We start from the raw sequence: 115343 nt of genomic DNA, 5'->3' as shown, positions 1-115343 counted from the left end.
CCGTCGAGCGCGGCAACGCTGCCATTCAGCAGGCAATCGGTCGGTAATGCGCTTCGGCTGAGTGGTCTTTGAAAACCGCGCAGCCAGAATGACGGACGGCATAGAACAGATATTCCATGCCGTTCCGCCCATTCTAAATTCTCGCTTACTGCCGCCGCCTCTTGGAACGCGGTTCGATACCCTAGAATTTTATGCCATTCCATTCGCAGAGCCGCTTGCTGGACCTGTGCTAAAGGAGCCCGACTTTGCAAAGCGTTGTCTTTCCAAACAAGATTCTTCCCTACTTTCTGGTCGCTCCGCAGATCATCCTGACCGTCGTGTTCTTCTTCTGGCCCGCAAGTCAGGCGCTCTACCAGTCTGCAATGCGCGAAGACCCGTTTGGGCTACAGAGCACCTTCGTCGGCTTTGCGAATTTTTCTGCCATTCTGGCTGATCCGAACTACCTTCACGCGCTTCAAGTCACAGTGGTTTTCAGCATTGCGACGGCGTTGCTGTCCATGGGTGTCGCGCTGCTGTTGGCGACGGCGGCGGATCTGGTGGTGCGCGGCAAGGGCTTCTATCGCACGATGATGATCATCCCATACGCAGTGGCACCTGCCGTGGCGGGCATGCTGTGGCTGTTCATGTTCAATCCTGCCATGGGCACCTTCGCTTATATTCTGCGCAGGAACGGCATTGCATGGGACCCACTACTGGATGGAAATCAGGCCATGACGCTGGTGGTTGCCGCCGCAGCTTGGAAGCAGATCAGCTACAATTTCCTGTTTTTCGTAGCAGGCCTTCAGGCCATTCCAAAATCGCTGCTTGAAGCAGCCGCAATCGATGGTGCGCGTGGCGCGCGCCGGTTCTGGACGATCATCTTCCCGCTTCTGGCGCCGACGACGTTCTTCCTGCTGGTCGTCAACACCGTCTACGCTTTCTTCGACACCTTCGGCATCATCCACTCGGTTACCGGTGGTGGCCCGGCAAAGGCGACAGAAACGCTGGTCTACAAGGTTTACAATGACGGTTTCGTCAACCTGAACCTCGGCTCATCGGCAGCACAGTCCGTGGTGCTGATGGTTATCGTCATCGCGCTGACGGCATTCCAGTTCCGCTTTGTCGAGCGGCGCGTACATTACGGTTGAGGCAAGCACAATGATCCAGAACCGCCCCGTCGCAACCCTCATGGCGCATCTGATGCTGATCCTCGGCATCGTGATCGTCGCCTTCCCGATCTATTACACCTTCATCGCATCGTCGGCGACATCCACAGATATTCTGCGCCCGCCCCTGTCGTTATTACCCGCCGGGCATCTGGCTGAAAATTACCGTGAGGCTATCTCAGGAGGCGTCGAGCGCGTCGTGGGTGTCAGCCTTGAACGGCTGCTGTTCAACAGCTTCGTCGTGGCGGTCGCCATTGCCATTGGCAAGATCATCATCTCTTTCCTGTCGGCTTTCGCCATCGTCTTCTTCCGTTTTCCCTTCCGCATGGGCTTCTTCTGGATGATTTTCATCACGCTGATGCTGCCGGTTGAGGTGCGTATTCTGCCGACCTACAAGGTGATCGTCGATCTCGGTTTGCTCAACACCTATGCGGGCTTGACGCTGCCGCTGATGGCGTCGGCCACGGCCACGTTCCTGTTCAGGCAGTTCTTCCTGACGATACCGGGCGAAATGGTGGAGGCAGCGCGCATCGACAATGCCGGGCCGTTCCGCTTCATGCGCGATATTCTGCTGCCGCTATCGACAACGAATATCGCGGCCCTGTTCGTGATCCTCTTCATCTACGGCTGGACGCAGTATCTGTGGCCGCTTCTGGTGACGGATCGCGCCGAAATGAACACGATTATTATCGGCCTGCGCCGCATGGTGGATTTCACCGACGCCTCGACACCGTGGAATTATGTGATGGTCACAGCGATCCTCGCGATCATCCCACCTGTCATCGTCGTGGTGCTGATGCAGCGCTGGTTTGTCAAAGGTTTGGTGGAGACTGAAAAGTAATGGCGACAATCGAACTCAAAGACGTTCGCAAGGTCTATAGCGGCAATGTCGAAGCGATCAAAGGCCTATCGCTGAGCATTCAGGATGGCGAGATGATCGTGCTCGTCGGCCCTTCCGGCTGCGGCAAATCCACCCTGTTACGCATGGTAGCCGGATTGGAAAGCATCAGCTCCGGCGATGTCGAGATATCGGGCAAGCGCGTCAACGATCTGGAACCGGCAGAACGCGATATCGCCATGGTGTTTCAGAATTACGCGCTCTATCCGCATATGACGGTGCGGCAGAACCTTGCCTATGGCCTCAAGAACCGTAATACGCCGAAAGACGAGATCGACCGCCGTATCACGGATGCAGCGCGCGCACTCGAAATCGAGCAGTATCTGGAGCGCAAGCCCCGGCAATTGTCCGGCGGTCAGCGCCAGCGTGTGGCCATGGGTCGTGCCATCGTGCGCAAGCCTTCCGCATTCCTGTTCGATGAGCCACTATCGAACCTGGATGCCAAGCTGCGTGTGCAGATGCGCGTCGAAATCCGCCGTCTGCAACGCTCACTCGCAACGACCAGCATCTATGTCACCCATGATCAGATGGAAGCGATGACGCTGGCTGATCGTCTGGTCGTGCTCAACGCAGGCCGGATCGAGCAGGTCGGTACGCCCATCGAACTCTATGAAAAGCCAGCCACCAGCTTCGTCGCGACGTTCATCGGTTCTCCATCGATGAACCTGCTGCCCCTCAACGGCACGGTATGGAACGCGCCAGCAAACGGCACCATACCAGCCAATGCGGCAACCATCGGCATCCGCCCCGAAGACATCACCATTGTCTCGGACACCTCGACCAGTCCATTCGAGATACCGGTCAAGGTGGCCGCCGTCGAACTGGTGGGCGCGGAAAGCTACGTCCACGGCGAAATGTCTGACGGCAACGCCATCGTCTTCCGCGTGCCCGGTCGCTCAGCCATCGAGATCGCAGAGACACTCAACATCACTGCCGATCCCTCGCGTTTTCACCTGTTCGACGCGGACGGAAAGCGCATCTGAGATTACTCCCCGGTCAAAAACCGGGGAGATTTCACTGCGTCACGGGTTCTGGGTGTTTGCGCGTCCACAGCGATTTCAGGAACTCCGAGAACCGCTCCACCTCCACGAAGATGACAGGCGTCATGAACAGTGTGAGCACCTGACTGACAATCAGGCCGCCAACGACTGCGATGCCAAGCGGCTGGCGCAGTTCGGAGCTTGCTCCGGTGCCAAGCGCAATGGGTAGCGCGCCAAACAAGGCGCAGAACGTCGTCATCATGATCGGACGCAGACGCCGCACGGCAGCTTCGTGAATAGCTTCGAGCGTTGGCATATGCTCATCCCGTTGCAGGGTCAGCGCCACGTCGATCATCATGATCGCGTTTTTCTTGACGATACCGATCAGCATCAAAAGGCCGATGAGCGCGATGATCGAAAGGTCGAAGCCGAAGAGCTTCAGGGTCAACAGCGCTCCGAATGCCGCCGATGGCAGACCCGACAGAATGGTCAGCGGATGCAGGAAGCTTTCGTAGAAGACCCCAAGAACGATATAAATCGTCAGAATTGCAGCGCCGATCAACAAGCCTGTGCTGTCGCTGGTCTGCTTGAAAATCTGCGCCGCACCGGCAAGGTTGGTGGTGACGGAGGACGGCAGCTGTATCTGCTGCTTCAGGGCATCGATCTGCGCTGTTGCCGTACCCAGTGAAACGCCAGAGGGCAGGTTGAACGACAGGGTGACGGACGTCAGCTGGCCGGTTTGGTTGACCGTGACGGGCCCGGGCTTGCGGGTGATGGTCGCGAAGCTCGACAATGGCACGAGCGTTCCCGAGGAGGAGGCCACCCGCAACGAAGCAAGCGATTGCTCTGTCCAGTCTACGGACTGATCATATTCGATAATGACATCGTAGCTGTTGCCCGTCGTCTGTATTTGCGTGGCGACATAGCTGCCGAAGGCGGCTTCAAGAGTCTTGCGCAGGCTTTCAGAGGTCACACCGAGGCTGTTCGCGCGATCCTTGTCCACTTCCACATGCGCCTGAAGCGCGTTGTCCTGCAAGTCGGAGGCAACATCGACGAAGTAGCTGCTATCGGCGCGCATGGCGTCGCCCAGCGTTTGCGACCATTGCCGTGCGGCGTTGGCATCGATGGATTGCAGAACGACCTGATAAAGACTCTGCGTGCTGCGACCGCCGAAACGCAGGCTCTGTTGTGGGGTGATGAAGGTTTTGAGACCGGCAATGCCAGACAGCGACCGTCTGAGGCTGGCCAGTGTCGTTTCGAGAGCCGGGCGTTGATCCGCAGGCTTGAGCTGCACCAGCAACGTGCCGGAATTGAGTGCTGCACCGCCGGGGCCTGAGCCGAGCGTTGATGTGACATGCTCGACGGCGGGATCAGCCGACAGAATAGTGGCCGCTTGGGACTGAAGTCCGCTCATTGCCTTGTAGGAAATGTCCTGCCGGGCCTGCGTGGAGACCGTCAGCAGGCCGATGTCTTCGGTTGGGAAGAAGCTGCGGGCAAGGCTAGAAAACATCCAGCCGGAGCCGACAAGCGTCAGCAGGAACATGATGATGACAACGAAGCGGTGCCGCAGACACCAGCCGACAGAGCTGCCATAGACATCCGTCGCGCGGTCGAACAGCGTCTTCTTCGGATTCTCCGGCGGCGCGTGATGGGGCAGACGTGCGGCCAGCATCGGCGTGACGGTGAGCGAAACCAACGCCGACGACATGATGGCGAGCGTTACCACGACGCCGAATTCGTTGAGAACGCGCCCGACGATTCCGCCCATCAAGAGAATAGGCAGAAAGACCGCGACGAGCGATATGGACATGGAAATGATGGTGCCGGTCACTTCGCTGGCACCCTCGATGGCAGCCTGAAACGGCGGCATGCCCTCCTCGACCTTTCGGACGATGTTTTCTAGCATGACAATGGCATCATCCACCACCAGACCCACCGAGAGCGTCAACCCGAGCAGCGAGATGTTGTCAATGGAAAAGCCGAGCGCATACATAGCACCGAGTGTGGCGACCAGCGAGAGTGGCACGGCGAGGCCCGGAATGAACGTTGCCCAGACCTGGCGCAGAAAAAGGTAAATGACCAGAATGACGAGGCCGAGCGTCACCATCAACGTCATCTCGACATCGCCGACGGCGGCCCTAATGGAGACTGATGCGTCGTTGACGACGTTGATGTGCATGTTTGCGGGCAGGCTGGCCTGCAACTCCGGGAGCTTGGCCTTGATGGCATCGACCACGGCAACGGTGTTTGCACCCGGCTGGCGCTGTACGGACAGCACGATGGCAGGCGTACCGTCCAGCCAGCTACCCTGATTGACGACCTCCACGCTGTCCTTGACGGTTGCGACGTCCTGCAGGCGCACAATGCGACCATTCGGGTTGGCGATGATGAGTGTGCTGAAGGATGCGGCATCGGTGCGCTGGGTCGATGCGTCCAGCGTCAGAGCCTGCGACGAGTTCTGGAGCGTGCCGATTGGCGACTGGTCGTTGGCGGCGGCAAGCGTGTCGGAAAGACCGTCCAGCGAAATGCCGCGACTGGCAAGCTTCGACGGATCGACCTCGACGCGCACCGCATAGGTCTTCGCGCCGAAAATCTGTGCCTGGGCGACGCCGGAAATCGTCGATAGCGCGGGCGAAATGACGTTTTCCGCCAGATCGTCCATCTTGGTGAGTTCGGCCCCGTCGCCTGTCACGGCTAGGATGATGACGGCGGCATCTGCCGGGTTTGCCTTACGGTAACTTGGCGGCGATGTCATGTTATCGGGCAATTGCCGCTGGGTGCGGGCAATAGCGGCCTGCACGTCGGCAGCGGCGGCATCTATATTGCGGGACAGATTGAACTGAATGGTGATCTGGGTGCTGCCAAGCGAGGAACTGGCGGTAATCGTATCAATACCGGCAATGGTTTCGAACTGCTTGATAAGCGGCGTGGCAACGGAACTCGCCATCGTATCCGGTGCGGCACCGGCAAGCTGTGCGGACACGTTGATGGTCGGGAAATCCGCCTGCGGAAGGGCGGCGACCGGCAGGTTGCGATAGGCGGAAACACCGGCCAGGAGAACGCCGATCATCAGCAGGATCGTCGCCACTGGCCTGCGGATGAATATTTCAGAAATATTCATAGCGCAGCCCCGTTCTGGGAAATCTTGGCGCCAGCATCTGCGCCTTCACTCGGGTTTTTCACCATCACATGGCTGCCGTTCGTCAGGCTGGCCTGACCTTCGGTGACCAGAGCGTCGCCTTCCTTCAGCCCGTCCGAAACACCGGCGAGATTGCCGTTGCTGAGCGCCACGGTCACCTTGCGCTGTTCGACAGTATTATCAGGCTTGACCACAAAGCTGCTGTAGCCGTCGGAATGCGGCTGAAGCGCCACCATGGGTACGATAACCAGATTATCCGCTTGCCCCGCATTGACCGAGACCTTGAGCGACTGGCCGGGCCAGAACCTTTCAGCATCATTTTCCAGCAGCATGCGCAGTTTGAATGTGCCCGAGGCCGCGTCGACATTGTTGTCTATGAACACGATCTTGCCGGTGGCGGGACTATTATCGGCACCCGCTTGCGTCGGCGTGACGTCTGCGGTCAGGCTGTTGTTTGCCATGGTGGAACGTATAATATCCAGGTCCGGCTCTGGCAGCACGAACTCCGCATAGACGGGCCGCATCTGCGTCAACTGCGCCACATTCGCTCCGGGTGCGACATAGGCGCCTGCCGAAAACAGGACAGCGCCCAGCTTGCCATCGAATGGCGCCCTGATCTGGGTTTGCGACAGGGTAACATTGTCTGCGGCGATATTGGCCTGATCGACCAGCAGGGTGGCAGCAGCCTGTTTTGCAGTGGCGCTGGCATCGCTGACTTGTTGCTGGGTGTCTACGCCGGTTTTGGCCAAAGTCTCGACCCTGCTCAGAGTGGCATTGGCGGAATCCAGAGTGGCCTGATCCTTGGCGAGTTGTGCCTGATCGCGCTGGATATTGGCCTTGATCGTTCTGTCATCGATCTGCACCAAGAGATCGCCTGCCTTGACCTCCGCGCCATCCTTGGCCAGCACATTGGCAACGATGCCGGAAATGGGGCTGGTCAGTGCCGTGGACGCTACTGGCACGATAGTGCCGATGGTCTGTCGCGTGACCGGCAACGAGCCGGATTTCGCAACGGCAACCGTCACTGTAACGGCGCGCCCGCCTGCCTGACCTCCACCACCACGCCTGTCGCCGTTTTTAGACTGGCTGCTGCCGGATGCGTGCGCGCTTTCCTGCGGAGCCGCAGTTTGGCTCGCCCAGGCTGGCAAATAGGGTTGGAGATCGCTGCGGTAGACAAAAAGCAGAGCAGAAATCGCTGCGACTACCACAAAGGTCATAATGTACTTCATACGGAAGTCCTTTGGAGGATGTTAATCCGATGGACAGAAGGCGTGTCATATGTCGCAGAGCGGACTTCGTTGAGCTTGGTCACTGAAGATCAGTTTCGCTTTACTCACTCCGGCATCATTCCGCAGGCAGTATAATTCATGAGAAATGACGGTTGTACTACGCCTTGCAAATCCCGCCGGATACCACCCTCAATGCGCGACTTGCACCCGACGAAAGTGCCGTTGCTTCCTGCAACACTAAACGCTCGAAACACTGAAAACGGAAGGTGGTGGAAGATTAAATTACTGTAATCTGTGACAAATTTAGAAAATTATGAAATGCAGATTGGCGCGTAATTGCGCTGGCGCAGCAGGTTCAGTCCGTCAGCCTGAACTCCAGCATGACGTTTCGCTGTAAAAAAGAGTGATTGTCATCGGACACGAGAATGAGGCGGCGGGAACCATCTGGCCCCTCTATCACATCCATGCCTTCCATGTTGTCGATCTGGTTCGACAAATCGGCTTCGATGAGGATGTCTCCGTCCACGACCGCACCGGGCCTGATCGTGTCTCCCTTGATTCGTCGAATGCGCATGCCGACACCTTGGGCAAAATTGAAGCGCCGCTCCAGAAGCAGCAGATCGCCATCGCCGAGGAAAACGCCATCCGTGACCGAATACAAGCTATCCTTCACCACCGCGAATAGGCCCTTACGCGGCCCCTCCAGAACGGCAGCGAAGAGATGACCTTGGCTGTCGACGCTGGCCTCTGCCACGGTAACCATGGCACCTTTCAAAGGTCCATCGGCGGGAGAAAGCGCTAAGGTCTCCATGCCCGCATTGCGACGAAACTCACTGTCAGGGATGAGATGCGGCAAACGCTCCACGGGCTTTGCTGTAGCGCGTCCATTGATCGGATAGATATCGATCCGGGGCCGTTGTTCGTAACTGACGAAGGCCTGCCCCTCGCGCAGAGCCAGCCCTTCTGAGTCCATATCGACTTTCCGCTTCGCTTCCTGTCCGTTTTCGTCCAGCATCGGATTAATCTGGACATGCGAGAGGTCAGCAAGCTTGCCGGATGAGCCGCGCTCGATGGAACCATTCAGCCAGTGACCGGTGTCCAGCACGGCGAGAAAACTCTTGCCGTCTTCCATGAAACGAATGCTGGAGATGGCACCGAAAAGCGGCTCGGGGGACTTCAGGATCAATCCACCGACAAATTCCAGTTTGCCGAAGCGGGTCTGTTCAGAGCCGACCTTGAAGGCAGAGATAGGAGTGGCAGTGACCGTAACGTCAACGGTGGACGCGGCCATTGCGGATGGATAAAGCGCCGAAAGGGCGAGCAGCAAGCCCATGAAGGCAGCCCTGACAGACTGCATCATCGCGGGCCGCCCGTCAGTTTAAACGGCACGGCGCATCCTGCCGCCGCGGCGCGGAGCCGTGCTGGTATCTTCAAACAGAGCGGCGAGCTGCTCCGTCATCGCACCGGCCAACTCATCCGCATCCACGATGGTAACCGCGCGGCGATAGTAGCGTGTCACGTCGTGACCGATGCCGATGGCCAGCAGCTCGACGGAGGACCGTGTTTCAATCTGCTCGATGACGGCGCGAAGATGCCGTTCCAGATAGTTGCCGGGATTGACCGACAAGGTGGAATCATCAACCGGCGCACCGTCCGAAATCATCATCATGATCTTGCGCTGCTCGGGGCGATTGATCAGGCGGTTATGGGCCCACATCAGGGCTTCGCCATCGATATTTTCTTTCAGCAGGCCCTCGCGCATCATCAGACCGAGGTTGCGACGCGCCCGACGCCATGGCGCGTCTGCGGATTTGTAGACGATGTGGCGCAAATCGTTCAGGCGACCGGGCGATGGCTGCTTGCCACCCGCCAGCCACTGCTCGCGCGACTGTCCACCCTTCCAGGCCTTGGTCGTGAAGCCGAGAATTTCGACCTTGACGCCGGACCGTTCCAGCGTGCGCGCCAGAATATCGGCGCAGGTGGCGGCAACCGTGATCGGGCGACCGCGCATAGAGCCGGAATTATCGATGACCAGCGACACGACCGTATCGCGGAACTTCGTATCGCGTTCCTTCTTGAAGGACAGCGGCTGCATAGGGTCGATGATGAGGCGAACCAGACGGGCGGGATCGAGATAACCCTCTTCCAGATCGAAGTCCCAGGAGCGGTTCTGCTGCGCCATCAGGCGGCGCTGCAAGCGGTTGGCCAAGCGACCAACGGCGCCCTGCAAATGTGCAAGTTGCTTGTCGAGGAAGGCGCGAAGGCGGTCCAGCTCAGCTTCGTCGCACAGTTCCTCGGCAGAAATCTCCTCGTCGAATTCCTGCGTGAAGATGCGGTAATCCACCTTCTCGTTGAAATCGTCGAAAGGGCTGCTGGGGCGGCGCGTTTCGCCGGGCGTTTCGGAATCCTCATCGAGGTCGTCGGACATTTCGTCCTCCGACATCTCGGCGCCATCCATTTCGCCGTCTTCCATCTGCTCCTGAGAGGCTTCGCTCTCTTCGGCAGGGGCGGCATCGGATCCAGCTTCTTCTTCAACCTGCTCGTCCTGCGTTTCGTTGCTGGCGGGCTGGTCTTCTTCGCTCTCGGTTTCCTGACTTTCTGGCTGATCCTCTTCGTCGCCGAAATCTTCGGCCATCTGCATGGAGGTCAGCATCTTGCGGATGAGCCTGGAGAATGCCTTCTGGTCTTCGACCACGGTCGAGATGTCGCGAAGGTCGGCAGAGGCCTTGTCTTCAATGAAAGGACGCCAGAGGTCGAGCACCTTGCCGGCGCTTTCAGGCGGCTTTTCGCCGGTCAGCTTCTCGCGAACCATCATCGCCACGGCTTCCGCCAGCGGCGCATCTTCCTGGGTGTTGATGTTGACGAAATTCGCCTTGGCGTATTTCTCGGTGTTCATGGCGCGAATATTGGAGGCCATGCCGGGCATGCGTCTGGCACCTATGGATTCGACACGCGCCTGTTCCACGGCATCGAAGATCAACCGTGCATCCGGCCCTTGTGGCGCCATGCTGGCGTGAACATCGGCGTCGTGGCAGGCAAGGCGCAGAGCCATGGAATCGCCCAGACCACGGGTCACGGCAATTTCCTGGGCAGTCGGCTTCTTGGAGATTTCCGGCAGGCGCATGCGCTCGCCGGCGAGACCCGGACGTTCGTTGGCGAAGACGACTTCGACTTCGCTGTCACCAGCGATAGAGCGGACGCATCCTGTGATAGCCTGACGCAGCGGTTCTGCGTCGATCATCATTCCGGATTTGGGTCTCACATTGTCGCCGCGGCCTGCCATGGTCTTTCCTGTCGATTCTGAACGTCACCCACCTGCGCATTCGCAGACAGGGTGACGTCTTCAACTCATCGGTGATGTCCTCGGAAGTGCCGGGGAGATCAGGCGCTCAGAACGATGTTCGCAGCGCTTTCCTTCAGTTCGACGCCGAATGCGCGCTGATACTGCTCAGCCACCAGCGTCCGCTCCAGCTCGTCGCACTTGTTGAGGAAGGTGACACGGAACGCGAAGGCGATATCGCCGAAAATATCGGCATTTTCCGCCCAGGTGATGACCGTACGCGGGCTCATGACCGTGGACAGATCGCCATTGATGAAGGCTGAACGGGTCAGGTCGGCGACGCGCACCATCTTCGACGCAGTTTCGCGGCCCTTGGCATTGTCGAGGCTCTTGACCTTGGCCACGACGATGTTCACTTCCTGCTCATGCGGCAGATAGTTCAGCGTCGTCACGACAGACCAACGGTCCATCTGCGCCTGGTTGATCTGCTGCGTGCCGTGGTAGAGGCCGGTCGTATCACCGAGACCAACCGTGTTGGCCGTCGCAAAAATACGGAATGCAGGGTGAGGACGAATAACGCGGCTCTGGTCGAGCAGGGTCAGGCGACCGGACGATTCTAGTACGCGCTGAATGACGAACATCACATCCGGGCGTCCGGCATCATACTCATCGAAGACCAGCGCGACATTGTGCTGGTAGGCCCAGGGCAGAATGCCGTCCTTGAATTCGGTGACCTGTTTGCCGTCTTTCAGAACGATGGCGTCTTTGCCGACGAGGTCGATACGGCTGACATGGCTATCGAGGTTGACGCGAACGCAAGGCCAGTTGAGGCGGGCCGCAACCTGCTCGATATGGGTGGACTTACCCGTGCCGTGGAAACCGGACACCATGACGCGTCGGTTGTGAGCAAAGCCTGCGAGAATGGCCAGCGTCGTATCGCGGTCGAACAGGTAGTCCGGGTCCAGATCCGGCACATAGGCGTCGCCTTGAGAATAGGCGGGCACGCGCAGGTCCGTATCGATGCCGAACACGTCTCTTACCGAAACGGTGGTGTCCGGCAGGTTGGTAATATCCAGGTCAATTTTGCTCATAACGTCTCCAAGGCGGGTAGCAGCCACCCGGCCACATATCTATCAGGCGATCACGGAAAGGGCTTAGCAGAAACCGGCTTGCTTTAACAATTGGTAGGCTTGAATAACAGCCCGAAAACGCTCTTCCGAACCACGATCACCACCATTAGCATCAGGATGGTGCTTTTTGACAAGGTCCTTGTAGCTCCGTTTGATATCATCCTGCGTCGCATTCACAGAAAGACCGAGCGTATCGAATGCTTTTTGCTCCAGCGTCTTCAGCTTGCGGCTCTGCTGGTAACGCGGACCGCCAGTGCGCCCCTGCCCCGTTGCTGAAAAACCGAAGGGGTCGCGGATGCGCGCATTGGCAGCACCGGAACGCAGGGTCGAATGCAGCGGGCTGTCACTGGCCGTCTTGTTCACACCCACCGTCCAGGTGGGGCGATGACCGGTGATCGCCTCCTTCTGGTAGCGGGCGATCTCGGTGTCCGACAGACCGGAAAAATAATTATAGCCTTTGTTGTAATCCTTCACATGCTCGAAACAGAACATGAAGAATTGCCCTTCGGCGTTGCGGCCGACGGGGGCTCGGTGGGCGCCCGGCTTGTCGCACCCATCCCACTGGCAGGTCGGGGGCTGAACTTCAGGCTCCCGTTCCCGTTTGCGGCGTGTGCGAATGCGGTCGAAGTATTTCGAATCCAGTTTCATGGTATTCCAATTATGGTGCGCGAATACGCGCACAACAAGAATTGACAAAGCAGAATGTTCCGGGTTCTTAGATAACCCTTTTTTTGCAGGCACCACTGATTTGGAAAGGCAACCAATGTCCCTACGCGAGAGCATAGAAAACAAGCTGAAAGAGACGTTTTTGCCGACCCGGCTAAACGTCATCGATGAGAGCCACATGCATGCCGGGCATCAGCCCGATATGACCGGCACCGGTGAAACACACATGCGTGTTCAGATAGTGTCTGAAAGTTTTTCCGGCAAGTCACGCGTCGACCGCCACCGAGCCGTCAACGCGGTTTTGAAACCAGAGTTGGACGCAGGCCTGCACGCGCTTGCCCTTGAGGTCGCAGCACCTGGGGAAACCACCCGGTTCTGAGGGTAGCCTCAGCCCGGATTTTTTTCGTTTAGGAACGACTGAACCTCTGATGCGGCGACATCATCGGCTACGAAGGATTGGCCGATGCCGTGGGTGAGAATGAAGGACAGCTTGCCGCCCTTCACCTTCTTGTCCTGCGCAATCGCTGTCATCAGCGTTTCCACCGGCGGCAGGGCGCCGGGAATGTCCTTCATGGTGGTCGGCAGACCAACTGCCTTCAGATGCGCCTCCACACGGGCGGCATCATCGGGGCTTGCGAGATTGAGGCGGGCGGAAAACTGGTGGGCCAGCACCATGCCGATGGCAACGCCTTCGCCATGGACCAGCCGCGCACTGTCATATTCCGTTGCGCTTTCCAGTGCGTGGCCAAAGGTGTGGCCGAGATTGAGCAGCGCGCGAATGCCATGCTCCTTCTCATCCGCCACGACGACATCCGCCTTGGCCTGACAACTGACGGCAATCGCCTGAATACGAGCGGGGCCTCCACGCAAAACGTCGGCCCAGTTCTTCTCGAGCCATTCGAAGAACTCCGGCATGTCGATCAAGCCGTATTTCACGACCTCCGCATAGCCAGCGCGGAACTCACGCGGGCTCAGCGTATCGAGAACAGCAGTATCGGCCAGAACGAGGTCAGGCTGATGGAAGACGCCGATGAGGTTCTTGCCGTGACGGGAATTGATGCCGGTCTTGCCACCGACGGAAGAGTCCACCTGCGCTAGCAGCGACGTCGGGATTTGCACGAAACGCACACCGCGCCGCACGACACCGGCGGCAAAGCCTGCGAGATCGCCGATGACGCCACCACCCAGTGCAATCACGGCATCGTTACGCTCCACACGCGCCGCCAGAACCGTGTCGCAGACGGTCATCAGATGCTCGAAGCTCTTGGTCTTTTCGCCTGCTGGCAATGTCAACGAGACGGCTTCAATGCCATCCGTCTGCAAACCATCCACCAGCGCTTCCAGATACAGCGGCGCGACATGCTCGTCGGTGATGATGGCTGCGCGCTTACCCTTAAGTCGCGAGGAAATTTCTCCACCGGCACGCCCCACGAGACCGGGACCGATCAGAATATCATATGCGCGGTCACCGAGCGGCACATGGACAAGGCGTTCATCGGTCAGCATGTCTTGAGACGTCATTACATCAGGCCTTCTGCTCTGCACCGACGATCGCTTCCAGCACTTCGTTCACGATGACATCCGTGCGGACATTGCGTGACTCTATCGTTATGTCGGCTTCTTCATATATGGGGTAACGGCGATCCATCAGCGCCTGTAAGGTCGCTTTTGGGTTCTCTGTCTTGAGCAGAGGACGGTTGTCGCGTTTATTGACGCGCTCCCACAGCACTTCCAGATCGGCTTTCAACCACACGGACAGACCGCCACGCTTGATGTGTTTGCGGGTGGTGTCATTGACGAATGCGCCGCCGCCTGTCGAAACGATCTTGGGGCCGCCGCGCAGCAACCTCTTGATGACGCGTTTTTCAAGCGCACGAAACTCGTCCTCACCATAGGACGCGAACAGTTCGGAAATCGACATGCGGGACACGCGCTCGATCTCGGCATCGGTATCGACGAAGGGAATTTTCAGCTGTTGTGCGACAAGCCTGCCGATGGCGGATTTGCCCGCACCCATCAATCCCACAAAAACGAGGTTTCTTCTGCCGAGCTTGGCCCGCGCTCTTTCCCCTATCGATTTCTCACCCATGGCTGGGTAAAAACTTGTGTTGTTCTCGATCATGAATGATGGTCCGTTTGGCATCGGTATCTGCAAATGTTTACCAAGCGTCAAGCCAAATCGCGCTCTATAGAAAGAGAATCACTGAGAAGAGGCAACCGCGACTGCGGGGTTCTGGCCTTGTCTAAGCCCGCAACGCTTCTGATATGAGATAGCCGACTGCACCGGAGTGTCCATGCCCACCCTTTTTCGCTTCATCTTCGTGCTGGCCGCCATAGCGGGCATCATCTATGGCAGCATGCTGTCGCTGGTCATGTTGGTCGAGCCGAGGGAACGCGAGATCACGGTGAGGATACCGTCCGAGCGGCTGAACCCGTCTACGCCCTGATGAATGGAAGGGCGATGCCGATGGCCGGTCAGGACGCCGCGAGGCTGGAAAGCTTTTTGGAAATGATGAGCGCCGAACGGGGCGCCGCCGTCAACACGCTGACGTCCTATGAGCACGACCTGACCGACCTCACGGACTTCCTGAAAGAGCGAAAGGTACCGATCAGCGAGGCCGCAACCTCTGACCTTTCCGCCTATCTGGAACATCTTTCCGCGCAAGGTTTCGCCGCCACATCCCAGGCGAGACGGCTGTCTTCCATGCGGCAGTTCTACAAATTTCTCTATTCCGAAGGACTGCGCGGCGATGACCCCACGGGCATCCTTGATGCGCCGCGAAAAGGACGATCCCTGCCCAAAACCATGAGCGTTGCCGACGTGACCGCGCTTCTGGCACAGGCATCGAAAGAAGCGGAGACGGAAGGTCCGGGCCAGATGGCACGCATACGGATGCATCTTCTGCTGGAGCTTCTCTACGCCACCGGCATGCGCGTGAGCGAACTCGTCTCGCTCCCGGCCACGCTTCTGCGGCACGAAGGACGTTTCCTGATGATCCGCGGCAAGGGCAACAAGGACCGGATGGTGCTGCTGTCGCGCACGGCCATGCAGGCGATGGACGCCTATGACAAGGCAAAGAAGGTACTGGTGCCTCGAAAGGAAGGCGCGCCTGAAAGCGCGTGGCTGTTTCCTTCCAACGGCAAGGAAGGCCACTTGCCACGCCAGGTCTTTGCTCGCGATCTCAAAGATATCGCCATCAGGGCTGGGCTTTCACCATCGAGCATTTCTCCGCATGTCATGCGGCATGCCTTTGCCAGCCACCTATTGCAAAATGGGGCCGACCTGCGCGCCGTGCAGGAACTGCTTGGCCATTCGGACATTTCCACGACACAAATATATACACATGTGCTGGAAGAACGGCTTCAGGAACTGGTACAAACACACCACCCTCTTGCCAAACAGTCCAAAAACCTTGATTAGAGCGACCGGAACCGCCGGAACCAACCGGTCAAACCTTGCGCAAAACGATCGGAACAGGATCTCATGCACAACTACCTCGACTTCGAAAAACCTATCTCGGACCTGGAAGGCAAGATTCTCGAGTTGAAGAAACTCGCGGCCGAAGACGAGAGCATAGATACCTCGGAGGAGATTTCACGCCTTGAATCGCGCGTTCAGGATGCGATGCAGGACATCTACTCCAAGCTGAACGCCTGGCAGAAAACGCAGGTCGCGCGTCATCCGCAGCGCCCTCATTTCGTTGATTATGCCAAGGCCCTCTTCACGGATTTCACACCGCTGGCGGGTGACCGCAAGTTTGCCGAAGATGCCGCCATTCAGGCCGGTCTCGCCCGCTTCAATGGACAGCCCGTCGCCATCATCGGTCAGGAAAAGGGCAGCGACACCAAGTCGCGCCTGAAACACAATTTTGGTAGCGCCCGGCCCGAAGGTTACCGCAAGGCAATCCGCGTGCTGGAACTGGCCGACCGCTTCAACCTGCCCGTCGTCACACTGATCGACACCGCAGGTGCCTATCCAGGCGTTGGCGCCGAAGAGCGCGGACAGGCCGAAGCCATCGCGCGGTCGACCGAAATGTGCCTGAACGCCAAGGTTCCGATCGTTTCAGTCGTCATCGGCGAAGGCGGTTCGGGCGGCGCGATTGCAATTGCGACCGGCAACCGCGTCTACATGCTGGAACACTCCATCTATTCGGTTATCTCACCGGAAGGTGCGGCCTCCATTCTCTGGCGCGATTCGACACGCGCCAAGGAAGCCGCCACCAACATGCGGATCACATCAGACGATCTGAAATCGCTGGGCGTGATCGATGGCATCATTCCCGAGCCAATGGGCGGCGCACATCGTGATCCGGCCAAAGTCATCGAAGCCACCGGCAAGACAATCGACGCTGCGTTGCGTGAACTCGTTCCGCAGGCCGGTACACAGCTGCGCTCCGAGCGCCGCCAAAAGTTCCTCGATATCGGTCGCAGCCTCTAAGCCGATTCGACCTTCAAAAAGATACGCCCGCCTGTGAAAGCAGGTGGGCTTTTTTGTGCCTGTCAGTGGTTAAACGGAATCGTCTGCTTTTGTTCGATAAAAGTGAACAACTTAACCAATCTCGCAGCAACGTCTTGCATATAGCTGCAACGCTGGATTACTTACGGAATATCTAAAAATACGGGGCATGCGTTGGCAAAATTATCTGCGTTCATTCGCCGGACACTCGTCATGTTGGGGCTGGGTGTTGCGCTGCTTGTAGGAATGGTCGCGACATCGCTCTGGCTGGTACAGGCCAACAACAAATACTCGCAGGAAACCGCAGAACTGCGCCGTTTGCGCGCCTCCATTCTCGATGTGCTGACGACGGTTCAGGATGCTGAGACGGGGCAGCGTGGCTTTCTTCTGACGGGAGACGAACGCTACCTCGCGCCCTATCAGGACGCTCTTGCGACATTTGCGAAAAAGCGGGAGCTTCTGGCAGAACGCATTGGCGACCGGCCACAATATGTCGGCGATCTCGATGCGTTGCAGGCCAATCTCGACGCTAAACTGACCGAGATCGGTCGCGGTATCGATCTGGTGAAAGCCAATCGGACGCCAGAGGCAATCGAACTGGTGCGCAGCGACACCGGTCTCGCCTATATGCGCAGCATTCGCGAGACGCTCGATCACTTCCAGCAAATGACGGACGACCGCCTGCGCATCATCGTTGCCGAACAATTATCTGCCGCGCAAAACCTGCAATGGGTGACGATTGTCGGCGCAGTCGCCATTCTGGCCATTCTCGGCGGCACGCTGGCGCTTATCTTCAAATACATCCGCGAACTGATGCGGGCACGTGAAGAAGTGGATGAGTTGAACCGTGGGCTGGAAGAACGCGTGGACGAAAGAACACGTGACCTCATTCGCGCCAATCAGGAAATCCAGCGTTTCGCCTACATCGTCACCCATGATCTGCGCGCGCCGCTGGTCAACATCATGGGTTTTCTGTCGGAGTTCGACGCCTCGCTGAAACCGGTGCAGGCCTTTGTGCTTGCCGATGGCAGCCCGCTGTCTGAACGGGACATTCAGGACGCCAAGCTGGCCGTGAAAGAGGATTTACCGGAAGCCATGGGCTTCATCCGGTCTTCGACACGCAAGATGGACCAGTTGATCAACGCCATCCTGAAAATTTCCCGCGATGGCCGCAGAAAATTGCAGGCGGAAAAAGTCGATCTCAAGGAGCTGCTGACGTCGGCAGCAGCCAGCGTGCAACATCAGGTGACGGCGGTAGACGGCAGCATCGACGTGGATGTCCAGAGCTTCACCGTTATCAGCGACAGGATTTCGCTGGACCAGATTCTCGGAAACCTGTTCGACAATGCGGTAAAGTACCAGATGCCGGGTCGTCCGTTGAACATCACCGCCCGCATTCTGCCGCAGGGACGTGGGGTCGTGCGTGTCGATGTCAGCGATAATGGTCGTGGCATCGCCGAGGACGATTACGAGCGCATCTTCGAACTCTTCCGCCGCGCGGGGGAACAGGACCAGCAGGGAGAAGGCATCGGCCTTGCCCATGTGCGGTCACTCATCAGAAATTTAGGTGGAGACATTACGGTCGTCTCCGAACTCGGCAAGGGCAGCACGTTCCACCTGACGCTGCCGACAGACCTTCGAAAAATCACGCGAGGAAGCGACATATGAAAGCCACGGGCCAGGAAGTTACGATCGTCATGGTCGAAGACGATGAAGGCCATGCGCGCCTCATCGAAAAGAACGTGCGGCGCGCAGGTGTCAACAACGAGATCGTGCCGTTTACGCTCGGTCACAAGGCTCTTGATTTCATTCTGGGACCTGAACGCGACGGACTGGTCAGCAAGGATCGCTACCTGCTGATCTTGCTGGACCTGAATTTGCCGGATATGTCCGGGATCAAGATTCTGGAGCAGATCAAGAGCAACGAATACACCAAGCGTCTTCCGGTGGTTGTTCTGACGACGACGGATGACGAAACCGAAATTCAGAAGTGCTATGATCTTGGCGCCAATGTCTATATCACCAAGCCGGTGGATTATGAGGGCTTTGCCACAGCAATCAGAAATCTCGGCCTCTTCTTCTCCGTAATTCAGGTTCCGTGAAAGCTTAATGACGTTGCGAATCCTTTATGTCGATGACGACCCAACGCTCGCGAAGCTCGCGCAGCGCGTTCTCGGTCGCCACGACATAACCGTCGTTCATGCCGCCTCGGTTAGCGCGGGGCTGGAGGAATTCCGGGCCGATACCTTCGATGCCGTAGTTCTCGACCACTATTTCCAGAACGGCACGGGCCTGCAATTTCTGGCAGGCATTGGCGACGCTGCCCGCGATATCCCTGTTCTCTACGTCACCGGAGCGAGCGAAGCGCAGGTCGCGATCGATGCACTGAAGGCGGGTGCCGCCGACTATGTCATCAAGAATGTTGCGGATGATTTCTTTCCGCTTCTGCTGAATTCCATCCAGCAGGCACGGGAGAACTTCCAGCTGCGCCGCGAAAAGGAAGAAGCGGAGCGGCAGTTGGTTCAGGCCAAGGAGCGGGCCGAGTTGATGGCGAAGGAGATGAACCACCGCATCGCCAACAGCCTGTCGCTCGTTTCCGCCATGATCCGCATGCAGTTGAACGCGGTGGCAACCGAAGAGGCCCGCACGGCGCTTCTGGAAACCCAAAGCCGCATCTCGGCCATCGCCGGTGTTCACCGAAGCCTTTACACGGCGGATAATGTGGGGGAAGTCGAGCTCGCCTCCTATCTCTCATCGATCACCCAGGACCTCGCGCGATCTGCTCGCGACAACGAGAAAATCCGCATCGAGACGGACATGGACACGGTGAAGGCAACGCCCGATCAGGCCGTTGCGCTGGGCGTGATCGTTACCGAACTTACGACGAATGCCCTGAAATACGCCTATCCAGGTGGGGAGGGCGAAATTCGCATTCGTCTGAAAACGGAAGACAGAATTGTACGTCTGTTCGTCGAAGATGACGGCGTCGGCATCGATGGCACGACCCCGCCCAAGGGAACAGGCCTCGGCACACGCCTGATCGGCGCCATGGCGCAGAGCTTGCGAGCCACCGTCAGCCAGTCGGCAACACCATCCTCGCAGGGCGCCACGATTTGCGTCCAGTGGGAAGAAGGCGCTCCTTCCCACTAAACGACAATTTTGTTCACATAGGCTCGAGCCCGGGTGCCATCGCAATCGATTGCGAAACCGGAGCGCCGGACATCACGACGATAGGCGTCCTGTCCGGCACGCGGTTGTAAAGATCGATGATGTCCTGGTTCATCAGGCGCACGCAGCCTGAAGATACCGATTTGCCGATGGTCCACCATTCCGGCGAGCCGTGCAGACGGTAGATCGTGTCCTGCCCGTCCTTGAAGATGTAAAGCGCCCGTGCGCCCAGGGGATTGTTGAGGCCGGGCGCCATGCCGCCATTTGCTGCGCTATAAGGCGCGAGTTCCGGCTGGCGACCGATCATCTCATCGGGCGGCGTCCAGCGCGGCCACTGACGCTTGTACTGAATGACGCCCCGGCCAGCCCACTCGAAACCCGCACGACCCAGGCCCACGCCATAGCGCATGGCCTGATTATTTTCATAGGTCAGGTAGAGAAAGTGATTGGCGGTATCGACGACAATAGTGCCGGGGCGCTCGCCAGTCGGGTTTTCGACCATCTGTCGGTAAAAGCGCGGCGGAATTTTCTCATAGGGGATGGCTGGCAGCGGGAACTGCTCATCCGGTTTCGCGCCGTAAATCTCTGCATAGAAAGGATCGGCCACCGGCCGGCTATTTTGCGCCACCTCGCGCGGTGTCGTGGTGCAGCCGGCAAGCGCGGTCAACGCCAGACCTCCCGTACCGAAGAGGAAAGACCTGCGGGTGGTATCACTGGTTATCAAGTTTTGTCCTTACAAGGTTCATCTCGCACCCGCAAACGGGTCTGCGAGCGCCGCTTCCGGGCGGCTGATCGGGTATTTCGTGCCTGAGACTTTCTCCGCCATGCTTTTTGCGCCGTTGTTCTTCAACAATGCGCGGAAACTTGGATGCATGCCGCCATCGACATAGGCGGTGACAGCGCTGGAAGAGCTTTCATTCAAGGCCGAAGCCAGTTTCTGCTGTTCGGCGCTCAGCTTTGCAGCAATTGCAGGCTGCGGCTGATTGATGACCGGAGGGCAACTTGCCAGCGGATCGGTCGGTTCACCGCCCGCAAATTCGCTGTTGAAAACATAGCGGCGACCGCAGACCGAGACTTTCGGTTGCTGTCTGGTCAGTTCGAAGGAATCGTAGCCTTCTTTCAATGTCTTCCAGAAGGGGAAGTTAGGGTCGTTCTTATAGGCAGCAAGGTTGCGCGCCGTCATGCGGAACGGATAGGCCTGCACCTGGAACTGGTTCTGCCCGCCCTTGAGGGCGCGGTCGACGATGGCGTAGATCTCGCCAACCTGCTGGTCCGTCATGGCGTAGCACCCGGACGATGAGCACGCGCCATGCACCATCAGCGCCTCGCCGGTGTAGCCAAGTGCCGATTCCAGACGGTTCGGATAGCCCAGATTGAACGAAACGTAATATTGCGAGTTGGGGTTCAGCATGCCTGAAGAGACATGGTAGAAACCTTCTGGTGCCTGCCGGTCGCCACTCTTGGTTTTGGGACCGAGTTTACCGGACCAGCGGCACATGGGGTAGGACTTGAACAGCGCGTAGTTGCCTGTTTTGTCCACCTTCCATACTTCCAGTTCACTCTCCTGCTTGAATATGCGCACGAGAACCGGACTTTCCGGCTTCATGCCTTTCGCAGCCATGGAGGCAGCAACTTTCGAGGAAAGCTTGGGAGGCGCGCGGTCAGCGCTGTCGAGACCAAGAGAGGTACAGGCCGCGAGCGCGCCGCAAAGCGCCGCAACGCACGTCGCACGCGCAATAGCGCCATAAATGCCTTGCAGCTTCGCAGGGATGAACCTCGAAAAAATGGTATCAGTCATAAAAACGCCTTGCCCGCCTCGGTCAGCGAAACCGTACATAGAGAAGTTGGCCGCATGACGGCAACCAGCTGTGGGACAAACTGTCGTGAATTTGCGTTACAGCTTCGTTAATCATACGAACACAAGACGGTGAGACAGGCGTTAAACTAGTAGCCCCTGCCCGCCATCGATCCAGACCGGCGTGCCCGTAATGTGGCGGGACTTGCTGCCGGCCAAAAACGCGATGACATCCGCCACGTCCTGGCTGCTGCCCGCCTTTCCGTCCGAAATCGGGATCGCGCCTTCCGGCCACTCCACGGGAATGGCCGTTTCGTGCTTGTCGCGAATCTGAGTGTTGTCATCGATGTCGGTTTCGATTGCACCGGGGCAGACGGCGTTGACGCGAATGCCATAGCGGGCAAGTTCGAGCGCAAGCTGCTGCGCCATGGCGAGTTGTCCGGCTTTCGTGACGGAATAGGCGGTGGCGCCGGGCGAGGTGAAGGTCCTAGTGCCGTTGATGGAGGACACGATGACAATGGAGCCACCTGCGGCCCTCATATGGGGAACGGCCTTGTTGATGGTCAGATAGGTGCCGCGCAGATTGATGTTGATGGTTTGATCCCACTCTTCGGGTTTCAGGTCCTCGATAGGTGCCCAGACCCCGTTGATGCCCGCATTGGCAACGACGACATCGAGACGACCGAAACGGTCCACCAGTTCCGACATCGCATCAGCCATCTGTTCCTCATGGGCGATATCAGCGACAAGCACGAGTGCTTCGGCATTGGCCGCGCGAACCTCCGTAGCAACGGCGTCAAGCTCTTGCCTGGTGCGGCCCAACAGGCCAATGGAGTAACCTTCGGCTGCGAGAGTGAGTGCCGTGGCGCGCCCTATTCCCGAGCCTGCACCCGTTACCAAAGCCACCTTTGCAATTGTCATACTAGTCTCCTCAGGTCATTGTCTTTCAATCGATCTCTTGGAAACAACAGAAGACGTCCCGCCTTGTTCCAGCCAAACCGGACCTCATGACCATCTTACCCGAGACCTTCTACAAGAGAGACGCCGTCATCGTCGCCGAGGAACTGATCGGCTGCACACTGCACATCCATCAGACCAGCGGCATCATCGTCGAGACGGAAGCCTACCGCCCTGACGATCCGGCATCCCACAGCTTCAACGGCATGACGCCGCGCAACCGCATCATGTTCGGGCCACCGGGCCATCTCTACGTTTACCGCTCCTATGGCCTGCACTGGTGCGCCAACATCGTATGCGAGCCCGGCTCAGCCGTGTTGATCCGCGCGCTAGAACCGAGGACTGGCCTCGACATGATGGCGTTGCGCCGCAATGGTACGGAGGTGACCAATCTATGTTCGGGACCCGGGAAACTGGCGCAAGCGTTGGGGATCACGCGAGAGATGGATGGCCTGCCGCTCGACCGCGAGCCATGTTTTGTCAGCGCTCGCAAGGCAGCTGTCAGCGTCGTGACCGGGCCACGGATCGGCATATCGAAAGCCACGGACCAGCCATGGCGTTTCGGCCTCCACAAATCACGTTTTCTCAGCCGGAAGTTCCCAATCGAGGCTGGCCATTCTATTGCACCGCATGCTTAAATGCCCGCAACGCAGCAGGCGTCATCAACGACACACGCTGCGCAATGATAAGGGAACGAAGGAACCATCATGACTATCAAACCGAATTCCATAGAAGGCCGTGACATCGCCTATCAGATGCACCCCAACGTCAATCTCAGAAAATACGAGAAGACCGGCGGGCTCGTTATCGAATCGGGCGAAGGCATCTATGTTTTCGACAATAACGGCAATCGATACATCGAAGGCCTTGCTGGCCTCTGGTCGGTCGCTGTCGGCTTTGGCGAGATGCGGTTGGTCGAGGTAGCGCGTGACCAGATGGCGAAGCTGCCCTATTACCATACCTTCGCCTACAAGACCCATGGCCCTTCCATCGAGCTTGCCGAAAAGCTGATCGAACTCGCGCCTGTGCCGATGTCGAAAGTTCACTTCACCTCGTCCGGTTCCGAGGCCAACGACCTTGCCTGCAAAATGGTGTGGTACCGCTCCAATGCGCTCGGCCAGAAAGACAAGAAAAAGATTATCGGCCGTATCAAGGGCTATCATGGCGTCACGATTGCCGCAGGCTCCATCACCGGCCTGCCTCGCAACCATGAAAGTTTCGACTTACCGTTGGACCGCATGGTGCACACCTCCTGCCCGTCCTATGTGCATTTCGGCCAGGATGGCGAAAGTGAAGGCGACTTCACGACGCGCATGCTCAAGGACCTCGAAGATCTGATCCTGAAAGAAGGCCCAGAGACGATCGCCGCGTTCTGGGGCGAGCCTGTCATGGGTGCGGGAGGCGTGCTGGTGCCGCCGGATGGTTACTGGGCGGGCGTTCAGGCGATTTTGAAGAAATACGATATTCTTCTAGTCGTGGACGAAGTCATCTGCGGTTTCGGGCGCACCGGCAACATGTTTGCCTGCCAGACCTATGGTATCGAGCCGGATGTGCTGATCCTCTCCAAGCAGATTTCATCGTCCTATATGCCGCTTTCGGCCATTGTCATGAATGACCGTTTCTATCAGCCGATTGCCGACGAATCCGACCGGATCGGATCGTTCGGTCATGGCTTCACGGCATCTGGACATCCCGTTGCCACGGCGGTTGGCCTCGAAAATCTGAAAATCATCGAAGAGCGTGATCTGGTGGGCAACGCGGCCCGACTGGAAGAACAGTTTCTGTCGCGACTTGCCGAACTGGCGCAACACCCGGTTGCTCATTCATCGCGCGGTGTCGGCCTGTTGGGTGCGTTGGAAATCAAGCCCTTCGCTGATGCAAAGCCGGGCGATGCGGCCCTGACGGTTGCGGCGGTACTGGAGAAGGAAGGCGTGATCGCCCGCGCAGTCGGTGAAGCTCTCTGCTTCTGCCCACCGCTTATCATCACTGCCGAGCAGATCGACGACATGTTCCATGCGTTGAAACGCGCGCTTGATGCCGTTGCCGAAGCACGGGCATAAAAGAAACATACGAAGGGCGGCAGTCGCGAGACTCCCGCCCTTTTCATTTTGAAAAAGAGCAATCAGGCGTTTTTCAGCACATCATCCAGCGCGCTGACCAGCATGTCCGCATTTTCCCGCGAGAAGACGAGTGGTGGGCGGATTTTCAGGATGTTGGCGTTTGGACCGGAAGCGCTGATCAGAATGCGGCGGTCACGCAAGCCGTTGACGATGCGGGTCGTCAAGGCAGCATCAGGCGTTTTGGCCACCCGATCGGACACGATCTCGACCGCAATGAACAGGCCGGAGCCCCTGACATCGCCGATGGCCTGATGGGGCAAGCTTTTCAGGCAGTCCATCAGATACTGGCCGACATCAAGCGCATTTTGCTGCAAACCTTCGATACGGATCGCATCCAGCACGGCCTTGCCAGCCGCAGCCGCGATGGGGTTGCCACCGAACGTGTTGAAATATCGCGCACGCGGGCCGAACTCGGCGATGACTTCCGGGCGCATGACGAGACCTGCCATGGGGTAACCATTGCCCATGGGCTTGCCCATCGTCACGATATCCGGCGAAATACCATGCCGCTGGAAGCCCCACATGGTTTCTCCGGTGCGCCCAAACCCGGCCTGCACCTCGTCGGCGATGAAGAGACCACCCTCTTCGTGGATGGCATCCACGGCGGATTTCAGAAAGCCCTTTGGCTCGGCAAAAATACCGTCGCTCGAAAAAATCGTGTCGGTGATCAGCATTGCAGGCTTGATGCCGTGACGCTTGAGATCGGCGATGGCAGCACGAACATCGCGTCCGAATTTTTCCCTCATCTCATCGGGTGAATTGCGGTAACTATCCGGGGCCGGAACGGTGCGAACATGGGCGCCCAGTGTTACCGATTCACCCAGTGATGGCGAGAAATCCGCCACCGCGCTGGTCAGCCCGTGATAGGCAAGCTCCGTGGCGATGATGCCCGTACCGCCGGTAGCAAAGCGGGCGATGCGCAGCGCCAGATCGTTCGCCTCACTGCCCGTGCAGGTGAACATGGCTTGGCTGAGTGGAGCGGGAAATGTCGCCGTAAGGGCTTCGGCGTACTCGACGATGCCTTCATGCAGGTAGCGTGTATGGGTATTGAGAACGGCGGTCTGGCTGGTGATCGCCTCCACGACGCGCGGGTGGCAATGACCGAGAGAGGCCACATTGTTGTAGGCATCGAGATATTTCTCCCCGGCGCTGTCGTACAGAAACACGCCCTCACCGCGCACGAGATGCAGCGGCCTCTCGTAAAACAGCCGGTAGGCCGGACCGAGGACCTTTTCACGGCGGGCAATCAATGCTCGCTCTGCCTCGCCAAGGCGCTCGAAATCAGCGCTTGAAAATGCGTTTACCATTGACATGATCAGGCCTCGAAGATGTTGGGCACGAGCGTTTTCAGCCCGGCGGGTGTGAAATTCTCGACGTTGAGCAGCCCCTGCCAGGCGGCAGCGTGGTTGCGCATGATGTAATCCCGGTTCTGAGGGAAATGGGCCGAGCGCCACTCGGCAATGATGATCGACATGGCCAGCCGCGCCTTGCTGAGAACCGGCACCAGTTCCAACTCCCCGACCTCAAGCCGCCGAACGGAATGGAACCCTTCGAGAAACGCCTTCGCGCGTGCCTCCCAGTTATCCGTCGACAGATTGTAGGAGAGAGCGACGGACAGATCGTTGACGAGCGGTGCATGCACCATGTCACCGAAATCGATGATGCCAACCACTTGTTCGGGAGATGCGGGATCAAGAAGAATGTTGTGCGGATTGAAATCGTTGTGGATAATCTGCCGACGCTTCAATCCGTCGATGGCAGGCTTTGCGTCCTCAAACGCTCGCAGCACGCTTTCCACCTGCGCCCGCCGCTGCGGCTCGACGTAATCAATGATGTTAGCCAGATCGAGCGTGTGGGATATGTCCCACATCAGTTTTCCGGCAGGCGGGCGTCCAGCATAATCCTGAAGGCCCAAGCCGAGTTCAGCTAGCACCTTGCCGACATTGTGGCTTTGTACTTCGGTGCCCGGTGTCCGATACTGCAACTCGCCGCGAAGGAAAGTGAGTAGGCGGATTATACGCGGGCCCTCAGCAGTATCGAGCGTATGGCTCGCCCGCCCGTCGCGGGTAAACACCAGTCGCGGCACCGGGACATCTGGCGCATTCACCTGAAGATGCAACAGTGCACCATCCTGAAAAGCCAGCGCTGCCGGGTCTTCGGCAGGATTTGCGATTTTTAGAACGAACTCGGCACCATCATGCGCGGTGAACAGGAAGGTCTCGTCCCGCTCGCTGGAGAGCGGTTTCGCAACGCCGTCGAGACCGTAGATATTCAGAACGAGAGCCTGCGCCTCGGCAAGCGAAGTGACGCTCCATGTCGCAGACATGGCATCCGCTTTCCCGGCAGGCGCTTCCTTCGTCGCGGTTGCTGGCTCTGTCATGCTTGCTCCATGGCGCAGGATGTCACCGGGTCAGTCGGATTATGATGGAACGAATTTGGCACTTCATCTCCGTCCCAAGTGTGCATACGATGCGCGTTACCTCATACGACACTTGAAACACACTAAAAAAGATGCATCAAGTATCTTATTGATGATTTTGTGGATGCTGCAATGCCTGAATTCGCCACGCTGGAATATGAGAACCTGAACAGCGCCGTCTACGGCAAGCTTTGCGACGCGCTGATCCGGGGCCAGTTCCAGCCGGGCGACCGCCTCAAGATACGCGATCTGGCCGAACAGTTCGGCACCAGCGTAACACCCATTCGCGACGCTATCCTGCGGTTGACCAATGACGAGGCGCTGATCTTCCGCTCGCCCCGCGACATCCGCATTCCAGAAATGAGCGAGAGCAGGTACCGCGAAATTCGCGCCATTCGCATTCGCCTCGAAGGACTGGCCGCAGAAACCGCAGCGCAGGTTGCAACCAGTGCCGATATCTTGGCTTTGGAGCAAATTTTGCAGGAAAACGAGGCTGCTTTGAAGGAAGGAGACCGGCTGAAGGGAACGCAGCTCAATCAGGCTTTCCACTTCATGCTGCCTCAAATTGCCGGTCTTCCCGTGCTCGATGGAATTTTAAGGCGGCTTTGGTTGCAGATGGGTCCGCATATTTCCGATGCTTATCTTTTGGGCGGACGAAGCATGATCGACCACCACTATCCCGTCATCGAAGCACTGAAACGCCATGATTCCCCGGCAGCATCCATGGCTATCGTCGATGACATTTTATTGGGCGGAAAGCCCATTCTGGAACGCATCGAGAATGGCACGATCAAACAGTTGCGGCAGGCATGAGGTCTTTCACAACAGAAAGCTTGCAATTCGCAAACCAGTAATTACGATGTATCAAACATCTACGGAGAGTGACTGAATGACCGAAGAACGTCGCTACATGTTGCTGACCGGTGCAAGCCGCGGCATTGGCCATGCAACGGTCAAACTGTTCCAGTCCAAGGGATGGCGCATCCTCACCGTTTCCCGCCAGCCGTTTTCCGAGGAATGCGCGTGGCCCTCCGCCCGTGAAAGCCACATTCAGGCAGACCTTTCCGACCTGTCACAAGTCGAACGCCTTGCTGAAACGGTGCGCGAAAGGCTGCCACACGGACGGCTGCATGCCCTCGTCAACAATGCTGGCATTTCGCCCAAGGGCCCGGAGAAAAACCGGTTGGGTGTAATGGGAACGGATGCCGATATCTGGACGCAGGTGCTCAACGTCAACGTCATTTCCACGGCACTCATCGCACGCGCGCTGATGCCGGAACTCGAAGCGGCGCGCGGCTCCATCGTCAATGTGACATCGATTGCCGGAACGCGGGTGCACCCTTTCGCAGGTGTGGCCTATGCCGCATCCAAAGCAGCGCTCGGTTCCCTGACGCGAGAAATGGCGCACGAATTCGGTCGTCGCGGCGTCAGAGCCAACGCCATTGCGCCGGGTGAAATCGAAACCTCCATCCTCTCTCCGGGCACGGATGAACTGGTTGCCGCAGAGGTGCCGATGCAGAGGCTTGGCGATCCCCGTGAAGTGGCAGAAACCATCTATTTCCTCTGCACGGAATCGTCGTCCTATATTAACGGTGCCGAAATCCACATCAATGGAGGGCAGCACGTCTGAACACGGCCGCACGGAGATATCCTGCCCGATCACACTGAAATGCATCCGCCGGCCTACGCACCCAAGAGGAAAATGGGTACGCACCGCCGCAGAGATTGCAGGCCACCGATACGCCAAAGGCGGGGGTGGCACGATAGTTGCACATAAATCGTCAACGAGGCCGGTCAACCGGTTTCAAAGTCACGAAAAAGGGGAATGCAATGAAAATCATTTTGAAATCCAGCATCACAACCGCCGCCGCTATCGTCCTGTCGGCAAGCATCGTCGCGCCTGCCCTTGCGCGGGACCTGACTGTCGTCTCATGGGGCGGCAATTATCAGGATGCGCAGCGCAATATTTACTTCAAGCCATTTGCCGAGAAAACCGGCAAGCCGGTTCTCGATGAAGCATGGGATGGCGGCATTGGCGTCATTCAATCCAAGGTCAAGGCCGGTGCACCTAACTGGGATGCGGTGCAGGTTGAAGCCGAAGAACTGGCGCTGGGCTGCGCCGATGGTCTTTATGAAAAGATCGACTGGGACAAGTTGGGTGGCAAGGACAAGTTTCTCGATTCCGCCGTCAATGACTGCGGTGTGGGCGCTATCGTCTGGTCCACGGCGATTGCCTATGACGGCGACAAACTAAAAGCCGGTCCAACCTCCTGGGCTGATTTCTGGGATGTGCAGAAATTCCCGGGCAAGCGCTCGCTGCGCAAGGGACCGAAATATACCCTAGAATTCGCGCTGCTCGCAGATGGCGTCTCGAAGGACGAACTTTATGACGTGCTGGCCACCGAAGAGGGCATTACCCGCGCCTTCAAGAAACTGGATGAATTGAAGCCCAACATCGTCTGGTGGGAATCCGGTGCCCAACCGCTGCAATTCCTGGCCTCCGGTGAAGTCACCATGGCATCGGCCTATAATGGTCGCATCACCGGCATCAACCGCACCGAAGGCAAGAATTTCAAGGTCGTCTTCCCCGGCAGCATTTATGCTGTCGACAGCTGGGTCGTGCTGAAGGATGCAGCCAATAAGGATGCCGCTCAGGATTTCATCGCTTTCGCCAGCCTGCCGGACAATCAGGCGAAGCTGCCGGAATTCGTGGCTTACGGACTGCCCAACAAGGCTGCTGCCGCCAAGGTGCCTGAGAAATTTGCCAAGGACCTGCCAACCGATCCGGCCAATATGACAGATGCCATTCCGCTCGATGTCGACTTCTGGATCGACAATGCCGAGACCCTGACACAGCGCTTCAACGCCTGGCTCGCCAAGTAAGAACATCCTCGCGGAGGGGCGCCTTATTGCGCCCTTCCTTCTTGGCCGGACGCTTGACCCCGCGTTTGCGGGCGTGCGTCCCACGCCTCAAGTGATGGAGCCTTCTGTGGCAGAATTTATTCGATTTGACCATATTACCAAATTCTACGGCCCGCTTTGTGTGGTCGAAAATCTCGATTTAAGCATCGAAAAAGGCGAATTCGTCAGTCTTTTAGGCCCTTCCGGTTCCGGTAAGACAACACTTCTGATGATGCTGGCGGGTTTTGAACAGGCGACATCCGGCAATATTCTTCTGGATGGTACCGCCATTAACAATGTGCCGACCCACAAGCGCGATATGGGTGTCGTCTTCCAGAGCTACGCGTTGTTTCCTCATATGTCGGTGGGTGAAAACGTCGCTTTCCCGTTGCAGATGCGCGGCGTCGGCAAGGCCGAAATTGCACAGCGCGTGGCACGCGCGCTAGATATGGTACAACTCTCGGCCTTTGCCGACCGCCGCCCGTCCCAACTGTCCGGCGGCCAGCAGCAGCGTGTGGCGCTGTCTCGCGCGCTGGTTTTCGAACCCCGCGTCGTTTTGATGGATGAGCCACTGGGCGCGCTCGACAAGCAGTTGCGCGAACAGATGCAATTGGACATTCGCGACCTGCATCGTCGGCTTGGGCTGACCATCGTTTTCGTCACGCATGACCAGTCCGAGGCGTTGACGATGTCGGACCGCGTCGCGGTTTTCAACAAGGGAAAGATAGAGCAAATCGGCACGCCGAGGCAGGTCTACGACGAACCGGCAACCCGCTTCGTTGCGGAGTTTATCGGCGAGACTAATCTCGTCGAGGGTGTGGTCGAGACGCTGCACGGTAACGAGGCTGTCGTGCGTGTGGCATCCGGTGCGCAAATCGTGTCAGCGGTATCCGCATCGGTTTTACCGGGCCAGACCGTCTACGTCTCGATCCGCCCCGAGCGGGTGGACCTGACCGAAACACGGGGTGATGCACGCAACTGCCTGGAGGCGGAAGTGTCTGATTCCGTCTATCAGGGAGATCACCTGCGCGTTCAGCTCAACACCCCCTCACACCAGTTGATCGCCAAGCTGGGCCGCCGGTCTGCCGAATTTCAACCGGGAGCGAAGGTCTATGCCGCCTTTTCCGCAGGCGATTGCCGGGTCATCGCGCCATGAACATTCTCATTTCCCGAACCGGGCGGTCGCTGCTTTTGCTGGCACCGCTGCTCATCTTTCTCGTCGGGTTCTTCGTCTGGCCGCTGTTCAGCATGATGTCCCAATCCGTTTCCGACACCGCCGTGCTGCGACTTTTGCCACGAAGCGCCGAAGTTCTGCCGAACTGGGATCGCGTTTCCCCACCAACCCCGGCCATGCAGACTGCGTTGATGGAGGATCTCAAGGCCGTCAATGATGACCAGGCACTGGGTGATATGGTGCGCCGCCTCAACAGCGCGCGCTCCGGCTTTCGCACCTTGATGTCGAAAACAACAGGTGCACTGGCAGACACAGCGAGCCAGTCTACCGATCTCGTCTCGATCGACAAGCGCTGGGAAAGACCAGAATTCTGGCTGGCGATTGCCGATGCTCTATCGCCGCTCACCGACCGCAATCTGCTGGCCGCCGTCGATCTGGGTCGCAGTACGGCGGGCGAGATCGAGCATCTGCCTGCCGATCAATCGGTCAATCGCGTCATTTTGCTGCGCACGTTCTGGATCGCGGCGCTGGTGACCCTCGCCTGCGCCTGCATCGGCTTTCCCTATGCCATCATTGCCGCATCCCTGACCGGCTGGAAACGGGACCTGATGCTGGGTGCCGTTCTGCTGCCGCTCTGGACATCGTTGCTGGTGCGCACGGCGGCATGGTTCATTCTGTTGCAGGAAAAGGGCCTGATCAACGATGCCCTGCAAATGCTCGGCATCATCGATAGCCCGTTGCCGCTGATCTTCAATCGCACAGGCGTCATCATCGCCATGACCCATGTGCTGCTGCCTTTCATGGTGCTGCCAATCTATTCGGTGCTGATTACCATTCCGAAAAACCTGATGCCTGCGGCAGCGTCGCTGGGTGCCAATCCGATCCGCGCCTTCCTGCGCGTTCTGTTGCCGCTTAGTCTGCGCGGGGTGGCGTCCGGGGCTCTGCTCGTCTTCATCTCGGCCATTGGCTACTACATCACACCAGCGCTGATCGGCGGGCCGGGTGACCAGATGATCTCATCCATCATCGCGTTTTACGCTATCGGCTCGGCAAACTGGGGCATGGCCGGCGCGTTGGGCATGGTGCTACTGGTCGCGACACTGGTGCTCTACAGCGTCTATGCGCGACTTTCCGCCGAAGAACCGGAGAGGTACTAGGTCATGCCGATGAAACTCACACGACTGACCTTCGCCTCGCTCGCCATTCTTTTCCTCGTGGCGCCGCTCATCGCCATTTTGCCGTTGGCTTTCACCTCGAGCGTGATCCTGACCTATCCTATCCCGTCATGGTCGCTGCGGTGGTTCGAGGAGTTGTTCACCGCGGATGTCTGGCGCCGCGCGATCATCAACAGCCTGATCATCGGCACGGGGACGACATTGCTGGCAACCGCGCTGGGCATGGCTGCCTCACTCGGTCTCCGCAACCGGCTGCTGTTCTTCCGCGGAACGATGCGAACGCTGTTTCTGTTGCCGATGGTGGTGCCAGCGGTGGTGCTGGGTGTCGGCATGCAGGTACTGCTTGCGCGCTTCGGGCTGACCAACAGCTATTCAGGCGTCATCATCGCCCACACCGTCGTAGCAGTGCCCTTCGTGGTGGTCAGCGTCAGCGGTGCGCTTGCTGGCATCGACAAACGGGTGGAACTTGCGGCCCAAAGCCTCGGTGCGGCCCCGATGACGGTCTTTCGCCGCGTGACCTTGCCGCTTGCCATGCCGGGGGTTCTCTCAGGTGCGGTTCTGGCCTTTGCCACCTCGCTGGATGAGGTGGTCCTGACACTGTTCGTGGCCGGGCCCAACCAACGCACGCTCGCCCGCCAGATGTTTTCCAGCATCCGGGAAAACATCAGCCCGGCAATAGCAGCCGCCGCGTTTCTGTTTATCGCGGTAACAGTTATCATCGGGCTCGTCGTCATGACCTCACGATACATGCTGGCGAAACGGCGTTGAGCTTAGGAAAACGCCATGCCGAAAATAGTGAAGAAGGAAAACCTGCCGACGAAAATCTGCGCATGCTGCGGGCTGGAATTCACGTGGCGTCGGAAATGGGCCGCCAGCTGGGCCGACGTCAAATACTGCTCGGAACGGTGCCGCAGGTCCAGCAAAACAGCGGCAAAGCGTGAGTGAAGATCGCTTTTAGCGGCGACGGCGTGCGCTGGCCGCAACATGGACCAACACTGCTGTCGAAAGAAGGATGCTGGAAACCAGCAGGGCTACGGAGACAAGACCGACGCTGGTAATCTCCGCATTGGCCGATAACCGAAGATGTCTGCCCATCGTTACCGTCGCTTCGGCGCGATTCACAGGCGAAATGACGTCATTTTTGGAAGCTTTGGTCACGGAAAATCTCCACCATTTCTCCACTTACCTTAGCTTATTTTCGCATGATTACGAATATAAGGAACTGGACATCAAGAAGCGCGTTCCCCCCATCGCACATATCTCACTTCGTTCGACCCTTCGCCCAAGGCCTTCAGGCAAATCTGATGCCCCTTGTTCCCATGGTCTGGCGAGTGACACTGGTGGACATTGCGAGGGGACGAAATGGGACTTCCGAAAAACATCGAACCGGCAGCCGTGACGCCGAATTATCCAGTCGTGGATGTGGCATCTAATACCATGTTGTCGGCCCGTACGGTCCTGATCCTGATCGGCGTCGCTTTTCTGTTGCGTATAGGCCAGGAAATTTTTGTGCCGCTGGCCCTGTCGCTTTTGCTGTCTTTCACGCTAGCACCCATCGTGTCGTTTCTACGCAAGCGATCTGTTCCCAAGATCCTGGCCGTCATTATGGCGGTGACATCGGCCTTTTTCGCCATTGCCGTGTTCAGTTTCGTCGTTGCGACGCAGGTTGCAAACCTTGCGGAAAACATACCCACCTATCAGCGTAACATCGTCAGCAAGGTTCAGGTGCTGGCACAGGCTGGCGCAGGCAATGGATTGCTCGATCATCTCAGCAAGGCGGTGGAGAAGGTCGGCGCTGAAATACAGGTGAGAGCCGCCGAAAGCCAACAGGATGCCGCGCCCGAGCCGACCGCCCGCGAGCCGATGCCGGTGGAGATCGTGTCGCGAACCAATCCGCTGCAAACGCTGGGAAACCTTATCCTTCCGCTGATCAGCCCTTTTGCAACGGCGGGCCTTGTCATCGTGCTCGTGGTCTTCATGCTGCTGGAGCGAGAAGACTTGCGAGACCGGTTTATCCGCCTCGTCGGCCTTAGCGATCTGCACCGCACCACCGCAGCCCTTCAGGATGCAGGCAAACGCGTCGGCAAATATCTGCTGATGCAATTGGTCGTGAATGCGCTTTACGCCCTGCCAATCACGATCGGGCTGTGGATACTCGGCATTCCCAATGCAATTCTCTGGGGCCTGCTCACACTGGTTCTGCGGTTCGTGCCTTATATCGGCCCGGTGATCGGCATGATCCTTCCACTATTTCTGGCGCTGGCCATTGCACCGGGCTGGTCGCTCGTGGCCTGGGTCGCAGCACTGTTTCTGACGACGGAATTAATCAGCAACAACGTCATTGAACCATGGCTGTATGGTTCACACACGGGGCTGTCACCGCTCGCCATCATCGTGTCTGCAATCTTCTGGTCGTGGCTTTGGGGACCGATCGGGCTGATGTTGTCCACCCCGCTCACCGTCTGCCTCGTCGTTCTTGGCCGCCACGTTCCACAATTCGGATTTCTCGATATTCTGCTCGGCAACGAGCCCGTTCTTGAACTGCACGAAAAGCTCTATCAGAGACTGCTCGCTGGCGACCCGAACGAAGCCACCGACAACGCTGAGGAGTATCTGAAGGATGAATATCTCGTCGATTACTACGACAAGGTCGGCCTTCCAGCACTTCTCCTTGGCGAAATGGACAGACAGCGCGGCGTCATGTCCGACACGCAAATAACACTGTTTTCCAACAGTTCGCTGACACTGGTCGACAATCTGTCCGATGTTGCCGATGAAGAGGAAAACGAGGACGAGCCTGAAGACAACGAAGCTGGAGCAGCTGTCTTTGACGAAACAGACCTACCTGATGGACAGGGACATTCCGTGCTGTGCATTGGTGGTCGAGGTGCGATAGACGACGCGGCCTCTGCCATGCTGAGCCAGATCATCGAGGTTCAGGGGGCAGATGTCACCTCTGCGAGTTACGCGGACCTTACGGGCCGGTCATCGTCCAAGCTTGCCTTGGAGTCCATTGATACCGTGGTCGTCGCATTCCTGAACGGCAACTCGAAATCCCATGCGCGACAGACTGTACGCCGCTTGAAGCGCGCCAAGCCTACGCTGCGGGTCGGCATCCTTGTTCCCGCTGCGAACGGGCAGAACTATGCCCAGATCGATGCCGAGGAAATCGGTGCAGATTACGTTGCCATTTCACTGGCGCAGGCAACTCGTCTGGCATTGACGCGCACCGCGCCAACCGAACTTGTCGTTGCGCCGAGAAAAATCGGACGCCCTCGGGTAAGGCCGACAGCGCCCATCATCGCTGCCTAGAACTATGATTGTGGCCAACGGACCAACGCCTCACGGCCTGCATCCGTGAGGCCATAAACGCCCCTGTCCATTCGTTCGAACCATCCATAAACGTTGGATTGCAGGATTTTTCCCGCCTCGGGTGTCACCGCCCTCACCTCTTTCACGCGTAAGGCCCCAGCCGCCAGAGTTGCTGCGCAAGCCAGCGCCTGCTGGCGATAGGCCGTCATCATCGGCGTGCGGGTGCTTCCGCCGACAACAGGATCGCCGCGCCGCGTCTGATGTTCCCGCACGAGGCGCGAGCGCCGCTTTGGGTTGGTGCGCGGCATGGGAGATACGGAGCCAACGATCACGCTGACATCACCCTTATCGGAAACGCCCAACATGCCAATTCCCAATCGACGGCAGAGATCACGATAGCGTTTGTCTGCCTCACGTCCACGTCCCTTGGCAGACACTTTTGCCGCGATCCAGACTTCATCCGACACCGCAGCCCTGTCCACGGCCTGAAGAATGAGTTCCAGATTGAAACTTAGCTTGAGTTCGCAGACGACAACAACAGGTGGCTCCTCGCCACTGATGCCAACGAGATCGCAACCGCCGATCTCACCCTTGACCGAAAAGCCAGCAGCTTCCAGAAACGCCTTGACCGGAAGGTAGAGCGAGGTTTCCATTCAACCGGCGGAGCCAGCGGGCTGCGGAGCCTGTCCCGGGCGCGGAGATGGCACCGGTACATCCGTTGCAGTCTCGCCTTGCCATGTTGTGATGGTGTGGACTTGCCCAGAAATCTGATCTTTCAGAAATGTCTCATGTCCAGGCAAGCCCATCGGATAGAGCGCTTCCCGCGTGGCCTCGTATGCAGCGCTCTTATCCGTACAGAGACGCACGCGCATATCCTGCGGCGCGACCTCCGGGCGGTTCTGGATGGCTTCGACAGAACCCGAAGGCTTCAGCACACCGTCAAATGCCTGCGTCAGATACTGCGCGGAGCGTTCGTTGCGTTCCCGCTCCGTCGTGGCGCCCAGCATCACCACCATCACGCGCTTTCCATTGCGCGTGGCGAGGCCGACATAATTTCGGCCAGAGGCGCAGAGAAAGCCGGTCTTCATGCCAACGGTGCCGCTAAAACTGGTCAGCAGCGTGTTGTTGGACTTGATCTCCTTGCCATCGATGACCACGGCAGAGCCCTGGAAGAAACGGCTATACTCTGGAAAAGTCTTGTCGATTTCCATGCCAAGCAGCGCAAGGTCGCGTGCGGTGGCGTAATTCGTGCGGTCGAACAGACCGTTGGGGCTGGCGAAATGCGTGCCGGTCATACCGATGCGGGCAGCCGCTGCATTCATACGCTTAACGAATTCCGCTTCGCTGGGCGCGACCGCCTCTGCCAAGGCAACGGCAACGTCATTGGCCGATGCCGTAAGGGCGGCAAACAGCGCATCCTCCAGCGTCATTGCTCTGCCCAGTGTCAGGCCGGACTCCAGAAAAGCCTGTTTGGTCGCGTTGCGGGTCATGGTGACCGGGGTCGTCAGCGTAACCTCGCCAGATCTCAGAGCCTCGAACACCACAAAGGCCGTCATCAGCTTCGTTGTGGATGCTGGATACCACGGCACGCCAGCATCCTCCTCATACAGGACCTGATGAGTGGCAGTATCAAGAACAAGCACTGGCGTGGCATGGGCGGCCCCCGTTATCAAACAGGACGCCGCAGTCGCAACTGCAGTCAAGGCCCTTGCGGCCAACAACATCTTTGTCATGTCTCAGTCTCCACGCAACTGCTCCCTCATGGCACAAGAAACCTTGCGGGCACAAGCGCCTCCTAATAGGCGACCGTGGCGAGTTGAGGACCATGGAGGGGTTCCCGCAATTTCTATGTGGCCACCCTGAGCGAATGGGTGCAATGCAGCATCAAATATGCTTGCCTAAAAATCATAATATGACTTTAATGACTAGATAGTATCTATCCGTCGGTCAGACGGCTCCCAGCCCACCCCTCCATACGATATCGCTGGCCCTGGATGATACTCGCTGTGTGACGTGCGGGTGCTCGCCGTCAGTGGAATGACGACATACAAAGGGAAACCAGGTGAAAATCGCGATTGTAGGATGCGGATCACGTCACAAGATGTTTCGCGATTCCGTAACAGAAGACTATGCGGACAAGCACGAAATCGTTGCGCTCTGCGATAGCAATGCTCATCGCCTGGGCGAAGCTGCCAATGCCATTTCCAAGCCAGGCACCAACGGCGTACCCACCTATCTCGCCGAAAATTTCGATCAGTTGATTGCCGAGCAGAGACCGGACACCATCGTCGTTGCCACGCCGGACTTTCTGCATTCCGATTACATCGTGCGAGCCTTCGAGGCTGGCTGCGATGTCATCTGCGAGAAGCCGCTGACAATCGACCTGTCCCGACTGAAACAGATCGTCGATGCGCAGGCGCGGACGGGACGAAAGGTCATGGTGACCTTCAATTACCGTTACTCCCCTGCCCGCACGCAGATCAAGGACATGCTGGCATCTGGCGTGATCGGCAAGATCACCGCCGTGGATTTTCGCTGGCATCTGGACCGTGTCCATGGCGCGGATTACTTTCGGCGCTGGCACCGTCACAAGGAAAATTCCGGCGGACTGCTTGTCCACAAATCAACGCATCATTTCGATCTCCTCAACTGGTGGCTCGCATCCGTCCCGACGCAGGTGTTCGCCTCCGGTCAACGCGCCTTCTACCGACCAGAGACGGCAGTGGAACTCGGTCTGCAAGACCATGGCCCGCGTTGTGCCGACTGTCCGGTGGCGGAAAGGTGCGCTTTCCGCCTCGATCTTGCCGCCGACGCCCAGTTGCGCGCGCTCTACCTCGATGCGGAGGACGAGGATGGATATTTCCGCGACCGCTGCGTCTTCGATGCAGATATCGGCATTGAAGATACGATGCAGACCCATATTCGCTACGCATCCGGCGTCACCGCCAACTACACACTGACCGCCTACTCACCCTGGGAAGGGCTTGAAATCCGGTTTCAGGGTACGAAGGGCGAGATCATTCACAAGCACATCGAGGTTCACGGTGTCTTTGGTGGCGTCCGTGACCACGCCGACGAAGAAGCCATTACCACGCAACTGCATCTTGCCGGGGAATTGCCAAGAATGATCGACGTGCCGAAGGCAACCGGCGATCATGGGGGCGCAGATCCGGTCATGCTGGGCTATATCTTCGCACCAGAAACGATGGAACCGGACAGGTTCAACCGCGCATCCGACCACGTATCCGGTGCATGGTCCATTCTGACGGGTATTGCAGCTAATGCGTCTATCGAGACGGGATCGTCAGTCGATATCCAGTCCATGTTGACATCACGCAGCATCAATATCTGAACGCGTGAAGAGCCGTTAGCTTGCAGTGATGAGAATTGATGTCCTGAAAAGGAAAAAGCCTGCCGCGGGAGGAGGTGCGGCAGGCTTTAAACTTGATCGACAACTGGGAGGAGGAGTGCTGTCGATCCACATCTCGCGACGCTGGGAGGAGGAGTGCGTCGCTTCGATGATTTGAATATAGTCGCCTTCTCAGAATTTAACAGAGCAACTCTCGCAATGCAGGAATGCATTTTTGCATAGCTCGGTGATTGTTGCCCTATTTTTCATCACATAGGAGTGTTGTTATCAGTCAAACATCTCTGTGAACTTGAAATCCGGCAAACGACTGATTAACCGGCATCAACTCTATGCTATTGATATTGATATGCTTTGGTTGCGAGGCAACCCAGTGAATGGTGTTTGCGATATCTTCGGGACCGATGGGATTGACGCCTTTATAAAGTGCGTCGGACGCCTCCTGGTTTCCACCAGTGCGCACCACGGTGAACTCGGTTTCGCACATCCCCGGCTCGATCGAGGTCACGCGAACGCCCTTGCCATGCATGTCCGACCGCAAACCCAGCGAAAACTGGCGCACGAACGCCTTCGTACCGGCATAGACGTTGCCGCCTGTGTACGGCCAACTGGCCGCGACGGAGGAAAGGTTGATGACCACGCCCCGGCGCTCGATCAGCGTCGGCAATAGATGATGCGTGACGTTCAACAGACCTGTGATGTTGGTATTGACCATCGTATGCCAGTCTTTCAACGGAACGCCGGGAGCTGTTGCCGTGCCCAGAGCGAGACCGGCATTGTTGACGAGGACATCGATGTCCCGGAATTCATCCGGTAATGATTCGAACGCCGACGCCATCGCGGCTTCGTCGGTTATGTCGAAGACCATGCCGTGAAACGCCGCGCCGAGCTCTTCGCCCAGTTTCGCGAGCCTGTCTGCCCGGCGACCCGTGCCGACGACTTTCCAGCCATCTTTCACAAACAATCTGGCCGTCGCCTCGCCAAAGCCCGAGGTCGCGCCCGTGATAAGAATTGTTCCGCTCATCTGCTGTCTCCGCCTTACTGATTTTTCTGTTCAAGAAGCGCTTGAACTGCATGCTGCAAGCATTCCTTGAATGCCTTGAGATCAGTGTAGAGCGCTTCCACTGGCGCGTCCCCCACCACCACGACACCACTGCGCCGCAAAATTCCGCCATGCAGCATGAGATTGTCCGCCATGTCGAAATTCTCGATCGACAGCCCGTCTGGTCCCCGGTAACGACCGGCGTCATCCAACGTCGCGACATCGCCGTAATGGCTCTTGATGCGGGTGAAATGATCAGCGGCAACGTTGGTATAGGCAAAGACCGGCTTGCCCAAGGCGCACATGAAGCCGAGCTCGAAGCTGGTTCCGGTATCCGCTGCAATGCCGCGAAACGGTGTGAGGTTGGCGATGATGGCATCAGCCTCGATCATCATCTGCTCATCCACGGCATTGATGTTGCAGCCATGACCGATTTTCGTCTCTGCCGGAGGGATCTGGAGATCGCCAGGAGAAAGCGGGATGAAACCGGCCTGACGGGCGAGTTCGGCTTTCGCATCGAGCATTTCACGGGCATTCGGCAGGAAAACTTCCGGCCCGGCGAGATAGACTTTGACTGACATGGGAAGAGGCACTTCTGATTAAAATGAGCAATGGTGGGTAGCTTAACCCGCCGTTCCGCCGCAGTGCAAGGCCAGCTCCCGCCTTAAGAAAACACGAGGAAACAGTATCGCGAAGAGGCACTTTGCGCTATAGCCGCCGCAACAATCCAGAAGTGGAGACAGGCATGGCAGCGACGATCCGTTATCACGAAGGCGATATTTCTGCACGGGATGCAGCCCGCTATACTGGCGCGGTCGCAATCGACACGGAAACGCTGGGACTTGTGCCGAGACGCGACCGGCTGTGCGTCGTTCAGCTTTCGCCCGGCGATGGCAGCGCCGATGTCATTCGCATTTCGGCGGGCCAGAAGGAAGCGCCCAATCTGGTCATGCTGCTAGAAGACCCCGCGCGCCAGAAGATTTTTCACTACGGGCGCTTTGATATTGCGGTGCTCTTCCACACTTTCGGCGTCACCTCCACGCCGGTCTTCTGCACCAAGATCGCCTCGCGCCTCTGCCGGACCTATACGGACCGCCATGGCCTGAAGGATAATCTGAAGGAAATGCTGGAGGTCGATATCTCCAAGGCCCAGCAATCGTCCGACTGGGCTGCGGAAAAGCTATCTCAGGCGCAACTCGAATATGCCGCATCTGACGTGCTGTACCTGCACGCCTTGCGGGACAAGCTCACCGCCCGTCTGATTCGCGATGGTCGCTATGAGCACGCAGAAGCCTGCTTCGCGTTCCTGCCGACACGCTCCAAGCTTGACCTGCTGGGCTGGGACGACACCGATATCTTCGCGCACAGCTGACCACGAGCATCTGCAGCGCGCCTAAAGCGCTTGGTTAGCGGAACGTTAATCTTTCAGGATCATTGTTCAAGCAGTTGATTCGACACGCATGCCAGCAATCGCGGCTGCGCTGTCTCAAACTGTTCTATGCCGCATGAGCGGACGGAAATAGTCCCTGCCTCGTCGCCAAGGCCCAAATCGAAAGCCGGGCCGTTTCAAGCTGATATGTCCTGTATCCGTAACGGGACGTATCGAGGAAGGGAGCGCGCAATGTTACCGCCTGTCAGCCCCGTGAGCGCAACCGACGCCTCTTTCAACACCGCGACACCGCGCCAGGATGTTGCCCCTGCACAGACCACTGTTACGACGACGGTACCCGCAGAGCCGCCGGACGCCCCTAATCTCGCATCCAGTACCGGCATCCGCGCAGTATCCGGCGAACTCCAGCTTTCGAAGAATGTGAGCGTGCTGGCCGAGACGCTCGGTAAGCTTTTGAACATCGCTCGCATGGATGGCGAAGCCGCCGAAGCCTACGTCAACCGTCTCGTTGAGAACATCAAGACACTTGGCCCAGACCAGAAGGCAAATCTGGAAAAAGCGCTGGGCAGCATCTTGCGCGGCATCAGCCTGGACATTTTGGCGAGCGCGCTGAAAAGCTCGGCTGGACCGGAAGCCGCACGCCTGGCCGTCCTGTTTGAGCTCACACGCTCCGGTCAGGCAGCACCACAGAACAAACCCTCGGTCCCGACCTATTTGCAGGATATTCTGCCGCGAAATCCAGAAGCCGCCCAGAGCCCCAATGTCAATCCAGCCAGGCTACCCGCGACTTTACCTACGGGCGTGGAAAAGGCCTTGGCGCAGATGCCAAAACCCGAGATGCTGATTGCGGCTGAGGTAAAAGCAGGCACGCCAATGGCGAAGCCATCGTCTAATCTTGGGCAGGGTGCAGATTTCGATATAGCCAGTCCCGCGAAGCCTGCGATGGTTGCGGTCTCCTCCAATCCGGTAGGTAAAGCTGCTGTAAACGCACCCTTGGTTCCGGTTGACGCTCAAGTGACGACGATTCCTCAACCATCTGAGGCCACCAGCAAACCGACATCTGTCGCCAACGGACAGACTGCCCAAACCGCTGCCCCTCAGCCGGGAAAAATACTGGCACCGATAATCGCGCAACAGCTTGATGTGCCGCTGCAAGAAACGGCAGAGCCGCCTCAAGGCACGCCCCTCCCCGCTACGCCGTTGGGCGGCAAGCTGAGTGCCGTCATTGCAAACGCGTTTCTGGCAGCCTCGCCTAAAGAGATGGAAAAGCTGTTGCTTGCTGCCGTTTTGGGGAAACTCCCTGAACGCGCCGAGGTCACGACAACGCAGATGCCTGCGGGCGCATGGGTAGAGCCGGAGCTAGAACATGCCTCCAAATCGCAGGTCCTCCATACAATCAATCCACAGACAAAAGCCGAACAGGCGGCAGAAGACAGCCTGCTTACCTCTCAGCGCCCCGAGATGATTGCCGCCCAACGCACAGCCGTTGCACACGATATGAAGGCCGCAATTCTTGAGCAGCCAACGCTGCATGCAGCCGTCGCAGCAATGATGGCGAAGGAGGCAGCGGCGCTGCCCTACGTCGCCTACCCCTCGGCAAAAGATGAGCATGAATCGGATTCCCCGCCACGTGGGAGCTGGCCGTCATCGCAGGGTGATGCGGAAGATGCAGACAGCGGCGGCGAGCAACCAGACCATGAGTCGTCTCAGGAGGAGCGGACGGCAGCCAATGATGAACCTATCGATCATTCCGTGTCTGAAGGGGCCAACGATGATGGGTCCGTCGGTAATGCCGAATCCTATTATCTGAGGATGAGCGGTTTCTCCTGAAACCGCATCGGCCTGAAAGCTGAAACCATCAGCAGGCCGGAGAACTCAAAGCCCATGAACGAAAAAACCCGCCGGATCGCTCCGGCGGGTTCTTTATTTCTTATACTAGGACCGATTACTCGGTGCGACCCTTCAGAGCCGCGCCAAGGATGTCGCCGAGCGAAGCGCCGCTGTCGGACGAACCGAACTGAGCAACAGCTTCCTTCTCTTCTGCGATTTCCAGAGCCTTGATCGAAAGCATGACCTTACGATCCTTCTTGGAGAAGTTGACGACGCGTGCGTCGAGAACCTGGCCAACCGAGAAACGCTCTGGACGCTGATCGTCACGATCGCGGGCCAGGTCGTTGCGGCGGATGAAGGACGTGATGTCTTCATGAGCAACGAGCTTCACTTCGATGCCACCTTCGTTCACGCCGATAACTTCAGCGGAAACAACAGCGTTCTTGCGAAGTTCGCCAGACGTTGCGGCTTCACCGACAGCGTCCTTGCCGAGCTGCTTGATGCCGAGCGAGATGCGTTCCTTTTCGACGTCTACGTCAAGAACAACAGCCTTTACGGTATCACCCTTGTTGTATTCCTCGATGACCTGCTCGCCTGGACGGTTCCAGTCGAGGTCGGACAGGTGGACCATGCCGTCGACGTCGCCTTCGAGACCAATGAACAGGCCGAATTCGGTCTTGTTCTTGACTTCGCCTTCGACTTCAGTGCCGGCAGGATGGCTGAACGCAAATGCCTGCCATGGGTTCTCAAGCGTCTGCTTGAGGCCCAGCGAAATACGACGCTTGGAAGGATCGACTTCGAGAACGACAACGTCGACGTCCTGTGTTGTGGACAGGATCTTGCCGGGGTGTACGTTCTTCTTGGTCCAGGACATTTCGGAAATGTGGATCAGGCCTTCGATGCCTGGCTCCAGCTCAACGAATGCACCGTAATCGGTGATGTTCGTGACCGTACCGGAAATCTTCTTGCCAACTGGATACTTGGCAGAGATGCCATCCCAAGGATCAGACTCGAGCTGCTTCATGCCGAGCGAGATACGGTGGGTTTCCTGGTTGATACGGATGATCTGAACCTTGACCGACTGACCAATGTTGAGGATTTCCGAAGGATGGTTGACGCGGCGCCAAGCCATGTCCGTGACGTGCAGCAGACCGTCGATGCCGCCGAGGTCAACGAACGCACCGTAATCGGTAATGTTCTTGACGACGCCGTCAACAACCTGGCCTTCTTCGAGGTTCTGAACGATTTCAGAACGCTGCTCGGCGCGGGACTCTTCGAGAACCGTACGACGCGATACGACGATGTTGCCGCGACGCTTGTCCATCTTGAGGATTTCGAAGGGCTGCGGGTTGTGCATCAGCGGAGTGACGTCGCGGATCGGACGGATGTCGACCTGCGAACGTGGAAGGAACGCAACAGCGCCATCCAGATCGACGGTGAAGCCACCCTTGACCTGGTTGAAGATAACGCCTTCGACGCGTTCGCCAGCTTCGAACTTGGCTTCGAGCTTGACCCAGCTCTCTTCGCGGCGAGCCTTCTCGCGCGACAGAACGGCTTCGCCCAGAGCGTTTTCAATACGCTCAACGTATACTTCGACTTCGTCGCCGACCTTCAGGCCGCCGTCTTTGGAACGGGCGCCGAATTCCTTGAGCGCGATGCGGCCTTCGACCTTGAGGCCGACGTCAACGATCGCAACGTCCTTTTCGATCGCCGTGACGATACCCTTGGCTACATAGCCTTCAGCAAGGTCATTGGAAGAAAAGGACTCTTCGAGCAGCGCTGCGAAATCGTCGCGCGTGGGAGTAGCTACAGACATTCAATCTCCTGAGAGTACCCAAATAATGGATACAAAGCACCGGGGGTTCGTGTTGATCATTCCCAAATCCATGCCCGCCTCTCTCAACGAGGCTTTCCGGCGCAGGGCATGCTTTCGGGATATTCCAGTCTAGACGAGGTCCGGTTGGCCCGGCTCCCGCAAATGTTATTTCTCCAGAGCAGCATCGATAATCGATTTCGCTGCCTGAAACGCCGCCTCTATACCCATTTCCGACGTATCAAGCAAGTGCGCGTCTGCTGCTGGCTTCAAAGGACTATCGCTTCGTCCCATATCGCGCGCATCACGCTTCTTCACGTCTTCGAAAACCGCGTCGTAATCCGCCACTTCGCCCGCCGAAATGATTTCATCATAGCGCCGCTTCGCCCGCACCTCGGGGGATGCTGTGACGTATAGTTTCACCGGCGCATCCGGGCACACCACTGTTCCGATATCTCTACCATCCAGAACCGTTCCCGGCTGCCGCGCTGCGAACATTCTCTGCGCCTGCACCAGCGCACGGCGCACGGCGGGCATGACAGCGACCTTGGACGCCGCCTCCCCGACCTCGTGCCTTGCCAGCACGGCGCGATCCAGACCGGAAAGCTCCAGATGCAGCGCCACCTGTTCCGCCACCGCCTCGTCATCCAGCGGCAAGTCTGCGTCCAGCAGTGCCTTCGCCGTTGCGCGGTAGGTTAACCCGGTATCGAGATGGTGAAACCCGTAGACATCGGCGATTCTGCGCGAGAGCGTTCCCTTGCCCGCGGCAGCAGGCCCGTCGATCGCGATGGTGAATGTCATGGCTCGATATTACCCTGCTCTGAATAGGGCCTGACGACCCGGCAGACGCTTATTATAAGTCATGCGTCCGATCATCAAGTGACAACGTGCCATGCAACCAGCGCTCTTTATGAAGTTTATCTTTGACAGGAAACGCATCAGCTATTAATGGGACCGGCTAGAAATTTACCGTGTACTGCCGGAAATACGGCGTAAACACCGAACCCATCTCACAATTCGAGGCTTAGACAGTGGCAAAAGCGGACCTTGGCACCAAGCGTACAGACCCTGATACCGGCAAGAAATTCTACGACCTGAATCGCGATCCTATCGTGTCCCCATACTCCGGCAAGTCCTGGCCGCTTTCCTTCTTCGAAGAAACGACCGCTGCCAAGAAAATGGAACAGCAGGCCGAAGAGGAGGAAGTCGCCGAAGTCGATACCGAAAACACGGAAGTCGAACTCGTTCCTCTGGAAGACGCCGATGGCGACACTAGCGGTGACGACATTCCAGATATCGAAGGCGATGACGACGTCGAACTGGACGATGACGACGATACGTTCCTCGAAGCAGACGAGGACGATGAGGACGACGACGTCTCCGGCATCATCGGCGTCAGCGACGACGACGAAACCTGATTTTCCACAGGATTTCTCGCCCGACGTCAAAAAAATGTCGTCGGGCGAACTTTTCGGCTTGCCATCTTCCAGAAGCAGAAGTATCAAGCCGCCACCGACGCAAACAACTGCTTCGGTTCCCGGAACCGGATTGAAAAATACCGGCACCCTTATGGGGCTATAGCTCAGCTGGGAGAGCGCTTGCATGGCATGCAAGAGGTCAGCGGTTCGATCCCGCTTAGCTCCACCAATTTCCCTTAGTAATAATCGTACCAAAATCACGATGACGGAATTTCGTTTTTTTTCAGAGCACATTGTTCTGTTTTTCGTTTTGGAACCTCTCGTCAATCACACGATTTTTCCACACTACTCCGAGCTGTCCGCCTAACTCGTCACCTATCCTCCGGGAGTATATGCCCAAAGGAACTCCACAGTCTCGGAGACCGTGTCTTGCAAGCCGCAGTCGTCGCACCTTGAGAACGGATCGACCGCCATTAAATCGCTGCTACGCGTCAGGAGGGAAGGGTAGCCTCGCGCGGGCTTACTTGGCGTGGATTGGTGAGAGACTCGTTTCATCAGCCAGTGGGCGCTTCCGATGGCGACCAACGTGGGAACCTATCGCCGCCAAAGGGGACCGTTTGAAACAATCAAATTCACATATGCTCTTGGAACGTTTCAGATTCTTTTTGTGAACCTTCGAGAACCGGAACACGGAATTTCGAGGTGGGGGTTTTACAACGGCCCCTCAAGGTGGAAGATCAAGGCGTGGAATGCGCCTGTGAATCTCCGACGTTACGCTTGAAGAGACGACCGCCGATCGGGATTATCTTTTCAATCAGATAAATCGGGACACCGATCGCACAAAAAACCCGGCAAAGCGCCGGGTTTCGTTTGTTTGTCACACAATCAATGTCTCGATCTTAGTCGGCAGCGTTTTCCAGCGTTGGGGCGTCGCCGCCTTCGGTGGATTCCGCGTTGGTTTCGCCTTCTTCAGCTCCTGCGGCGCGGCGTGGGCGACGTGGGCGGGGGCTGGTGCTGCGGGGGCGGCGTGGAGCGCGTTCGGAGGCGGCGGAGTTGACCTGGGCTTCCTCTTCGACTGCCACTTCCTTGGGCGTGCCTTCGATGACCGGCTGAGGCGCGGAGCTGGCGTCGTAGACCGGCGCGCTGACGGCTGCTGCTACGGCTGGGACCGGCGCTGTGTCATCTTCCGCTTCACGGGGCTGGCGTTCCTGACGGGCAGGACGCTCGCGACGGTCGCGGCGCTCGTTACGGTCCTGACGTTCAGGGCGATCCTGGCGCTCGGGGCGTTCCTGTCTCTCCTGACGTTCGCCCTGATCGTTGCGTTGGGCCTGCTCGTTACGCTGGGAACGCTGCTCGGGCTGATCATGATTGACCGGCATGGAGACGACGACGTCATCGTTGTCATCGCCGTCCATCTCGTCACCATCGCGCTCCTGCTGGAACTCGCCGCGATCATCGCGCTGGAAACGCTCCTGCATTTGCGCCTGTGCAGATGCAATGATGCGGTTGTAATGTTCCGCGTGCTGCAAATAGTTCTCGGCCATGACGCGATCACCGGAGCTCTGGGCATCACGGGCAAGCGTCGCGTATTTCTCGGCTATATGCTGGGCCGTGCCGCGGATCTTAACATCGGGGCCGGAGCTGTCATAGCTTCTGGTGAGCGGGTTGCCACCCTTGCGGTTGAAGTTGTTGCTGTTACCGCCACCACCGCCGCCGCCGTTGCCACCATTGTTATTGTTGTTGCTACCACGCCCCCGGCCGCGCTTGTTCTGCTGTCCTGGCCTCATCAATTGCTCACCTGAATTCTATTTTGCTAATTCTCGTTGTTTCGTTGCAACGAAAAACCGACGGTTTGGCCAGTTTTACGACGTTGCGCCCATCACGCGCCTTGACCCTAAAGGACAAGACCTCGCGTTTTGTGCCCAGATGCGCAAATGCTGCATCGAGCTGCCTGCGAAGAAAGTTTACTGATTCACATGCCGGGAATGCCCAGCCTTTCAGGGTTCTCAAAAAAACCCGCTTCGGGACTGATTCAAACCATGGCGAATCTAAAATTCACCGTCAGCCACCCTGCATGTAGGCGCAAACTAGCCCGCTTCCTGCGGAAATCCAAGCCTTTTCTTTTGCTTTGCAAAATAACCTTGCACAAAACCCATAGACACTACCGACCAAAAATCAGGGCGCGATCATTGCCGCCGTAATCCTTCACCGCCTCGAGACAGGCATAGCCATTGGTCGCGAATATGCCTGTTACATCGTCTTTCTGATCATAGCCGATTTCAACACCGATGATGCCACCATCCACCAGAAATTCCACAACTTTTTCAGCAATGATGCGGTATGGGGCAAGGCCATCTGCACCGCCATCAAGCGCCAGCATGGGATCGAAATCGCGGACGTCGCGGTCCAGCGTCTTGATCACATCCGTTCTTATATAGGGTGGGTTCGACACGATTATGTCAAAGCGGCCCTCGATGCGATCGAACCAGTTGCTCGCGACCGCCGCAAAACGGCTGGTGAGGCCGTGTCGCTCAGCATTTTTCTGTGCAGTTTCGAGAGCATCCGGCGCGATATCGCTGCCGATGCCTGTGGCCTCAGGGCACTCGCTGAGGAGCGCGAGACAGATGGCACCAGTGCCGGTGCCCATATCCAGCACACGCGCCTGACCGGCCTGTCCTGCCATGCCACGGAGGTGCGGCAGCAGGACATCGACCAGCACCTCGGTATCTGGCCGTGGTTCCAGTGTGCCCGAAGACAGGAGAAGGTCGAGACCGTAGAACTCGCGATGGCCGAGAATGCGGTGGACCGGCTCGCCTTCTGCGCGCCGGGCGACGAGAGAAGCGATCTGCTCTGCCTCGGTCTCGCTGATGAGTCGCGTGCCGTTCAGCACGAAATCGGTTAGCGAAAAGCCGATGACCTCCCCTGCCAGCAGCCTGATATCGGTAAGCGGTTCCGGCACGCCTGCGTCCCGCAGCCGGTCTCGCATCCTAGCAACAAAGGCTTGCACCGTGAGCGGCGTCTCGCTCAATGTTGCTCGCCCAGTTGCGCCAGTTGACCTGCCTGATAATCGGCAATCAGCGCATCGACCATTTCATCGATATCGCCTTCGATCATGCGGTCGAGCTTATAGAGCGTGAGGTTGATGCGGTGGTCCGTCACGCGCCCCTGCGGGAAATTATAGGTGCGGATGCGCTCGGACCGGTCGCCGGAGCCGACCTGGCTCTTGCGGTCTGCGGAGCGCTCATTATCGACCTTCTGGCGCTCGATATCGTAGAGTCGCGAGCGCAGGACCTGCATGGCTTTCGCACGGTTCTGGTGTTGCGATTTTTCGGACGAGGTAACGATGAGGCCGGTGGGCAAGTGGGTGATGCGCACCGCCGAGTCCGTGGTGTTGACGTGCTGGCCACCGGCACCGGACGCGCGCATCGTATCGATGCGGATGTCTTCGGCGCGGATTTCGATATCGATTTCCTCGGCTTCCGGCAGAACGGCGACGGTTGCCGCCGAGGTATGGATGCGCCCGCTGGCCTCCGTTTCCGGCACACGCTGCACCCGGTGCACGCCGGATTCGAACTTCAGCTTCGAGAACACACCGCGTCCAGTAATTGTGGCGATGATTTCCTTGAAACCGCCCGCCTCGCCTTCGCTGGCGGAGAGTATCTCGACCTTCCAGCCCTTGGTGCTGGCGAAACGCTCGTACATGCGAAACAGGTTGCCGGCAAAAAGGGCCGCCTCGGAGCCGCCCGTTCCGGCACGGATTTCGACGATGGCGCTTTTCTCGTCTGCGGCGTCCTTGGGCAGAAGAAGGATTTGCATGTCTTTCTCGAGCTGCTCGATACGCTCCGACATGTCGGGAAGCTCGGCCTCGGCAAGCTCGCGCATATCCCTGTCGGTGGATTTGTCTCCCAGCAGGGTTTCGAGATCGGCCACTTCGGCAAGCGCCTTCTCATACTCGCGGATGGTTTTGACCACCGGCTGCAATTCCGAATATTCAGACGCCAGCTTCACGTAGACATCGGCGGCAGGGCCAGCCGACATGCGCGCTTCGATTTCACCGAAACGCCGCTCAAGCTCACGCATTTTTTCGACGGGAAGCTTCGCCACCTGTCACGCACTCCAATTTTTCTTGGCTTTCAAATAGGGATGGAATGGGTCGCTGCAAAGCGCAAAAGCACCTGACGCATGCTTTCCACCGACTTGTTGTCATCCAGCGCTGCTTCCAGCTCCTCCGACAGGGCTGCCGCATCCAGCCCCAGCAGCATGGCTTTGACCGGCCCGATGGCAGTGGGGGACATGGAAATGGAGCGGAAGCCAAGGCCGATCAGTGCCATGGCCGAAAGCGGCTTGCTGGCCATCTCCCCGCACAGCGTGACTTGCGTGTTGTTGCGGGTACCGGCGCGGACGATGTCACGCAGGATACGCAGGAAGGGCTTGCCGAGATTGTCGAAACGATCCGACACGCGGGCATTGCCGCGATCCACCGCCATGGTGAACTGGAACAGATCGTTCGAGCCAACCGACACGAAATCGACTTCGGCCATCAATTCGTCCAGCTGCCACATCAAGGATGGCACTTCGAGCATCGCGCCGAATTGCAGCTTGCGCGGCAGGGAATGGCCGAATTTCGACAGATGCTGCACTTCCTTTTGCAGCAACTCCCGCGCAACACGGATTTCCGCGACCTCGGTGATCATCGGCAGCATGATGCGCAGTTCGGCACCCGACGCAGCGCGCAGGAGAGCGCGCAGCTGTGTGCGCATTAAGCCCGGACGGTCGAGCGACAAGCGGATGGCGCGCCAGCCGAGAGCCGGGTTTTCCTCTTCCTGACCGCGCATATAAGACACGACCTTGTCACCGCCGATATCGAGCGTGCGGAAGGTGACCGGCTTGCCTTTGGCGTTGCGCAACACGCTGCGATAAAAGGCTTCCTGCTCCTCGCCCTTAGGCATATTGGAGGCGATCATAAACTGTAGCTCGGTGCGGAACAGGCCGATGCCATCGGCACCGGATTCGTCCAACTGCGGCAGATCGACCAAAAGGCCCGCATTCATCTTGAGATTGACCCGCTGGCCGTCCTTGGTGACGGGTTCGACATCGCGTAGCGCCCGGAACTGTTCCTGACGCTTGGCGCGAAGACGGACTTTTTCCTCGTAGGCCCGCTGAAGATCGACAACGGGGCGCAAATGCACCTGCCCGTCGTCTCCATCGATGATGATGGCGTCATTGTTTTCAGCCAGCGCCACGATGCCTGCGGCCTGACCGATGATGGGAATGCCCATGGCACGTGCAACGATGACGACGTGGCTGGTGACCGCTCCATCTTCCAGCACCAGACCGCGCAGCTTTTCACGCGGGTAATCCAAAAGCTCGGCAGCACCCATGGCACGAGCAAGAACGATGGCGTCCGCCGGGAAATCTTCCTCAGGGCCGCGACCGCCATAGCCGATCAGTTGCCGCAGAAGGCGGTTGGCCAGATCGTCGAAATCATGCATCCGCTCTCGCAGATAGGGATCTGTCAGGCGCATCATGCGCGCCTTGGTGTCGCTTTGAACCTTTTCAACCGCTGCTTCCGCGGTGAGGCCGTTGCGGATAGCCTCTTCCATACGGCGCACCCAGCCCTGGTCATGGGCGAACATGCGGTAGGTTTCCAAGACTTCGCGGTGCTCGCCTTCCGTCGCCACGTCGCGGCGCTGGAGCATGTCATCGATGGACAGGCGCAACGAACCGATGGCCTCCGCCAGGCGGCGGATTTCCATGTCGGCGTCTTCGTTGAGGAGATTGGTGACGACGATTCGCGGATCATGCAGAACGACATGGCCAAGGCCGATGCCTTCGCCATAGGCATCGCCATCGATGGAGACGGCCCGGGTCAGGTCCAACTCCACGCCGGGGCGTGTGATTTTCTTCAATTCACCGCTCGCCACGATCTCCGCGATAAGCATCGCAGTTGTCTCAAGCGCTTCAACTTCATCCTCCCGGTATGTTCGGCTGGTCTTGTTCTGAACGACAAGAACGCCAAGAGTGCGACCGGATCTCAAAATCGGCACACCGAGGAAGGAATGATAAATTTCCTCTCCCGTTTCAGGGAGATAGCGGAAAGCCGGGTGGGCCTGCGCATCGGAAAGATTGAGCGGCTGGGCGGATGCGGCGATGGTGCCGACAAGACCTTGCCCCATTTTCAGCTGGGCCAGATGGACTGCGTCTTTATTGAGTCCTTCGGTGGCGTAAAGCTCCAGAACGCTGTCGGACCGCAGCACGTAGACGGAACACACTTCAGCGACCATGTTGCTGGCAATCTGCCGAACAATCTGGTCGAGACGCTCCTGCGGCTCAAGATGCTCCGCCATCATTTCGCGAAGCCGCTTGAGGAGGACGCGTGGACCTGCGGAAAGGTCTCTCATCGCGTGTGCTCCCTGATGTCTTCACATACGGACCGAGATGATCCGCATGGCAATCAATCAAAATCTATACCGCCTGCACAGCAAGCCGCAAGGCAGGGATGCACAGTCGATCCAACATCTGACACGCCACCTCAAAGAATCGGATGACGTGTATCGACGTTACAGAATCAACTCTTATCCAGACCGTAAGCAGAATGCAAAGTACGAACTGCAAGTTCCGCGTAGGCGCCATCAATAAGGATAGAAATCTTGATTTCCGACGTCGTGATGGCCTTGATGTTGATATTCTTCTCGGCCAAAGCCTTGAACGCGCTGGCAGCAACGCCTGCGTGGCTGCGCATGCCGATGCCGATGACCGATACCTTGGCAAGGCCGGTCTCGTTCTGCACGACATCAAAGCCGATCTGCGCCTTGTTGTCTTCCAGAACCTTGATGGCCTTCGGCATATCACCTGATGGAACCGTAAACGTCATGTCGGTGCGCGAACCATCTTCCGAGATGTTCTGCACGATCATGTCCACATTGATGTGGGATTCGGCCAGCGGGCCGAAAATGGCGGCGGACACACCCGGCCGGTCCGACAGGCGGCGCAGCGAGATTTGTGCTTCATCCTTGGCATAGGCGATGCCGGTTACGACTTCCTGTTCCACGATTTCTTCCTCGTCACAAATCAAAGTACCGGGCGGATTGATAAGGTCACCCATGCCCGGCGCATCGGGATCCTCGAAACTGGAGCGCACGAAGGTCCGAACCTTGTGCACCATGGCAAGCTCCACCGAGCGAACCTGCAAGACCTTTGCGCCCAAGGATGCCATTTCGAGCATTTCCTCGAAAGCGACCTTCTTCAGGCGACGCGCCTTGGGCACGATGCGCGGATCGGTGGTGTAGACGCCATCAACGTCCGTGTAGATATCGCAACGGTCTGCCTTGACGGCAGCGGCGATGGCAACGGCAGACGTATCGGAACCACCACGACCGAGCGTGGCGATGCGGTTATCTGGGCCGAGGCCCTGGAAACCGGCAACGACGGCGACCTGACCTTCGCCCATGCGACGAACGATGTCGGAACCATCGATATCCAGAATGCGGGCCGCGCCATGGGCGTTGTCGGTACGGATCGGAATCTGCCAGCCCTGCCAGGAACGGGCATTGACGCCCATCGACTGCAAGGCGATGGCCAGAAGACCAGATGTCACCTGTTCGCCGGAGGCAACGATGGCATCATATTCGCGCGCATCGTAAAAGGACGCGGAACCTGCGGCACCGGCCACTTTCGGCGTGTTCTGAACCCATTCCACCAGCTCGTTGGTTTTGCCGGACATGGCCGAGACGACAACGGCCACTTCATGGCCAGCATCCACTTCCCGTTTCACATGCCGTGCGACATTATGAATGCGTTCGAGATTTGCGACGGACGTGCCGCCGAATTTCATGACAATGCGAGCCATAGTTGACCAGTACCATCCCATTTTGCCGCCCAACATGGCGGACAAGAGCACAACCCAGCCGGCACCTTCTCAAAAAAGGGCCTCAAGTTGCGGGTCTCATAGCGAAAAGGCATGGTCCACGCAATGCCGTTTATGAACCATGCGGTACGCCTTTTTCGGCGTGACGGGCCTGACCAGCAGCGAATGCGGGTGACGAGCGTACCGCTTTGGTCTGTACAAACGCGCGCATTCACAGTATGAGCGCGTCAATTCAACTGGCTGAATGGCCGAAATGGCCGGTATCGGCTGCTTTATGACCCTTATGATCTAATGGTTTCGAGCGGATGCAGGCAGCCCAATATCCGAAAGACGGTAGATGACAGAAACCCAGGGTATCGCCCCGGCGATTGCACAGGCGTTGGAAAAACGCGGCTATAATGATTTGACCCCCGTTCAGAAGGCCATGCTTGCGCCTGAACTGGATGGACAGGACGCGTTGGTTTCCGCCCAGACGGGCTCTGGCAAGACCGTTGCCTTCGGCATGGCCATTGCACCGACGCTGTTGCAGAAGAATGGCCGCTTCGGCCAGGCCGGCGCGCCACTGGGCATCGCCATTGCCCCGACCCGCGAACTTGCCATGCAGGTGATGCGCGAGCTGGAATGGCTCTACGAATTTACCGGCGTTTCCATTGCGTCCTGCGTTGGCGGCATGGACATCAGAGCCGAGCGTCGTGCGCTAGAGCGCGGTGCCCATATCATCGTCGGCACACCAGGCCGTCTGTGCGACCACATCAAGCGCAAGGCGCTGGACCTTTCGTCCATCCGCGCCGTGGTGCTGGATGAGGCCGACGAAATGCTCGACCTCGGTTTCCGCGAAGATCTGGAATTCATTCTCGAGGAATCACCTGCCGAGCGCCGCACGCTGATGTTTTCGGCAACCGTTTCGCGCAGCATCGCCAAGCTTGCCGAGAGCTACCAGAAGAATGCCGTGCGCGTTGCAACGACATCCGAGCAGAAGCAGCACGTCGATATTGAATACCGCGCCATGGTGGTTTCGCCTTCCGACCGCGAAAACGCCATCATCAATGCGCTGCGCTTTTATGAAGCCCGCAATGCCATCGTGTTCTGCTCCACCCGCGCCGCCGTCAACCATCTGACCGCGCGCCTGAACAATCGCGGTTTTTCCGTCGTGGCTCTCTCGGGCGAATTGAGCCAGAACGAGCGCACACACGCTTTGCAGGCCATGCGTGACGGTCGTGCCCGCGTTTGCGTGGCAACCGACGTTGCCGCACGCGGTATCGACTTGCCGGGTCTCGAACTCGTCATCCACGCCGATCTGCCGACCAATTCCGACACGCTTCTGCACCGTTCCGGCCGTACGGGACGTGCCGGACAGAAGGGCATCAGCGCGATTATTGTGCCGATGAGCCAGCGCCGCAAGGCCGAACGCCTGCTCGAAGGTGCCAAGGTCAGCCCAGCCTGGGTTCGCCCACCATCTGCCGAGGAAATCACCCAGCGCGACGGCGAACGTTTGCTGGCGGATGCTTCGTTGACGGAAAACGTCAATGATGACGAGCGCGATTTCGTCGCCAAACTTTTGGAACAGCACGGCGCCGAAAAGGTCGCTGCTGCTTTCGTGCGTCTCTATCATTCGGGTCGTTCCGCACCGGAAGACATTGCCGAGGTTTCGATTGATGGCGCCCGCAAGCCACGTCGCGACGGTTTCGAGACCGTTGAAAACAACGAGCCACGCCGGGATCGCTCCGACTTTTCCGATAGCGGCTGGTTCACGCTCTCCGTCGGTCGCAAGCAGAATGCAGAGCCACGCTGGCTGATCCCTATGCTGTGCCGCTTCGGCAAGCTGACGCGTCAAGATATCGGCGCGATCCGTATGCAGCAGACGGAAACCTATGTGGAACTGGCCGCCGATGCGGTAGACCGTTTCACCTCCGCACTTGGCAAGGACATGATGCTTGAAAAGGGCATCCGCGTGAAAGCCATGGACGGCAAACCCGAAATGACGGGCGGTGCCCGCGAAGATACGCGCCCGCCGAGAGCCCAGAAGAAATACGTGAAATCCGACCAGGCGAGCGCACGCCCGGGCGACGACAAGCCTTGGAAGAAGAAGGCCAAGCCTGCGGGTGACCATTCTAGTGGCGGCAAGCCTTCGAAATTCGAAGGCAAGAAAGACAAGCCTTTCGAAAAGCGCGGGCCGAAGAAGCAGGATCGATAATAAAAAAACCGGCGGGAATTTCCGCCGGTTTTTTTGTCTGTTATCGAAACCCAATTAACGGGTTGGGCAGCCTGGCGTGCCGATGATGCAGCCGAATTCCTGACCCTGCTGAGGAGGCGGTGGCGGACGATTTCCATCGGGACCGCGGCGACCCTCATCGTTCTGGCGACGGTCGTTCTGGTTCTGGCTCCAGTCGCGGTTGCGATCACGATTTTCGTCGCGGTTCACGTCCCGGTCTCTGTTACCATCGCGGCCACGATTGTCGTTATCCCAGCGAGGGCGTTCGTTGCGGTCGCCATCACGATCCCGCATCGGCGGACGCTGACGGTCGTTCTGGTTCCAGTCGCCGTGGCGCTGGTCCCAGCGACCATCGTTCGGACCCCGGTCACGGCGGTCATCACGACCGCGGTCGTCGCGCCAGTCGTCACGCGGACGCGGGCGGTTGAAATCACCGCGTGGTGGCGGTGCGTTCCAGTAACCGCCGGATGGACGGCGCCAGCGGTCACGCTCGCGGTAGAAATCGCGGTCGCGGTAGTTCTGGTCCCAATAGCGTCCGGCTTCGAAGGTAATGATCGGCACGCCGAGATCACGATAATAGCGCGGCTCTACATAGACGCGGTTCTGGCGATAGATGGCCTGAACGTAACGGCCGGCAACCCAGCCACGACCATAGCTGAACGACACATCGCACCACGGCGTATCCGACAGGCAGCCGTGAATGGTCAGCGGCGCTCCATTGGGAATGACGACCACGGCAGGATAGGCCGTGCTGGGTCCGGACCGCATGTTGACGTTGGCCGTGGAAAAGCCCTGCGTCGCCGCTTGCGCCAGCGCCGGGGCGGTTACCAGCGCAAGAAGCGCAAGGGCACCAAACAGTTTCTTCTTCACTTTTATTCTCCCTCAAGCAAAGGCTTGGCCGCCGAAATCGGCATTGAACATTTTTAGAGATACGCGCCTGATGATGAACGCAGCATGAAACGAAAATCCCCCGATTTCAGTTCCTTGCGGCAATCGATTGCGGCAGGCCCAGCCGTGACTTTACGCACCGCCCCTTGACTTCATGGGGCAATCATCCGACTTCAGGAGTGTACACAGGATGGAGAAGCACCATGAGCGAAGCCACGAAAACGACCGTCGACCAGAGCGAGGTAGACCGTTTCTCCGCCATGGCTGCCGAGTGGTGGAGCCCGACCGGCAAGTTTCGGCCACTGCACAAGTTCAATCCCGTCCGCCTGGAATATATCCGCAACCGCGCCTGCGAGAATTTTGGTCGCGACCCCAAGGCGCACCGCCCTCTGGAGGGCTTGCGCGTTCTCGATATCGGTTGCGGTGGCGGCCTGCTATCCGAGCCGATGGCGCGCATGGGCGCTGATGTGGTGGGGGCCGATCCCTCCGAAAAGAACATCGGCATCGCATCCACCCACGCCCGGAAAAACAATGTTTCCGTGGATTACCGCGCCGTGACCGCCGAACAGTTGCTGGCGGCAGGTGAGACATTCGACATCGTTCTCAACATGGAAGTGGTGGAGCATGTGGCCGATGTCGATCTGTTCGTCACCACCTGCGCAAAGATGGTACGTCCCGGCGGGCTGATGTTCGCAGCTACGATCAATCGGACGCTGAAGGCCCGTGCGCTGGCGATTTTCGCTGCTGAAAATGTGTTGCGCTGGCTGCCACGCGGCACGCACCAATATGAAAAACTGGTACGCCCGGACGAACTGGAAAAGCCGATCCTTGCCGATGGCATGAGCATCATCCACCGCACAGGCGTCTTCTACAACATGTTGCAGGACCGCTGGAACCTGTCATCGGACATGGAAGTCAATTACATGGTGTTGGCAAAACGTCCGTCTTAATTAACGTCGTCAGGCAGGACGGGAAGCGGCGCGACCGCGATCCCCTCCTCGATCAAAGCTTTTGCTTCCTGCGGAGAGGCCTGCCCGATAATGCCACGGGCTTCGGCCTCGCCGTAATGGATCTTGCGAGCTTCCTCGGGAAACTTTTCACCGACATCATCGGTGTTCGCACGGATCGTTGCCAAGGTTTCCTTGATCTTGGCGAAGGCCTGGGCTTGCGCCGCATCGAGTGCCAGCGTTCGTGTGGCCTCCTTCTCGCGCGCGGTCGAGACCGACGGTGCCATCAGCATCTTGGTGACATCCGCGGAATTGCAGACCGGGCACGTCACGAGACCGCGTGCGCGCTGATTGTCATAATCGGCGCTACTGGAAAACCAGCCCTCGAACTCATGGGCTTTTTCGCAATGGAGCGAGTAGCGGATCACTGGGCGGCGCCCATGGCAGCCGAGGTGCTGCCAACCCTATCGAGCGTGAAATCACGCGCATTTTTCAGGTTGGGGATTTTTGCCCGTGCGGCGGGCACAGCTGAGGGATCGATATCCGCATAGATGATCTCCTCACCGCTGCCACCGGCGACGGCGAGAACCTTGCCCCAGGGATCGACGATCATGGAATGGCCAAATGTTTCGCGACCATCTTCATGCGTGCCACCCTGTGCTGCGGCGATGAGGAAGGCACCGTTTTCGATGGCGCGGGCACGCAGGAGAATTTCCCAATGCGCCTCGCCCGTCTGACGAGTAAAGGCGGCGGGAACGGTCAGAACCTGTGCGCCAGCGACAGCTTCTGTGCGGAACAGCGCCGGAAAACGGACATCGTAGCAGATAGCAAAGCCGAATGTGGCAAGCGGCAGTTCCGCGATGCGTGCATCTTTGCCGGGCTCATAGGCCGAGCTTTCCCGCCAGCTTTCGCCATTGTCGAGATCGACATCGAACATGTGGATCTTGTCATAGGTGCAGATGCGCTCTCCATCAGGCGCAAACAGAAAGCCGCGATTGGCGATCTTGCCGTCTGGACGGGCGATGGCGGTGGAGCCGACATGGACATAGATGCCGAGTTCGCGCGCAAGCTTGGCGGCCGTCAGAACAACGATGTCGCCCTTCTCGTCTTTCAGCGACGCACGCAGGGCATCCCGATCCTTCTGGATCGCGCCAGTCATCTCCGGCGTCTGCACGTAGACGGCGCCCTGCCCTGCCGCCTCGCGAACGAGCCGCTCCATTGTTGTGGCGTTCGTTCTCGGGTCAACGCCCGAGCACATCTGGATGGCAGCGGCCTTGAAGCTCATTTTTTCGTTCCCCATTTCGTCGTCTTCTCGTCGATCTCAGGCTGCCAGCAGCGCGTCCAGCTTGCCATCGCGGTCCAGCGCGTGCAGATCGTCACAACCGCCGACATGCTTGTCGCCAATGAAGATTTGCGGAAACGTGTTGCGGCCGGATTTGTCCATCATTTCCTGACGGTAATCGGGATTTGTGGTGGCGTTGTACTCGGTGAACGCGACGCCCTTGCTTTCCAAAAGAGACTTGGCGCGGGCACAGAAACCACAAAAATCGCGCGTGTAAATCGTAACGGATGCCATTTCTTCGAACCCTCGCAGTGTCAGCCAGACCTATCTCTGACCTGTCATATAGGCCCGGAAATCGCCATTGCAAAGGTCAAAACAGTGACATCTGCGGCACCGGCCTTCTTGAGCCTGCGGGCCGCAGCCGCAACCGTTGCCCCGGTGGTATAGACATCATCGACGAGGACCACCCGCTTGCCGGAAATGTCGGCCTCACGGCCCGGCGCAATGGCAAATGCCCCGCGCACATTGAGCTTGCGGGCCCGCGCCGAAAGCCCGACCTGCCGGCTGGTCGGCTTGACGCGGATGAGCGATGACGCAAGCAAGGACTTGCCCGAGAGGGCGGCCAGATGACGGGCAAGCTCCGCCGATTGATTGAAACGGCGTGCCAGAAACCGCCGCCGGTGCAAGGGAACCGGCACGATGCAGTCGCATGCCGCAACCATGCCATCGCTGGCGCGCAGCATCCATGTCGCCATCAACAATGCGAGATCGGTGCGGTCGAGATATTTGAGCTGGTGGACGAGCTTGCGGGCCGGTCCATCGTGCACGGTGGCAGCCCGCAAACGCTCGAAAGGTGGAGGCGCGGCGATCGCCTCGGCGCAGACGATGCCGCGACCGTGATCATGGCTGAACGGAATGCCCAGCACTTCGCAATAGGGCCGCTCGATGAACTGCACACCCGCCCAGCACGCCGCGCAAAAGGCACCGTCGTTTTGCGTCTTGCAGCCGCAACCGAGGCAGGATGGCGGATAGACGAACTCGCTCAGGCTGCGCAGAAAGCCGCGCAGCAGACGCAAACCACCGTTGCTGGAAATCCGTTCTTCCCATTCGCCCATGAGGTTGACAATAGGCGCGAACGGGTGCCTTTGCGACACTAAAATTTGAGATGGATCACCGCATGGACATAGTTTTCGACCCGGCGCTGGTGGAAAAAAACCGCAGACGCGCATGGCACATCGGGGACGACAAGGCCCTGTTTCTGCTCGACATCGCCGCAGACGAAATAGCCGAGCGCATCGGCATCGTGGAGCGCCATTTCGACGAAGCCGTCGAACTGCATGGCGCGACCGGTGTCACCGCACGGCGCATCATGGAGACCGGCAAGGTCGGCCACATCACGCGCGTCGAAACAGATGCTGCGTTTGCCGCAGAGCATACATCGCTGACGGTAGCACCCATCGAGCAAGTCCCGCTGCAGCCCGCATCCGCCAACCTCATTGTCTCGCCGCTGAGCCTGCATCTCACCAATGATACGCCCGGCACGCTGATCCAAATCCGCCGCGCGCTGAAACCGGACGGACTGTTTCTCGCCGCCATTCCCGGCAGCGGCACCTTGCAGGAACTGCGCGACGTGCTGCTGACGACGGAGGCCGAACTGACCGGCGGCGCAAGCCCACGCGTCATCCCCTTTGCCGACGTGCGAGATGTGGGCGCGCTGTTGCAGCGTGCCGGTTTTGCGCTTCCGGTAACCGACGCTGAAACCTACACCGTCCGCTACGACTCCATTTTGCCGCTGATGCGCGATCTCAGGGCCATGGGAATGGCAAATCCGTTGGCGGGCCGCAGCAAAAGACCACTGACGCGGCGATTCATCATGCGAGCAGCGGAAATCTATGCCGAGAAATATTCAGATGCCGATGGCCGCATTCGCGCGACATTCTCGATCATCTATGTGTCTGGATGGGCCCCGCATGAGAACCAGCAGAAGCCTTTGAAACCGGGCTCCGCCAAGGTTCGGCTTGCCGATGCTTTGAAAACTGCGGAGATCAAGCTGCCGCGACGCGACAACGAGTAAGCAACACCGTCAACTGATGGCGTTGGCAAAGGTGTCGGACAATATTCGCAACACGGCGATGAGATGGTCGCGAATGCCTTCCAAGCCGAGAATCAGGGCGCTGGAGATAAGGGCGATGACTAGGCCATATTCGATTGCCGTCGCACCCTGCCGGTCCGCAAAGAACGCGGTCAGCTTGCACATCACGAATTCTGCCCTGTCCGCCATTCCTGAAAGCCCCTCAATGGTCTGCACGTGCGACACGCCACAGATGAAACCGTGGGCATTCTACCGGGATAAAGTGTGTAATGTGTTACGTCCTACAGGGCCAATTTTAGCGGTCGGCTTTTTTCCGGCAAAGCTCCAACTTGTTTTCGTTGGCAGAGCCTTTATTAAAACAGCATGTTATCATAAAAACCGGGTCCCACTTTTTGAATGAAGAGCGACATGCCACAGCTTGAAATAGACAGCCCGCTTCAGGAGTTCTTCCAGAAATCATCTGTCGCGCTTGCGCTGTCCCATGCGGATGACGACAACCATCTGGCGCTGGTGAATGACAAGTTCTGCGCACTTACGGGTTACGACAGCGAGGATGTGCTGGGTAAAAATTGCCGAATGTTGCAGACCAGCCTGAAGGGTGTTCATGCCGAAAATGCCGAGGCACGCGCCAAAATCCATGACTTTCTACAGCCGGACGGCCCGGGCACGGTGCGCACGACAATCGTCAATTTTCGCAAGGATAGCAGTGCCTTCGTCAATCTGCTGTTCATGTCAAAGTTAAAAGCGACGTCGGGACAGGTGCGCTATATATTGGCCTCGCAATTCGATGTAAGTCGCGCCCACGCGCACCTTCTGGAGACCTACGATCAGGAACTGAATGACACTCTGACGAAAATCAAGCCACTGCTTGATGACCACAACATCATGATCGAGGGTACGCTTGCAACGATTGCGAATTCGACGACCACCATTGCCCAGGCAAAACTAACTTTGGCGGAACTGGAACAAAACGCCCCCTATTGATCGTTTCAGCATTCGAAATTTCAAGGACCCCTGTTTGTCTCACGAGTATAATCTTCCATCCGTGCCTGTTGTCGGCGTCGGTTCATCTGCAGGTGGTCTGGAAGCTCTGCGCGAAATGCTGAGTGCCGCCGAAGTGCCAACGGGTCTCGCCTTTGTCGTCGTACAGCATCTAGATCCGCATCATGAAAGCATGCTGGCGGAACTGTTGGACAGACATACGGGCCTTAGCGTCCTCCAATGCGAGGGCGGCGAAGAAATCGAGGCGGATACGGTCTTCATCATCCCTCCGGGCAAAGGGCTGAGCATCGAGCAGGGACGGCTCGTTCTCAACGATTTCGCCCAGCCGCGCGGTCTGCGTCGCCCGATCGACGATTTCTTCATTTCGCTGGCCAATGACCAGCAATCGAACGCCGCCTGCGTCATTCTGTCCGGCACGGGCGCAGATGGTTCGACCGGTCTTCGCGCCATCAAGGAAAATGGCGGTCTATGCGTCGTGCAGGAGCCGTCAACGGCGAAATATGACGGCATGCCCGTTTCTGCCACCGGCACCGGCCTTGTCGACTTCGTGGTGCCGCCTCAGCAAATCTTGTCCTGCATCGGCGGCTTCTTTTTTCGCAAGAGCCAGGGTGCCGACAAGAGAGAAGCCTCCCGAGTCGCTGACATCGTTGACGACCTCTGCGTCGCGCTGCGTACCACCGTCGGCCACGATTTCGCGGGCTACAAGCAGACGACATTCGTTCGGCGTGTCGAACGACGCATGCATGTTCTGGGCATTAGCAAGGGCTCAGACTATCTGACCCGGGTGCAGACCGACACAAATGAGTGCGACGCGCTATTTCGGGACCTGCTGATCAATGTCACCCGGTTTTTCCGTGACCGTCAGTCGTTCGACGTCCTGAACGAACTTGCTATCACGAATCTGATGCGCGACGCGGCAGGCAGTGAAGACGGTGTTCGCGTTTGGGTGCCCGGCTGTTCCAGCGGTGAGGAAGCCTACACGATAGCGGTGCTGTTTGCAGAAGCTGCGCGCAAGCTCGAACTGCCCTGCAATGTTCAGATATTTGCGACCGACATCGATGAAAGCATGTTGAAGATCGCCCGTGAGGGCTCTTATCCCAACGCGTCTCTCGCCGATATTCCGCATGAATTGCAGGAACATTACGTCATTCCGCACAAGGATCGGTTCAATTTTATCGGCCAGATCAGGGACATGATCCGCTTTTCGGGTCACAGCCTGATCAAGGACCCGCCCTTTTCCAAGGTGGACCTCGTTTCATGCCGAAATCTGCTGATCTATTTCGATGAGAAGCTGCAAAAGAAGGTCATGCCGCTTCTGCACTACGCGATACGGCCGGGTGGTTTTCTGTTTCTGGGATCCTCCGAAACGGTTGGCCGGTTCGACAGCGTCTTTTCCGTGGTCGATCAGAAGGCACGGTTGTTCGAGCGCCTTCCCGGGTCACCCACCTATCCCATCCCGCTTCCGGGCGAACGCCGCGAACGACGTCCTGCTGTTTCCCGGGCCGAAGTCCAGAAGGTGACCGAATCCATCGATGAGCAGGCTGTCAACCGGCTGATGGAGCGCTACATTCCGGCAAGCGTAGTGCTGGACAATGACGGGCAGATCGTTGCCGCCTATGGCCGCCTGAGCCGCTACTTCGAATTCCCGGTGTCCGCGACCAGCGAAACGAGTGCGGCAACGCTGGCCCGCCCAGGTGTGAAAGAACAACTGGGTGCGCTGGTTCGGCAAGCGCGCACCGCAAAGAAACGCGTCATTGCCCGCAATGTCGATGTCGTGACCGACTTCGGCTCGCTGAAGACAGAGATCATATGCGACCCCTTGGATGACAACAGCTACTTGGTGGTGTTTCAGGAATCGCCCGTCTTCACGCCGCTGGAACTCACCGATGTGCTTGAACTCGAACATGGCGACGGCCATGTCGAGGCGCTGGAGCGCGAGCTACGATCAGCCAAGCATCGGCTACGCTCTGCAACCGAAGAGCTGGAGACGGCCAACGAGGAACTGAAAAGCTCCAACGAAGAAATGATGTCGATGAACGAGGAGCTTCAATCGACCAATGAGGAACTGACGACGGTCAATGACGAGCTGAAGACCAAGGTCGATGAAGTAACGGTCGCCAACACCGATCTGCGCAACTTTTTCGATTCGACCAGTCTGGCGGTGATCGTGCTGGATAATGACATGCGGCTGCGGTCCTATACCAAGGCGGCGACGGCGATCTTCCCGTTGCAGCCGACCGATAGAGGTCGGCCACTATCCGATGTCGCAAGCCGTTTTCCGGCGCTCGACTTTGCCACGCGTGTCCACAGCGTCATGGCGGATGGCCTCGAATATAACCAGACCGTGATGGACCGCGAACAGGAACGCACGTTCTCGCTGCGCATACTGCCCTACCGCACGGCAAATGGAACGACGGGCGGCGCAACCATCGTCATGACCGACATTTCGCACGCCATCAGCGTGGAAAGCCAGCTTGCCGCCGAGCAGGAGCGGCACGAGCTTGCCATCGAGGCTGCCGGCATCGGCGTGTGGGAATATCTGCCGGACCGCAGTGAATTCGTTCTGGGCGGCGCGGCGATGGAGCTGCTGCAAACCCGAGACGGGACGCCTGCCTTGCAGGCCGTACTGCAGAACTTTAGCGACACGGACCGCACGCATCTGCGTGATGCGCTGGAAACAGCAATCCACGACCATACAGGCTTCGAGCTGACCTCCCGCATTGTCGGCAATGATGGCCGCTCTCGCTGGCTGAAGACATTCGCGCGGCATGTGGCAGACAGCGATCCGGGCCGGGTGATTGGCGTCAGCGTCGATGTGACGGCGGAATACGAGCTTGCCGAAGCACGTGACTTGATGCTGAACGAGATGAACCACCGCGTCAAAAACCTGTTTGCGATGATTGGTGGCATTCTGCGCATGGCGGCGCGCAAGCACGAGACGGTCAAGGGTCTGGTGGAGGATGTGGAGGGGCGCATATTGGCCCTGGGCAGCGCGCATTCTCTGGCCTCCAACCAGAAGCGTACCGCAGCCGTCGGCATTCAGGATCTGATCGAAACCATTCTGACGCCCTACCGTCGCCATGCGACGATCGACATCGACGGTGGCGACCTGCCGATTGCAGCGAACTACATAACGCCGCTGACGCTCATTCTTCACGAGTGGTCTACGAATGCCCTGAAACACGGCGTTCTGGGCAAACCCGACGGGCATTTGCGCATTCGCTGGGAAGAAACTGGCGATCAAATTCATTTGGTTTGGAACGAAACCGGCACCGAGCCCGTTGAGCAGCCGGGAGTAGCTGGGTTTGGAACAGTACTTCTGACCAGTGCCGCCAAGCAAATTGGGGGTAGGGTTTCAACAGATGTCGATGGGGCGAGCTTGACGCACACCCTGACGATGCAGACCAAGGTTCGACATGACGCATAAGACTGTGTTGCTGGTAGAAGACGAAATATTTGTTGCGATGGATATTCAAATGACCCTTGAAGATGAGGGTTGGACCGTTGCAGGACCGTTTCCGAGCACCGCAGAAGCCCTGTCCTATCTCGACGAGAATATTCCGACCTGCGCGATTTTGGATGTGCGCCTGACGGATGGTGACGTCTTCCCCGTTGCGGACCGGCTGCGGGAAACCAATGTTCCCTTCGTATTCCATTCCGGCCACGCCGACGGACGCGCCCTCGAGGAAGTCTATCCGCAATCGGCGTTCTGTCAGAAGCCATGCCTGCCAACCAGCCTCGTTCAGCAGGTTGAACGTCTTGCAGGATTTGAAGAGCCAGCCAGACGTTCAGCAGCGGGCTAACGTTGCTCGGATAACAAACGCGTTAAATCTGCTTCACCGCGGAACTTTTTTCTTTCCAGACAATTATTGCCCGTAGCGACGAGGCTGGCTTCACAATGAAGCCTGTCCGGCGCCTTTCGGATTCTTGTTATGGAAAGACGCGTCATGAACCAGAAAACACTGGTCGAGGTTTCAGTGCCCGACCGTAACGGCACGATGATCCCTTACGGCATCATGAACAGCGAACAGGCAGCCGAGCTGCCGGATACCTACGAGATTTCGGTGGCGCATCTCGGAGGCGACGCTCAAGTGGATTCGACCGATGATTCAGTGGAGTTGATGGTCTAAACACCGCTCAAACGAATGACGACACCTCCAACTGAAGGTGCCGTCACGTGTTTGACACGATGATCACAACACTCTTGGAATGTCGTCATTTTCGTCCGGATTGGGAACCGGCAAATCATCCGGCAGCGTGCCGGGTTCAGGTTCTTTCACCGGCGGTATATCGGGCTGCGGCGCCATCGGCGGTACGGGACCTGGAACGGGTTCTACGGGTATCACAGTCATCAGCTTTCACCTCACATAAGTTGGCGGGCGGTGCTGCTGTCGACATCGCCTCTTGGTCCACTTTCGTTCGCCAATCTCGGTCCAGTCGAAGGCTGCGCTGCCCGCCTCACCAGTCTCACGAAGTAAACCTCTTGATGCCGTGAGGGTTCCGAAACGTTATGCGAAGCCGAGGGAGTTGCGGGCGACTTCGCGCTGAGCACCGTAGTCACGCATGTGGGATTCGTGGCCATATTCGCGAGCTGTAACACGGCTCGCCTCGACGTCCGGCACCTGCAAAAAGGCGTCGGCATAGGTGCCCGTTTCGTCTTCGAAGTCTAAGACGGTCGATGGTGCTGCGGTTTTCAAGAAATCGAACATGGCTTCCTCCCATTTGAAATCTTAACGCTCAGTTGGCGCCCCTGTTCCCTCCACCGTGACGCAACAACCAATGAGTATGAAAACAATCTTATAACACGTGTTTTTGACAATCCGTTACGCGATATCGTTAAGAATATGAGCCGGGTAAATTGTCCTGTGTCCACACAGTTCGAGCCGTCTCGAAATCGCCCCATTGAACCGCAGTATGGCCTTGATACCGCAAAGGATTGTGTGGCTGAACGGAACGGGTGGAACGACGGGGAGACCGGGGAGTTGATGCCGGGGGACTGATCCGAGCGAGCCACGATAAAGCTGGGACAAGGCCGCACACATCCGAGAGACCCTTCTCACCGGTGCTACCCAAGAGCGCTGGACCATCAAGGAGCAGAGACATGACCATCAACACCGTCGTTTGGGGCGAAAATGTCCACGAACACGAGAATGAGACCGTTCGTGGGATCTATCCCAATGGGATGCACACGACGATTGCCGATGCTCTCAACAGGGAGCCCGATATCAACGCCACGACAGCGACGCTTCAGGAGCCGGAACACGGACTTTCGCAGGAACGGCTGGATCAGACGGATGTGCTGGTATGGTGGGGCCACAAGGCCCACGGTGAGGTTGATGACGCCATTGTCGAGCGCGTTGCAAGCCGCGTCTGGGAGGGCATGGGCCTGATCGTTCTGCATTCGGGCCACTTTTCCAAGCCGTTCAAGCGCCTGATGGGCACGCCCTGCGCGCTGAAATGGCGCGAAGCCGGCGAGCGCGAGCGTCTCTGGACCATCAATCCACGCCACCCGATTGCCGCAGGCCTGCCAGAGCATTTCGAGTTGGAAAACGAAGAAATGTATGGCGAGCAGTTTTCCGTACCCGAACCACTCGAGACCGTCTTCATCTCTTGGTTCCAGGGTGGCGAAGTTTTCCGGTCCGGCCTGACATGGCGTCGTGGTGCGGGCAATATCTTCTATTTCCGCCCCGGGCACGAAACCTACCCTACCTACCACGACGCGAATGTCCAGAAGGTCATCGGTAACTCCGTGAAATGGGCCTATAACCCCTTGGGCACGCTGAAGAGCATTCACGACGCGCCCAACGTGCCGGTCGAATCCGCTCTCGAAAAGATCGAAGAGCGTGGCCCCAAACTCCACTCCGCAGGCGAAGCAGGTTACAGGTAATTCATGATGAGACTGGTTATTCTTGGAACGGGCGGCATGGCCAATACCCATGCCATGCACTTCTCACTCATCTCCGGCGTAGAGCTTGTGGCGGCGATCGACGTGGATGATGTCGTGGTGCGCGGCTTCGCTGCCCGCCACAATATTCCCTCGACGTTCACATCACTGGACGAAGCGATTGCATGGGGTGAATTCGACGCTGCGGCCAACGTCACGCCGGATGCGATCCACCACCCCACCACCCTTAAGCTCTTAGCCGCGGGCAAGCATGTCTTTTGCGAAAAGCCGCTGGCCGAAACCTACGTCAAGGCCTCCGAGATGGCGGATGCGGCAGAAAAATCCGGCCTCGTCGGCATGGTCAACCTTACCTATCGCAACGTCGCACCCCTTCAGATCGCGCGGCAGATGGTTCTGGAAGGCAAGATCGGCAAACTGCGCCACATGGAGGCGTCCTACCTCCAGAGCTGGCTGGTTTCCAAGGCCTGGGGCGACTGGATGACGGAGAGCAAATGGCTGTGGCGGCTCTCGACCAAGCACGGCTCTAACGGCGTGTTGGGCGATGTCGGCATCCACATTCTCGACTTCGCGTCCTATGGCGCGGGTAGCGATGTGGAGCGTATCTTCACCCGGTTGAAGACCTTCGACAAATACGAGGGTAACAAGATCGATGTCTATGATCTCGACGCCAATGACAGCTTTACGATGACAGCAGAACTGGAAAACGGCGCCATGGGTGTCATTCACGCCAGCCGCTGGGCCACCGGCCATCTGAACGAATTGCGTCTTCGCCTGCACGGAGACAAGGGTGCCGTCGAAGTCATTCACACGCCGGAATATTCGACGCTTCGCGGATGCCTCGGCGAGGACGTGGAAAAAGCGATCTGGCGAAACATCGAAGTCGAGCCGGTGGAAACGAACTACGAGAAGTTCGCCAAGGCTGTGATGGAAGGCGGCAAAGCCGACCCCGACTTCCGCCACGCCGCCAACCTGCAGAAGGTGTTGGACCTGTCCATCGTCACCGACCGGGAAAGACGCGAGATTGCTGTCTCTGCCTGAATGAGCAGATCAGGGGGCAACCAGCGCGGGTTGCCCCCGATCCCGGCCGCCTTATGCTGTCTGTCAATCGAACAGTAAATGCCATTGTTTCGGAAATGGCGTGCCGCCACTCTAAAACCTTGCGGGAAGTTTGCAGATGCCATTTCCGCGACATTTTTGTTGATTGCCTAGCGTATGTTGCCGTTGATACCAGATAGGCAAATATTACTACAGGCACGCAACGCGCGGCAGTAACTTGGCCTCATGTGACGCGCCCAACAGCTGGTATGCTCAGCTGCGAATGATCTTCCAGACGCCACGTGCGGCGGCAACGATTTCACCTGCTACCGTCAATTTTCCATCGAGGAAAATCAGCGTGCGCGTTTCCTTCAATACCTCGCATCTTATCTCGACCATTTCGCCCAGCTTGACGGCGCGCATGAACTGCATGTCGAACTGAACCGTGCTTTGGCGGCGGTCAGGGGCATGGCTTCGTGCAGCGGTTCCCATGGCGCGGTCCGCAAAGGTCATCAACATTCCGCCCTGAACGAAGCCAGCACGGTTCTTATGCTTGGGCTCGGCATGGAAGCGATAGCGGAACGGATTTTCGTTGCAAGCCTCGATGGGACCGACAAGATTGATAAATCCGTCGTCCTCAAGAGCCGACCAAGTCACTGGGTCATCTGTCATTTTCCGTACTCGCGATGTCCTTTGTGCCATGGCGATATCCCGTATGGGGATTCTCATCGAGGGACTGAAACGCTGAAGAGGCCCATTCCTTCGATTGCCGCTCAAACCAATAAAGCGGGCCGCCAAGCTTGGCAGGGAACCCATAGCCGTGGACCCAGACGAGATCGATATCAGATGGACGTGCTGCTATGCCCTCTTCCAGAACAAGCGCCGCTTCGTTGACGATGGCAGCAAGGGCGCGTTTCTGGATGTCGGCGTCTGAGAACTGATGCTGGGCAATCGCGCGCTCTTTGCGCCATACGCGCAGCATATCGCCACCTTCCGGGCTCTCGACGCCACGACGGTCGCCTTCGGGATAGTCGTACCATCCCGCATTGGTCTTGCGACCGAGCCGTCCGTTTTCCACCAGCCGTTCAAGAAACGAAACCGTATCAGGCGGGTCGATCCCCTCGGCGCGTCTGCGACTGCGGTTTGCTGCGGAAATATCGAGGCCGGAGAGATCGCCCACGGCAAAAGGTCCCATGGCAAAGCCGAAGGCTTCCAGCGCCTGATCGACCTGTTGCGGTTCGGCACCCTGATCGACCATCACCTCGCATTGCAGGCGGTAGGCATTATAGATGCGGTTGCCGATAAAGCCTTCGCCGACGCCGGATACCACCGATATCTTGCCGAGCTTGCGGCCCACGGCCAGAGCGGTTTTGAGAACCTCTGCGGATGTCTTTTTGCCGCGCACGACCTCCAGCAATTTCATGCGATGCGCGGGGCTGAAGAAATGCAGGCCGACGACATTGGCCGGGTTGCTCGCTGCTTGCGCCAGAATATCGAGATCGAGATAGGAGGTGTTGGAGGCGATGATCGTGTCCGGGGCGACCACGGAATTCAGGGAAGCGATCAGCGCCTTCTTGACCTCCATATTCTCGAAAACGGCCTCGACTACCATATCGCAATCCGCGAATGTTGCGATATCGGCGGAGGTTGAAAAGCGGTTGGCGATGATCTCTTCAGCGGATGGCGTGGCCAGCATTGTCGCCAGACGGTCGGGCAGGGAGGCCAGGGCTTCGGCGTTCTGGTCCACAAGGCGCACCCTGTATCCGGCGGAGAGGAAGCAGGCGGCGATGCCGGCACCCATGCTGCCTGCACCGACGATGCCGATGGTTTGCAGATTGCGTACTATAACGTCTTTGGCATCGCCCGTATCGCCAGCGCGCCGCTCCGCAAAGAACAGGTGGCGGAGAGCTGCGGATTCGTCGGTCATCCGCAGTCTCTGGAAGACGGTGCGCTCTTCCGTGAGTGCCGCATCGAAATCGAGCGAAACGGCGCGCCTGACGGCAGCGATTGCTTCCTCGACGCCGGGGTGACCACGGCGCTTGCGCTTCGCATTGGCGGCGGCCTCTTCCAGAGCATCGGTGCTGAAGCTGATGACGGACATATCACGCACCCGCCATTTTCCCGGTAGCGACCGGGCCAGTGCGGCAGCGCCTACGCGCAAATCCGTCGCTATACGGTCGATCAGCCCAAGCATAAGCGCATCCGATGCCTTGACGCGGCGGCAGGAGGTGATGATGTCGATGGCGGTGGCGGCATCCGTCAGGCGCGGCAAACGCACCGTGCCGCCAGCGCCGGGAATGATCCCGAAGGTCACTTCCGGCAGGCCGACCACGGCATCTGCGGTGGCGATGCGGGCATCACAGCCCAGCGCCAGCTCGAAACCACCGCCAAGGGCAGCGCCATGCAGCGCGGCAACGATGGGCTTTGGAAATTGCTCGAAGGCCGCGATGACAGCCGGAACCTGCGGGTCGGCGAGCGGCGCGGAAAACTCCCGCAGATCCGATCCCGCCACAAAGGTTTTGCCCGCGCCGATCAAAACGGCGGCGGTCACCGTATGGTCGGCTTCAAGGGTCGCCAGTGCCTCCAGAAGACCGCGACGTACCTCTATGGAGCCTGCATTGATCGGCGGATTGTCGATGACGATGAAGGCGATATCGCCATCGCGTTCGATACGAACGCGTGAAGTCTCTGTCTGCATGATCTGGTCTGACCCCTATGCCTGGCTGACATATTTGACGGTCTGGAACGCGTCCAGCCCCTCGATGCCGCCTTCGCGGCCCTGTCCGCTATCCTTGACACCCCCGAAAGGGGTTTCGGGCAGCGAAGCCTGCCAATGATTGATGATGACGTTGCCGCTTTCGACGCGCTCCGCAACCTCGGAAATGATGCGGCTGTCATGGGTGAAAGCATAGGCCGCCAGCCCGAAGGGCAGCCGGTTCGCCAGCCGCATCGCATCCTCGATGGTTGCAAAAGGCTGGGTTACGGCGAGCGGCCCGAAGGGCTCCTCGTTCATCGCGAGGCTGGTATCGTCAGCATGAACCAGCAATGTCGGCTCGAAGAAAAAGCCCTGATTGTTGATGCGGTGACCACCGGCGGCGACCTTCGTGCCACGCGCTTGGGCATCCTCGACAAATGCCTCGATGGCGGTGATGCGGCGGGCATGGGCCAGCGGGCCCATCTGCGTCGATGCCACGCGCCCGTCTCCGACCTTAATCCCACGGGCGGCTTCGGCGAAGGCTTCGGCAAAACGGTCGTGTTTGCTCTCATGCACGAAAAAGCGCGTGGGCGAGGTGCAGATCTGCCCGGCATTGCGATATTTGGCTTTGGCGGCAGAGAGCGCCACCGCCTCGATATCCGCATCGGCAAAGATCAGTACGGGGGCGTGGCCACCAAGCTCTGAAATCATCCGTTTCATGCCGAGTGCCGCCTGGGCGGCCAGCGATTTTCCCACCGCCGTCGAGCCGGTAAAGGTCACGCCCTTGATGACGGGTGAGGCGATCAGTTGTTTAGATATCTCCGCCGGATTGCCGGTGACGACGCTGAGCGCGCCTGCGGGCAGACCGGCTTCCTCCAGAATGGCGGCCAGCGCAAAGGTGCAGGCGGGCGTTTCTTCGGCAGGCTTCATCACCACCGTGCAACCGGCGGCAAGCGCACCGCTGATCTTGCGCGAGGGGGTGATCAGCGGCGCATTCCATGGCGCAAAGGCCGCGATGGGGCCGAGCGGCTCTTTCAACACCAACTGGCGAATACCCGTCTGGCGCGACGGGATGACCCGGCCATAGGCGCGGCGGGCTTCCTCGGCATCCCAGGTAAAGATGCCTGCGGCAGTCTCGACCTCTACTTTCGCCTCCGCCAGCGGCTTGCCAAGCTCGGTGCTGATCAGCCATGCCAGGGCATCGGCGCGTTCGCGCAGCAGGCTTGCGGCTTTGAGCAGAATGGCGGCCCGGTCATGGGGCGATGTGGCGCGCCATGATTGAAATGTCCGGCCCGCGGCCTCGATTGCTTCCTCCACCCGGGCGGGCGTGGCATGGGGCATTTGCCCCAGAACCTCGCCGGTGGCGGGGTCGAGCACGTCAGTGCTGACATCAGGGCGATCATCGACCCAACGCCCGGCAATGAACAATCTCAAGGCGGGATAGCTCCTGTCCGCATCCATGGCGCGGTCTCCTCTCACGCTTTGCCCGCGCCTGTTGACCGGATCTTCTCCAGCACCGGGCCGAGATAGGTCATGAAGCCCTGGTGGTCCTCGCTCATCGGAAAATGGCCAAGACCTTTCATGATCACCGCTTCGGCACCCTTGATGCTGTCCACCAGCGCCAGCGTATCTTCGGGCGTGCAGGAATAGTCATATTCGCCGGTCAGCAGATAGAGCGGGCATTTGTCGGTGTCGATGCGCGCCACATCGCCGCGCATGTCGCCATCCTGCTTGTAGAAAAACAGATCGCCCTTGAAGATGCCGGGACCGCCCTGCATGTAATGCCACAGCGTTTCCCAGCGGTCGCCATCGGTGGCGAGCGGTCCTATGAGGCCCGAAACGATGGCCGCGCAGACTTCGCCGCCATGCACATCGGGGCGGTGCGTCCAGGAAATATCGTAATAGGGGTTCACATGCGCGCCCGATTGAAGGCCGATGGCAGCGCGGAACAGTTCGGGGTGGCGGAGCGAAAGGTGCAGCACGGCGCGACCGCCGATAGAGCAGCCCATGACCACCGGCTTGTCCAGCTCAAGTGCTGTCATGATCGAGAGGATGATATCGACATAGCCTGCGGATGTCAGGCGATACTCTTCCTCATGCCAGCCGGTTGGCGGCGATGATTTGCCGTGCCATGGCATATCGAAGACGACGACGCGGAAGTTTTCCAGCACCTTTTCGTCATTGAGAAGATTGCGATACTGGCGGCCATCGGAGCCTGCAGTGTGAAGGCACAGAAGCGGAATGCCCTGACCGGCTTCTTCCACATAGATCCTGTGGCTGCGACCGGCGATATCGAGCTTGAGATAGCGTCCGACAATGGGTTCGAAGCTGGCGGTCACGTGTTCACCTCCTCGCGAACGGCAGAAAAAAGCTCTTTGAAATATCGAAGATTGGCCATGAAAGGATGCAGATTACCCTCGATTTTCAGATGGCGCGATTTCAGCAGGGCGAAGAGATCGTGATAGCCCGGTGCGGGCACTGCCTCGAAAAACCGCGCCCAGGAATCGGACGCAGCGCGCAGTGCAAAGGTCCAGCTCGGCATCACAAATGGACCTGTCTGGACCGAGGCGACACGACCCTTGTCGATATCGACCAGAAAGGCCTGTTCGCCGATCTCGACCAGAAAACGCAGGCTGACATATTGCCCGCGTCTGACCAGACCTTCTCTATGATTGATGATATCAGGAAGCGCTTCAAGCATGTTTCCTCCTCCCTTATTGTCTTCTTAAATATCCGACGCCTGCATCAGCGCATCCACGGCCACCACGCCCTGTCCTTCGGGAAGCACCAGGAACGGGTTGACCTCGGCCTCCTGTATCGCCAGATCCGGACGCACAGCAAGTGAGGACAGGGCGACGATGGAGGCGGCCAGCGCCTCCAGATCGCCGCGCGGCTTGCCTCTGAAACCCCTGAGGGCTGCGAAGGCCTTGACCTCATCGATCATCTCGCGGGCCGTTTCGATGGTGACCGGGGCGAGCCTGACAGCGCGGTCCTGGTAGATTTCCGTCATCACGCCGCCTGCGGCCACCATGATGATCGGCCCGGCTTCGTGATCGATACGATAACCCACCAGCGCCTCGCCAACGCCCTTGACCATGGCCTGCACGAGAATATCGGCACCCCTGGCTTCAGGCACATGTGCGCTGACGTTTTTGCCGATATCCAGGGCTGCCTTTTCAAGGCCGGAACGGTCGGAAATGCCGAGTACCACGCCGCCGACATCCGTCTTGTGCAGAACATGCGATGACAGCACCTTGGCAACCACCGGATAGGCAAAGGGCAATTCGCCGGAGAGCTTGCCTTGGGGCAGCGCATGAACGGGTGCGTGGCGCACACCAAGCGCTTCGAGAACCCCATAGGCCTCGCGCTCATCGAGGTTACACCCTGTGTCGGAACGGCTGACTTTCAGACCTGCGCCCCCATCCGGGCGCCTGCGCCGGAATGCCGCCGCCACGACATCGGCGCAGGCTTCGGGCGACCGGAAAACCGGTATGCCCTTCTCGGACAGAAGCCCCAATGCCTCAGGGGCATCGGGAACGAGGAAGACGGCGAGCGGCACATCCTTGCCGGCGACGTCAAAAATCGGTTTTACCGCGAGATCGGGGTGGTTACGGGCCGAAGAGCCGACGACGGCAACGACCAGATCGAACTGTTTCGAATCCACCATGGTCGAAAGCGCCGCTTTCATGACCTCCGGCTTGACGCCAGCAAGGGTCAGGTCAACGATACGACCGCGTTCGACCTCGACACCTGATGCTTTGAAGGTATCGAAGGTCGAGGCCACGGGCTCCTCGACCGTGATGCCGCGTACACCGAGCTGATCGACAACCATGGCCGCACCGCCACCCGTAGTGGTAACCACGCCGACCTTTGCGGTATAGCCATGCGCCTGTGTTTTCGTTCGTGACAGCAATGGCAAGGCGCCGAGAAGGCCTTCGAGCGTATCGACACGCGCAATGCCGCAATCACGCAGAAACGCATCGGCCACGGCATCTTCACCAGCCAGAGCGCCGGTATGCGACAGCGCCAGTTCGGCGGCCTGCTGCGAACGGCCAAGCTTCAACGCGACGATGGGTTTGTTATGGCGATGCGCCAGTTCCGCAAAGCGTCTGAGGTGATCGGCATTGCGCAGGCTTTCGAGGAACAGCAGGTATCCGCCAACCGTGGGGTCTTCAAGCACGGCCTCGCAAAGCTCGCCCAGCGACAGATCGATCTCGTTGCCGACCGACACCAGACCGGCAAAGCCGATGCCCAGCGATTTGCCGCGCGACAGAAGCGCGCCGATCATGCTGCCGCTATGGGAGGCGACGAAGATATTGCCCTTTGGCAAGCCTTCTTCGGCAAAGGCGGCGTTTGCCGTCATCACCGTCTTGCGGTGAACATTGACCATGCCGAGGCTGGAGGGGCCGATAAGACGCAACCCCGATTGCTTGGCAGCCGCCAGCATGCGGTCGGTGCGCTCATGCCCGGCACTGCCGCCCTCGGAAAAGCCGTTTGCGAGAACCGTTGCGACTTTTACGCCCTTTGCAGCGCATTCGGCCACCGCATCCACGGCGGCATCCGCGCCCGTCAGAATGAAGGCGTGGTCGATTACCTCGGGAAGATCGTCGAGGGAAGCCCAGGCTTTCTCGCCCAGAACCGAGGTTCTGCGGGGATTGATCGGGTAAAGATTGCCCTCGAAACCCGCGCGCCTGAGATAGGAAAGCGGGCGTCCCGCCGTTTTCGTGGCATCATCGGAGGCCCCGATGATGGCGATGCTGCGGGGTGCGAAAAAGGCGGAATGGAACGCGCTGTCAACAGGCATTACGGGTCGACCTTCATTCTGCGGCGTTCGGAACACGCGGAGCGCGCTGTTCGAAACGGCGATCAAATACATGTTCCGCAATGCGGTTCTTGAGAACTTCGATGGAGCCACCGGCAATCATCCAGCCCCTCGTTCTGCGCATGCAATATTCCGCCAGCGCCTCGGTGCTGTAGCCAAGCCCACCCATGATCTGGATCGCCTCGTTGGCAGCATCGAAACCGGCCTGGTTGCAGGCAAGCTTTGCAAGAGCCGTATCGGCAGCACTCGGTAATTCTCCTTCGGCCACCGATGCGCTGCGATAGAGAAGAAGTTGTGCAGATTCGAGCTTCAGCAGCAAGTCGGCAAATTTCCACTGCAAGCCCTGGAATTCGCACAGCGGACGACCGAATTGCTTGCGCACCAGCGCATGTTCGCGAGCAAGATTAAAGGCATAGCGCCCAAGAGCCAGCGAACGGGCAGCATTGCCCAGGCGTTCGACGTTGAAACCCGAAATCTGCTTCTTGAAGCCGCCGGGGCCAAGCAGGATATTGGCAGCCGGAATACGGCAATTGTCGAAATGCAGTTCCGACCACTCTTCGCCGCTCATGAAAGCCGATGGCTTGCTGACGGTAAAGCCCGGAGCATTGCGTTCGACCAGAACCGAACCGATGCCCCCGGCACCGGGGCCAAAGCGCACATAGATGAGATAGAGAGACGCATCGGGGCTATGGGTGGAAAACACCTTGGAGCCGTTGACGATAACCTGATCGCCCTCGATACGCGCCGACGTCTTGAGTTCGGTGACCGCAGAACCGGCGTCCGGTTCGGACATGCCAAGGCTGATAACTTTTCGTCCACCGATGAGGTCGGCCAGAAAACGCTCCTTCTGATCGGCGCTGGCATATTCGACGAATGTTCTGATGGGGCCGAAATTACCGGCCTGCACCACATCGGCGCTGCGCGGGCAGACGGCTGCGACCTGCTCGATGGCGATGATCGCGTCCAGCAATGTACCGCCCTGCCCGCCGTCTTCTTCAGAAAACGCGATGCCCAGCAGGCCTTGCTCGGCCATCAACTTCGCGACATCGAAGGGGAAGCCCGGTGTGTGTGCGCGTTCGAGGGCACCCGCTGCCAGATGCTGTTCGGCAAAACGGCGAACCGAATCCGCAAACATTTTTTGCTCTTCGCTCAGGGCAAAATCCATGATCAATGCTCTCTCTTTAGACCGACATTGGCACCCTCTCGTGCCGCTGTCAGGATTTGGCCGAAAACCTCAAGCCTTCGCAACGTACTAGGCATCGGGACGCCATGAGTTTTCCGCTCAACAGAACCGCATGCCGGTGCTTAACAACGGATCGATTGCTCGATATGACTCCTCGCAACGCTTGTATGGCTGCCTTGTGGCGCAGGTGTTTTTGCATGGAGGAAGCAAATGGCAGTGACCGGGATGCCCCCGTTGAACCCGCTTTACGTTTTCGAGGTTGCGGCCCGGCATGGCGGCTTTGGCAAGGCGGCGCAGGAACTCAATGTCACCCAATCCGCCGTCAGCCGCCAGATTTCGGTGCTGGAAAGCTATCTGGGTGTGCGGCTGTTTCACCGCGAACGCACCGGTTCGAAACTCACCGAAGCGGGAGAAGAATTTGCAGCCGAGATCGCTGAGCCCTTCGCAAAACTCGCCGCGGCCTCGCATCGCCTCGTGGAGCGCAAGCCGAATTCACCGCTGAAATTGCGCGCATACGCGACATTCGCCAGCCGCTGGCTCATTCCGCGCCTGTCGAATTTCCACAAACGCTATCCGAAAATACAGATCACCGTCAGCAATACGGTCAAGCCCGTCGATTTTTCACGCGAGACGGTGGAAATCGCCATTCAGGTGGGCAACGGCAACTGGCCGGGCATGAACGCCATTCACCTGTTTGACGATGTGATTCAGCCCGTAGCAAGTCCTGCGCTTTTGAAGCGCACACCGTTGAATACCCCTGCCGATTTGCTGAAACATGCGCGGCTTCATTCCTATTACCGCAGACGTGACTGGGCGGACTGGTTTGCCGCTGCCGGTGTCGATTTGCCGGATGATCGAGGTACGGTTTTCGAATCCTCGAACCTGACCTATCAGGCGGCCATCGAGGGTCTGGGTGTGGCGATTGGGCAGAAGGCGCTTCTTGGCGAGGAGCTGGCATCCGGCAAACTGGTGGCGCTGTTCGACAGCGTCAAGCGACCGCTGGCCTATTATCTGGTGTGGCCCATGGATCGCCCTGAATCCAGAAAGCTGCAATCCTTCCGCGACTGGCTTCTGGAAGAAACGAAAAACGACCCGGCACTTCGTTAGCGTTTGTCAGGGAAAAGTGGAAACCGGTTTTCCCGAAAAGACAAACGACAACAAAGAAGCGCCGGGTCATCAATGCATTATTTAGCGGGAATAGAGCACCCACCATCGGCCTGCGAACGGAAGGCTTTGTCAGCCGGAACCGTTTCCAGAAGCTTGTAGAAATCCCAGTCGTATTTCGACTCTTCCGGCGTTTTCACCTGAAAGAGATACATGTCGCGCATCACGCGTCCATCGGTGCGTATGCTGGCATTCTTCGTGTAGAAGTCGTTGATCGGAATGTCCCGCATCTTGGCGACGGTGGATTTCGCCTCGTCGCTGCCATTGGCATCGATCGATTTCAGATAATGCGTGACGGCACCATAGACTGCGGCCTGCAAGCTGCCGGGCGCCTTGCCGCCGGAGCGTTCCATGAAACGCTTGCTCCATTTGCGCGTGTCGTCGTTCATGTCCCAATAGAAACTGTCGGCAAGGATCAGGTCCTTTGCGCTGGCCAGTCCAAGCGATTTGATATCGGGAAGGTTGACGAGAAGCGCCGCCAGACTTTGACCGGCTTGGGTAATGCCGAATTCCTGCGCCTGCTTGACGGTGTTGACCATGTCGGCACCGGCATTGGCGATGCCGATGACCTGCGCGCCAGACACCTGCGCCTGAAGCAGGTAGGACGACATATCCGTGCTGTTCAATGGCGCGCGCACGGCACCCAGGACCTCACCGCCATTGGCCTTGATGACCTGCGTTGCAGCACCTTCGAGCGTATGGCCGAAGCTGTAGTCCGCCGTCAGAAAGTACCAGCTTTTCAGGCCGCGCCGCACCGTGGCACCGGCCACGACATTGGCATAGGCGTAATTGTCATAGGCCCAGTGGACGCCAACAGGCGAACAGGCTTTTCCGGTCAAATCCGGTGTGCCCGGACCCGTCGCCAGAAAGACCTTGTTCTTCGCCTTGGAAATTTCCTGCACTGACAAGGCGACGGCTGAAGAAACGACTTCGGTGATGGCATCGACCTTTTCGGTGTCATACCATTTGTTGGCAACGGCGCTGCCGACATCGGCCTTGTTCTGGTGATCGGCTTGAACGATTTCGATCGGCACGCCCTGAACCTTGCCGCCAAAATCCTCGGCTGCCATTTTCGCCGCCAGCACGGCGCCAGCGCCGACATTATCAGCATAGGGACCAGACATATCGGTGAGAACACCGATCTTCACCACGCCGTCTGAAATTTCGGCGGCAGAGGCTGATGGTGCGGCAAGCAGCGCGCCCAGCACGCTTGCAGCCGCGCAGGCTATATTTTTATTTTTCATGGATACCTCCCCAGTAAGACGACCAATCTCTATAAAGTGCGTCTGATGTAGCTTGCCCTCTTCGCGCGAGCGCACAACAGACAAAAACTCATGGGCTGCTGCTCAATTCGAATGTCGGTTGCTCCTCGACAAGGGCAAGTGCGGCGTCACACCAAAACGGAATGACCCCGTGCGTTATAGGCTCTTGCGGAAAGTACGTCCCCGCTGACAATGCGTGGTGCATGGATCACATATCCTGCCACTGATACGGAAATGCCTTCTTGTGCGGAAGGGATCGGGAGGAAGCACATGACCAACGAGGACGTCATTCTGGCGGCCAAAGACCTTTGCATCCAATTCAACGGCTTCAAGGCTGTGAACGGTGCATCCTTCAATGTGAGGCGTGGGCATATCCACGCGCTCATCGGCCCGAACGGTGCAGGAAAGACAACCTGCTTCAACCTGTTGACCCGTTTTCTGACGCCGACATCCGGCTCCATTCATTTCAACGGCCAGAACATCACACGCCTTGCGCCGGACGAGATTGCCCGTCGCGGCATGGTCCGCTCGTTCCAGATTTCGGCGGTTTTTGGCGACATGACCGTGCTGGAAAACGTTCGGGTTGCGCTGCAAAGGCGCAAACATGGCGCTTCCTTCGATTTCTGGCGCAGCGAACGCTCCCTGGCGTCTCTGGATGAAGAGGCCGAAAGCCTGGTGGAGTCGGTCGGCCTGAGCCCCTACATCAATTCACGCGCCGCCGAGCTGTCCTATGGCCGCAAACGCGCGCTGGAAGTGGCCACGACGCTGGCGCTCGATCCCGAAATGCTGCTGCTCGATGAACCCATGGCCGGCATGGGCCACGAAGATGTCGAGCGCACCGCTGCCCTCATCCGCGAGATCGCCAAGACACGCACAGTCCTGATGGTCGAGCATAACCTCAAGGTGGTGGCGGAGCTGTCCAACCGGATCACGGTGCTGGCCAGAGGCCAGGTGCTGGCAGAGGGCGATTACGCCACCGTATCAGCCGATCCGAAAGTCATCGAAGCCTATATTGGAGCCTCCCATGACTGACGCAATGCGAAGCACCGCCGCCATCTCGGTCGAAGGGCTTCAGGCCTGGTATGGCGAGAGCCATATTCTCCATGGCATCGATATGCATGTGAACAAGGGCGAAGTCGTCACACTGCTGGGCCGCAACGGCGCTGGAAAGACCACGACGCTGCGATCGATCATGGGTCTTTTGGGCAAGCGCACAGGTTCAGTCACTATTCAGGGCCAGCAGACCATCGGCCTGCCAGCGCGTCGCATCGCCCGTCTCGGCATCGGTTACGTCCCCGAAGAGCGCGGCATTTTCTCCGAGTTATCCGTCGAGGAAAACCTGCTGCTACCGCCGAAACTCAAAGATGGCGGTTTCTCGCTGGAGCAAATCTTCACGCTGTTTCCGAACCTGAAATCCCGGCTGCAAAGTCAGGGCACGAAGCTTTCCGGTGGTGAGCAGCAAATGCTGGCCATGGCGCGCGTGCTGCGGACCGGCGCCGATTTTCTGCTGCTGGACGAGCCCACGGAAGGGCTTGCCCCCGTCATCGTTCAGCAAATCGAAGCGGTGCTACGCATGCTCAGGGAAAGCGGCTTCACCATCATCCTTGTCGAGCAGAACCTGCGCTTTGCCGCCTCGCTGGCTGACCGCCATTACGTTGTCGAACAGGGCAAGATCGTGGCCGAAGCGGATGGCAGCGAAAACATCGACACTCTTCAACAGTATCTCGGGGTTTGACCATGGCGACAATCTTCGGCGTGCCTCTCGTCGCACTCATGGGGCAACTTCTTCTGGGCCTGATCAACGGCGCATTCTACGCGATCTTGAGTCTTGGCCTTGCGATCATCTTCGGCCTTTTGCGCATCGTGAACTTCGCGCATGGCGCGCTCTACATGATGGGCGCTTTCGTGGCATGGATGCTGTCTAACTATCTCGGCCTCGGCTACTGGTGGGCGCTCATTCTGGCACCCGTTGCCGTCGGTCTGTTCGGAATCGTTTTGGAGCGGCTGCTTCTGTCGCGGATTTCCTCGCTCGACCACGTCTATGGCCTGCTTTTGACCTTCGGCGTTGCCCTCATCGTGCAGGGCCTGTTCATGAACGGCTATGGCTCATCCGGCATGAGCTATGCCACACCTGCGGCGCTGACCGGCGGCTTCAATCTCGGTTTCATGTTCCTGCCGATCTATCGCGCATGGGTCATCGTCGCGTCTATCGTTGTCTGCCTTGCGGCGTGGTTCGTCATCGAGAAGACCAAACTCGGCTCTTATCTGCGGGCCGCTACTGAAAATCCCGGCCTCGTCGGCGCTTTCGGCGTCAATGTCCCCTTGATGATCACGATCACCTATGGCGTTGGCGTCGGTCTGGCAGCCTTTGCCGGTGTGCTGGCAGCGCCGATCTATTCGGTCAGCCCCACCATGGGCGTTGATCTGATCATCGTCGTCTTTGCCGTGGTGGTCATCGGCGGCATGGGGTCGATCCTTGGTGCCGTCATCACCGGCTTCGGCCTTGGCCTCATCGAAGGTCTGACGAAGGTCTTCTACCCGGAGGCATCTTCGACGGTCATCTTCATCATCATGGCCATCGTCCTTCTCATCAAACCCAATGGCCTGTTCGGAAAGGGTATCTCATGAGTGGCACCGCTCCCATGTCTGTAGCGATGGGCACGCGACCTGTCGCCCGTCATTCGACGAAATCCTATATCGCGGCCTTTGCCGTCATTGCGGTCCTGCTGGCAATCGCGCCCTTCGTCGCGTACCCCGTCTTCGTCATGAAGGTTCTGTGCTTTGCGCTGTTTGCACTGGCCTTCAACCTGCTCTTCGGTTTTGGCGGAATGCTGTCCTTCGGCCACGCGGCCTATTTCGGCATGGCCAGTTATGTGTCTGCCTATACGGCGAAATACTGGGGCCTGACGCCCGAGCTTTCCGTTCTCTCCGGTATAGCAGTCGCCGCCATTCTGGGCCTGATCATCGGTGGATTGGCCATACGCAGCAAGGGCATCTATTTCTCGATGGTCACGCTGGCCTTTGCACAGATGATCTATTTCTTCTCGCTTCAGGCACCCTCTTTCACGGGTGGGGAAGACGGCATTCAGACGGTGCCGCGTCGCGCCTTGTTCGGCCTGATCGACATTTCCAGCGACAGGTCCATCTATGTCCTGGTCTGCGCAATATTTCTTCTGGGCCTCTTCATCATCTATCGCACCATCCATTCCCCCTTCGGGCAGGTGCTGAAGTGCATTCGCGAGAACGAGAACCGTGCGCTGTCTCTCGGCTACAACGTGCCTCGCTACAAGCTTCTCGTTTTCGTCCTGTCGGCCTCTCTGGCAGGCATGGCAGGTGCGACCAAGGCACTCGTGTTCCAGCTTGCATCTCTGACCGACGTTCACTGGGCTATGTCCGGCGAGGTCGTGTTGATGGCTATCCTGGGCGGCATCGGAACCATCTTCGGACCTATCCTCGGCGCCTCCGTGATCGTCGGCATGCAGAACTACCTCGCATCCATGGGAGCATGGGTCATGGTCATTCAGGGCTGCGTGTTCGTGGTCTGCGTGCTTGTCTTCCGCGAAGGCATACTCGGGCTCGTCGCCCGTCTTGCGAAAATCAAGCTTTAGCCGAGGGGGCGATCTCAGATGGACAATTACACACTGACCGAATTCGGACAGCCTCTGGTCATGCGCTGCGAGCCGGAACTGGCGCCGCGCGGCACTGAAGTCCTCATCGAAGTGTCCTGCTGCGGGGTCTGCCAGACAGACCTCAGCATCAAGAAGGGCTATTATGACCTCGGCGGCGGCAAGAAAATGGTCATGCGCGACCGTGGCATGGTCCCGCCCATCGTTCTGGGTCACGAAATTTCCGGGCGGCTCGTGGCGCTTGGACCAGACGCGGCCATTTCCGAAGACCAGATCGGTCGCACCTTCGTCGTCTATCCCTGGATCGGCTGCGGCCAATGCGTGATGTGCAAGGAAGGCGACGAAAACCTATGCCTCGCGCCACAATTTCTCGGCCTGCAAAGGCCCGGCGGGCATGCCGAACGCATCATCGTTCCCCATGCCAGATATCTTGTCGATATCGGCAATGTCGACCCGGCCCTTGCAGCCACCTACGCCTGTTCGGGCCTGACCAGCTACGGTGCCCTCAGCAAGCTGGCCCCACAGGCGCATAAGGCACCGCTTCTGCTCATCGGCGGCGGCGGGCTTGGTCAAAGCGCGCTCAATATCGCAAAGGCCCTCGGCTACAAAAGCGTGGTTGTCGGCGATGTCGATCGCATCAAGCGCGAAATAGCCGTGGCGGCAGGTGCGACGAAGGCCATCGACCCGTCATCCTGTGATGACGAGGACTTTGCCGGGCAATTCGCAAGCGTCATCGATTTCGTCGGCAATACGGCGACCTATGAGTTCGGCTTGAAGGCACTCCGGCGCGGCGGTCGCTATGTCATCGTCGGACTTTCCGGCGGAGAAGTCACCCAGGCATTGCCGCCGATCTCGCTGCGCCCGATCTCGATCATCGGATCGCTGACCGGCAGTCTGGACGATCTTCGCGCGTTGCTGAACCTGGCGAAGACCGGAAAACTAAAACCCATGGACATCGAACGCCAGCCGCGCAGCGCAACCAATGACGCGCTTGACCGGGTTCGCGATGGAAAGGTCCGTGGTCGTCTCGTGCTCGTTTCACAAAAGAGCGACGCCTACGACCGGGAATAAAAGCTTCAACGGAGGAGGAGGACAACATGATCAAGAGAAGACAATTGCTGGGCGGGGTAGCAGCCGCGTCCGTATTAAGCATGACCGGCATCGGTCGCGCCCAGGATAATAAGACGATCCGAATAGGCGTGCTGCTCGATCTTTCCGGGCCATACCGCGATACCGGCGGTGAAACGGCTGTTGCCTGCGCACGGCAGGCGGTGAAGGATTCCGGCATTCTGGAGCGCGGTTTCAACGTCGAGGTGCTGGTCGCCGACCACCAGCAGAAGACGGATGTGGGCGTAGGCATCGTCCGCAAGTGGATCGATCAGGACGGCGTCGATGCCGTGACAGAAATCAACAACAGCGCCATCGCCCTGGGTGCTGTCGATGTCATCAAGGCCAAGGACAAGGTGTTTCTGGCCAGCGGCCCGGCCAGTGCCGACTTTACCGGGAAGGCATGCAGCCCGAACACCGTACATTGGGCGCTAGACACCTATTGCCGCGCAAAATCTACCGGCGGCGCCATTCTCAAGAACGGCGGCGACAGCTGGTATTTCGTGACGGCGAACTATGCCTTCGGTCAGTCGCTTCAGGCCATGGCAACCGACGTGATCACGCATGGCGGCGGCAAGGTTCTCGGCTCATCGGTCTATCCGTTCCCGGGCACTACGGACTTCTCGTCCTTCCTGCTAACGGCAACATCCACCAACCCGAAAGTCATCGCCTTTGCCAATACGGCGGGCGATCTCATCAACAGTGTCAAATCCGTCAAGGAATTCGGCCTCGACCAGAGCATCACCATCGCGGCGCTCGCCGGCTTCATCACCGAAGTCCATGCGCTGGGGCTGGAGGCCGCACAAGGCCTGATGCTGACGGAAACATTCTACTGGGACCGCGATGACCGCACCCGCGCCTTCACGGACCGGATCAATAAAGAAACACCGAAAAACTATCCCAACAGCGAACACGCCGCGACCTATGCCAGCGTCTTCCACTATCTGAAGACAGTTGCCGAAATGGGTGCTGTGGAAGCCAAGGCATCGGGACGCAATACGGTTCGCGCCATGAAGAAAATGCCAACCGACGACGATTGCTTCGGCAAGGGCAGAATTCGCGAAGACGGTCGCGCACTTATCCCGACTTACCTCCTTCAGGCGAAGGCTCCGGGCGAGAGCAAAGGCGAATGGGACCTCTTCAAGATCATCGCCGAAACACCTGCGGAAGAGGCGTTTCGACCGTTGGATCAGAACGTGTGCTCGACGTCCGACATGTGAAACAAGAGACCGCTCAGCGTATCGCTGGGCGGTCGACCCGCACTTCACGTGCCAACCTCAGTTTCCATATGGACATCGCCCCTGAAACTGTAATCGTCCGTCCATCATCTGTTCATGAAGCCGCCACGCCTGCTTCAGACGGGACATCCATATTCCTGTTGTCGCTCAAAACGAGCAATCAAACAGGAGACACACATGCGCTGGATAGCCAAGGCGACTGCCGTAACAGGAACCGTTCTGCTTATGACCGCCGGTGGCGTGAATGCCGTCGAAATTCACAATGGGTCCATCAGCGAGGCTGAAGTCCTCAAAACACAAAAGGCCTGGGGCGAAGCCCTCGTCGCAATTTCGCGTGAGTATGAAGACAAGGGCGTAAAGCCAGCCCGTGACATGGCAGCGAAGGTGATCGATGCGGCCTATGGCTACCAGCTGGGCCCGGTTTTGTTCAAGCCGACGTTGACGCAGGAGCCGCAGACCTTCCGCACTGATCGTGAAGGCGCCTTGGCTTACTTCGTGGGTCAGAACCCGAAATACCCTGCCGATACCGGCTTTGCCCTGAAGGGATGGCGTGAGGTGGACGTCAAGAATGCCGCTATTCTTCTGGATGGCGAATACGCGACCACGCTCGGCAAGGTATCGTTCACCGACAAGGACGGTAAAGTAACGACAGTCGACAAGTCATGGACGTTTAAAAAGGATGATGAAGGGACGATCCGCATCGTCCAGCACCATTCCTCGCTGCCTTATGCTGTGAAATAAATCTCGTCTGCCGCAGGCGGTGACTACTGGCTCTGTTCGAGACGATAGCCAATGCCCCTGACAGTCGTGATGCAGGAGCGCCCCTCCGAAGACCTGTCGATCTTTGCGCGCAGTCTGCGCACATAGACATCGACCACATTGGTCAGTGGGTCTTCGCCTGCGCCCCAGATATTGGCCAAAATCCGCTCCCGGCTCAGAACACGGCCGGGAGCGGACATGAAGAGTTCCAAGAGCGCAAGCTCCTTGGCAGTCAACGAAATTTCATCGCCCTCAACGGTGACCCGCATGGACTCCCGGTCCAGTTCCAGTCCACCGACGCACAACGTCTTAGGCCCGAGCGGACGCAGATCGACCGGGCGGCGCATCAGCGCCTCGATGCGCGCCAGCAATTCTTCAAACGAGAATGGCTTCACCAGATAATCGTCAGCACCCATGCGCAATCCCGAGATACGATCGTTGACCGAGCCAAGGGCTGTCAGCATCAAGATCGGAGCTGATATCCCGCTGGCACGGAGCGTCTGGCAGACATCGGAACCGTTGATGATCGGCAGCATGACATCGAGCAGAATGGCACCGTTTGCACCTGAAGACCTCCACTCTTGCCACAGTTCATGGGCGCGTTCGATGCCGGTCGGACCATCACGTGCAACGGTGACGCCATAGCCTTCCGCACGCAATCCGCGTTCCAGAAAATCAGCCACTCTTGGATCATCTTCTATGATCAGTATGTTCACTCTGTCGCCTCCACGGTGGCTTCGACAACGGCACCGTTTTTGAGCAATGGCAATCGAAGCGTTGCCGTCGTTCCCTTGCCACTATCGCTGGAAAGAGTGATTGTTCCATCGTGCGCAGAGACCAGATGCCTGGCGATGGACAGCCCAAGACCGGTGCCCTCGGGACGATGAAGCCTTGCATTGTTGCCGCGGAAATTGCGTTCGAAGACGTGGTTCAGCGCATCGGGTTCGATGCCGATCCCGTTGTCATGCACGACCAGTTCCCATGTGTTTTCGACCACATGGGAGACGATTGCCACGCGACCGTTTTGAGGCGAATAACGGATGGCGTTATCGAGCAAAATCGCGATGATCTGTCGCAAGCGGAACGCATCACCAGCCACGACCGTCTCTGTATCTTCAATATCGGTCACGATTGAAACGCTTCGCTGATTGGCCAGGGCGGCAGCACTCAACAAAGCCTCTTCAAGCGGACCGGCAATATCGATCGGCTCCTTGTTGAGCGCCAAAGTCTCGTCTTCGCCGCGCGACATCATCAAGAGGTCATCGATCAGGCTTCCCATCTGGCTTGCCGCCTGGCCAATGCGCTCCAGCGATGCGCGATAATCATCATCCGCCTTCTGCCCGCGCAGCGCGATCTCCGCCTCACCACGAATCGCAGTGGTAGGCGTGCGCAATTCGTGGCTGATATCCGCCAGCAAACTGCGTCTGCGTCTCTCGGAAGCGCGCAATCGCGATAGGGCATTTTCAAGAGCAGATGTCCGCTCCTTTACCTGTTGCTCAAGGACGATCCGCTGGTTCGCTTCTTCATGTCGTCTCAGCAAAAGCTCCGACGCCATGCGATTGATGCTGGTGGCGAACCGGCCGAATTCGTCGGTGGTCGTCACAGGGATGCGATGTTCGAGTTGACCGGCTTCATAAGCCTTCGCCCCTTCCGACATTTGTTGCAGAGGGCGGCGGATGGCGTTGGCTATTGCATAGGCCAATCCCATGCCGATGACAGCGATGATGAACGTCATCCCCGCAAGGACGCGGTTGAGTTGCAGGAGCGCGGCATCTGCGTTTGCCCGTGTGATAACGAGTTGCGACCGTTCCTTGGCGATGATGTCGTTGAGGACTTCACGAAGGTCTCGCCCGGCTCCCTGATCGAAAATCGTTTCTATGGAGGCCCATGCGGTTCGCACATCATCTGCTCCGGTATGGGACCTGATCTGTTCGATGGCCGGTCTGAGCGCGATCACGCTACCTGAGATAAGCCGCAAGGCCTCGTCGCGCGCGTCATCGTCAGCATCAGGCCCGGCAGCGAGATGATCCATCTCCCGCGTTTTCTGGCTGATGCGCTGAAGCTGTTCAATTGTTGTGGCCATATGAGCACGGAGCATCTCACCGTCACCGGGCGCATGATCTGCGCCGATCAAGGCGCGCAACGACCACGCACGCAGCCGCTGCTTGGTCGCGGAAAGCTCCAGTAACCCAGACAGAAGATCACCTGCATAGCGACCGCGAATAACCTGCTGCTCCGCCACGGTTGCGATGTGACGATTGAGTAACCCTTGGGACACGATCAGGATGGCAAGGACCGCGAATGCTCCAACCAGCCGTATCGTGAAGTCGAAGCGCTTCATTGTCACCACTTGTCATCCCCGCTTCCGGTCGTCGATCTCATTCACGTTCAAAGGGCCGCAAGATCGATCCCAACAACCTATATGGCAGAATTTATGGCATTTATCGGCTGCACCCACATGCGCGTTCGTCTTTTGTGCAAACACCTGATAGAGAAATAGCCTGCTGAATGTGACGGGTCGGACATCATCTTCAGATGTTGGAAACTCAGGACCGAAACTGGAGACGATTATGGGTTGGAAAACGCCGAAATTCGAATACGTGAATGGCTACAAGATCGTCGAGATCGATGGGCCTGCCTTCACCGTTTACGATGGCGCCCGTCAGATTGGCGATGAATTCCCCTACTCCGGCGAAGCTGCTGCCTATGCAAACTCTTTGCCGAAACGCGGTTCTCATCAAAACTAGGGGGAAGGCTGCGAAATCGTGGGCAACCTCTGTCAATGAATGCGAAGTCAAACTTGACCAATTCACGTCTTCAATCAGCCTTGGAATTGCTTGGTTGGTCTGACTTTTTTTCGGATCAGATCAACGCGAACGAAGCTGACTTTCTGCCCCGGCGCATCTCCTCGGTTCATCGGGCGCGTATCGAAGCAATGGCGGATACAGGGCCCGTCAAACTGGAACTGCCAGCCAATGCCAACGTCGCTGACTTCGCGGTGGGCGATTGGGTGCTTGCGGACCCTGGCTCCGACATATTTGTCAGGCGTCTCGACAGAAAAACCGTGTTTCAGAGACGCACCGAGCTTGGTCATGGCCAGCAACTGGTTGCAGCCAACATCGATACGCTTTTTATCGTCACATCCTGCAATGCCGATTTCAACACAGACCGCTTAGAACGTTACCTGATCATGGCCAATGAGGCCGGGACGACACCCGTGATCGTGTTGACGAAGGCCGACACTGCTGATGACGTTGGCCTGTTTCAGACGCAAGCCGAGGCTTTGCAACGCGACCTGCGCGTCGTTGCCTTGAATGGACGCTCTGCGGATGCCCACACTCGCTTGAGTGAATGGTGCGGAGTTGGCCAGACGATCGCCCTCGTGGGGTCCTCCGGTGTCGGAAAGTCTACACTCGTCAACACCCTAACGGGACCGACATCCGACACACAGCAAAAAACCGGGACCATTCGCGAGCACGACGCGCAAGGCCGCCACACCACGACCGCGCGATCGCTGCATTCCATTGCGGGTGGCGGCTGGGTCATCGATACACCGGGAATAAGAACGCTCGTCGTCAGCGATGCAACAGACGGGATCGACACGGTCTTTGCCGACATAACGGAACTGGCACCACTTTGCCGCTTTCGCGATTGTACCCACGCGCATGAACCGGGCTGCGCAGTTCAGGCAGCTGTCAAAAGCGGCGCTCTGGCAGCTGACCGCGTTGAACGCTGGCGAAACCTGACGTCAGAAAACCGCGATAAGACACCTGTCTTCAGCGGTCCGCGCGGCAACAGGATCGCTAAAAAAAAGAAATATTGAGCGGTTATATGCCTTCGGACCGCTATTGTGCGCTTTGTGCGACCAGAGCCTCTGGCGACTGACGAGGCGCAGCGGCCACTCACAAAATTTCCTCACCCATGAAAAAACCCGTCGGCTCGGTCGTCTCTGCTTCGTGGCACATCCAGAAGTTCGGCGAGGAACCGCATGATGACGGCAGGACACTTTTTAGAAACAACCCGATATGTGTTCTTGTCTTCGGGAACCCGTAACCGTGCTTCATCACCCCTCATCGCGTGCAAAGTATAATGTCTGTCGCGTGGAAGGCTGCCGAGACAGCCACGTTTCAGAGTTTCGCCAATTGCTACATGCGGGAGATCGATACCGGCACAGCTGTTCGCCATAAGGTATTCGCGAGAGAAATCGACTGCATCGAATGGGTGCTGCATGGCAGCAGACTATTCATCAGAGCCGAAGTGACCTCGGCATCACTCTGCGGCCCGCACCATTTCGGCCGCATATGGCAGCGCGCATTCTCAGAAGCCGTTTGGCACCCTTGCGCGCCCATGCCTGCCTTGCAGGCACTGATGCGAGAGGCCTATCAAAGTGCGCCGGAAGGTAGCAATCGGAACGGCTGCGAGACAGAACTTCTGTTGCGCGTGATGGACAGCAACCAGCAGATCAACACCAATATCGAATATGCGCTGGCCGAACCCGACGAGCGTGATGATTTCATTGCTGCCGAACAATCACTCATATTCGGACACTGGCTGCACCCGACGCCGAAAAGTCGACAGGGCATGACCTTCTGGCAGCAGAAAACCTATGCGCCGGAATTCCATGGCCGTTTTCAGCTGCATTATTTTGCGGCACGAACGGATTTTGTGACGCATGCGTCGGCGACCGAACAGTCTGCTGACCATATCGTCGCGCAGCTCGCCGGTTCTAGCGCCCGCAACTTCGGTATTCGCGGCAATGAAACACTCCTGCCAATGCACCCCTTGCAGGCGCAGGCACTGCTACTTGATCCCGACATCAGCGCGATGATGGCAGAAGGCGCCCTTCGAAGCCTTGGTGCGGCGGGGCCACATTTCACGGCAACGTCGTCGGTGCGGACAGTCTGGAGCGAAGACGCCGACTGGATGCTGAAGTTTTCGCTGCCTGTGCGTATCACCAATTCGGTGCGCATCAACGGGCGCGACGAGCTGGATGCAGGGGTCGCCATGGCAAAGCTGGTCGACCGGTTCGATCTTGCACGAGAGATGCCATCGTTCCGCATCATCCGGGACCCCGCTTTCATAACGCTTGACATTCCCGGCCGCAAAGAAAGCGGGTTCGAGACGATTTTCCGGGAAAACCCGTTCAGGGCAAAGAGTGGGACGGGCATCGTCACACTCGCGGCGCTGACCGCGGAACCAATTCCGGGCCACCTGTCGCGGCTGGAACGGCTGGTCAGGCAAGTCCATACCGGCGAGAGCGGCAATATCGCAGCAACCGCATCCCTCTGGTTTCGCCAATATCTCGATTGCGCTGTCACGCCATTGATCGAGCTTTACGAGAGGCATGGCATCGCGCTTGAGGCGCATCAGCAAAACAGCCTTGTCGATATCGGCGCGGGCTACCCACGGCTGGGCTACTACCGCGACAATCAGGGTTTCTATCTTTCCGAAAGCCATAGGCCAGCAATCGCAAGCGCCGTGCCAGAGACGGAAACCATCAACTCCCTTTATTTCCCTGAAGCGGATATTCGTGACCGCTTTGCCTATTACCTGATCGTCAATCAGGTGTTTTCGGTCATCAGCCGCATGGCCCATGACAGCCTTGCCGATGAGACGGCCCTCCTACGCATCCTGCGCGATCATCTGGAAACGCTTGCGCTTTCCATGTGCGGACTTGGTCGCGATTTCATCCGGCATATTCTGGATGAAGCCGATATCGGTACCAAAGCGAACCTTGCGACCCGACTGGCCGATGTGGATGAGCTGAGTTCGATGGGAGACCACTCGCTCTACCGAAAAATGCCCAACCCGCTGAGCCTGGCCACGATCACAGATACCAATACAGTGAGGCCGCATGCCATTGCCTCTTGAAATTCAGTCCGAGCCGCAGGATCGTGTCATCAGACAATTGGTGGCCGCGATGCTGTTCGAAGGTCTTGTTTCCTTTCGGATTGAACCACCGGACTATTTAACGTGGACGTCTGATGGACGCTATTATCGTTGCCGTGCGACGCTTGGCACATTTGGCCGTCCGCGTATTCAACCGCATTCCATTGAGACGAAAGGTGACGATGGTAACTGGGTACCGGCGTCGCTTGCTGCGATTGTCGTGGGCATGCCCGGCAGCGATACGACCCGCGATAAGCTGTTGAGAGAGCTCCAGCATACAGTCACGCTTTGCCAGTGGAACGAGGATAATATTCCACCGCGCGAACGACGGAACATGGCATTCGCGCATCTGGATGGTGCATTGCACGAAGGCCACCCTTATCATCCATGCTTTAAGGCAAGATACGGTTTCACGACCGCAGACAACCAACTCTATGGCCCTGAAGCAGCGAAACCGTTCCAGCTTTTCTGGGCGTTGCATGCGCGCGAAACCATAAGGCAGGCGCTTGACCACGACGAGACGAGCTTCTGGAAAAGCGAACTCGGCGAAGAGGTCTGGAGCCAGATAGATGACGCGCGCGCTGCGAAAAATCTTGGCTGGGAAAAGTTCACGCTGGTGCCGATGCATCCGTGGCAATGGCAGCGTTTGAAAGACGGTGCAGGCTCCGACTTGATCGCCAGCGGCAAACTGCATGGCCTCGGACAGTTCGGCGACAATTATCTCGCCAGCCAGTCGCTGCGCAGTTTGCACAATAGCGATCGCCCTCTGGCCGCAAGCATCAAACTGCCGCTTGACGTCGTCAACACATCCTCCCGGCGTATTCTCGATCCGCATTCGGTCTGCACCGCCCCAGTGCTGTCGCGGTGGATCGCCGGGATGGTGGATGAAGACGCCGCGTTTCGCGACCATTACCCGCTGACCATTCTTCAGGAATATGCCGGTGTGCTGGCGGAGCACGAAGGCGAACTCTCCGGTCAGATCGGTACCATCTGGCGCGAAAGTGCGCTCAAAGATTTGCAGCCCGGAGAGGACGTCATTCCCTTCAACGCGCTGATGATGCTGGAGGCCGATCAAAAGCCGTTCGTTCATCCTTGGATAGAACAGTTCGGTCTCATGCCCTGGCTGAACCGCCTGCTGGAGATTTCAGTCCTGCCTGTCTGGCATCTGCTGGTGCATCACGGCCTTGCCGTCGAAGCCCATGGTCAAAACATGCTGCTCGTGCATAGAAATGGTTGGCCGGTGCGGCTGGTGCTTCGTGATTTTCACGAGAGCATCGAGTTCTGCCCACCCTTCCTGCGCGACCCCGCCAAAGCGCCAGACTTTCAGTCAGTCGATGCGCGTTATCGCCATGCCGCGCCGAACCAGTATTACTGGATGGACAACCTCGATTCCGTACGCGAACTGGTGGCAGACACGCTGTACGTCTACAATCTCGCAGAGATCGCCCATCTCCTCGATCATGCTTACCAACTGCCCGAAGCAAGCTTCTGGCAGCGCGTCGAAGTTATCATCGAAACCTATGCGGCAAGCCACGATGCCAGCCAGCGGATGGCAGCGCTTGGTTACGATGCGCCGACCATCCAGACGGAATCTCTTCTCACCCGCAAACTGCTCGCCCGCGAGCCGGAATACCATCACGACGTGCCGAACTTCTTTGCGAAGGCCACGGCCGAACGGAGAACGATGCGATGATCAGGATTGGCGAAACGCTTTACGACAAGGGTTATTTCGAAAAGCGCTCAGCAGAGTTGACCGCTTTGACGGGACTTTCGCAGTCCGCCCGTTTCGCGGTGTGCTTTGCAGATGCAGTCGACTGGCTGGCGCTTTTCTTCGCCATCCGGCAAGCCGGCGCCAGCGTGCTACCGATCCACCCCGGCACGCCCTATGCGGCGGCGCGCAAAATAGCCGTGCAGGCAGGGTGCGACCGGCTGTTCTATAACAGTTTCACGGGTGAAGCCTTGCCTACCGCGTCCGTCATCAGAGGCGAAGGCGAATTGCTACAAATGAGTTCCGGCACAACCGGCGCGCCAAAACTGATCGCCCGCACATGGCGGAATATCGAAACCGAAATCGCGAGCTACGTGCAGTCATTCACAGCCTCCGCTGATATGACGCCTATCGTCGCCTGCCCGACGACACATTCCTACGGACTGATCTGCGGCCTTCTGGTGGGGCTGCATCGTGGCGTCACGCCTGTGGTCGTGGACACCGGCAATCCGAAATATCTTTTGAAAGTCATGCGCGAGACAGAACGGCCCGTGCTCTATTCCTCACCTGCCATCCTGCACATGCTGGCCCAACTTCTGCCCGCTGGCGAAAGACTACACGCCGCCATGACCTCGGGCACGCTGTTGCCGGAACCTTGGTTCGCGCGCATCCGTGAAAAATGTGACAACCTTTTTCAGCAATATGGTTGCTCGGAAGCCGGTTGTGTCGCCATCAACCCTGATCTAACCGCCGCGCCTGATATGGGCTACATTCTCCCCCACGTTACTGCCGAGACCGGCAGTAACCTCGAAACGGCAGCCGATATTGTGATCCGCAAGGCCGACGGTCAACAAATCCACACGCGCGACCTTGGATATGTCAGAGCTGATGGCATGCTGGTCTTCGTGTCGCGCATGGATGACATGATCAATGTTGCTGGCCTCAACGTCTATCCCAAGGATGTCGAAGACGCGGTCACCGCAATGCCCGGCATTACCGACGCCGTCGCGTTTCGCAAGAGCGACCGCTTTGCAGGCGAGCGCGTGGCACTTCTTTTTAGCGCCGAAAATCCGGTGTCATCAGGCGCGCTACGGGAATGGTTGAGCAAGCAGTTGGCCACCCACCAATTGCCGTCCGAAATGATCCAGGTCAGCGACATTCCCCGCCAGGCCAACGGTAAGATCAGCCGCCGTGATGTTGCCGAACGCCATGCCGCTGGCGCCTTTCTTCCAGTCCCAACCGGAGTGGCTTCATGACCCGCGACGACATTTTTTCCGCCATTCAAACCATTCTCACTACCCATATGGACCATCCCCATATGGCTGGGTTTGCGCCGGATGCACGGTTGAACGAGGATATGTATCTCGACTCCGTCCTCATCCTCCAGATTTTTCTGAACCTCGAACTCGAATTCAATCTCGCCATGCCGGAAGACGCCATCGCCAGTCAGGATGTTGAGACGGTCGATGATCTGGTCGGCCTCTATCTGCCAAAGGCACCGGCGCTGCCCGTCCCAAGCTTTCCGATGACCGGCGGTGATACGGACGAAGGCGTGCATGGCGAGGCCTATTATGACATCAAGGTTCATTGTTTCGTTAGTTGCGTTTGCGATGGGCTGAAGAAACGCGGACTTGACCAGCGACCGTTCTATTGTGGCATCTGGGACGCGAAGTTCGCGGTCAGCGACAAGTATCAACTGCGCTACCACGCAAGCGACATCAGCCAGGAATTTTACCGTGCATGGTTCGAGCGTCTCTACGGCGTTCGAGTGCACGAATGGTACGACCCGGCGCTGAGCAAGGCGGACAATCTGGCTGTGATGACCGATCTCGTGCGTGAGCGCGGAGAGACGGAGTGCGTGATGGTGATGCTGGACATGTTCCACATGCCGGAGCGCGAGAACAAGTTCAACCAGAACCCGTTTCCCCATTACCTGATGCTGCAAGAGACGGATGATCCCGAGACATGGTTCGTGCATGATCCCGATTATCGCTGGGAAGGGGTTATGGCGCGCGATAAGGTCGTTCACGCCATCATGCAGCCGACTGTCGGTGGTGGTTACGCCTTCGATATTGCGCAAGCGCGCGCTCCCCACCCGGAAGACCTCAAGGCCTATTTCGAAAGCTGCTTCGTTTTCGAGCGAAATCCGATCGTGGACGCGATGCGTTCCATCGTTGCAGCCCATCTGGACGGCAAGCAAGGCTTGTCGCTACGCGACCTGGAACCCGCAGTGCGCGAACTACCGATTCTGACCATCCGCAAATATGCCTATGAGCACGGCTTTGCCTTTTTCTGGCGTGCCCTGAAATTGCCAGCAACGGAATTCGAGCAGTTGTGCGAGGACATTGAAGCATTGGTTCAATCGCTGAAGAACCTTCACTATGTCTGCATGAAGCTTTCACAGACGAACGACCCGGCGCAGGCGGCAGCGGTCTTTGCGCAAATGGACGAAGCAGACCGTATCGAAACCAAACTCAAGGACAGACTGGGCACCGTATTTGCGCAATGGTGCGACGAACATTGTGCATCGCCGGAGATTAATCTGCGCAGGCTGGCCGTGTAAACCGCCCCTTCTCCACAGTCGCTGCCATAAACATTCAAATATGACTTTATTGATCATGTTTTTGCTGTTAGAGAGTTGCACGCAAGCGCCTCCATGGGCGCAAGCAATTTATTCCGTCAATCGACCGCCTATCGGAAGACAGCGTGCAAGAAAGACAAGCGAAGCAGCACTTGGATGTCAGCCTTGATGCAGATACCCTTTTCATGGGGCATCGCACGGCTTTGATCAGCTATTCTGCCCGGATTCTCGGTTCCCGGGATGCCGCCGAAGACATCGTGCAGGAAGCCTATCTGCGCTTCGGCTTCGGCAACTCGCCAACACAGACGGCACGCGAGGGGTTGGCCTATCTCTATCGTATCGTCCGCAATCTCTCGCTTGACATCGTCAAGCGTCGCAAGATCGAACAGCGGGCGCAAAACGACGATCCGCCATTCTGGATCGTTCCGCGTGCTGCCGAAACACCAGAGCAGACGACGATGTTCTGTGATGAAGTCCGTATTGCCCAGCAGGTGCTCGCATCGCTGCCAAGGGACATTCAGATCGCAGTTGAAATGCACCGGCACGGCGGCTGCACGCTGGAAGTCGTGGCGGAGCATCTGGGAATCTCCGTTGCGACCGCGCACCGGCACGTCAAAACCGCGATGGTAAAGATCGCCATCGCGCTCGATAGAAAAAATGCCTGATCTTCACGATCTTCACGAAAAATCTTCCTGCTTCAATCGTACTACTCTCGATAAGCAAACTCGGATAAGAGCTTGTCGAGATCCGAAGCGGGTATGATGTGACGCGGCACGACCAGACAGATGAAGAACTGCTCGAAGAGGCGATGGACTGGTTTCTGCGCCTGCGCGACCCATCGCGCTCGGACATCGACGATCTCGCTTTCGCTGCGTGGATCGGGCGTTCGACACAACACGAACAGGCATGGGGCAAAGCCTGTCGCACCTGGGAGATAATGGGAGAAACACAGCCCATCAACATTCCAGCCTGGCAAACCCCAACGCAACGACGTTCCGCCCGACGGGCACGCTTTGGCCGACGACATGCGATCGGTATCGGCATTGCCGCACTTGCGGCCTGTCTCATCGCGGCAGTGGTTGGCCCAACTGTCGTGACCCGCTATGAGGCCGATTACACAACTGCAACCGCCGAAACCCGTCGCATTACGCTGGAGGACGGGTCCCGTGTGGACATGAGTGCCGCCAGTGCCATTGCCGTGGATTTTTCCGGTACCGAACGAAAGGTTCGCCTGCTGTCTGGCGAGGCTTTCTTCGACGTGCAGCCGGACACAAGCCGACCGTTTACCGTGGATGCTGGCGGCGAGTTAAATATTACCGTGGTGGGGACGGCGTTTGACGTCAACGTCACACCGCAAGTCGCCAGCGTCCAGCTCGCCCGTGGGGTCGTCGATCTTCGCTCCCTACAAACCGGACATTCAATGCAACTTCGCCCCGGCGATTTTGTCACGCTTGATCGCGGCAACGGCGAGCTTTCACGGGCCAGAACGGATATTGATGCCATCGCCACCTGGCGAGATGGAAAGCTGTTCGTACAAGATGTCGCGATCAAAACCGTGGTGGCAGAATTGCAGCGCTACCACCCGTCATGGATCAAGGTCGCAAGCAGCGATCTGGAAGAACGCCACGTCACTGGTCTCTATGATTTGTCTGATCCTGACCGCGCGCTGGAAGCTCTTGTCAGCCCATACGGCGCAAAGGTGCATCACGTATCGCCCTATCTCCGCGTACTCTCATTCTTCTAATATTTAAAAATTTCACGATTTTTTCGCTGAGCGATGAAAAATCCCGGCGCCACGGTCGTCTCTAAGCTGAATGCAGGCAGGGGGCTTGCAATGTTGGCGTATGGGGAGACTGGGCGGAATGGCGCTTCAGGTAAATGTGGAACGGTCGCGAAAGTCGAACCGGGGGACGGTTTTGGCGCTCAGGCTGATGGCATCGGCGGCAGTGGGCATCACGATGCTGGGGCAGGCACCGACAGCAATGGCGCAGACCGCCCAGCGCAGCTTCAACATTCCGGCGCAGCCGCTGGCATCGGCACTGAATGCTTTCGGGCGACAGTCCGGTTTGCAGGTTTCGCTTGCCGCGTCCACATCGCAGGGTATCACCTCCCGCGCCGTTTCCGGTAATTTGTCAGCACAGGCCGCCCTTGGGCAACTGCTGGAAGGCACCGGAATTCCCTATAGCATTTCCAACGGCACGGCGGTGATCGGTCGCTCAGTACCCGCGCCCGTCGCGTCCGGTGACGGAAACAGCACGGTCCTTGAAACCATCGTGTTACAAGGACAATCCGTAGGTCAGGGCGATGTCGGCGAGACCGTCATCGGAGCAGACGAGCTGGAAAGGATCAACCCCAGCAACATCGCAGACGTCTTCCGCGAACAGGCTGGCGTGCAGGTCGGCAGTTCGCTGCCCATGTCGCAAAAGGTCTATGTCCACGGGGTCGAAGAAACCAATCTTGCGGTGAGTATCGATGGCGCCCGCCAGAACAACAAGGTCTTTCACCACAACGCCACCAACCTGATCGACCCGTCGATCCTGAAGGCCGTCGACGTCGATTCAGGTATCGCTCCTGCCGATGCCGGTCCTGGCGCGCTTGCTGGCGCGATCAACTACGAGACCAAAGATGCAAAAGACCTGCTGACCGATGGTCAGACATTCGGCGGGTTTGTGACCTCGACCTATAATTTCAACAGCGAAACAGTTGTAACCGGCCTGTCGGCCTATGGCTTGAAGGACGGGCTGGATTACCTCGGCTATTTCACCTTCGGCAAAGGCAATGATTTCCACGGCGGCAATGGTGACGTTGTGGACGGGACCACAACGAACCTGTTGAGCGGGCTGGGCAAAGTCGGCTACGAATTCGATAGCGGCGACCGTTTTGAAATAAGCCATGATCGACTGATGGACGATGCGCCGCGTCCTTACCGTGCAAATGCGGGATTTGTGGTGGCGCGCCCTTGGGAACCACGAATCCGCGATTACCGGCTGGAGCGGCAAAATACCGTCTTCACATACACCGACGAAACTCCCGAAGGCTGGTGGGATCCAAAGGTCATGCTGGCCTATGGCTCGACTGAGGTGACCTTACCCATCTACGGACCCACAGGCCGTCTCTATGATGACAGTGGCAAGACCTCGACGTTCAACGGCAAGTTCGAAAACAAATTCTCTTTCGATATCGGCAATGTCGTCGCTGGCATTGACTTTTATAACGACCGGGCCACGTTGAATGATCCTACCGATGGCAGTCGTGAAAAAGCGCAGAATCTGGGTATTTACGCGCAAGCGCGTCTCGAGCCATGGGAGCGTACTCGCCTGTCCTTCGGCGCGAGAGGTGACCGGCAATGGTTTACAGGTACCAATGACTCAGAATTCGACAATGCTGGTCTCAGTGCCAATATATCAGGCGAATATGACCTCACGGATATCTTAACCGCCAAAGCCGGGTTCTCCCATGTCTGGGCCGGGGTGCCGCTGGCGGAAAATTTCATTATGAATCCGAACTGGAATTATGGCAACCAAGGGCCAGAGCCCGTCAAGGCCGACAATTATATGATTGGTCTGGATGCTGAATATAATGGCTTCACCGCCAACGTCAGCCTGTTCCGCACCGATATCGATAATGCGCGTGTTCCGCTCTTCAATCTTGCCACCGCAGGTGCCTTGAACCACCGCAATCTCACGTCCAAGGGCTTTGAAGTCGGTGCCGGTTACGAATGGACGAGCTCCTACATCAAGGTCAAATACGCCCATATCGACGTGGACGTAAACGGCTCGCCAGCGGACTCCGACAGTGGTAATTATCTGGCTTCTCCTGTTGGCGACATCATCACCATCACCGCTGCCCATACATTCGATCAGTGGAATCTGACCGTCGGCGGCGATATCGAGATTGCGCCGGAATATGACCACGTCGCTGCAGGCAATGCGCCTTACAAAGCCTATGAGGTCGTCAATGTCTTCACCGAATGGAAACCGGAGCAATTGCAGAATTTCACGTTCCGCGCGGAGGTGAAAAATCTTTTCGACGAGAGCTATTCCGACCGCGCCACCTATGGACAGGAATTCGGCAACGTGACACCCCTTTTCGAACCGGGCCGCAGTTTCCTGATCACGGCCAAGGCGACGTTCTGATCACATCAAGAAAGCGCCCAGCGGCATGGCCCGCTGGCGCGCGACGGGAGAAGACGATGATGGAAACAACGGCAGCGCTGCGCACCGAACATGCGGCGAAATATATTGCACAGCTGTGCAAGCATTTCGCCCACAAGGTCGATGTTTCGCATTCGGAGGGTCATGGTGAATGCCGTTTTACCTGCGGCACCGCCGTTATGGATGCGGAGAGCGATCAACTGACGATCCGCTGCACGGCTTTTGACGAAGACCAGTTGAAGGAGACGCAGCACGTGATCGAAAGCCATCTTCTGCGCTTTGCCTTTCGGGAAGAGTTGCAGCCCTTGCAATGGTCGCCATCTTCGGCAACGGCCAAACCCGACACGTTGCAAACCGAGACGTGACATCCATGAGGTTATGCCGACTTTTCATTCTTGTAAGCCTGCTTGCGACCGCCGCGCATAGCGCCGAGATAACGACAGCACGCGGCATGGTGGATATACCGAAGCAGCCGGAACGTATCGCTGTCTTCGATCTCGCCGCTCTCGACACCCTCGACCGCCTGGGTATCAAGCCCGCTGGCGTGCCCCAGAAGCTTTATCTTCCGCAACTGGAACACCTCAAATCCGAAGCGGAAGCCGTCGGCGATATTTTCGAACCTGATCTGGAAGCACTCAGCGCGCTCGGCCCCGATCTCATCGTATTGGGCGGACGGTCTTCACCGAAACTCGACTCCACCGCCCGCGTCGCACCCAGCATCGACATGACCATGGATGGCGACGATCTGGTGGAGCAGGCAAAAGTGCGGCTCATCGATTACGGCACCTTGTTCGGCAAACAGGCCGAGGCGACGGCGGTCGCGGCGGAACTCGATGGGGAGATCAAGGCGACGCGCAATGCAGTCGCGGGTAAGGGCAAGGTCCTGATCGTCATGACCAACGGCCCGAAGGTGACCGCCTACGGGCCCGGTTCACGCTTCGGCTGGGTTCATGCCACGCTTGCGATGCCACCGGCGGTCAGTGCCATGCAGGCCGCTACCCATGGTGAAGCGGTTTCATTCGAGTTCATTCACAAGGCAAACCCGGACTGGCTACTGGTAGTGGATCGTGCAGCCGCGATCGGTTCTGGTGAACAGGGCGCGCGCGCCACGCTCGACAATGAGCTGGTGGCGAGCACGACTGCTTGGAAAAAAGGCCAGGTCGTTTACCTGCCCGCCGCAGATTTCTACATCGCGGCTGGCGGTATTCAGGCCACGCATCGGGTGCTGTCCACCATCAGAGAGGCCTTTTCCGCCGCACAATGATCGCTTCAGCACAACGGCATCCGAAACGACTGTCTGGACTGGCAGGCTTATTGCTCGCCTTTTTGTGTGTCGCCAGCCTCGGCGTCGGCGCAGGCGATGTTTCTGTCAGCGGCCTTTGGACCTCATCCGATGGCGCGGAATTGCTGGCTGTCAGCCGCCTGCCGCGAACATTGGCGGCGGTGCTGGCGGGTGCTGGTCTGGCGATTGCCGGGCTGATCATGCAAGCCATCGCCCGCAACCGCTTCGTTGAACCGGCGACTGCGGGTACAGCCCAGTCTGCTGAACTTGGCATTCTGCTCGTCACGATCGTTTGGCCCGCGGCCACCTTGGGCTTCAAAACAATGGTTGCCAGCATTGCCGCACTTGCCGGAACCAGCCTGTTTCTGATGACCGCGCATCGTCTGCCACCCACCCAACCCTATCTCGTTCCCCTCTTCGGGCTGGTCTACGGTGGCGTGATTGGTGCGGCTGCCACTTTCATCGCCTGGCAGGCCGATCTCCTGCAGTATCTCTCGGTGTGGAGCAATGGCGACTTTTCCGGCGTTTTGCGCGGACGTTATGAAATGCTCTGGATTGGCGCGATGCTGGTGGCCGCAGCCTGGGCGACGGCAGACCGTATGACCATCATGGCGCTTGGTCGCGAAACCAGCATCGGGCTTGGCATCAATTACCAACGCATGCTGCAAATCGGGCTCGTCATCATCGCCATCATTTCAGCGGTTACCGTTGTCGTCATCGGCATCATCCCGTTCGTCGGTCTCGTCGTTCCTAACCTCGTTTCACGGCTGATGGGCGACAATTTGCGGGCCACCCTGCCCGTCACGGCACTTTTTGGCGCAATCCTGACATTAGGTTGCGACATCATCGGACGGATCATTCGTTTCCCTTACGAAATTCCGGTGGGGACGGTGATGGGTGTCTTTGGCGCAATCCTGTTCCTGCTGCTTCTTCGTCGGCGCGTCGATGCTTAAGCGGCGATTGATCATTCTGGCGCTGGTGGCACTTGGCTGCATCATCTGTTTCATGACGATCGGCCTGCGCGGCAATCTTGCTTTCGTGCTCGGCCTACGCGCCGTCAAACTGGCAGCGCTGATCGAGGTTGGCATCGCCATCGCCATCTCGACCGTCGTCTTTCAAACCGTCACCGCGAACCGCATTCTGACACCTTCCATCATGGGAATGGACGCGCTTTATGTTTTCGGACAAATCCTGCTAGTCTTCCTGTTCGGCGGTCTCGCCTATACGACGCTGGATTCGCGCCTGAAATTTGTAGGCGAAATCATCCTTCTGATGGCGCTGACATGTGCTCTGGTCCTACCCATGCTGCGCGCGCGCTGGGACATGGGGCTGATGCTGCTCTGCGGTGTCGTCGTCGGCGTCCTGTTTCGCAGCCTTCACTCGCTTCTCGCCCGGCTGATCGATCCGAATGATTTCGCCATCGTCCAAGGCGGCAGTTTCGTCAATTTTAACGATGTAAAAACCGATCTTCTGGCCACCGCCTCGCTGCTGACCGCTGGGGCGCTGATCTGCATCTGGCGCGCGCGCCATAGCCTCGATATCGTGGCCCTTGGCAGGGACGCCGCGATCGGGCTGGGCATTGATTGGCCAAAAACCCAGATTGCCTGTCTTCTCATGGTCTCAGCGCTGGTGGCCGTCTCCACCGCACTGGTCGGCCCCGTCGCCTTTCTCGGACTGCTGTTCGTCGCACTTGCGGAGCAGATCGTTCAATCACGCCGCCATGCGGTGCTGATCCCAGCAGCAGCACTCGTTGCGATCATCGTGCTCGTTGGCGGGCAGACCTTGTTTCAGCATGGCCTCGGAAACAGTTCGACGCTCGGCGTGGTCATCGAATTTGCCGGTGGCATCGTCTTTCTCACCCTACTCTGGCGCGGGAGCCGCAGATGATCCGGATCGAACACGTCTCGCTGCATTACGGCGTAGCGAGAATTTTGAACGATATTTCCGTGACGCTTCCCAAGGGCGGGATTACCGCCCTCATCGGCCCCAACGGTGCCGGGAAATCATCCCTTCTGGGTCTGATGGCGCGCATTCAGCCGTTGCAAACAGGGTCGATCAGCGTGGACAATCTGCCCATAGGCTCAACGCCGACGCGGGACCTTGCCAAGAAACTCGCGATTTTGCGTCAAGACAATCAGGTCGCAAGCCGCCTGACGGTGAAGGAACTGGTCGGTTTCGGTCGCTTCCCGCACAATCGCGGCCATCAGTCTCAAGGCGACATGGATATGATCGAGGAGGCACTAAGACTCTTCGATCTTTCCGATCTGTCAGGCCGTTTTTTGGAAACCCTTTCCGGCGGGCAGCGCCAAAGAGCGTTGGTCGCCATGGCGTTTTGCCAGGACACCGACTATCTGCTTCTGGACGAACCACTCAACAATCTCGATATGTATTTTTCCCAGGATCTGATGCGATCCCTGCGCAAGATCGCCGACGAGGACGGAAAGACGATCGTTATCGTTCTCCACGACATCAATTATGCCAGCGGATTCGCGGACAGAATTATTGGAATGCGTAATGGTGAGATCGTCGCCGATGGAAGCCCTCGGGATATCATGACGTCAGAGGCGCTACACTCGATCTATGGATTTCATATCCCGGTGACGGATATCGGACAGCAGCGCATCGCCCTGCCTTTTCAGTTTTCGCAAAGCCCTAAATGAACATGCTGAATGCCTGAATGTCGGTCGGTTACAGTTCACTTCAAAGCGTTGTTATTGTTGAAAAGATAGCCATAGGTGACGCCGACCAAGCCACCTCCCACGATATTGCCGAGTGTGGCCGCCGAGATATTGCTCACGATCGACGAGATGGTGATTGAGGGTAAGCCGACCTGGCTTTGTTCAAGCAGATAGGCGTAGGGCAGCAAATACATATTCGCAACCGAATGCTCAAAGCCCGCCGCCACGAAAACAGTCACCGGCAGGAAAATTCCGGCGAGTTTTTCTGTGACGCTGTTGCCTGCGAATGCGAACCACACGCCAAGACAAACGAGAATATTGGCGATGATGCCGCTGGCGAGCACAGTGAAAAAGCCTTTTTCGACTTTCGTCGTTGCTAGGTCGATAGCGGCTACACCAACAGCCCCATCACCCGCATCGTGAAATCGTGCGGCGAAGACGATGACGGCGAGCAAAATTGAGCCAATGAAGTTCGCGACATAGGCAACCAGCAGAGCGCGAAATGAAACGACAGCAGACACCTTGCCGAACAGCACGGGCCCAGCAAAAAGGGTGTTACCGGTAAAAAGTTCGGCACCTGCGATAACAACGGCAGCCAAGCCCAGGGAAAAGACCAAACCAGCGAGGATTTGCGCCGCGCCCAATGGCATGGCGTCTGCGCCTGCCAATGCGACGGTAGCCGCGACGCCACCCAAACCAATGTAAATGCCCGCTAATAGCCCCAGGATAGCGATGGTCTTCAGCGGCTGCCCGGCCTTTTTCGCTAACGCTTCGAACGCGTTCTCCGTCAATTCTGCAGGCTTGGGAAACGTGCTCATACCGGAGCAACCCTGACAGGAATGGACTTCGCCGCCGGTGTCTTGCTCTCCTCATCGTGTTGCCACAAGGGAATGAGCGAATTGCATTCGGGGAAGTAGCCCGCGCAGCTGCCGGGTGGAAGGTCGTAGTCGATGACCTGCATGCCGCTCAGCACGCGCACGATACCATCATCAACGGCGGTGGTGATGGTGGCCAACCCATCCTTCGCGATACCCAACCTGACACGATCGTCTGCATTCATCATCAGGATCATGCGGGATTTGTGGATGCCGCGCAGGCGGTCGTCATAGCCATAGACCGTGGTGTTGAACTGATCGTTGGACCGCAGGGTGATGAGGCTCAGCACGTTGCGATCTTCGCCGGTCGAGAAGCCGGAACATAGCGCCTTCGGCAACTTGAAGTTCGCCTTTCCGGTGTCTGTTTCCCATATGCGGTTTCTGGCCGGAACGGGGCGCGGGAAACCACCGGGAATATCGAGGCGCTTGTTGAAATCCTTGAAGGGCTCAGGGTAAGTCGCTTCGATAGCATCTCTGACACGGCTGTAATCACCGACCCACTCATCCCACGGCACTTTTGGATTGGGCGTCAACGCGTGTTTTGCAATCTCAGCCACAATTCGGGGTTCTGACAACAGTCCTTCAGCGGCGGGCTTGTATTTGCCGCGTGAGGCATGAATGCAGGTGGTGGAATCTTCGATGGTAACGATCTGCGGGCCCGTGGCTTGCTCGTCGATTTCCGTTCTGACCAGCGTAGGCAAAAGATAGGTCGTTGCACCAGTGATCAGATGGCTTCGGTTGAGTTTGGTTGCGATCTGTACCGAGAGATCAAGCCCGCGCCATTTCTCTTCCATCAAGGTCCGCTCGGGAATGGCGCGCACGAAGTTACCACCCAAGCCAATGAAGGCCTTGATGCTGCCATCGATGATACCCTCACACGCTTCAACCGTATTAACGCCATCCGTGCGTGGGGGCTCGAAACCATATTGTTCGCCCAGACGATCGAGCGGAACCAGCTTGGTCTTTTCGGAGATGCCGACTGTTCTTTGGCCTTGCACATTAGAGTGACCGCGCACGGGACAGATGCCGGCGCCGGGTCTGCCGATATTGCCGCGCATAAGCAGCAGATTGATCAGCATCTGGACGTTGCTGATGCCATAACGATGCTGGGTCAGACCCATTCCATAGATGGCGATGACATTGCGGGCCTGAGAGTAGGTCCTTGCCGCTGCTTCGATGGAGGAGTGGCTAAGCCCGGACGTGGCAAGAATATCGGACCATGGCATGGTCCTTACGTAGTTTTCAAATTCGGCCAGACCGTGGGTGTGCTCTTCGATAAAAGCGACATCGAGAACACGCGGCCTTCCATCGGCAATCGCCTCGTCATCCCATTCGAACAGACACTTGGCCATGCCGACCATGGCTGCGATATCACCGCCAGCGCTGACCTGATAATATTGCGTGGCAATATCGGTCGGCTTATTGGTCAGCATCTGACCCGGACTTTGGGGATTGACGAATTCCCGCCAGCCACGCTCTTTCAACGGATTGAACACCACGACCGGTGCGCCTCGTTCCCGCACCTCCTGCAAGCTGTGAAGCAGCCGCGGGGCATTGGTGCCGACGTTCTGACCAAAGGAAAGAATGCAATCCGTATGTTGGTAGTCTTCCAGCAGGATCGTGCCGACTGGGGTTCCAATGCTCTGCGGCAACGCGACTGATGTCGTTTCGTGGCACATGTTGGAACTGTCTGGGAGATTGTTGTTACCGTAAAGCCGCGCCAGCAACTGGTACATGTAGGAGGTCTCAAGCGACGCGCGACCTGACGCATAGAATACGACGGACTGGGGATCGTAACCTTTGAGTTTTAGGCCGATATCGGCAAATGCTTCGGCCCAACTCACTTCCTGATATGTGTCGGTCGCCGCATTATATCGCATGGGATGCGTCAAACGTCCTTCGTTTTCTAGATCGTAATCGGCCCAATCGAGCAGCTCGGTGACTGTGTGTTTGGAAAAGAATTCGGGCGTGGTGCGCTTGGCCGTCAGGTCCCAGAACGTCGCCTTGGCACCGTTTTCACAAAACTCCGCCAGATGCGGTTTCCCCGGCTTGGCCCAGGCGCAACTGGTACAGGCATAACCGCCCTTTTTGTTGTGATCGGTCATCAGACCCGGGGCGGTCCTGACAGCCTTTTGCGTTACGGCATTTTTGACAACGGATTTGATTGATCCCCAACCGCCTGTTGGCATGTTGTATGGCGCATATTTGACTTTTTTCACCGTTCCACCCTTGCTCTTATCCATGAATGCTGAACCGCACCGAAGCCCCGTTGTTCCAACGCGCGACGGCGCGTTCTCGCGATTGCGAGACGTGGAATTCGCCAGTTTCCGAAAACTTCAGAATGGCCTGATATCCGGCGCGTGGCACGCAGCCGCGCATTATCCTCTAATCAGCCAATGGAAAAACATGCGTAAGAGTTCCCTAAAAAGCTACGTGGAGTTGTAACCAAAGGGTGATGGAAAATTTGTGGAACAGTCTGTGCTTATATGCGTTGCGAGTTATGTAACCAGAGTTGGCCGATACATCTTTCAATCAGGAAACAGCATATTGCCGAGCACGCTTGACCCCTATTGCGGCCCAGCTCCGACGCTCCCAAATGCACTGTACTCATGGAATTTTGACCCTGTTCTCATCGCTTGTATCGCAGGCGTTGCAGTGGCGTTTCATTATGCTGCGCCCCTCCAGAGGGGATGGAAGACGGGCCTGCTAGTTTTCCTATTGATTGCCGTGTTCGTATCGCCACTGTGCGCCATGACCAGCGCCCTCTTTTCTGTAAGGTTGGCCCACCACATCCTTCTCGGCTCAGTCATCGCGCCTTTTGTCGTCATGATCGGCTGGCCGACACAACGGTGGCTCGCGAAAATTCCTTTGGAAGCAATCTTTGTCGCACACACCGCGATCTACTGGGTCTGGCATCTGCCCTTTGGTTATGCCTTTGCCTTGTCAGGCACATGGCAATACTGGCTGATGCAGATCGCGCTTATCGCCGCATCCATTCTGCTGTGGCACGCTCTGCTCTCGCGCAGCACGTCAGTGGTCGCCACCACCAGTCTTGCGCTCGGCACCATGGTGCAAATGGGCTTTCTTGGCGCCATCCTGACATTTGCACCTGTAACGCTTTTCGAAGCGCATTTCGCGACTACGCAGGCCTTTGGATTGACACCGCTTGAGGATCAGCAATTGGCAGGCGTGTTGATGTGGACTCTGGGATTTGCGCCATACGCAATCGTTATCCTGTGGTGCATGCGCACGCGCCTGCTTCATTCCCGTCCGGCAGAGCAGTGAGCGCGATGGTTTTCATCAAATTCCTGCACATCATGGCCATTTCCGTCTGGGCCGCCGGGCTAGTCAGCTTGCCGGGGCTGTATGTGCAGCGCGCCCATATCGTTAGGGATGACGACCTTTTCCGGCTTCAGAAGATCGTCCGTTTTTCCTACGTGCGGGTCATTTCGCCTGCCGCATTCATCGCCATTGCCACTGGCACCGGCCTGATTTTTCTTCAAAACCCGTTCAGTGCGTGGTTTTCCATGAAGCTGGCATTTGTCGGCATCATGGTCGTCATCCACGTCATGACCGGCCTCGTCATCATCCGTCTCTTCAACGATGGCGAGGTCTACCCGGTATGGCGCTTTGTCTCTGTCACCATCGTCAGCGGGTTTGTGGTGGGAGCTATCTTCTTTCTGGTTCTGGCGCGACCGGAGGCACCCTTTGCCCTGCCATCAGGATGGGCAGAGCCGGGCGCGCTCAAACAGATTATTTCGCACATCAGTCCTTGGGAGATACCATGAGGCCGATTCCATGATCGAAGATCAGTTTGCCGCCGTGCCATCCAGCCAGTCCGGTGAGGCCGGATGCAAGGAGCGAGAGACCCAGCCCGTGCGGAAGAACATCGATGGTTTCGGTGACACGCCCGCCCCAGTTGGCACCTGCAACCGCAATCAACGACATGGCAGCAATGCCATGTGCCCAGCTGGCAACCCGCGCCCGAATGCCGGACACCAGCAACAATTCCGCAGTGCCAATCAGCCCCGCAGCAATGCCGCTGAAGAAAGCACCACCCGAAGCCCAGAGCGCTGCTCTCATCCAGAAATGATCACCGCTCCACCAGAACATGATGTCCGCAGCCAAAGTGGCGATCACCAGCGCAATGGGGAAGTGGACCGTCATGGCGTGGAGGGGATGACCGGCAACCGCGACAGCGGAATTGGTGGTCTTTTCTTCCACCTTGGAAATCACTGGGTTCGGCTTGTCTGTTTCTGGCATCCACTGGCTCCTGTTTGGCTATCAACACGGCGATCCGCTTTCCGGTTCCGGGGTTTGATCCCGCTGTGTCTGGCCAGCGCTGTGCTCTCCAGCTGTCAGGGAGACCTGTCAGCGCTCGATCCCGCCGGGCCCTCGACCGAGGCTTTTGCAAAGCTCTGGTGGGCGATGCTGGCAGGCTCGGCTGTGATCTTCGCGCTCGTCATAGGCCTGCTTTTCATGGTCCTGATAGCGCGGGGGCGTCTGAAATCCATCGATCCGAAGCGCTGGATCGTGCTGGGCGGCATCATCATGCCCATCCCCGTCCTCATCGCTTTGTTGGGTTATGCCTTCTATCAGGGTGAGAAAATGTTCGGTGCAAACACACCCCGCCCTACGGTCACGATTGCGGCAACATCCAGAATGTGGAGCTGGGAGTTCGCCTATCAGATCGATGGCAGACAGGTAGTCTCCCGAGATGTTCTGCACATACCGGTTGGCCTGCCGGTGAAAATCGACACGACGAGCGCGGACGTCATCCATAGCTTCTGGGTGCCACGGCTAGGCGGCAAGATCGATTCCATTCCTGGCCAGATCAACACGATCACCCTGCTGGCAGATATCGAGGGCACCTTCGGGGGCGTCTGTTCTGAATATTGCGGGCAAGGCCATGCCGCCATGACCTTCCGCGTCCAGACATACAGCCTGCACGATTATGAAAAAACCGTGAGGAATTTAGCCCCGTGATGGACCGATCCATACCCACGCAGAAGCTGTCTCCCGTCGCCCTGCACAGGCAGCTGGATGCGATCTGGAATGCCGGTTCGGGCATCAAGCGTTTTGCCGCGGTCAATCACAACGTCATCGGCAAACGTTTCATGGTGACCGCGCTGGTGTTTTTCGCTATCGGCGGTTTTCTCGGCATGCTGATCCGCACACAACTGGCGACCGCTACCAACGGGTTCATGGACGCAGCGCAATATGCGCAGGTCTTCACCATGCACGGGACCATCATGATGTTCCTGTTTGCCATCCCGTTTTTCGAAGGCCTCTCCATGTACCTTCTGCCGAAGATGCTGGGTGCGCGGGATCTGGCATTTCCCAGATTATCCGCTTACGGATACTGGTGTTATCTCTTCGGCGGCTCGATGCTGATCTTCGCCCTCGTCACCGGCATCGCGCCGGATGGCGGCTGGTTCATGTACACGCCGCTTTCATCATCCAAATACAGCCCCGGCATCAATGCCGATATCTGGCTGCTGGGCATCACCTTCGTGGAGATTTCCGCAATCAGCGCCGCCATCGAAATCGTGGTCACGATCATTCGCATGCGCGCGCCAGGAATGTCGCTGGTGAGAATGCCGATCTTCGCTTGGTACATGCTGGTGGTCGGCGGCATGATGCTCGTCGGATTTCCGCCTCTCATCCTCGGTTCAATTCTGCTGGAAGCCGAGCGCGCCTTCGACCTGCCCTTTTTCGATCCCGACCGGGGTGGCGATCCTCTGTTGTGGCAGCATCTGTTCTGGCTGTTCGGACACCCGGAGGTCTACATCATCTTTCTTCCCGCCGCTGGCGCTCTATCCACCATCATCCCGGTGCTGGCGAGAACGACGCTGACCGGCTACGAGATCATCATCGCGGCCCTGATGGCCATGGCCTTTCTCTCCTTCGGCCTCTGGGTGCATCACATGTACACCGTCGGCATTCCCCATGTCGCATTGTCGTTCTTCTCAGCCGCCAGCGCGCTCGTCGCCATCCCCACATCGGTTCAGATTTTCGCCTGGCTTGCGACGCTTGCCCAGGGGCGCCCGCAATTGAACGTGCCGATGCTCCACATCATCGGCTTCTTCGTCGTCTTCGTCATGGGTGGCTTGACCGGCGTGATGCTGGCCATGGTGCCGTTCGACCAGCAGGCTCATGATACGCATTTCGTGGTGGCGCATCTGCATTATGTGCTGGTGGGTGGATTCCTGTTTCCCATGCTTGCAGGCCTCTATTACTGGATACCGCACATCAGCGGACGCCAGCCCGTGCAGCATCTGTCGCATGCGGCCTTCTGGATGATCTTCGTCGGGTTCAACCTGACCTTCTTCATGATGCATCTGACCGGCCTGCTTGGCATGCCGCGCAGAATATATGCATACCCTGAGGGTTCGCCCTGGGAATGGCTGAACCTGCTGTCGTCCTTCGGCAGCTTCATCATGGCCATGGGCTTTATGCTGGTCGCGCTCGACATGGTGCTGATCTTCATTTTCGGAAAGCGGTTTAGGCGCAATCCTTGGAAAGCGGGAACGCTGGAATGGGCCATGCCCACACCCCCGCCATCCTACAGTTTCGCGTCGATCCCTCATATTTCAGAAAGAGCCGACAACCTGCTGATCGACAAGCTTGGGGCCGAACTGGCGGCAGGCAAGGGTTATCTCGGCTTTTCGCGCAATGGCTGGATGGAAACTCTGGGTGTCGACGCGATCTCCGGCGAACCCAATCAAATCATCATTCTGCCGAGACCGACCTATCTGCCGTTGTTCACAGCAATCACGACCGGCGGGGTCTTCGTCTCGCTGCTGCTAAAGCTCTATCCGCTCGCGGTGATGTTCGCGCTGGCAACGCTTGGCCTGTTCCTGCTGTGGACCCGCAACCCGGATGCCAAAACGGACCGTGGTCTGCTCGACGCATCCAAAGACTGTCGCCTCCCGTTGCATTTCGAAAGCCGGGATGCGCCAACTATTCTGGCGATGCGTCTGGTGCTGATCGCCAATGCCACGCTGTTTGCATCTCTGCTGTTCGGCGGGCTCTTTCTGTGGGTTTCGAACCTCGATCCAAGGCCAGTTACAGTCGTAACATCGACTTGGGGAGCGTCGTTCGTGATACTCTCTGCTCTCATCGCGACATGCGTGGGCGCGTTAGCAGGCGTCAAAAGAGCCTCATGCAAACAGATGCTTATCGTTTCGATGGTTGCTTATGGCGCAGCGGCATCTCTGCTGTTGGTAGAATTACATGGGCGCTACGAGGCAGCTACGGTACAGGCTCTCGATGCGGTCGAATTTGCTGTCTCCAGTTACTTGCTGCTGCACCTCGTCCTCGGCCTCGTATTTTCCGGCTTTTGCCTGTGGCGCACCCGCCACTACATTTCCGGGGCGCGTCAAAACGATCTCCAGATCGGCTCTCTGTTGCACCGCTACGGCCTCGTCATCGTCGTGATCGCTTGGCTATACCCGCTTCTCCTGACAACACTGACGCCGGGAGGGTGAAACGATGCGATATCGGTTGATGCTGGTGATCCTGGGACCGTTCATTATGTGGAGCGTCTATTTCATCACGCTCTACGGCATTCAGGCCGTGGGATGCAGGGCGAATTGGGATACCGTTTTTCTGGCCGGCATTCCCGTCCTCCGACTGATCCTTGTCACTCTTCTCGTACTATCGGCAGTGGCATCGGCGTCGATCTACATCGTGACAACAAAAGTTCATGCCGAACAGATGATGAAACGGATCGGGAGCTACTGCGCAGCCGCTGGCTTATTGTCAACGATCCTAATATTTCCGGGGGTCTTCTGGTTGCAATTGTGTTGACCGGGCTGGAAGATAAATGGGATGGCGAAACGTAGAAAGTCATTTTTAAATGAGCTTACTCCGGTAGTTATAACCGTCTCCGCCAGCTCTTTACGCATTCGCATTCAGACACCCACTTGGTTACCATTTCGGCATGATCATCGTTCATATGCGGCTCAAACTCTCAGTTTGAGGCGAGCATCACACTTGGGAGCTTTGGAACTCATCGGCTAGCATCCTCGTGCCACCGCCAACATCATGGCATCCATGTAGTTGCTTGATCTGATGGAGCAGCAGTTCCTTGCCGCAGCAGGCAACGATCTGATGGCCGGATTGCGTCTGGCGAGATCGACACGGATCCCAAACGCAAAAAGCTCCTCGACCGGTATGGTGAGGAGCTTGAACGCAAATATTTGGAATGGTCGAATTTACAAGTTTCATTGGTTGCGGGGGCAGGATTTGAACCTGCGGCCTTCAGGTTATGAGCCTGACGAG

Annotated in this window: 108 protein-coding genes and 1 tRNA gene (1 of these 109 running past the window's edge); 62 read left to right on the top strand and 47 right to left on the bottom strand. The window is 58.0% G+C overall.

From position 1 onward, the window contains the following. The 4 genes from ugpB to QRN55_RS01320 form a co-directional block, all read left to right on the top strand. Positions 1–47 carry the end of a sn-glycerol-3-phosphate ABC transporter substrate-binding protein UgpB gene (gene ugpB / locus QRN55_RS01335; RefSeq protein ID WP_284774172.1) on the top strand. 1258 nt of this gene lie to the left of the window's left edge, so only the last 47 of its 1305 coding nucleotides appear in the window; the start codon falls outside the window, past its left edge; its stop codon occupies positions 45–47. Between the two features lie 198 nt (positions 48–245). Further along, entirely contained in the window at positions 246–1127 is an 882-nt protein-coding gene (gene ugpA, locus QRN55_RS01330; RefSeq protein WP_111839562.1) for a sn-glycerol-3-phosphate ABC transporter permease UgpA, read from the top strand. Positions 1128–1137: 10 nt separating this feature from the next. Continuing rightward, positions 1138–1986 carry a sn-glycerol-3-phosphate ABC transporter permease UgpE gene (gene ugpE / locus QRN55_RS01325; RefSeq protein WP_111839563.1) on the top strand — a complete coding sequence of 283 codons (849 nt, stop codon included), beginning with the start codon at positions 1138–1140 and terminating at the stop codon, positions 1984–1986. Further along, positions 1986–3026: a sn-glycerol-3-phosphate import ATP-binding protein UgpC gene (locus tag QRN55_RS01320; protein ID WP_284774169.1), complete on the top strand. Its 1041-nt coding sequence runs from the start codon at positions 1986–1988 to the stop codon at positions 3024–3026. The genes ugpE and QRN55_RS01320 overlap by 1 nt, the downstream gene beginning before the upstream one ends. A gap of 31 nt (positions 3027–3057) precedes the next feature. Here QRN55_RS01320 and QRN55_RS01315 read toward each other — a convergent pair whose 3' ends face one another. The 6 genes from QRN55_RS01315 to QRN55_RS01290 form a co-directional block, all read right to left on the bottom strand. After that, entirely contained in the window at positions 3058–6144 is a 3087-nt protein-coding gene (locus QRN55_RS01315) for an efflux RND transporter permease subunit (RefSeq protein WP_284774167.1), read from the bottom strand. Next, complete coding sequence (locus tag QRN55_RS01310; protein ID WP_284774165.1) at positions 6141–7379, bottom strand: efflux RND transporter periplasmic adaptor subunit; 1239 nt, start codon at positions 7377–7379, stop codon at positions 6141–6143. The genes QRN55_RS01315 and QRN55_RS01310 overlap by 4 nt, the downstream gene beginning before the upstream one ends. Positions 7380–7746: 367 nt before the next feature. Then, positions 7747–8751: an esterase-like activity of phytase family protein gene (locus QRN55_RS01305; protein WP_502871271.1), complete on the bottom strand. Its 1005-nt coding sequence runs from the start codon at positions 8749–8751 to the stop codon at positions 7747–7749. A gap of 18 nt (positions 8752–8769) precedes the next feature. Continuing rightward, positions 8770–10674 (bottom strand): cobaltochelatase subunit CobT, encoded by a 1905-nt coding sequence (gene cobT / locus QRN55_RS01300; RefSeq protein ID WP_284774163.1) that lies wholly within the window; start codon positions 10672–10674, stop codon positions 8770–8772. Positions 10675–10772: 98 nt separating this feature from the next. Beyond that, positions 10773–11762, bottom strand: coding sequence for a cobaltochelatase subunit CobS (gene cobS / locus QRN55_RS01295; protein WP_111839569.1), 990 nt, complete (start codon positions 11760–11762; stop codon positions 10773–10775). 63 nt (positions 11763–11825) lie between these two features. Further along, complete coding sequence (locus QRN55_RS01290; protein WP_284774732.1) at positions 11826–12449, bottom strand: J domain-containing protein; 624 nt, start codon at positions 12447–12449, stop codon at positions 11826–11828. A 115-nt stretch (positions 12450–12564) separates the two neighbouring features. On the opposite strand from QRN55_RS01290, the gene QRN55_RS01285 reads away from it, so the two are divergent. Continuing rightward, complete coding sequence (locus tag QRN55_RS01285; RefSeq protein ID WP_111839571.1) at positions 12565–12846, top strand: BolA family protein; 282 nt, start codon at positions 12565–12567, stop codon at positions 12844–12846. An 8-nt stretch (positions 12847–12854) separates the two neighbouring features. On the opposite strand, the gene aroB is transcribed toward QRN55_RS01285, so the two are convergent. Beyond that, positions 12855–13988, bottom strand: coding sequence for a 3-dehydroquinate synthase (aroB, locus tag QRN55_RS01280; protein WP_284774160.1), 1134 nt, complete (start codon positions 13986–13988; stop codon positions 12855–12857). 4 nt (positions 13989–13992) lie between these two features. After that, positions 13993–14589, bottom strand: a complete 597-nt coding sequence (locus tag QRN55_RS01275) for a shikimate kinase (RefSeq protein ID WP_284774158.1) — start codon at positions 14587–14589, stop codon at positions 13993–13995. Between the two features lie 172 nt (positions 14590–14761). Between QRN55_RS01275 and QRN55_RS01270 the strand changes: the two genes are divergently transcribed. The 6 genes from QRN55_RS01270 to QRN55_RS01245 all read left to right on the top strand — a co-directional run bounded on the left by QRN55_RS01270 (position 14762) and on the right by QRN55_RS01245 (position 20073). Further along, positions 14762–14914 (top strand): hypothetical protein, encoded by a 153-nt coding sequence (locus QRN55_RS01270; protein ID WP_284774156.1) that lies wholly within the window; start codon positions 14762–14764, stop codon positions 14912–14914. A 20-nt stretch (positions 14915–14934) separates the two neighbouring features. Then, positions 14935–15888, top strand: a complete 954-nt coding sequence (xerD, locus tag QRN55_RS01265; RefSeq protein WP_502871270.1) for a site-specific tyrosine recombinase XerD — start codon at positions 14935–14937, stop codon at positions 15886–15888. Positions 15889–15951: 63 nt separating this feature from the next. Next, the gene (locus tag QRN55_RS01260; RefSeq protein ID WP_111839574.1) at positions 15952–16905 is read left to right on the top strand and encodes an acetyl-CoA carboxylase carboxyltransferase subunit alpha; all 954 of its coding nucleotides are present in this window, start codon (positions 15952–15954) and stop codon (positions 16903–16905) included. A gap of 231 nt (positions 16906–17136) precedes the next feature. After that, positions 17137–18591, top strand: a complete 1455-nt coding sequence (locus tag QRN55_RS01255; protein WP_111839575.1) for a sensor histidine kinase — start codon at positions 17137–17139, stop codon at positions 18589–18591. Beyond that, complete coding sequence (locus QRN55_RS01250; RefSeq protein ID WP_111839576.1) at positions 18588–19025, top strand: response regulator; 438 nt, start codon at positions 18588–18590, stop codon at positions 19023–19025. The genes QRN55_RS01255 and QRN55_RS01250 overlap by 4 nt, the downstream gene beginning before the upstream one ends. A 7-nt stretch (positions 19026–19032) precedes the next feature. Continuing rightward, positions 19033–20073, top strand: a complete 1041-nt coding sequence (locus QRN55_RS01245; protein WP_112501251.1) for a sensor histidine kinase — start codon at positions 19033–19035, stop codon at positions 20071–20073. A 13-nt stretch (positions 20074–20086) separates the two neighbouring features. Here QRN55_RS01245 and QRN55_RS01240 read toward each other — a convergent pair whose 3' ends face one another. From QRN55_RS01240 to QRN55_RS01230, 3 genes are all read right to left on the bottom strand, one after another. Then, a complete protein-coding gene (locus QRN55_RS01240) occupies positions 20087–20758 on the bottom strand; it encodes a L,D-transpeptidase (protein ID WP_502871269.1) in 672 nt (223 codons plus the stop codon). Between the two features lie 75 nt (positions 20759–20833). Then, positions 20834–21889 carry a L,D-transpeptidase family protein gene (locus QRN55_RS01235; RefSeq protein ID WP_284774149.1) on the bottom strand — a complete coding sequence of 352 codons (1056 nt, stop codon included), beginning with the start codon at positions 21887–21889 and terminating at the stop codon, positions 20834–20836. 141 nt (positions 21890–22030) lie between these two features. Continuing rightward, complete coding sequence (locus QRN55_RS01230; protein ID WP_284774148.1) at positions 22031–22807, bottom strand: SDR family oxidoreductase; 777 nt, start codon at positions 22805–22807, stop codon at positions 22031–22033. A gap of 86 nt (positions 22808–22893) precedes the next feature. On the opposite strand from QRN55_RS01230, the gene QRN55_RS01225 reads away from it, so the two are divergent. After that, a complete protein-coding gene (locus QRN55_RS01225; RefSeq protein WP_284774146.1) occupies positions 22894–23481 on the top strand; it encodes a DNA-3-methyladenine glycosylase in 588 nt (195 codons plus the stop codon). 69 nt (positions 23482–23550) lie between these two features. Beyond that, a complete protein-coding gene (locus QRN55_RS01220) occupies positions 23551–24903 on the top strand; it encodes an aspartate aminotransferase family protein (RefSeq protein WP_284774144.1) in 1353 nt (450 codons plus the stop codon). Between the two features lie 62 nt (positions 24904–24965). On the opposite strand, the gene QRN55_RS01215 is transcribed toward QRN55_RS01220, so the two are convergent. Together QRN55_RS01215 and QRN55_RS01210 are read right to left on the bottom strand one after the other, a co-directional pair. Further along, positions 24966–26276, bottom strand: coding sequence for an aspartate aminotransferase family protein (locus tag QRN55_RS01215; RefSeq protein ID WP_284774142.1), 1311 nt, complete (start codon positions 26274–26276; stop codon positions 24966–24968). A gap of 2 nt (positions 26277–26278) precedes the next feature. Continuing rightward, a complete protein-coding gene (locus tag QRN55_RS01210; RefSeq protein WP_233123936.1) occupies positions 26279–27343 on the bottom strand; it encodes a phosphotransferase in 1065 nt (354 codons plus the stop codon). Positions 27344–27514: 171 nt separating this feature from the next. On the opposite strand from QRN55_RS01210, the gene QRN55_RS01205 reads away from it, so the two are divergent. The 6 genes from QRN55_RS01205 (at position 27515) to QRN55_RS01180 (ending at position 33400) form a co-directional block, all read left to right on the top strand. Beyond that, positions 27515–28195: a GntR family transcriptional regulator gene (locus QRN55_RS01205; RefSeq protein WP_284774139.1), complete on the top strand. Its 681-nt coding sequence runs from the start codon at positions 27515–27517 to the stop codon at positions 28193–28195. 76 nt (positions 28196–28271) lie between these two features. Continuing rightward, complete coding sequence (locus QRN55_RS01200; RefSeq protein WP_284774137.1) at positions 28272–29012, top strand: SDR family NAD(P)-dependent oxidoreductase; 741 nt, start codon at positions 28272–28274, stop codon at positions 29010–29012. 200 nt (positions 29013–29212) lie between these two features. Further along, positions 29213–30265: an ABC transporter substrate-binding protein gene (locus QRN55_RS01195; protein ID WP_284774135.1), complete on the top strand. Its 1053-nt coding sequence runs from the start codon at positions 29213–29215 to the stop codon at positions 30263–30265. A 94-nt stretch (positions 30266–30359) separates the two neighbouring features. Further along, positions 30360–31439: an ABC transporter ATP-binding protein gene (locus QRN55_RS01190; protein ID WP_502871268.1), complete on the top strand. Its 1080-nt coding sequence runs from the start codon at positions 30360–30362 to the stop codon at positions 31437–31439. Continuing rightward, on the top strand, positions 31436–32614 hold the full coding sequence (locus QRN55_RS01185) for an ABC transporter permease (protein ID WP_284774132.1): 1179 nt from the start codon (positions 31436–31438) through the stop codon (positions 32612–32614). Before QRN55_RS01190 ends, QRN55_RS01185 begins: the two co-directional genes overlap by 4 nt. 3 nt (positions 32615–32617) lie before the next feature. Further along, positions 32618–33400 (top strand): ABC transporter permease, encoded by a 783-nt coding sequence (locus QRN55_RS01180; RefSeq protein WP_284774130.1) that lies wholly within the window; start codon positions 32618–32620, stop codon positions 33398–33400. Between the two features lie 2 nt (positions 33401–33402). On the opposite strand, the gene QRN55_RS24490 is transcribed toward QRN55_RS01180, so the two are convergent. Then, positions 33403–33618: a hypothetical protein gene (locus tag QRN55_RS24490; RefSeq protein ID WP_502871267.1), complete on the bottom strand. Its 216-nt coding sequence runs from the start codon at positions 33616–33618 to the stop codon at positions 33403–33405. Then, the gene (locus QRN55_RS01170; RefSeq protein ID WP_284774127.1) at positions 33587–33790 is read right to left on the bottom strand and encodes a hypothetical protein; all 204 of its coding nucleotides are present in this window, start codon (positions 33788–33790) and stop codon (positions 33587–33589) included. The genes QRN55_RS24490 and QRN55_RS01170 overlap by 32 nt, the downstream gene beginning before the upstream one ends. 204 nt (positions 33791–33994) lie before the next feature. On the opposite strand from QRN55_RS01170, the gene QRN55_RS01165 reads away from it, so the two are divergent. Beyond that, positions 33995–35944, top strand: coding sequence for an AI-2E family transporter (locus QRN55_RS01165; protein WP_502871266.1), 1950 nt, complete (start codon positions 33995–33997; stop codon positions 35942–35944). A gap of 2 nt (positions 35945–35946) precedes the next feature. Here QRN55_RS01165 and QRN55_RS01160 read toward each other — a convergent pair whose 3' ends face one another. After that, on the bottom strand, positions 35947–36597 hold the full coding sequence (locus QRN55_RS01160) for a DUF2161 domain-containing phosphodiesterase (protein WP_284774125.1): 651 nt from the start codon (positions 36595–36597) through the stop codon (positions 35947–35949). Beyond that, positions 36598–37677: a D-alanyl-D-alanine carboxypeptidase family protein gene (locus QRN55_RS01155; RefSeq protein ID WP_284774123.1), complete on the bottom strand. Its 1080-nt coding sequence runs from the start codon at positions 37675–37677 to the stop codon at positions 36598–36600. 329 nt (positions 37678–38006) lie between these two features. Between QRN55_RS01155 and QRN55_RS01150 the strand changes: the two genes are divergently transcribed. Next, positions 38007–39296: a Gfo/Idh/MocA family protein gene (locus QRN55_RS01150; RefSeq protein WP_284774121.1), complete on the top strand. Its 1290-nt coding sequence runs from the start codon at positions 38007–38009 to the stop codon at positions 39294–39296. A gap of 289 nt (positions 39297–39585) precedes the next feature. On the opposite strand, the gene QRN55_RS01145 is transcribed toward QRN55_RS01150, so the two are convergent. Next, entirely contained in the window at positions 39586–40335 is a 750-nt protein-coding gene (locus tag QRN55_RS01145; protein WP_284774119.1) for an SDR family oxidoreductase, read from the bottom strand. A gap of 14 nt (positions 40336–40349) precedes the next feature. Next, positions 40350–40934: a nucleoside 2-deoxyribosyltransferase gene (locus QRN55_RS01140; protein WP_284774117.1), complete on the bottom strand. Its 585-nt coding sequence runs from the start codon at positions 40932–40934 to the stop codon at positions 40350–40352. Between the two features lie 164 nt (positions 40935–41098). Between QRN55_RS01140 and QRN55_RS01135 the strand changes: the two genes are divergently transcribed. Both QRN55_RS01135 and QRN55_RS01130 read left to right on the top strand, forming a co-directional pair. Next, positions 41099–41725: a ribonuclease D gene (locus tag QRN55_RS01135; protein WP_233137015.1), complete on the top strand. Its 627-nt coding sequence runs from the start codon at positions 41099–41101 to the stop codon at positions 41723–41725. A gap of 249 nt (positions 41726–41974) precedes the next feature. Continuing rightward, positions 41975–43573, top strand: a complete 1599-nt coding sequence (locus QRN55_RS01130) for a hypothetical protein (protein WP_284774115.1) — start codon at positions 41975–41977, stop codon at positions 43571–43573. Between the two features lie 115 nt (positions 43574–43688). Here QRN55_RS01130 and rpsA read toward each other — a convergent pair whose 3' ends face one another. Together rpsA and cmk are read right to left on the bottom strand one after the other, a co-directional pair. Further along, positions 43689–45389: a 30S ribosomal protein S1 gene (gene rpsA / locus QRN55_RS01125; protein WP_111839598.1), complete on the bottom strand. Its 1701-nt coding sequence runs from the start codon at positions 45387–45389 to the stop codon at positions 43689–43691. A 165-nt stretch (positions 45390–45554) separates the two neighbouring features. Beyond that, a complete protein-coding gene (gene cmk, locus QRN55_RS01120; RefSeq protein WP_284774111.1) occupies positions 45555–46187 on the bottom strand; it encodes a (d)CMP kinase in 633 nt (210 codons plus the stop codon). Between the two features lie 230 nt (positions 46188–46417). Between cmk and QRN55_RS01115 the strand changes: the two genes are divergently transcribed. Both QRN55_RS01115 and QRN55_RS01110 read left to right on the top strand, forming a co-directional pair. Further along, a complete protein-coding gene (locus tag QRN55_RS01115) occupies positions 46418–46804 on the top strand; it encodes a TIGR02300 family protein (RefSeq protein ID WP_111839600.1) in 387 nt (128 codons plus the stop codon). Between the two features lie 153 nt (positions 46805–46957). Continuing rightward, positions 46958–47033: transfer RNA gene (locus QRN55_RS01110), tRNA-Ala, on the top strand. Between the two features lie 670 nt (positions 47034–47703). Here the strand turns inward: QRN55_RS01110 and QRN55_RS01105 are convergent. The 5 genes from QRN55_RS01105 to QRN55_RS01085 form a co-directional block, all read right to left on the bottom strand. Further along, positions 47704–48591, bottom strand: coding sequence for a DUF4167 domain-containing protein (locus QRN55_RS01105; protein ID WP_284774108.1), 888 nt, complete (start codon positions 48589–48591; stop codon positions 47704–47706). Between the two features lie 374 nt (positions 48592–48965). Further along, a complete protein-coding gene (gene prmC / locus QRN55_RS01100) occupies positions 48966–49790 on the bottom strand; it encodes a peptide chain release factor N(5)-glutamine methyltransferase (protein WP_502871277.1) in 825 nt (274 codons plus the stop codon). A gap of 38 nt (positions 49791–49828) precedes the next feature. After that, complete coding sequence (gene prfA, locus QRN55_RS01095) at positions 49829–50908, bottom strand: peptide chain release factor 1 (protein WP_284774104.1); 1080 nt, start codon at positions 50906–50908, stop codon at positions 49829–49831. A gap of 29 nt (positions 50909–50937) precedes the next feature. After that, positions 50938–53205, bottom strand: coding sequence for a phosphoenolpyruvate--protein phosphotransferase (gene ptsP / locus QRN55_RS01090; RefSeq protein ID WP_284774102.1), 2268 nt, complete (start codon positions 53203–53205; stop codon positions 50938–50940). A 167-nt stretch (positions 53206–53372) separates the two neighbouring features. Then, positions 53373–54653 (bottom strand): aspartate kinase, encoded by a 1281-nt coding sequence (locus tag QRN55_RS01085; RefSeq protein WP_284774101.1) that lies wholly within the window; start codon positions 54651–54653, stop codon positions 53373–53375. Between the two features lie 355 nt (positions 54654–55008). Here QRN55_RS01085 and QRN55_RS01080 point away from each other — a divergent pair, with 355 nt between their 5' ends. Then, a complete protein-coding gene (locus tag QRN55_RS01080; RefSeq protein ID WP_284774099.1) occupies positions 55009–56865 on the top strand; it encodes a DEAD/DEAH box helicase in 1857 nt (618 codons plus the stop codon). Between the two features lie 54 nt (positions 56866–56919). Here QRN55_RS01080 and QRN55_RS01075 read toward each other — a convergent pair whose 3' ends face one another. Then, complete coding sequence (locus tag QRN55_RS01075) at positions 56920–57753, bottom strand: SH3 domain-containing protein (protein ID WP_284774097.1); 834 nt, start codon at positions 57751–57753, stop codon at positions 56920–56922. 221 nt (positions 57754–57974) lie between these two features. Between QRN55_RS01075 and ubiG the strand changes: the two genes are divergently transcribed. Beyond that, complete coding sequence (ubiG, locus tag QRN55_RS01070; protein ID WP_112501749.1) at positions 57975–58721, top strand: bifunctional 2-polyprenyl-6-hydroxyphenol methylase/3-demethylubiquinol 3-O-methyltransferase UbiG; 747 nt, start codon at positions 57975–57977, stop codon at positions 58719–58721. On the opposite strand, the gene QRN55_RS01065 is transcribed toward ubiG, so the two are convergent. From QRN55_RS01065 to QRN55_RS01050, 4 genes are read right to left on the bottom strand one after another with little or no spacing between them, the layout of a single operon-like run. Next, the gene (locus QRN55_RS01065; RefSeq protein ID WP_112501748.1) at positions 58718–59146 is read right to left on the bottom strand and encodes a DUF1178 family protein; all 429 of its coding nucleotides are present in this window, start codon (positions 59144–59146) and stop codon (positions 58718–58720) included. The two genes, ubiG and QRN55_RS01065, sit on opposite strands and share 4 nt — an antisense overlap. Beyond that, a complete protein-coding gene (locus tag QRN55_RS01060) occupies positions 59143–60003 on the bottom strand; it encodes a carbon-nitrogen hydrolase family protein (protein ID WP_284774728.1) in 861 nt (286 codons plus the stop codon). The genes QRN55_RS01065 and QRN55_RS01060 overlap by 4 nt, the downstream gene beginning before the upstream one ends. 36 nt (positions 60004–60039) lie before the next feature. Beyond that, on the bottom strand, positions 60040–60294 hold the full coding sequence (grxC, locus tag QRN55_RS01055; protein ID WP_233123970.1) for a glutaredoxin 3: 255 nt from the start codon (positions 60292–60294) through the stop codon (positions 60040–60042). A gap of 44 nt (positions 60295–60338) precedes the next feature. Next, positions 60339–61115, bottom strand: a complete 777-nt coding sequence (locus QRN55_RS01050; protein ID WP_284774094.1) for a ComF family protein — start codon at positions 61113–61115, stop codon at positions 60339–60341. A gap of 62 nt (positions 61116–61177) precedes the next feature. On the opposite strand from QRN55_RS01050, the gene QRN55_RS01045 reads away from it, so the two are divergent. Continuing rightward, on the top strand, positions 61178–62074 hold the full coding sequence (locus tag QRN55_RS01045) for a methyltransferase domain-containing protein (RefSeq protein ID WP_233123973.1): 897 nt from the start codon (positions 61178–61180) through the stop codon (positions 62072–62074). Positions 62075–62083: 9 nt separating this feature from the next. On the opposite strand, the gene QRN55_RS01040 is transcribed toward QRN55_RS01045, so the two are convergent. Next, a complete protein-coding gene (locus QRN55_RS01040) occupies positions 62084–62281 on the bottom strand; it encodes a Flp family type IVb pilin (RefSeq protein WP_284774091.1) in 198 nt (65 codons plus the stop codon). Positions 62282–62500: 219 nt separating this feature from the next. Between QRN55_RS01040 and QRN55_RS01035 the strand changes: the two genes are divergently transcribed. The 4 genes from QRN55_RS01035 to QRN55_RS01020 all read left to right on the top strand — a co-directional run bounded on the left by QRN55_RS01035 (position 62501) and on the right by QRN55_RS01020 (position 67224). Further along, positions 62501–63076, top strand: coding sequence for a PAS domain-containing protein (locus QRN55_RS01035; protein WP_284774090.1), 576 nt, complete (start codon positions 62501–62503; stop codon positions 63074–63076). 34 nt (positions 63077–63110) lie between these two features. Beyond that, complete coding sequence (locus tag QRN55_RS01030; RefSeq protein ID WP_284774088.1) at positions 63111–66521, top strand: chemotaxis protein CheB; 3411 nt, start codon at positions 63111–63113, stop codon at positions 66519–66521. After that, the gene (locus QRN55_RS01025; RefSeq protein WP_111841827.1) at positions 66511–66897 is read left to right on the top strand and encodes a response regulator; all 387 of its coding nucleotides are present in this window, start codon (positions 66511–66513) and stop codon (positions 66895–66897) included. The genes QRN55_RS01030 and QRN55_RS01025 overlap by 11 nt, the downstream gene beginning before the upstream one ends. A gap of 144 nt (positions 66898–67041) precedes the next feature. Continuing rightward, positions 67042–67224, top strand: coding sequence for a hypothetical protein (locus QRN55_RS01020; RefSeq protein WP_284774084.1), 183 nt, complete (start codon positions 67042–67044; stop codon positions 67222–67224). A gap of 63 nt (positions 67225–67287) precedes the next feature. On the opposite strand, the gene QRN55_RS01015 is transcribed toward QRN55_RS01020, so the two are convergent. Then, positions 67288–67446, bottom strand: a complete 159-nt coding sequence (locus QRN55_RS01015; RefSeq protein WP_233123983.1) for a hypothetical protein — start codon at positions 67444–67446, stop codon at positions 67288–67290. Positions 67447–67602: 156 nt separating this feature from the next. After that, the gene (locus QRN55_RS01010; RefSeq protein WP_284774080.1) at positions 67603–67803 is read right to left on the bottom strand and encodes a hypothetical protein; all 201 of its coding nucleotides are present in this window, start codon (positions 67801–67803) and stop codon (positions 67603–67605) included. Between the two features lie 392 nt (positions 67804–68195). Between QRN55_RS01010 and QRN55_RS01005 the strand changes: the two genes are divergently transcribed. After that, complete coding sequence (locus QRN55_RS01005; RefSeq protein WP_112501742.1) at positions 68196–68981, top strand: ThuA domain-containing protein; 786 nt, start codon at positions 68196–68198, stop codon at positions 68979–68981. Between the two features lie 6 nt (positions 68982–68987). Then, positions 68988–70037: a Gfo/Idh/MocA family protein gene (locus tag QRN55_RS01000; RefSeq protein WP_284774076.1), complete on the top strand. Its 1050-nt coding sequence runs from the start codon at positions 68988–68990 to the stop codon at positions 70035–70037. A gap of 270 nt (positions 70038–70307) precedes the next feature. Here the strand turns inward: QRN55_RS01000 and QRN55_RS00995 are convergent, their stop codons facing one another. The 7 genes from QRN55_RS00995 to QRN55_RS00965 are packed head-to-tail and all read right to left on the bottom strand — an operon-like array spanning position 70308 to position 78716. Next, positions 70308–70706, bottom strand: coding sequence for a PaaI family thioesterase (locus QRN55_RS00995; RefSeq protein ID WP_284774074.1), 399 nt, complete (start codon positions 70704–70706; stop codon positions 70308–70310). Next, a complete protein-coding gene (locus QRN55_RS00990) occupies positions 70696–72732 on the bottom strand; it encodes a 3-hydroxyacyl-CoA dehydrogenase NAD-binding domain-containing protein (protein WP_284774073.1) in 2037 nt (678 codons plus the stop codon). The genes QRN55_RS00995 and QRN55_RS00990 overlap by 11 nt, the downstream gene beginning before the upstream one ends. A 15-nt stretch (positions 72733–72747) precedes the next feature. Then, complete coding sequence (locus QRN55_RS00985; protein ID WP_284774071.1) at positions 72748–74190, bottom strand: NAD-dependent succinate-semialdehyde dehydrogenase; 1443 nt, start codon at positions 74188–74190, stop codon at positions 72748–72750. A 14-nt stretch (positions 74191–74204) separates the two neighbouring features. Continuing rightward, positions 74205–75068, bottom strand: coding sequence for an alpha/beta fold hydrolase (locus QRN55_RS00980; RefSeq protein ID WP_284774069.1), 864 nt, complete (start codon positions 75066–75068; stop codon positions 74205–74207). Then, positions 75065–75430 (bottom strand): hypothetical protein, encoded by a 366-nt coding sequence (locus tag QRN55_RS00975; protein ID WP_284774067.1) that lies wholly within the window; start codon positions 75428–75430, stop codon positions 75065–75067. Before QRN55_RS00975 ends, QRN55_RS00980 begins: the two co-directional genes overlap by 4 nt. 24 nt (positions 75431–75454) lie before the next feature. Next, on the bottom strand, positions 75455–77533 hold the full coding sequence (locus QRN55_RS00970) for an acetate--CoA ligase family protein (RefSeq protein ID WP_284774065.1): 2079 nt from the start codon (positions 77531–77533) through the stop codon (positions 75455–75457). Positions 77534–77546: 13 nt separating this feature from the next. Continuing rightward, entirely contained in the window at positions 77547–78716 is a 1170-nt protein-coding gene (locus QRN55_RS00965; protein WP_284774063.1) for an acyl-CoA dehydrogenase family protein, read from the bottom strand. Positions 78717–78944: 228 nt separating this feature from the next. Between QRN55_RS00965 and gcvA the strand changes: the two genes are divergently transcribed. Beyond that, positions 78945–79841: a transcriptional regulator GcvA gene (gcvA, locus tag QRN55_RS00960; protein ID WP_233124005.1), complete on the top strand. Its 897-nt coding sequence runs from the start codon at positions 78945–78947 to the stop codon at positions 79839–79841. A 77-nt stretch (positions 79842–79918) separates the two neighbouring features. Here the strand turns inward: gcvA and QRN55_RS00955 are convergent, their stop codons facing one another. Continuing rightward, on the bottom strand, positions 79919–81142 hold the full coding sequence (locus tag QRN55_RS00955) for an ABC transporter substrate-binding protein (protein ID WP_284774061.1): 1224 nt from the start codon (positions 81140–81142) through the stop codon (positions 79919–79921). Positions 81143–81430: 288 nt separating this feature from the next. Here QRN55_RS00955 and QRN55_RS00950 point away from each other — a divergent pair, with 288 nt between their 5' ends. The 7 genes from QRN55_RS00950 (at position 81431) to QRN55_RS00920 (ending at position 87872) form a co-directional block, all read left to right on the top strand. Beyond that, positions 81431–82192, top strand: coding sequence for an ABC transporter ATP-binding protein (locus QRN55_RS00950; protein ID WP_284774059.1), 762 nt, complete (start codon positions 81431–81433; stop codon positions 82190–82192). Continuing rightward, positions 82185–82895, top strand: a complete 711-nt coding sequence (locus QRN55_RS00945) for an ABC transporter ATP-binding protein (RefSeq protein ID WP_284774057.1) — start codon at positions 82185–82187, stop codon at positions 82893–82895. The genes QRN55_RS00950 and QRN55_RS00945 overlap by 8 nt, the downstream gene beginning before the upstream one ends. Positions 82896–82897: 2 nt before the next feature. Beyond that, positions 82898–83788, top strand: coding sequence for a branched-chain amino acid ABC transporter permease (locus QRN55_RS00940; protein WP_233137043.1), 891 nt, complete (start codon positions 82898–82900; stop codon positions 83786–83788). Next, positions 83785–84768, top strand: a complete 984-nt coding sequence (locus tag QRN55_RS00935; RefSeq protein ID WP_502871265.1) for a branched-chain amino acid ABC transporter permease — start codon at positions 83785–83787, stop codon at positions 84766–84768. Before QRN55_RS00940 ends, QRN55_RS00935 begins: the two co-directional genes overlap by 4 nt. 18 nt (positions 84769–84786) lie before the next feature. Next, the gene (locus tag QRN55_RS00930; RefSeq protein ID WP_233124014.1) at positions 84787–85857 is read left to right on the top strand and encodes an alcohol dehydrogenase; all 1071 of its coding nucleotides are present in this window, start codon (positions 84787–84789) and stop codon (positions 85855–85857) included. 26 nt (positions 85858–85883) lie between these two features. Next, a complete protein-coding gene (locus QRN55_RS00925) occupies positions 85884–87113 on the top strand; it encodes an ABC transporter substrate-binding protein (protein ID WP_284774053.1) in 1230 nt (409 codons plus the stop codon). 195 nt (positions 87114–87308) lie between these two features. Then, complete coding sequence (locus tag QRN55_RS00920) at positions 87309–87872, top strand: metal-independent carbonic anhydrase family protein (RefSeq protein WP_284774051.1); 564 nt, start codon at positions 87309–87311, stop codon at positions 87870–87872. Positions 87873–87895: 23 nt separating this feature from the next. Here QRN55_RS00920 and QRN55_RS00915 read toward each other — a convergent pair whose 3' ends face one another. Together QRN55_RS00915 and QRN55_RS00910 are read right to left on the bottom strand one after the other, a co-directional pair. Next, complete coding sequence (locus QRN55_RS00915; protein ID WP_284774049.1) at positions 87896–88606, bottom strand: response regulator transcription factor; 711 nt, start codon at positions 88604–88606, stop codon at positions 87896–87898. Beyond that, positions 88603–90231, bottom strand: coding sequence for a sensor histidine kinase (locus QRN55_RS00910; protein WP_284774725.1), 1629 nt, complete (start codon positions 90229–90231; stop codon positions 88603–88605). Before QRN55_RS00910 ends, QRN55_RS00915 begins: the two co-directional genes overlap by 4 nt. A gap of 229 nt (positions 90232–90460) precedes the next feature. Between QRN55_RS00910 and QRN55_RS00905 the strand changes: the two genes are divergently transcribed. The 14 genes from QRN55_RS00905 (at position 90461) to QRN55_RS00840 (ending at position 106164) form a co-directional block, all read left to right on the top strand. Then, positions 90461–90637, top strand: a complete 177-nt coding sequence (locus QRN55_RS00905) for a hypothetical protein (protein WP_284774048.1) — start codon at positions 90461–90463, stop codon at positions 90635–90637. Positions 90638–90672: 35 nt separating this feature from the next. Then, the gene (gene rsgA / locus QRN55_RS00900; protein WP_284774046.1) at positions 90673–91713 is read left to right on the top strand and encodes a ribosome small subunit-dependent GTPase A; all 1041 of its coding nucleotides are present in this window, start codon (positions 90673–90675) and stop codon (positions 91711–91713) included. A gap of 266 nt (positions 91714–91979) precedes the next feature. Then, positions 91980–93761, top strand: coding sequence for an IucA/IucC family protein (locus QRN55_RS00895; protein ID WP_284774044.1), 1782 nt, complete (start codon positions 91980–91982; stop codon positions 93759–93761). Continuing rightward, a complete protein-coding gene (locus QRN55_RS00890) occupies positions 93745–95472 on the top strand; it encodes an IucA/IucC family protein (RefSeq protein WP_284774042.1) in 1728 nt (575 codons plus the stop codon). The genes QRN55_RS00895 and QRN55_RS00890 overlap by 17 nt, the downstream gene beginning before the upstream one ends. Beyond that, positions 95469–96743 (top strand): AMP-binding protein, encoded by a 1275-nt coding sequence (locus QRN55_RS00885; protein ID WP_284774040.1) that lies wholly within the window; start codon positions 95469–95471, stop codon positions 96741–96743. The genes QRN55_RS00890 and QRN55_RS00885 overlap by 4 nt, the downstream gene beginning before the upstream one ends. After that, positions 96740–98050 carry a DUF6005 family protein gene (locus QRN55_RS00880; protein WP_284774037.1) on the top strand — a complete coding sequence of 437 codons (1311 nt, stop codon included), beginning with the start codon at positions 96740–96742 and terminating at the stop codon, positions 98048–98050. The genes QRN55_RS00885 and QRN55_RS00880 overlap by 4 nt, the downstream gene beginning before the upstream one ends. Positions 98051–98193: 143 nt before the next feature. Further along, a complete protein-coding gene (locus tag QRN55_RS00875; protein ID WP_233124031.1) occupies positions 98194–98733 on the top strand; it encodes an RNA polymerase sigma factor in 540 nt (179 codons plus the stop codon). A gap of 98 nt (positions 98734–98831) precedes the next feature. Next, a complete protein-coding gene (locus tag QRN55_RS00870; protein WP_284774034.1) occupies positions 98832–99812 on the top strand; it encodes a FecR family protein in 981 nt (326 codons plus the stop codon). A 118-nt stretch (positions 99813–99930) separates the two neighbouring features. Next, positions 99931–102204, top strand: a complete 2274-nt coding sequence (locus QRN55_RS00865) for a TonB-dependent receptor (RefSeq protein WP_284774032.1) — start codon at positions 99931–99933, stop codon at positions 102202–102204. Positions 102205–102260: 56 nt separating this feature from the next. Continuing rightward, the gene (locus QRN55_RS00860) at positions 102261–102587 is read left to right on the top strand and encodes a DUF2218 domain-containing protein (RefSeq protein WP_233137054.1); all 327 of its coding nucleotides are present in this window, start codon (positions 102261–102263) and stop codon (positions 102585–102587) included. 86 nt (positions 102588–102673) lie between these two features. Further along, entirely contained in the window at positions 102674–103486 is an 813-nt protein-coding gene (locus tag QRN55_RS00855) for a siderophore ABC transporter substrate-binding protein (protein WP_350225176.1), read from the top strand. Then, positions 103483–104457: an ABC transporter permease gene (locus QRN55_RS00850; protein WP_284774026.1), complete on the top strand. Its 975-nt coding sequence runs from the start codon at positions 103483–103485 to the stop codon at positions 104455–104457. Before QRN55_RS00855 ends, QRN55_RS00850 begins: the two co-directional genes overlap by 4 nt. Continuing rightward, positions 104450–105391, top strand: coding sequence for an iron chelate uptake ABC transporter family permease subunit (locus tag QRN55_RS00845; protein ID WP_284774024.1), 942 nt, complete (start codon positions 104450–104452; stop codon positions 105389–105391). The genes QRN55_RS00850 and QRN55_RS00845 overlap by 8 nt, the downstream gene beginning before the upstream one ends. Then, positions 105388–106164 (top strand): iron ABC transporter ATP-binding protein, encoded by a 777-nt coding sequence (locus QRN55_RS00840; protein WP_284774021.1) that lies wholly within the window; start codon positions 105388–105390, stop codon positions 106162–106164. The genes QRN55_RS00845 and QRN55_RS00840 overlap by 4 nt, the downstream gene beginning before the upstream one ends. A gap of 35 nt (positions 106165–106199) precedes the next feature. Here the strand turns inward: QRN55_RS00840 and QRN55_RS00835 are convergent, their stop codons facing one another. Together QRN55_RS00835 and QRN55_RS00830 are read right to left on the bottom strand one after the other, a co-directional pair. Next, the gene (locus QRN55_RS00835; RefSeq protein ID WP_284774019.1) at positions 106200–107000 is read right to left on the bottom strand and encodes a formate/nitrite transporter family protein; all 801 of its coding nucleotides are present in this window, start codon (positions 106998–107000) and stop codon (positions 106200–106202) included. Beyond that, entirely contained in the window at positions 106997–109300 is a 2304-nt protein-coding gene (locus QRN55_RS00830) for an FdhF/YdeP family oxidoreductase (protein WP_284774018.1), read from the bottom strand. The genes QRN55_RS00835 and QRN55_RS00830 overlap by 4 nt, the downstream gene beginning before the upstream one ends. A 412-nt stretch (positions 109301–109712) precedes the next feature. Here QRN55_RS00830 and QRN55_RS00825 point away from each other — a divergent pair, with 412 nt between their 5' ends. Beyond that, positions 109713–110342, top strand: a complete 630-nt coding sequence (locus tag QRN55_RS00825; RefSeq protein WP_284774016.1) for a cytochrome c oxidase assembly protein — start codon at positions 109713–109715, stop codon at positions 110340–110342. A gap of 5 nt (positions 110343–110347) precedes the next feature. Continuing rightward, positions 110348–110845: a CopD family protein gene (locus tag QRN55_RS00820; RefSeq protein WP_284774015.1), complete on the top strand. Its 498-nt coding sequence runs from the start codon at positions 110348–110350 to the stop codon at positions 110843–110845. On the opposite strand, the gene QRN55_RS00815 is transcribed toward QRN55_RS00820, so the two are convergent. After that, a complete protein-coding gene (locus tag QRN55_RS00815) occupies positions 110823–111320 on the bottom strand; it encodes a DUF2231 domain-containing protein (protein ID WP_284774014.1) in 498 nt (165 codons plus the stop codon). The genes QRN55_RS00820 and QRN55_RS00815 overlap by 23 nt on opposite strands. Before the next feature lie 81 nt (positions 111321–111401). On the opposite strand from QRN55_RS00815, the gene coxB reads away from it, so the two are divergent. The 4 genes from coxB to QRN55_RS00795 all read left to right on the top strand — a co-directional run. Then, positions 111402–112043 (top strand): cytochrome c oxidase subunit II, encoded by a 642-nt coding sequence (coxB, locus tag QRN55_RS00810; protein ID WP_284774012.1) that lies wholly within the window; start codon positions 111402–111404, stop codon positions 112041–112043. Further along, positions 112043–114547, top strand: a complete 2505-nt coding sequence (gene ctaD, locus QRN55_RS00805) for a cytochrome c oxidase subunit I (protein WP_284774722.1) — start codon at positions 112043–112045, stop codon at positions 114545–114547. The genes coxB and ctaD overlap by 1 nt, the downstream gene beginning before the upstream one ends. Positions 114548–114566: 19 nt before the next feature. Next, entirely contained in the window at positions 114567–114869 is a 303-nt protein-coding gene (locus QRN55_RS00800) for a hypothetical protein (protein ID WP_284774010.1), read from the top strand. 252 nt (positions 114870–115121) lie between these two features. Then, positions 115122–115343: hypothetical protein (locus QRN55_RS00795; RefSeq protein ID WP_284774008.1), on the top strand; the 222-nt coding region annotated here is incomplete at its 3' end.

This window comes from Agrobacterium sp. lyk4-40-TYG-31 (assembly GCF_030209855.1).
Lineage (GTDB): Bacteria > Pseudomonadota > Alphaproteobacteria > Rhizobiales > Rhizobiaceae > Agrobacterium > Agrobacterium vaccinii.
The sequence above is the reverse complement of the archived record's forward strand: the minus strand, read 5'-3'. Positions and strand labels throughout refer to the sequence as shown.

Excerpts from the sequence above, each read along its gene's own strand:
- ugpE (WP_111839563.1), top strand. The coding sequence starts at position 1,138 with ATGATCCAGAACCGCCCCGTCGCAACCCTCATGGCGCATCTGATGCTG.
- QRN55_RS01320 (WP_284774169.1), top strand. The coding sequence starts at position 1,986 with ATGGCGACAATCGAACTCAAAGACGTTCGCAAGGTCTATAGCGGCAAT.
- QRN55_RS01315 (WP_284774167.1), bottom strand. The coding sequence starts at position 6,144 with ATGAATATTTCTGAAATATTCATCCGCAGGCCAGTGGCGACGATCCTG.
- QRN55_RS01310 (WP_284774165.1), bottom strand. The coding sequence starts at position 7,379 with ATGACCTTTGTGGTAGTCGCAGCGATTTCTGCTCTGCTTTTTGTCTAC.
- QRN55_RS01305 (WP_502871271.1), bottom strand. The coding sequence starts at position 8,751 with ATGATGCAGTCTGTCAGGGCTGCCTTCATGGGCTTGCTGCTCGCCCTT.
- cobT (WP_284774163.1), bottom strand. The coding sequence starts at position 10,674 with ATGGCAGGCCGCGGCGACAATGTGAGACCCAAATCCGGAATGATGATC.
- cobS (WP_111839569.1), bottom strand. The coding sequence starts at position 11,762 with ATGAGCAAAATTGACCTGGATATTACCAACCTGCCGGACACCACCGTT.
- QRN55_RS01290 (WP_284774732.1), bottom strand. The coding sequence starts at position 12,449 with ATGAAACTGGATTCGAAATACTTCGACCGCATTCGCACACGCCGCAAA.
- QRN55_RS01285 (WP_111839571.1), top strand. The coding sequence starts at position 12,565 with ATGTCCCTACGCGAGAGCATAGAAAACAAGCTGAAAGAGACGTTTTTG.
- aroB (WP_284774160.1), bottom strand. The coding sequence starts at position 13,988 with ATGACGTCTCAAGACATGCTGACCGATGAACGCCTTGTCCATGTGCCG.
- QRN55_RS01275 (WP_284774158.1), bottom strand. The coding sequence starts at position 14,589 with ATGATCGAGAACAACACAAGTTTTTACCCAGCCATGGGTGAGAAATCG.
- QRN55_RS01270 (WP_284774156.1), top strand. The coding sequence starts at position 14,762 with ATGCCCACCCTTTTTCGCTTCATCTTCGTGCTGGCCGCCATAGCGGGC.
- xerD (WP_502871270.1), top strand. The coding sequence starts at position 14,935 with ATGGCCGGTCAGGACGCCGCGAGGCTGGAAAGCTTTTTGGAAATGATG.
- QRN55_RS01260 (WP_111839574.1), top strand. The coding sequence starts at position 15,952 with ATGCACAACTACCTCGACTTCGAAAAACCTATCTCGGACCTGGAAGGC.
- QRN55_RS01255 (WP_111839575.1), top strand. The coding sequence starts at position 17,137 with ATGTTGGGGCTGGGTGTTGCGCTGCTTGTAGGAATGGTCGCGACATCG.
- QRN55_RS01250 (WP_111839576.1), top strand. The coding sequence starts at position 18,588 with ATGAAAGCCACGGGCCAGGAAGTTACGATCGTCATGGTCGAAGACGAT.
- QRN55_RS01245 (WP_112501251.1), top strand. The coding sequence starts at position 19,033 with ATGACGTTGCGAATCCTTTATGTCGATGACGACCCAACGCTCGCGAAG.
- QRN55_RS01235 (WP_284774149.1), bottom strand. The coding sequence starts at position 21,889 with ATGACTGATACCATTTTTTCGAGGTTCATCCCTGCGAAGCTGCAAGGC.
- QRN55_RS01230 (WP_284774148.1), bottom strand. The coding sequence starts at position 22,807 with ATGACAATTGCAAAGGTGGCTTTGGTAACGGGTGCAGGCTCGGGAATA.
- QRN55_RS01225 (WP_284774146.1), top strand. The coding sequence starts at position 22,894 with ATGACCATCTTACCCGAGACCTTCTACAAGAGAGACGCCGTCATCGTC.
- QRN55_RS01220 (WP_284774144.1), top strand. The coding sequence starts at position 23,551 with ATGACTATCAAACCGAATTCCATAGAAGGCCGTGACATCGCCTATCAG.
- QRN55_RS01215 (WP_284774142.1), bottom strand. The coding sequence starts at position 26,276 with ATGTCAATGGTAAACGCATTTTCAAGCGCTGATTTCGAGCGCCTTGGC.
- QRN55_RS01210 (WP_233123936.1), bottom strand. The coding sequence starts at position 27,343 with ATGACAGAGCCAGCAACCGCGACGAAGGAAGCGCCTGCCGGGAAAGCG.
- QRN55_RS01205 (WP_284774139.1), top strand. The coding sequence starts at position 27,515 with ATGCCTGAATTCGCCACGCTGGAATATGAGAACCTGAACAGCGCCGTC.
- QRN55_RS01200 (WP_284774137.1), top strand. The coding sequence starts at position 28,272 with ATGACCGAAGAACGTCGCTACATGTTGCTGACCGGTGCAAGCCGCGGC.
- QRN55_RS01195 (WP_284774135.1), top strand. The coding sequence starts at position 29,213 with ATGAAAATCATTTTGAAATCCAGCATCACAACCGCCGCCGCTATCGTC.
- QRN55_RS01190 (WP_502871268.1), top strand. The coding sequence starts at position 30,360 with ATGGAGCCTTCTGTGGCAGAATTTATTCGATTTGACCATATTACCAAA.
- QRN55_RS01185 (WP_284774132.1), top strand. The coding sequence starts at position 31,436 with ATGAACATTCTCATTTCCCGAACCGGGCGGTCGCTGCTTTTGCTGGCA.
- QRN55_RS01180 (WP_284774130.1), top strand. The coding sequence starts at position 32,618 with ATGCCGATGAAACTCACACGACTGACCTTCGCCTCGCTCGCCATTCTT.
- QRN55_RS24490 (WP_502871267.1), bottom strand. The coding sequence starts at position 33,618 with ATGTTGCGGCCAGCGCACGCCGTCGCCGCTAAAAGCGATCTTCACTCA.
- QRN55_RS01165 (WP_502871266.1), top strand. The coding sequence starts at position 33,995 with ATGGGACTTCCGAAAAACATCGAACCGGCAGCCGTGACGCCGAATTAT.
- QRN55_RS01160 (WP_284774125.1), bottom strand. The coding sequence starts at position 36,597 with ATGGAAACCTCGCTCTACCTTCCGGTCAAGGCGTTTCTGGAAGCTGCT.
- QRN55_RS01155 (WP_284774123.1), bottom strand. The coding sequence starts at position 37,677 with ATGACAAAGATGTTGTTGGCCGCAAGGGCCTTGACTGCAGTTGCGACT.
- QRN55_RS01145 (WP_284774119.1), bottom strand. The coding sequence starts at position 40,335 with ATGAGCGGAACAATTCTTATCACGGGCGCGACCTCGGGCTTTGGCGAG.
- QRN55_RS01140 (WP_284774117.1), bottom strand. The coding sequence starts at position 40,934 with ATGTCAGTCAAAGTCTATCTCGCCGGGCCGGAAGTTTTCCTGCCGAAT.
- QRN55_RS01135 (WP_233137015.1), top strand. The coding sequence starts at position 41,099 with ATGGCAGCGACGATCCGTTATCACGAAGGCGATATTTCTGCACGGGAT.
- QRN55_RS01130 (WP_284774115.1), top strand. The coding sequence starts at position 41,975 with ATGTTACCGCCTGTCAGCCCCGTGAGCGCAACCGACGCCTCTTTCAAC.
- rpsA (WP_111839598.1), bottom strand. The coding sequence starts at position 45,389 with ATGTCTGTAGCTACTCCCACGCGCGACGATTTCGCAGCGCTGCTCGAA.
- cmk (WP_284774111.1), bottom strand. The coding sequence starts at position 46,187 with ATGACATTCACCATCGCGATCGACGGGCCTGCTGCCGCGGGCAAGGGA.
- QRN55_RS01105 (WP_284774108.1), bottom strand. The coding sequence starts at position 48,591 with ATGAGGCCAGGACAGCAGAACAAGCGCGGCCGGGGGCGTGGTAGCAAC.
- prmC (WP_502871277.1), bottom strand. The coding sequence starts at position 49,790 with ATGCGAGACCGGCTGCGGGACGCAGGCGTGCCGGAACCGCTTACCGAT.
- ptsP (WP_284774102.1), bottom strand. The coding sequence starts at position 53,205 with ATGAGAGACCTTTCCGCAGGTCCACGCGTCCTCCTCAAGCGGCTTCGC.
- QRN55_RS01085 (WP_284774101.1), bottom strand. The coding sequence starts at position 54,653 with ATGGCTCGCATTGTCATGAAATTCGGCGGCACGTCCGTCGCAAATCTC.
- QRN55_RS01080 (WP_284774099.1), top strand. The coding sequence starts at position 55,009 with ATGACAGAAACCCAGGGTATCGCCCCGGCGATTGCACAGGCGTTGGAA.
- ubiG (WP_112501749.1), top strand. The coding sequence starts at position 57,975 with ATGAGCGAAGCCACGAAAACGACCGTCGACCAGAGCGAGGTAGACCGT.
- QRN55_RS01060 (WP_284774728.1), bottom strand. The coding sequence starts at position 60,003 with ATGAGCTTCAAGGCCGCTGCCATCCAGATGTGCTCGGGCGTTGACCCG.
- grxC (WP_233123970.1), bottom strand. The coding sequence starts at position 60,294 with ATGGCATCCGTTACGATTTACACGCGCGATTTTTGTGGTTTCTGTGCC.
- QRN55_RS01050 (WP_284774094.1), bottom strand. The coding sequence starts at position 61,115 with ATGGGCGAATGGGAAGAACGGATTTCCAGCAACGGTGGTTTGCGTCTG.
- QRN55_RS01045 (WP_233123973.1), top strand. The coding sequence starts at position 61,178 with ATGGACATAGTTTTCGACCCGGCGCTGGTGGAAAAAAACCGCAGACGC.
- QRN55_RS01040 (WP_284774091.1), bottom strand. The coding sequence starts at position 62,281 with ATGGCGGACAGGGCAGAATTCGTGATGTGCAAGCTGACCGCGTTCTTT.
- QRN55_RS01035 (WP_284774090.1), top strand. The coding sequence starts at position 62,501 with ATGCCACAGCTTGAAATAGACAGCCCGCTTCAGGAGTTCTTCCAGAAA.
- QRN55_RS01025 (WP_111841827.1), top strand. The coding sequence starts at position 66,511 with ATGACGCATAAGACTGTGTTGCTGGTAGAAGACGAAATATTTGTTGCG.
- QRN55_RS01020 (WP_284774084.1), top strand. The coding sequence starts at position 67,042 with ATGAACCAGAAAACACTGGTCGAGGTTTCAGTGCCCGACCGTAACGGC.
- QRN55_RS01015 (WP_233123983.1), bottom strand. The coding sequence starts at position 67,446 with ATGACTGTGATACCCGTAGAACCCGTTCCAGGTCCCGTACCGCCGATG.
- QRN55_RS01010 (WP_284774080.1), bottom strand. The coding sequence starts at position 67,803 with ATGTTCGATTTCTTGAAAACCGCAGCACCATCGACCGTCTTAGACTTC.
- QRN55_RS01005 (WP_112501742.1), top strand. The coding sequence starts at position 68,196 with ATGACCATCAACACCGTCGTTTGGGGCGAAAATGTCCACGAACACGAG.
- QRN55_RS01000 (WP_284774076.1), top strand. The coding sequence starts at position 68,988 with ATGAGACTGGTTATTCTTGGAACGGGCGGCATGGCCAATACCCATGCC.
- QRN55_RS00995 (WP_284774074.1), bottom strand. The coding sequence starts at position 70,706 with ATGACAGATGACCCAGTGACTTGGTCGGCTCTTGAGGACGACGGATTT.
- QRN55_RS00990 (WP_284774073.1), bottom strand. The coding sequence starts at position 72,732 with ATGCAGACAGAGACTTCACGCGTTCGTATCGAACGCGATGGCGATATC.
- QRN55_RS00985 (WP_284774071.1), bottom strand. The coding sequence starts at position 74,190 with ATGGATGCGGACAGGAGCTATCCCGCCTTGAGATTGTTCATTGCCGGG.
- QRN55_RS00975 (WP_284774067.1), bottom strand. The coding sequence starts at position 75,430 with ATGCTTGAAGCGCTTCCTGATATCATCAATCATAGAGAAGGTCTGGTC.
- QRN55_RS00970 (WP_284774065.1), bottom strand. The coding sequence starts at position 77,533 with ATGCCTGTTGACAGCGCGTTCCATTCCGCCTTTTTCGCACCCCGCAGC.
- QRN55_RS00965 (WP_284774063.1), bottom strand. The coding sequence starts at position 78,716 with ATGGATTTTGCCCTGAGCGAAGAGCAAAAAATGTTTGCGGATTCGGTT.
- gcvA (WP_233124005.1), top strand. The coding sequence starts at position 78,945 with ATGGCAGTGACCGGGATGCCCCCGTTGAACCCGCTTTACGTTTTCGAG.
- QRN55_RS00955 (WP_284774061.1), bottom strand. The coding sequence starts at position 81,142 with ATGAAAAATAAAAATATAGCCTGCGCGGCTGCAAGCGTGCTGGGCGCG.
- QRN55_RS00950 (WP_284774059.1), top strand. The coding sequence starts at position 81,431 with ATGACCAACGAGGACGTCATTCTGGCGGCCAAAGACCTTTGCATCCAA.
- QRN55_RS00945 (WP_284774057.1), top strand. The coding sequence starts at position 82,185 with ATGACTGACGCAATGCGAAGCACCGCCGCCATCTCGGTCGAAGGGCTT.
- QRN55_RS00940 (WP_233137043.1), top strand. The coding sequence starts at position 82,898 with ATGGCGACAATCTTCGGCGTGCCTCTCGTCGCACTCATGGGGCAACTT.
- QRN55_RS00935 (WP_502871265.1), top strand. The coding sequence starts at position 83,785 with ATGAGTGGCACCGCTCCCATGTCTGTAGCGATGGGCACGCGACCTGTC.
- QRN55_RS00930 (WP_233124014.1), top strand. The coding sequence starts at position 84,787 with ATGGACAATTACACACTGACCGAATTCGGACAGCCTCTGGTCATGCGC.
- QRN55_RS00925 (WP_284774053.1), top strand. The coding sequence starts at position 85,884 with ATGATCAAGAGAAGACAATTGCTGGGCGGGGTAGCAGCCGCGTCCGTA.
- QRN55_RS00920 (WP_284774051.1), top strand. The coding sequence starts at position 87,309 with ATGCGCTGGATAGCCAAGGCGACTGCCGTAACAGGAACCGTTCTGCTT.
- QRN55_RS00910 (WP_284774725.1), bottom strand. The coding sequence starts at position 90,231 with ATGAAGCGCTTCGACTTCACGATACGGCTGGTTGGAGCATTCGCGGTC.
- QRN55_RS00905 (WP_284774048.1), top strand. The coding sequence starts at position 90,461 with ATGGGTTGGAAAACGCCGAAATTCGAATACGTGAATGGCTACAAGATC.
- rsgA (WP_284774046.1), top strand. The coding sequence starts at position 90,673 with ATGAATGCGAAGTCAAACTTGACCAATTCACGTCTTCAATCAGCCTTG.
- QRN55_RS00895 (WP_284774044.1), top strand. The coding sequence starts at position 91,980 with ATGTCTGTCGCGTGGAAGGCTGCCGAGACAGCCACGTTTCAGAGTTTC.
- QRN55_RS00890 (WP_284774042.1), top strand. The coding sequence starts at position 93,745 with ATGCCATTGCCTCTTGAAATTCAGTCCGAGCCGCAGGATCGTGTCATC.
- QRN55_RS00885 (WP_284774040.1), top strand. The coding sequence starts at position 95,469 with ATGATCAGGATTGGCGAAACGCTTTACGACAAGGGTTATTTCGAAAAG.
- QRN55_RS00880 (WP_284774037.1), top strand. The coding sequence starts at position 96,740 with ATGACCCGCGACGACATTTTTTCCGCCATTCAAACCATTCTCACTACC.
- QRN55_RS00865 (WP_284774032.1), top strand. The coding sequence starts at position 99,931 with ATGGCGCTTCAGGTAAATGTGGAACGGTCGCGAAAGTCGAACCGGGGG.
- QRN55_RS00860 (WP_233137054.1), top strand. The coding sequence starts at position 102,261 with ATGATGGAAACAACGGCAGCGCTGCGCACCGAACATGCGGCGAAATAT.
- QRN55_RS00855 (WP_350225176.1), top strand. The coding sequence starts at position 102,674 with ATGGTGGATATACCGAAGCAGCCGGAACGTATCGCTGTCTTCGATCTC.
- QRN55_RS00850 (WP_284774026.1), top strand. The coding sequence starts at position 103,483 with ATGATCGCTTCAGCACAACGGCATCCGAAACGACTGTCTGGACTGGCA.
- QRN55_RS00845 (WP_284774024.1), top strand. The coding sequence starts at position 104,450 with ATGCTTAAGCGGCGATTGATCATTCTGGCGCTGGTGGCACTTGGCTGC.
- QRN55_RS00840 (WP_284774021.1), top strand. The coding sequence starts at position 105,388 with ATGATCCGGATCGAACACGTCTCGCTGCATTACGGCGTAGCGAGAATT.
- QRN55_RS00835 (WP_284774019.1), bottom strand. The coding sequence starts at position 107,000 with ATGAGCACGTTTCCCAAGCCTGCAGAATTGACGGAGAACGCGTTCGAA.
- QRN55_RS00830 (WP_284774018.1), bottom strand. The coding sequence starts at position 109,300 with ATGGATAAGAGCAAGGGTGGAACGGTGAAAAAAGTCAAATATGCGCCA.
- QRN55_RS00820 (WP_284774015.1), top strand. The coding sequence starts at position 110,348 with ATGGTTTTCATCAAATTCCTGCACATCATGGCCATTTCCGTCTGGGCC.
- QRN55_RS00815 (WP_284774014.1), bottom strand. The coding sequence starts at position 111,320 with ATGCCAGAAACAGACAAGCCGAACCCAGTGATTTCCAAGGTGGAAGAA.
- ctaD (WP_284774722.1), top strand. The coding sequence starts at position 112,043 with ATGGACCGATCCATACCCACGCAGAAGCTGTCTCCCGTCGCCCTGCAC.
- QRN55_RS00800 (WP_284774010.1), top strand. The coding sequence starts at position 114,567 with ATGCTGGTGATCCTGGGACCGTTCATTATGTGGAGCGTCTATTTCATC.